An 81,628-nucleotide genomic window follows, 5' to 3' on the forward strand; every position below is an offset into this window, starting at 1 on the left:
TAACCTTGTTTGCGAAGCACGAACGCCTGCCGACGGATGTGCTCGAGGGCTTCGGGCGGTAGCTTTCTGGCGTCGATTTTCTCCATGCCAGAATTATATCAATATCTATTTGATTGCCGGGTTAATAGCTTGTTCTGCGCTGATCGATGATTCACGGAGGGAAAGTCGGAGTTGAACGTTTGAGCCTCGGGGTGTGTGGATAATTTTTTCTTGCGGTGAGTTAGATCCGATGAGCCAGAGTTGTAAATCGAGGCGAAGCATGTCAATAAATTCCGGCTGCCGCTGCTAAATAACGTCTGCATGAGCCGTGGCTTGGTGTTTGTAACTGGCCGTGGGTGGAACGGATAAGGAATTGATTGCGCGACACGGTAAAACCGCACTGTGCCGAATAATAAAAAATGCGTGGACTTGATTGCGGCCGTTGATTGCATGAGTGTGTGATGCTGAGCGAATTTCGCTTTTTTCTAAATATTATTGGTTTTCGCTTTGCCGATGCACTAGCGAGCCATCCCGAGAGTTGGCAGTTGCGAGGCGACTGGGAGCTCTGGGCCGCCTATCGTTTGGGGTTGTATCGGACGGTTGCAGAGAACGGTTGGCGAAGGCGTATTCGCCACGGGGGGGTCGCCGCCGCGGTTTCATTGGCCGCTTGCGGGCGTTCGGGGGAAGCGCGGGAAGCTGTGGGGCAACTTGTTGCTAAATTTGGAAAGAAGCGGTATTTGGTATCGTTAGCCGATGCGATCGCGCCGTTTGATGCGGAACTTGCCTTTGCTGTTCTCGACGGTATTGACGCACCGCCAGTCTTGCGGGCTGCATTGCAACTTCGAATCGAAGGCGATGAGAAGGCGGGGAGCTCCATTTCGGCACTTATCAGGCAGGGTGAGCAGCAACGTTTTCCTGAACTCCTTCTGTTGGCAACTAACGCCCTGGGTGGTGATCCGGCGGTTCAATTGCAGCGCTTGAATGATTACCTCAAGATAAAGGGTTTGCCACAGGTGGGATTGGTGGATCCTAGCCTCCCTCCAGGCGCTGGAAACTTGGTCGCGGGTGACGTGTCCCGGCAAGTAAATGGCCCACTCCTTAGCGTATTGATGACGACGTTCTGTACCGCTGATCGGGTCAGGAGTGCGATTCGTTCTATATTAGGGCAGACCTATAAAAACATCGAATTGATCGTGGTGGATGATGCAAGCACTGATGGTACTGGCGAAATTGTTCAGGAAATTGCGCGTGAGGACGCTCGGGTCAAGTACCTGCGGATGCCGTGCAATGTTGGAACCTACGTTGCTAAATCGATTGCATTCGAGCATTCGCGAGGGGAGTTCGTTACTTGCCACGATTCGGACGATTGGTCCCACCCGTTACGTTTTGAAAAGCAAATTCAACCACTTCTTGAAAACCAGAGGCTCGTTGCCACGACGTCTCAATGGGTCCGGATTCAGGACGACGGCGTGTTCTACGCGCGGCCGGTGCATCCTCTCGCCCGCTTGAATCCGGCATCTCCGCTATTTAGACGAGACTTGGTCGCGCGCGAGATGGGGTTGTGGGATTTGGTTCGTACCGGGGCCGATAGCGAATTTCACGCGCGCCTGCGACTGGTGTTCGGACGTACGGCGGTTAAGCGAATTGCGTTGCCCTTGGCTTTCGGGGCTCACCGTCCGAATTCGCTGATGACCGCCTCGGATACCGGATACTGTGCTTCGGGAATGTCGCCCGTGCGACTCGGATACTGGGAGGCGTGGACACGGTGGCAGATTGCTGAACTGCGTGCAGGACGTCGGCCGCGACTTTTTCCGCTCCGCGAGCAACGGCAGATAAGAGCGCCTGACGAGATCACCGTGCCGCGTGAACACATAGAGCGCTGCTATGCGGAGCTGTGCAGGTGGTGAGGTTTCGCGGCAAATACTTGGGTTGTTCGCCGGATACGATTTCGGGTTTCTGTGCCGTGACACCCGGTCTGCTCCGCACACACGGCCTCGATACATTCCTGGGGGCTCCGGTAGTCGGTCCTTGGTCGGTGCGCCGCGCCAGCGCAGTGGTCGTCTGGGGGCGGAAGCCGAGTGCCGCGAAAGGCGAGAGATTAGCCGCTAAACGGGGACTTCCGGTGGTGAGACTGGAGGATGGATTTTTGAGATCCTTCGGTACCGGTGACGTTTTCCCGCCCCTTTCGATCGTCGTCGATTCCGTGGGCATTTACTACGATAGCACTCGACCCAGTGCGCTTGAGACTCTCCTTGAGTCCGAGAAAGACGTGCTCGAAGGCCTCCAGGAGTCGGTTGGCAGGGCGCGTCGCATGCTACTGGAGCATCGACTCTCCAAATATAACCATGCGCCCGATTTGGACGCGGGATGTCTCCCGGTTGGAGCGAGGGGACGGGTGCTTGTGGTTGATCAGACCGTGGGCGACCTAAGTGTGCGTCTTGGGGGGGGAGGTACGGAAGAATTTTCAGACATGTTACGTGCTGCGCGGGAAGAAAATCCGCAAGCGACGGTTTACGTGAAAACCCATCCGGAAGTAGCCGCCGGTCGCAAGGGAGGCTACTTGACCACGGTGATGGATGACGACCGGACCGTCGTGCTGAGGGATCCGGTTACACCTTTGTCATTGATCGAGCATATGGATCGGGTCTACGTCGTGTCCTCCACGATGGGCTTCGAGGCTCTGCTCGCGGGCAAACCTGTGACTTGTTTTGGAGTGCCCTGGTATGCGGGTTGGGGGGTCACCGACGATCGCCAGAAGTGCCCCCGGCGATCTCGTCATAGGACGGTCGATGAACTTTTTGCTGCCGCCTATTTTCATTACGCACGCTATCTGGATCCTGAGACCCATCGTCTCGGTTCGATCTTCGACGTTATTGGCTGGCTCGTGAGGCAGCGTGAAATGGCTGTTCGACGGCCAGGTAGGACTATCGCGGTAGGGTTTCGCCGGTGGCGACAAAAAAGGCTTCGTCCCCTATTGTCGTTGTTCCCCGAGCGGGTCAATTTCGTTCCAGATGCGGATCGGGCTGCTTTGCTTTATCCGAAATCGGGCGATACCCTCGTATGCTGGGGCGAACGGGCATCTGACAAATTGAAAGATGTCGCGGAACGCGGGGGGGCGGCGCTCGAACGCATGGAGGACGGCTTTGTACGTTCGGTAGGTTTGGGGTCCGATTTCGTTCCTCCGCTTTCCCTCGTGATGGATCGTCGTGGAATCTACTTCGATCCCTCTCAGGCTTCGGATCTCGAAGAAATCTTGAACGGCCGATTGTTTTCGTCTGAGGATCTCGTGCGTGCGCGCCGTGTGCGGGAGCTGGTCGTGGCTGAGGGGATCACGAAATACAACGTCGAGCGCCGTCAGAAGGCCCCATGGCTGCCAACGGAACGCGTGGTTCTACTCGTACCGGGACAGGTGGAGGATGACGCATCAATTCGACTCGGCTGCGTGGACGTCAGGACTAACCTCGAATTGCTGAAGGCAGCCCGGGCGTCGCATCCCGATGCCTTCATCGTTTACAAGCCACATCCCGATGTGTTGTCCAGTAACCGACGAGGCCGTGTTGTGCTAGAGGCGGCTCGGAATTATGCTGATTGGGTTGAGACGGAGCTTTCCGTGGTTTCCTGCATCGAAGGATGCGACATGGTCCACACGATGACGTCGTTGGCTGGTTTCGATGCTTTGCTGCGAGACCGGCGTGTTGTAGTTTATGGGCGCCCGTTCTATTCGGGATGGGGGCTGACTGACGACAAGGTGCAAGTCTCGCGGCGTACCCGCCTCCTCTGTATAGACGAGCTTGTGGCAGGTGCGTTGTTGTACTACCCGATCTACTGGGACTGGAATTTGCGAGGCTACTCTACATGCGAGGCGACTTTGCGACAGATCGTCGAGTCTCGCGATGATCTTGAAGCTTCGGGTCGGTTGAATAGCCTCAGGTCCGGACGCATTAGACGACAGTTAAGGCGCGCGATGGTGATGCTGAGAGCGCTGATTTGACCACTGTGTTCATATGGCGGTGTCGCACATCTTGCCCTGCAACATCGTCCCCGGGACTCTCCTCCTGAGAAGTTCCGACACATTTTTTCGTTGATGGCAGGCTATAATCCGACCCGACATGGACGGTTCAGTGATACTTGAGCGGCTCGGTAACGCCCGCCACTTACTTCTTCTCCAAGGGCCTGTTGGCCCCTTTTTTGCCCATTTGGCACGTTTCCTCATTGCAAATGGGCGTGAGGTTACGAAAGTCCACCTAAATGGTGGGGATGCTTGGTTTTACGACCTCCCTGGTTCGGTGAATTTTGATCAACCTCCCGATCATTGGCCGCGCTTTGTGGATGAACTGCTGGAGTCCCATGGTATCGAAGGGGTCGTTCTTTTCGGGGACTGTAGGCCATATCATCGCGCGGCGATTTTGAGAGCCCGGATGCGCAGGGTGCCTGTGTTTGTCTTCGAGGAGGGGTATATTCGGCCAAACCACATCACTTTCGAGCCGGCGGGCGTCAACGGATTTTCATCGTTGCCACGATCAGTCGCTTTGCTCCGCATGCTGCCTTTGCCTAAGCCGGCTTCGAAGCAGATTCCGTCACCGTTTTCGCGAATGGCGCGCTATGCGATAACGTACTATCTCGCTGGGCGGCTGTTTCGAGACCGCTATCCGAACTATCGTCACCATAAGCCCTTCGATATTTACCCCGAAGTCTGGTATTGGATTCGCTCGGGTTTTAGGAAGGTTTGGTTCAAATTTGTTGAGCGGGATATACAGGGGCGATTGTCGGGGCCTCTTGCAAAAAAATTCTTCCTCGTCCCGTTACAGGTGTACAACGACAGCCAAGTCAGACATCACAGTGATTTTCGGAGCGTAAGGGCGTTCATTGCCCAAGTGTTGAACTCTTTTGCGTGTTCGGCACCAGAGGACTGTTATCTGGTTTTCAAGCACCATCCGATGGATCGCGGTCATCGGAACTACGGTCGGCAGATAATGGATCAAGCGGAGGAGGCTGGTCTTGGTGACAGGGTGCTCTACATTCATGATCAACACTTACCGACGCTTCTCAAGGCAGCGCGTGGGGTGGTCGTTATCAATAGCACGGTCGGATTGTCGGCGCTCCTGCATGGTGCGCCAGTCAAGGTGTTGGGACGATGTATTTATGATCTGAACGGCCTTACACACCAAGGGCGTCTTGATAGCTTCTGGCGAGAGCCCAAGAGTGCGTCTCCGGATGTCTTTAGTAGATACAGAGACTATCTTATACATCTGACACAGGTGAATGGATCGTTTTACTCCGGCGAACCGGTCGTATTTAGTGGAGAGGTGCCCCTGTCGGCAACCCGCTGTGTGCCGCAAGAGACCCTTCACGAGCCGACGCTCGAGACTCGTGAAGCGGCCTGAATCCTGGCTGGATGAGTGCAGTTGTCTACTTACGCCGTCGGTGACATCCAGGGCTGTTATGCCGAATTGTCGCAACTCCTGGAGAAAGTCCGTTTCGACCCAGCTTCCGACCGTCTCTGGCTGGTTGGTGATCTGGTAAATCGCGGGCCGGATTCGCTCGCGGTGCTACGGTTCGTGCGGAGCTTGGGTGCTGCCGCAACGGTCGTGCTCGGCAACCATGACCTTTATCTGCTAATGGTGGCCGCAGGCTTTCGCAAGCGCGGAAAGGACGATACGCTTGAGCCGGTCCTCAGGGCACCCGATCGCGAGGAGTTACTCGATTGGCTGGCGTCACGCAAGCTGTTCCACACGGAGGGCCGCTTCGCAATGGTGCATGCAGGGTTGCTTCCGCAATGGAGTATTGCGCAGGCTCGCTCGCTTGCATCCGAGGTCGAGTCTGCGCTGCGTGGCCCCGGACGGCAGGTATTCCTGTCTCGTCTCCAGGGAAACGATCCGCATGAATGGCGCGATGATCTGGAAGGGCAGGATCGCTTGCGCGTGATCGTCAACGCGATGACCCGCATGCGTTTCTGTTCGCCTTCGGGGCGCCTGGAATTCGCTCACAAAGGGCCAGTCGATAGTGCGCCCGAAGGCTTCTTGCCCTGGTTTGCGGTGCCCGGGCGACGAAGCTTGGCACATACGGTCCTGTGCGGACACTGGTCGGCCCTTGGGTATCGACAGGTGTCAGGCGTGGTTGCGCTTGATTCGGGGTGCCTTTGGGGAGGAGCGCTGACCGCGATGCGGCTTGAGGATGGGTGTATTTTTCAGCTGCCTTGCAGTGCCCGCGGGCGGAGCAAGTCCAGAGTCTGATCAGTTACGGACTGCCATCGAAACGATGTCATCCAACGACGATCGCCCGTGCCGCGCTAGCGGGTGTTGGCCTGGCCGCGAGCTTGGTCAACAACGACAGACCGCTACCCGCCCGCCGCGGAAAATCCGGAGTATGTCTTCGCCGCGACGGAGCTACCCGTGACGGCCCCGTCAACGTGATTTTCGGGACAGGCAAGAGATACGATTGCCTCCCTGGCACGCAGACCGACCACTCGGCGCTCCGGCTGTTCGGCGGTGTCGATGGCTGGCGCGAACTGCAGCCGGACTGCAAGCGAGTTTGCTCCGGCGATCGACATCATGCTTTGCCCGAGGCTGACATCACCGTCATAGGCTGCGGCAAGGCTGCGGCTGCCGTCGGCATTGTGGTAGCTGATGGCGAGCGGAACGATCGGCCGACGGGCGTTGATCGCTGGCTGCAGCAGGGCGGCGTGGAAGTGCTGAACGTGAGTGCCATCGGTGGTGGTGCCCTCGGGGAAGAGGGCGACAACCTTCCCGGAGTCCATCATTGCGGCGATTTCGGCATTGACGATGCGTGCGTGGCCCCTGCTGCCTCGGCGCAGAAAAACGGTATCGTTCCGACTGGCCAGCCAGCCGATTGCCGGCCAGTTTCTGACCTCCGCTTTCGAAATGAAGGCCGCTGGTAATAATGCGTTGATCGCAAAGATATCGACCCACGAGATATGGTTTGACACGATCAGGCAGCCTTCGGGCAGCCTGTCGGCGTCGCATTGCAGCGTGATGCCGAGAATGGCCAGCAGTTTGCGAGACCACTCACGTCGGCGTTTGGCGCGTGCCGCATCATCCAGCCAGCCAAATGCGAGCGCGACTGTGGCGAGGCCTGCGAGAAGATGCAGGGCCATCCTGAATAGCCGCCAGTACTGCAGCGGCGTTGATACATGCATTGTGGCAGCTGGGCGAGTCAGTCTTTGCGTTCCATGAAGTGCCTGGCGTATTTGCCGTCGAGCTGGTTCATCGCAATCATGATCGGCAAGTCCGCCGTATTGAAATCGGGATCCCATGCAGGCTCCCCGCAGATCCAGGCTCCCGCGCGCAGATAGCCCTTGATCAGCGGTGGCGTATCGGCGTCCAGGTCATTGCGCAGCGATTCGAGTGGCAGCGGGCAGCGCGGGAAAACCCGATATTCAAGCGGGCTCATATGCGAATCTTTGAGGCGATTATACAGACTCGCGGCAGCATGGCCGCCGTCGCCCATGCTGATCGAAGCGCAGCCGATCAGGTAGTCGTAGCCGTTCTCTTTCATGTATCGGGCAAGTCCGGACCACAGCAATGCAATCACCGCACCGGTACGATAGTCGGGATCGATGCACGAGCGGCCGATCTCGACGATGCTGTTGCGCAGATGTTGCAGGCGGGTGAGATCGAACTCGTTCTCCGAATAGTAGCCACCCACTTTGCGCGCGGCGCTGGGGGCAAGAATGCGGTAGGTGCCGACAATCCGGCCCTTGTCTTCGTCGCGAACAATGAGATGTTCGCAAAATGGGTCGTAGATATCGCGATCGACACCTGGTGTCCGGGATTGCAGCCGGGCTCCCATCTCGTCCGCGAAGATCCGGTAGCGTAGCTTCTGCGCTTCCAGAATCTCGGTTTCGCACGTGGCAAGTCCGACGTGCAGGTTGCGGCCCGGGCGCGTAGCTTGCTCTTGCTGTTTGCGTAGCATGTCTTTTCCTCTTGGCTTTCGGCGCACTTTAGGAAGATCGCATTGCGAACGCGTGACGCCTCCGTTGCAGACAGATGACGTTGCCTGATACGGGACTTTCATCTGGGCTTAACAAGCCTGTCTTGCGGGGAATGCAAAGTGTGGGCGCATGAATTCTCCGCCGATCAGCCTGCAGAACATCGATCCCGCGCTGCGTGAGTTGCGTATCGCCGTAGTGACCGAGACATACCCCCCCGAGGTTAACGGGGTTGCGATGACGACAGGTCGCCTGGTCGAAGGCCTGCAGAAGTTGGGCCATCGGATACAGTTGATCAGGCCGCGGCAGCACCCGGGCGAGGCGCCCGTGAGACTGGATGGTTTCGAAGAGATCCTGTCGCGGGGGATCCCGATTCCCCGATACAGCCATCTCAGATTAGGGCTGCCAGCGCGTAGTGCATTGATCAAGTTGTGGTCGTTGCGACGGCCCGATGTGGTCCAGGTGGTTACCGAGGGGCCGTTGGGCTGGTCGGCACTCGCTGCGGCACGCAAGCTACGCTTGCCCATCGTCACTGAGTTTCATACCAATTTCCACGCCTATAGCAGCTACTACGGTGTGGGATGGTTGAAACAGTCGGTGGCGGCCTATCTGCGGCGCTTTCACAACAAGGGAGACCGCTGCCTCGTGCCCACCGAGGAACTCGCCGGGGAATTGCGGGCGGCGGGCGTACATGCAGTCGGGGTGGTCGCTCGTGGCGTAGATACCGAACTCTTCACGCCGGCCCGGCGCAACGAGATGCTGCGCGCAGCGTGGGGCGTATCGCCGGAAACCCTGTTGCTGGCCGTGGTCGGGCGGCTCGCCCCGGAGAAGAATCTCGAACTCGCGGTGGCCACGCTCGAAGCGGTGCAGGCCGCCGGTATCGATTGCCGGCTCATGCTGGTCGGCGACGGTCCTTCACGGGAAAGCCTTTCGGTCGCTCATCCTCAGGTAATTTTTCCCGGCATGCGCTTGGGTGAGGATCTGGCCAGGCACTACGCATCTGCGGACCTTTTCCTTTTTCCCAGTCTCACTGAAACGTTTGGCAACGTGACCACAGAGGCACTCGCGAGCGGCCTTCCGGTGATCGGTTTCGATTATGCGGCTGCGGCTCTGCGTGTGCGTACAGGCTTGAATGGCTGGCTGGCGGAAAAGGGTGATGCGAAGAGCTTCGTCTCCGCGGCCGTAAAGGTCGCTTCCGACCCCGCGCTGCGGCTCGAGATGGCCGCCGCAGCCCGCGAGAGCGTTCTCGACGCGGATTGGGAACGTATCGCGAGATGCCTCGTGGAGGTCATGGAAGACGTCGTGCTCAGACATGAGGCGCGTGCCGGACTCGTTGGCGCTGGCGCCATTTGAAGTCGCGGCTGCTGGCCGGCCGTGGGAGCACCGGGCTACGCATTTCGCGGCGTTTCAGTTGCTTGCGAATAAGGGTTTCGGGGTACTGCCGCAGGACGAATATAATGGCCGTTTTCAAACGGCAGATCCCAGATGTCAATCGTTGTTTGTGGCTCACTCGCCTTTGACACGATCATGGTCTTCGGCGATCGGTTCAAGAACCATATTCTCCCGGAACAGATCCACATCCTGAATGTCGCCTTCCTGGTGCCGGACATGCGTCGCGAATTCGGCGGTTGTGCGGGGAATATTGGCTATAACCTCAAGTTGCTCGGTGAAAATCCAATTGTCATGGCGACGGTTGGCGACGATTTCGAACCGTACCGCAGACGATTCGATGCGCTAGGCCTGAGCCTCGCGCACGTGCGCCAGGTCGAGGGTAGCTACACGGCCCAGGCATTCATCACCACTGATCTTGACGATAACCAGATCACAGCGTTTCATCCCGGTGCAATGACCCAGTCGCACCTTAACCGGATCGACGAAGTGACCGGTGCGCGACTCGGGATCGTGGCGCCGGATGGACGGGACGGCATGCTTGCCCACGCTCGGCAGTTTGTGGAGGCCGGTATCCCGTTCGTGTTCGACCCTGGCCAGGGATTGCCGATGTTTTCGGGTGATGAGCTGATGGCCTTCCTGCGGATGGCAACATACTGCTCGGTGAATGATTACGAGGCGCGCTTGTTAGCCGAGCGCACGGGGCGAAGCATCGAATCGCTGGCGTCCGAAGTCGACGCGCTGATCGTCACGCTGGGCGCCGAGGGATCGCAGATATTCACGTCGGGCGAACGAATCGACGTACCTTGTGTCAAGGCCGATGAGGTGGTTGATCCCACCGGGTGCGGTGACGCCTATCGTGCTGGTCTGCTCTACGGCATTGAGCATGGATATGACTGGCAGACGACCGGCAGACTGGCGTCCTTGATGGGGTCGGTGAAAATTGGTTTCCGTGGCGGTCAGAATCATGCTCCGACCAGGGACGAATTGGCTGCGCGTTATGTAGCTGCTTTTGGAGATGCTCCATGGTGAAATTCCGAACGACTCATGCGGCACTGTTGGCCGTCGCGCTGCTTGCGGCCGGAGCGACAACCGGTTGTGCAACCGGACTGGGTGGCGATGTCTATCAACGTGGTGAAGCGCGACGCGCCATGCAGGTGCGTTTTGCCACCATTACTTCGGTACGGCCTGTCCAGATCGAAGGTACAAAGACGCCGGTTGGCACTGTTGCCGGTGCGGCTGTCGGAGGTATCGCGGGTAGTACCGTCGGTGGTGGAAAGGGATCGACGATCGGTGCCGTACTGGGGGCGGTGGCAGGTGGCCTTGCGGGGTCGGCAATCGAGGAGGGCGCGACCCGTCGCCCTGGCCTTGAGATCACGGTACGCGAAGATAACGGTCGTTACTTTGCCGTCGTGCAGGAGGATGGCGGCGAGGGCTTCCGCGCTGGCGAGCGGGTTCGTATCCTGAGTGATGGCGGAACCACCCGGGTGAGTCGCTAGTATCCGGTGACGGGTTTGGCGCCGACCGGCAAGGAAAGGCCCGTGGCCGGTTTGTGCAGACGGCGGGCCCCGCCGGCTCGTGGCGTACTGCCTTGCTCAGCCGAAAAGTACCAGAGCCCACACCAGCAGGAGGTTGAGCAGACTCAGCATGACCGCCGCGCTCCCGATGTCCTTGGCTCTCTTGGCCAGCAGATGGCGCTCGAGTGAAACCCGGTCGACGGTTGCCTCGATCGCGGAATTCAGGAGTTCGACGATCAGCACCAGTATGACGCTGCCGATCAGGACTGCCTTGGCCGTGCCGCTTGCCGGGAGGAATAGCGCGACCGGGAGCAGCAGCAGTGCCAGCAGACATTCCTGTCTGAATGCGTCTTCATGATGGAACGCGGCCTGCAGCCCGGCGAGCGAATAGCGAAAGGCATTCCAAATCCGGATGAGTCCGGTCTTGCCCTTGAACGGGCTCTGGTTTTCGTCCGGTCGCAGCGGATCGTTCATTCCGGGGGGGCTCGCTTGAACGGGGGTGGGTCTGATCGGCCCGCCGGTGATGGAAACCGGGCCACGATGGCGTGGTTTTCAGCGCATTCGCGGCCCGACGGTATCCAGGAGTATTCACCGGCGAGATTACCTGTCCATGACTCCCTATGGATAGAAGACGTAGAGTCGATAACCGACGGCGGCGATGTCCTTGGTCTCGAAGGGCAGATTTACCTCGAGATCACTGCCCGCAGGAAAACCGCCGACCGGCGCATCACCAGGGCGCCATTCGCTGGGCGCCAGCACTTTGCGAGCGAGCGGCCGATCCTCTGAGTCGGTTAGCGTCAATTCGAGGTGCGGATAGGCTTGTTCGAAAGCTGCGCGATTTCGAATGGTTGCGCGAAGACGGAAAAAGTCTGGTACGCCGGATTCGGGATGCAGATCAGAAGATTCTATCGCAATCTTCGATGCATCCTTTGGCAACGCCATGCTGCAGCCGATGTTGCTGCACAGTTGTGCATAAAGGGGACGGGTCTGGGGCATGCGCTGGATCACTTCCTGGCGAAACAGAAGCGCAGCTTGTGCGAGCATGGCGATGCCGAGCACGCCGATACCGAGGCCCCATGCCCAGCTACGCGGGCGGGTGGCCGGCTCCAACTCGAAATCCGCTTCGTCCACGCCCGGTTCGGCGGAGGTGACGTTGGTCTCTACGTCGTCGCCCGCTCCGGAGATTGCCGATTCGATCGTCTCGTCCGTATCCTGATGCGTATCGGAGGTATCCGCTTCCGGGTTCGGGATGACCGTTGTTGCCCTGTTGTCGAACGGCGCTTCGCCCGGAGCTGCTTCAATGTCTTCCTGCCTTTCGGCGAGCAGAGCCGGCATTGCCGGCGGCGCGTCGGGGGGCGCCGCGTCGGATTCCTCTATTCCCGTATGCAGTTCGGGCCAGTCTGCAGGGCTGCTCTCAAGCTGAGCGCCGTCCGCCGAGTCGGCAAGCGCTTCTGCTGCCGGGGTTTCCACCTGTCCTGTCAGACTGGTGTCCGATGGGGCGGACAGAGTGTCGTCTGTGGCCGTGTCGTCAGGCGCGTTCGCGGGGTCAGACTCGTGTCGTCCATCTGAGGGCTGTGCTGCTTCCGGCTGCGACGATTCCGCCTTGTCGCTTGGCCAAGGCGCTGCTGAAGGAGCAGGCCGATATCGCTGGAAACTCTCGATCAGCAGATCGGCCGAATCGTCCGGTGTGACCGGCGTGAAGCTGTCACGTAGCAGGAACTCGCCGGAGAACGGAGTCCCGGGCTTCTCTTCGAGGACGAAAAGCCGGCTAGGGCGGGGGGCCGGCACGGACGGCTCGGTCTCTGTTGGATTGTTTTCTTTTTCCGTTGGCAAGACGGGGAGATCGGCGCCCTCCGCGGGTGGCTCTTCCGGTATGGCCATTGCCATTTGCTGGTCCGGCCGCTCCTCGAGCAGTGTTTCAAGTGCATTGAAAGCCCTGCCACAGCTGCCGCAGCGTACCCTTCCCTGACGCAGCCGCAGTTGCTCCGGTGTTACGCGGAACGCAGTCTGGCAGGTTGGGCAGCGGGTCAGGATCACCGTCGGGTGCCTTCCAGCCGAACCCAGCCGTCGTCGGTTGCGCCGACTGCGAGCGCGATAAAGGGCGCGTAGGCGGCAATGACTTGTTCTGCCTGGGTGACCAGCACGCCGGAAAGGGCGAGACGGCCGCCCGGTGCAATGCGCGCGGTTATCGCAGGGGCTAGTACGCAGAGTGGATTGGTGAGTATATTGGCCACCACCAGATCGTATTGCGTGTCGAGCGTCGCCGTAGAGTGCTGGAGTTGCATGCCGACCTGATTGCGCGATGCGTTGTCGGCGGCGGCTTCCAGGGCTTTCTCGTCGATGTCGGTACCGACCACCCGGCCTGCACCGAGCCGTGCGGCGGCGATACCGAGGATTCCGGAGCCGCAACCGTAGTCGAGCACGCTGCAGTCTGGTGTGACGGCCTCGCAGAGCCATTCGAGGCAAAGACGGGTAGTGGGGTGGCTGCCAGTACCAAAAGCCATGCCCGGATCGAGCACGATATTGATCGCATGTGGATCGGGGGCGTCGTGCCAGGAAGGGACGATCCACAGTCTGCCGGTAACGCGGATCGGGTCGAACTGGCTTTGTGTGAGCTGGACCCAGTTCTGTTCAGCTATCTCGCTGACCGTATATGCGGGGGGCTGCTCGAATCCCGCTCCGGCCGCAGCAAGGGCAAGCGCTTCGGCGAGATCGACCTCGGGGTCGAAGAGCGCGACGACCGTGCTGTGGTCCCAGAGCCCGGCCGGGTCCATTCCAGGCTCTCCGAACTGCGGTCGCTCGTCTTCGGTACCTGCGTCGGCATCTTCGATCGAAACCGACAGTGCGCCGTGTTCCATCAGTGCTTCGGAAAGCGCTTCTGCCCGGCTTGCGTCGGCCTGCAGGCTTACTGATCGCCACATCCCGTTTAGCCCTTGTTGACCTCGCTGCGATCCGCCAGCTTGTGCTCGAGGTAATGAATGCTGGTGCAGCCACGAACGAAGTTGGCGTCGAGCATTAGCTCCTGATGCAGCGGCACATTGGTCTTGATGCCTTCTACCGCCATCTCAGAGAGGGCGATGCGCATCCGCCTGATGGCCTGTTCGCGCGTGTCGCCATACGAGATCAGCTTGCCGATCATCGAATCGTAGTGAGGCGGAACGGTGTAACCATTGTAGACGTGCGAATCGACCCGGATGCCCGGACCACCCGGCGTATGCCAGTTCGTGATCCTCCCTGGCGACGGAATGAACTTGAATGGATCTTCCGCGTTGACCCGGCACTCGATCGAGTGCCCACGGAATACGATGTCGCGCTGCCGGAGCCAGAGCTTTTCGCCCGCGGCGACCCGGATCTGAGCCTGTACGATATCGACGCCGGTAATCATCTCGGTAACCGGGTGCTCGACCTGCACGCGTGTGTTCATCTCGATGAAATAGAACTCGCCGTTCTCGTACAGAAACTCGAATGTGCCTGCCCCGCGGTAGCCGATCTTGCGGCAGGCTTCTGCGCAGCGTTCACCGATCTTGGCGATCAGTTTTCGGTCAATGCCCGGTGCAGGGGCCTCTTCGATCACTTTCTGGTGGCGGCGCTGCATCGAGCAGTCGCGTTCGCCAAGGTAAATGGCACTACCATGCTGGTCGGCCATGATCTGGATCTCCACGTGGCGTGGATTCTCCAGATACTTTTCCATGTACACGATCGGGTTGCCGAATGCGGCCTGGGCTTCCGCGCGGGTAGTCGTGACCGCGTTGAGTAGTGCGGCTTCGGTATGCACCACCCTCATGCCGCGACCGCCGCCGCCGCCGGCCGCCTTGATGATCACCGGGTAGCCTACCGCTCGACCGATCTTGACGATCTCCTTGGGATCATCGGGCAGCGCACCGTCGGAGCCCGGCACGCACGGAACGCCGGCGGCCTTCATCGCATCCTTGGCCGATACCTTGTCCCCCATCAGCCGGATGGTTTCAGCCTTCGGGCCGATGAAAACGAAACCCGATTGTTCCACCCGCTCCGCAAAGTCGGCGTTCTCCGACAGGAATCCATAGCCGGGATGGATTGCTTCGGAGTCCGTAACTTCCGCAGCCGAAATGATGGCCGGTACGTTGAGGTAGCTCAGCGTAGATGACGCGGGTCCGATGCAGACCGATTCATCCGCGAGCTTGACGTATTTGGCCTCGATATCCGCCTCGGAGTGCACCGCCACCGTCTTGATGCCGAGCTCGCGGCAGGCGCGCAGCACGCGCAGGGCAATCTCGCCGCGATTGGCGATAAGGATCTTTTCAAACATGGGCGACTCTCCGGCTGACGACATACGGCGTTCGTTCATTCATGAGTGTCGGCCTCAGCCGATGATGAAGAGCGGCTGACCATACTCGACCGGTTGGCCGTTCTCCACGAGAATCGCCTTGACGGTACCGCTTGCGTCGCACTCGATCTCGTTCATGAGTTTCATTGCTTCGATGATGCACAGGCGGTCGCCGCTCGAGATGCTGTCACCGATCTCCGCGAAGGGTTTTTCGCCCGGCGCAGAGGCCCGGTAGAACGTCCCGACCATCGGGGATTTGACGACATGCCCCTCCGGTGTGCTATCCACTGGGTCTGCCGCGGCACTTGCAGCGGCAGTTGCGGCAACAGGGGCCGCTTGAGCGGGAGCCGGTGCAGCTGTCACGTAGGTCGGCGCGGCTGCTGGCGCGAGTTGTTTGGCAATACGTACCTTCTCTTCGCCTTCGGTTACTTCGAGCTCGGAAATGCCCGATTCCTGAACGAGGTCGATCAGTTTCTTCAGCTTGCGCAGATCCATTTCAGTTCTCCCAATGATTCGCGGCGCCCGGGAGGCGCCGCGTAATTATTCCGATGCCAGGCGGCTGAGACAGAACTCGAGTGCCGCCATGTAACCGTAGGCTCCAAGTCCGCAGATCACTCCGACCGCCCGATCCGAAAAATAGGAGTGGTGACGGAAGGGTTCCCGGGCGTGGACGTTGGACAGATGCACTTCAACGAAAGGCAGGTCGACGCCGGTCAGTGCGTCGCGCAGGGCTACACTTGTGTGGGTGTAGGCGGCCGGATTTATGATGACGAATTCGACCCCTTCGGCCGCCGCAGCCTGTACCCGGTCGATCAATTGTCCTTCATGGTTGCTCTGGAAGGATTCGAGCATGAAGCCGTTGGCCCGTGCCCGACTTTCCATGGCCGCATGAATGTCTCCGAGCGTCGTGCGGCCGTATATTTCCGGTTCGCGCGTGCCGAGCAAGTTCAGGTTGGGGCCGTGCAGGACCAGGATCCGGGGCTGCTGGAGTGGTTCCGATTCAGTCTTTTTGCTGCGGGTTCTAGGCATGATCGTCGAAGTTTGCCGCAAAAGGACGATGTTTGTCCAGATCCTCCGTTAGCCGGGCAGCAGTTCAAGGACCTTCTTCTCGAGCTCCGACTCTTTGAGAACGCCAAGCTTGACGTGACGGATTCGCCCCTGTTGATCGAGTATCACCGTGAAGGGCAGCCCCATTGCCGCATTCCCTATTTCCCCGGCGAAATGAAGGCTGCCGGTATTGCCGATGAGCAGCGGATAGGGCACATCGTATTCCTGCTGGAACGGGCCGACATTCTCGGGTGTATCGATGCTGACGCCGACGAATTGTACGCCTCTGTCCTTGAAGCTGCGGCTGACTTTCGAAAAATCCGGGATCTCCTTGCGGCAGGGAGGGCACCATGTGGCCCAGAAATTCACCACCATCACCTTGCCACGCCACTGTTCGAGCGATTGCCGTGTCCCCGCGAGATCCGTCAGTGCGAGCGCAAAGATTTTTTCGCCCGCTGCGGATTCGATATAGCCGGCGGGGGCGTTCTCGGGGGTTGAGACCCCGCGATTCACCAGGTAGCCGGCAAAACCGGCACCGGCTGCAACGGTGATCATCAGCAGGGTTTGTCGAAACGATTTCATGGCGACGCTTGTGTTTGCGGAAAAAGGAGTGCTTCGACGCCCGCAAGCCGGGCGCGTTCGCCGCCGCGTCGTGAATAACGTTCCGCGTGATGTTCGTAAACCGAAAGACGGATCGGCACATCGTTCCAGTCGAACACCAGCACGGCTTCCGCCGTATCCGGCGTGGCGCGGCGGGGTTCACGATGCTCGTAACGAATGTCGCGATTGAGGAAGAAGATTTCCACGTCCTTGGCGCTTTCGGCGTAAATTTCGATATCGACCTCCGAGTAGCGCCCTGCCGTGCCATCAAGCACGCCGCCCGTCAGGTAGGGGCGGAATTCCTCAAGCAGCTGCATTACTTCGATCGCCGCTCGACGCATCTCGACGAGCCTTTCAGCGTGCTCCTCATCCTGATAGATGCTCTGCCACGCGCGTAGTTCGGCCTCGATTTCCGCGTTGGTGGGCAGGGAATCTGCGTCGGTTGCACCCATTTGCCGGGCTGCCTTGCGCTTGGCGAACCCGTAGTCCTGAACGCCGTCTTCGGCCATCATGCGGGCGGCAAGCGCCGCAATCTCGCGGCGCACTGTGCTGGTGCGATGAGTGGGAGCACGATGGGGCATGGAGGGGCCTGGGTCGCCATCGATTACAATGCGGGCCATTCTACACGTGCACCGGGTTTCATCATTGTGAACGCGCGGTGGCGTATCGATTTCCGGAGCCTTGATGCATATTCACATCCTCGGCATCTGCGGTACCTTCATGGGAGGTATCGCGCTGCTCGCACGTGCGGCAGGTCATACGGTGACCGGCTGCGATGCCAATGTCTACCCGCCCATGAGCACCCAACTTGAAGAACAGGGCATCCGCCTGATCGAGGGTTACGGGGCAGAGCAGTTGTCGCTGTCGCCCGATGTGTTCGTCGTTGGCAATGCGGTGTCGAGAGGGAATCCGCTGCTTGAGGAGATTCTCGATCTGGGGTTGCCCTACGTTTCGGGGCCGCAGTGGCTTGCGGAGAACGTCTTGCAGGGCCGTTGGGTGCTGGCGGTGGCCGGCACGCACGGAAAGACTACGACGACGTCGTTGCTTGCGTGGCTGCTGGAGGACGCCGGGCTTAATCCCGGCTTTCTCGTCGGCGGTGTGCCGCAGAACTTCGGCGTTTCGGCACGGCTCACCGATTCGCCTTTCTTCGTGATCGAAGCTGACGAATACGACACTGCCTTCTGCGACAAGCGCTCGAAATTCGTCCATTACCGTCCGCGCACGGCAATTCTCAATAATCTTGAGTTCGATCATGCCGACATATTCGCCGATCTGGCGGCGATCGAAACCCAGTTTCATCATTTGGTGAGAATCATGCCGCGAAACGGCAGGATCGTTGCGAATGGCGCCGAGGACAGTCTTGGCAGGGTGATCGACCGGGGGTGCTGGTCCGAGCTGGAATGGTTTGATCGGGCAGAAGGATGGTCGGCACAGGACGGCGCTTCTCCGGTCGAGGCCACCTTTTCTATTGCCGGGGCGGTTCTGGGCTCTGCCGTCATGCCGCTGGCCGGGCGGCACAACCGTTCGAATGCATTGGCCGCGATCGCCGCGGCGCGTCACGTAGGGGTGGCGCCTGCGATGGCCATCGATGCGTTGTCGCGATTCAAAGGCATAAAGCGGCGCTTGGAGGTGCGTGGCTGCGTCGCGGGTGTCACCGTCTATGATGATTTCGCCCATCATCCGACTGCCATCGCTCTGACCATCGAGGGCTTGCGACGCCAGGTTGGCGAGGCACGTATCCTGGCTGTGCTGGAGCCGCGATCCAACACGATGAAGCTTGGTGTCATGGCTTCGCAGTTGCCGGCCAGCCTCGGCGAGGCCGACAAGGTGTATTGCTATGCGGGGGGGCTGGGTTGGGACGTGGCGGCGGCGCTTTCGCCGATCGCCCCGAAGACCATGGTCAGTCGCGACCTCGATGCCCTGGTCAAGGCCATCGCCGAGGAAGCGCGAGATGGCGACCGGATTCTGGTGATGAGCAATGGGGGCTTCGGAGGTATTCATCAGCGCCTGCTCGACGCCTTGTCCGCGCGTTGATATCCGTGATCTGGAATGAGACGGGCCCCTTCAAGGGGCCCGTCTCATTCCAGATCAAACGCCGGGAGGCTTACTTCTTCTGGGGTTCGCGCTGGTCCAGACTCCGGGCTTCTTCCGGGGTGATGTATTCGAAAACCCTGATGACCTTGCGGACACCGCTGGTGGTACGCGCGAGTTCGGTAGCCTTGTCGGCCTCGTCACGGGTGACCAGACCCATGAGGTAAACTGTGCCCGCCTCGGTCAATACCTTGACGTGGTGTGCGCCAAAGGTGCCGGCATCGACGAAGCGCGCCTTGACTTTGGAGGTGATCACGACGTCATTGCTGCGCGAGGTCAGAGAGGCGATGCCCGCAATCTGCAGGTCGTTGGTGATTGCGCGCACGTTCGGTACGCTCGCCGCGATCCGGTCGGCTTCAGCCCGGATCGCGTCGTCGGGGACCTCGCCGGTGAGGAGAACGTTGCGGTTGAAAGACGTTGCATTCACATGCACGCGATCGCCAAAGCGCTCGGCGATCCGATTCTGCACCTTCCATTCGAGGCCTTCATCTTCCACGTAGGCACCGGAGCTGCGACGGTCGGCGGCCATCATCGCCCCCATTCCTACGCCGGTTGCGACAACGGGAAAGCAGCCCTGCAGGGCCGGGACGATGCCGGCGGCCAGGGCCAGGACAAGCACTCCGCGGCGGGTGGATTTTTTCATTCTTCAACTCCAAGAAACAGACAGTCGATTCCATCGCACAGGCAATGCAGGGTGAGCAGGTGAACCTCCTGGATGCGCGCGGTGCGATCGTTGGGGACGCACAGGTGTACATCGTCCGGTGCCAGCATTTCACCGATAAGACCGCCTCCCTTGCCGGTTAGGGCAACGACACGAGCGTCGCGTTCGTGTGCGGCCCGTATTGCCTCGATCACATTGGGGGAGTTGCCGCTGGTGGATATCGCAAGAAGCACATCGCCCGGCTGGGCGAGGGCTCTGACCTGCTTCGAGAAAATTTCTTCGAAGCTATAGTCGTTGCCGATCGAGGTGAGGATGGAACTGTCGGTCGTGAGGGCGATGGCCGCCAGTGGCGGGCGTTCCATTTCAAAACGATTGACCAGCTCGGCCGCAAAATGCTGGGCGTCGGCAGCCGAGCCGCCGTTGCCGCAGGCGAGGATCTTGCCGTTGTTGAGCAGGCTGGCGGTCATCAGCTCGATTGCCTGTGCAATCGGATAAGCCATCAACTCCGAGGCGCTGCTCTTGGCATCGATGCTGTCGGCAAACTGGCGAATTATTCTGGCGGCGAGATCCATGTTCCGGAATGTGAATTGCAAATTGCACGACGAGTCTAACATGGCGGTCATTGGCGACTCCCATGAGAACGATACGTCGCGCACCGGTCCCCCGGAGCGGGCTTTGTATCATCGCCCGGCGACGCCCGCAGGGTTGTTTCCGTGTGTTACTTATCCGGCGTCGAAAGCGCCTTGCAGCCACTGCGGCGAATCGGGCTCCAGATCGGCCAGCAGCACGGCGTCGAAGCGACACGGTCGATCGGCATAGGCCCGGCCGGGGCCGGCGAGCCAGTGTTTCGCCGCCAGGATCACCCGTTGCTGCTTGCGGTGGGTAATGCTCTCGGCGGCGCCCCCATGGGTCTTGCTGCTGCGCAAGCGTACTTCGACGAATGCGATACATTGACCGTGTTCGACGATGAGATCGACCTCGCCGCCTCGGCAACGCACGTTCCGGGCGATCAATTGAGCGCCCCGCGTGGCAAGATGTCGGGCGGCAAGCTCCTCGGCCGCCGCACCCCGTGCTTGCCGGGTCTCGTCGGGCAGGCCGACAATGCGTGCTTTGATTGAGCGCAGCAATCGATCCATGAGCGAATCTCGCGATAGCCTTTCCAGGACGCCGTCATTGTACGTGGTCGCCACGCCGCTCGGAAATCTGGCAGATATCAGTCGTCGCGCGGCGGGCGTCCTGGCTGCGGTGGACCTCATTGCCGCGGAGGACACCCGGCATACCCGTCGGCTGCTCGATGCGCTTGGCGTTCGCACCCGCACGATGGCCGTGCACGAGCATAATGAACAGGGCGCAGCGGGTGAGATCGTGCGTCTGATCGAGGCGGGTCAGCACGTGGCGCTGGTCAGCGATGCAGGTACGCCGGCTGTTTCCGATCCTGGTGCGCGGACCGTGGCGCGCGTGCACGAAGCGGGGCTGCCGGTGGTGCCAGTACCGGGGCCGAGTGCGGTCGTCAGCGCGCTCAGTGCTTCGGGCTTCAATGACCCCCACTTCCACTTTCACGGCTTCTTGCCAGCAAAGAGTGCAGCGCGGCGTGCCGCACTTGCCGGACTCCGGGAGATCGATGCAACCCTGGTGTTCTACGAGGCGCCACACCGCATTGCGGAAATGATTGATGACCTCGTCAGCGAACTCGAGGCAGGGCGAGAGATCGTGATTGCTCGTGAACTCACCAAGCTTTTCGAACAGATCGTGCGCCTGCCGATCAGTGAAGCGCCAGCCTGGCTGTCGGCTGACCCGAACCGTTGCCGTGGGGAATTCGTCGTGTTGGTTTCCGCGCCGCCTGCGCGCGAGGGCTTGCCCCTCGAATCCGAGCGGGTGCTCCGCTTGTTGCTGGACGAGCTGCCCCTGAAGACGGCGGCCAAACTCGCTGCAGAGATTACCGGCAGCCCCAAGAACGCGCTTTATCAACTTGCGTTGAGTCTCAAGAGCACTTGAGTCGGCCGCTATAATCGACCCCCACACGGTCGTACCCGATCATTGACACCAGGCAATCACCATGCAGACGCTGACCATCACCCGCCCTGACGACTGGCATCTTCACCTGCGCGACGACAGCGCACTTGCAGCGGTGCTGCCCGACACCGCAAGACGTTTCGGCCGGGCCATCGTCATGCCCAACCTGCGCCCGCCAGTCACTACCGTTGCCCAGGCCGCCGCGTATCGTGGGCGCATCCTTGCGGCGCTTCCGCCGGATCTAAAGTTCGAACCATTGATGACGCTATACCTCACAGACAACACGCAACCCGCCGAGATCGAGCGGGCGCGGTCGAGCGGTTTCGTCCATGCGGTGAAACTCTACCCGGCCGGAGCGACCACCAATTCGGACGCGGGGGTAACCGACATCCAGAAGGTTTACCCGGTTCTTGAGGCGATGGCGGCGTGCAACATGGTGCTGTGCGTACATGGCGAGGTGACTCATGCAGGTGTGGATATCTTTGATCGCGAGCGCGTCTTTATCGATCGCACTCTGGCGCCACTTGCGGCGCGCTTCCCCGGTTTGCGCATCGTCTTCGAGCACATCACCACGAGAGAGGCGGCGCAGTTCGTGACCGCGGCCGGCGCGAATGTCGGCGCCACCATCACGGCTCACCACCTGCTGCTCAACCGAAACGCGATCTTTGTCGGCGGGATTCGTCCCCATCACTACTGTCTGCCGGTCCTGAAGCGCGAAACACACCGTGAGGCGCTGGTGGCTGCAGCCACCTCGGGGAGTCCGAAGTTCTTTCTTGGTACCGATTCCGCGCCACATTCGCGTAGCGCCAAGGAGGCGGCATGCGGCTGCGCGGGGTGCTACACGGCCCATGCCGGGATCGAACTCTACGCCGAGGTATTCGAAGCCGCAGGGGCACTCGACCGGCTCGAAGGTTTTGCGAGTTTCAACGGTCCGGATTTCTACGGCCTGCCGCGCAACGACGATTCGATCACGCTGGTACGCGACGCGTGGGTGGTGCCCGAAGCGCTCGATTACCTCGCCGATGATCCGCTCGTGCCGTTGCGCGCGGGAGAGCAGATCGGCTGGCGCTTGGCCTGAGGAGGGTTGCAATGGCGAGAGTGGCTGTCCTCAAGGCGTTGCTTCCGGCGCTGCTCGCCCTCACGTTGACTGCCTGCGAGAACGCAGCAGCGCCGTACATGATCGATGGAGCAGCCCACGCGATCACGCTCGTTCGCGAGCAGCGCTGGTTCTGGAGCAGCGAGGTGGAGCAGGCCCTGGTGGTATCGAAGATGCCCAAATGCCAACGACGCTTTGCGATCAGGCCGGGGACGACGGATACCCTCAAGATCGAGGTCTACAGCGCCGGTGACGAACTCTGGGCGCTTCATGATCGACGCTACTGGTATCTCGCAAGCCCCGAAAAATGTCGTGTCCAGGAATGGACTGACCCGCCCGCGGCGCCGCCCGGGCGTGAGGTCGGGGTGTTCATGATGCGTGATGGCGGGGTGGTCTTCGAGCCGGTGCAGCCGGCCGCCCGGGTTGGTGAAGCCAAACAGTGAGTGGACGCGATGCCCGGAGTCTTGCCGGGCGACCGCTTTACCGGCCTTTCGAAGCGCTCCTGAGTCTGGCCGACGGTGAGTTTCTGCCAGCCTGCGAAGAATTGAGCGAAGTCGTTGCGAAGCGAGTTCCCGGGCTGGTGTCGGGTGCCGGCCGACCGATTCGGTTTGTTTCGCCGGAGCGAGCCGGTCAGGATGGCTACGAGCAGCGCATTTTCGATACCGGTGAGGTAGTGACACGCCCCAACGATTGGCACGATTTCTTCAATGCCTTGGTGTGGGCGGTCTATCCGCGCACCAAGCTCGCCACGAATGCCCGCCATCTTCTCGAGATTGGTCGTCGCGGCGGCGATCGGAGACGGGGGGCGGTGCGCGATGCACTGACGCAGTTCGACGAGTGTGGCGTCGTCGTCTGTACCTCGGTCGAGGAGCTTGCCGCCGGGTTGCTTGCTCACGAGTGGGAATCGGTACTCTGGTCGCGAAGGGCCACTCTGGCCGCTCACATGGATTTTCGCGTGATTGGCCACGCCAGCCTCGATCTGCTGCGCGAACCCTTTGTCGGACTTTGCGGGAAAGCGCTCTATCGGCTGGTCGATCCGGCATGGTTCGCGCTTTCGTGCGATGCCCGCAGTGCCGATGTCGATGCTTGGCTGGCCGGCACGATCGCCGACGAGAGCCGCTTTTGCTCACCGCGCGAGTTTTCGCCGCTGCCTTTGCTGGGAATTCCAGGGGTCGTCGCCGAGAATCAGGATCAGGCCTACTATTGGGACATCCGGCAGTTCCGGCCACGGCCTCGGCGAACGGTCCCGCCGGATTAGTCCAGCAGCCACCGCTGGCCATGCGTATAATCCGCCGCGGGAAGTTCGCCAGGCAGTCGCGGTGCGCAAGCATCGAGGAAAGTCCGGGCCCCTCAGAGCAGGATGCCGGCTAACGGCCGGGCGCCATAAGCCGCGAGGCAAAAGCGACGGAAAGTATCGCCCGAAGGGGTGATTCGCGTGGATGGATCGATCTGTGCCGGCTCTTGCCGGCGGGGGTAACCCCGAGGTCCTTCGCACGGGCAACAGAAAATGAACCGCCGACGGCAACAGAGGCCGGGCAAGGGTGAAAAGGTGGGGTAAGAGCCCACCGCGGACGTGGTGACACGGACGGCACGGTAAACCCCATCCGGGGCAAGGCCAAATAGGGGAGCATCGGCGTGGCTCGCGCCGCTCCCGGGTAGGCTGCTAGAGCCGCGCGGTAACGCGCAGCCAAGAGGAATGACTGCCCGGTGGTCGAAAGGCCGCTCGACAGAACCCGGCTTATCGGCGGGCTTCCCACCTTTCCTCCCTTCGGACACGATTTGTCCCACTTTCTCCCACCGGATCGCATTTCCACCCGTTTGCTGTGGTGGATGCTCAGCTTTCTCTGCTATCCCGTTTGATTTTCAAGGACTTTTTGCGGTTCCGCTGTCTTGCTGTCGGGAATCGCTAAGTCATTGTGTCGACAGAAGAAATCCTCTTGCCTCAACTTGACCGGCTGTAACCTTTACTCTACAGTGGTGATTGGTGGAAAAATGTGGGGAATCGTGTCGATACGGTGCGTTTCCCGAGGCCTACAAAGGGGATGCAATGTTTCAGGGGGCGGCGGCGCTCAACGTCGATGCGAAGGGGCGGGTAGCAATACCGACGCGCCATCGCGACGCCCTGTCTGCCATTGCTGATGGCCACCTCGTTCTGACGGCGCACCCCCATCGCTGTCTCCTCGTGTATCCCGCGCCGGCCTGGGAGCCGATCAAGGAAAAGGTGCTTGCGGGTTCGAGCCTTGAGCAGAAGGCCGCGATCCTCAAGCGCTTGCTTGTTGGTTTCGCGCGCGAAGAGACGCTCGACTCGGCCGGGCGGGTCCTGATCAGCCAGGAGCTGCGCAGTTTTGCTCAACTCGAAAAGAAAGTATGGCTGGTCGGGCAGGGCAGTCACTTCGAGCTCTGGTCGGATGCAGGTTGGGCTGCGCAGCAGGAAGCCATGCTCGCGCTCGGTGCGGATCTGCTGCCGCCAGGCATGGAGGATTTCTCGCTGTGAGCGCCGCTCTTGGACACACCAGCGTGCTGCTGAAAGAAGCGGTTGACGCGCTTGGCATCGTTGCCGATGGCGTCTATGTCGATGGCACCTTCGGTCGCGGTGGTCATAGCCGGGCCATTCTGGCGCGCCTCGGGCCGGCTGGGCGGCTGATCGCGTTCGATCGCGACCCCTTGGCGATTGCGGCAGGCGAAGCAATCAACGATGCCAGGTTCACGTTGGTGCACCAACCCTTCAGCCTCATTGCCGAGACTCTCGACCGGCTCGGGGTCCCCTGCGTCGATGGGGTGTTGCTGGATATCGGCGTGTCGTCACCGCAACTCGACGATGCGGCAAGGGGCATGAGCTTCAGGTTCGATGCACCGCTCGACATGCGAATGGACACGAGCCGCGGGCTTACCGCGGCTGATTGGCTGGCAACGGCAGAGCTCGGCCGGATTACGGAGGTTATAAGGGATTATGGAGAAGAGCGGTTTGCTCATGCGATTGCAAAGGCGCTTGTTGCTGCTCGGGAAGGGCAGCCTGTTGCAACCACTCGACAACTTGCCGAGATCGTGGAGAAAACGGTCCGCACACGCGAGCCGGGCCAGCATCCCGCGACGCGCACCTTCCAGGCTCTACGGATTTTCATCAACCAGGAGCTCGAGGAGCTTTCGCTAGTTCTGCCTCATTGCGTCGACCGGCTCAAACCCGGCGGTCGCCTCGTGGTGATCAGCTTTCATTCCCTCGAAGACCGCATCGTCAAACGGTTCATGCGCGATGCATCGCGCCCCCCGCGTCTGCCCTCGCGCCTGCCGTTGCGCGCCTCGGAGATCCCCGCACCGGAGATGCGCCTGCTCGGCAAGGCGGTACGCCCTTCGCCCGATGAAGTCGCCGTCAATCCGCGTGCCCGTAGCGCGGTGATGCGGGTCGCCGAACGGATGGGGGGGTGAGATGGGGCGGACGAACGTGATGATGGTCGTATTGGTGGTGTTGAGCGCTTTGGGCCTTGTTGCCGCCCAGCATCAGGCGCGCAAGCTCTATTCCGAATACGAACGCGAGCAGACCGGCATGCACGAACTCGATGTCGAATGGGGGCAGTTACAACTCGAGCAAAGCACCTGGGCTTCGCATGCGCGGGTCGAAAAGATCGCTCGTGAGCGTCTCGGGATGCGGCCGCCCGCCGATGGAACGCTGGTGGTCGTGGAGGTGAGCAAATGAAACGCGCGCGTGGGGTGACGTTCAATCACAATCCCTTGCTCGACAAGGGGCTGCCGGTATGGCGGCCGCGTTTCGTCCTGCTCGCATTGCTTGGCTGCTCGATCGCGCTTGTCGGCAGAGCGGCGTATCTGCAGGGTGTCAATGATGATTTCCTGCAGGCCAAGGGAGCATCCCGTTACGCGCGGGTGATCGACGTGCCCGCAACCCGCGGACGCATCATGGATCGCAACGGCGATGTCCTCGCCGTGAGCACCCCCGTGAAATCGGTGTGGGCAATTCCAGAAGACGCGAGGCTTCAGCCGGCGCAGGCTCGACGCCTGGCGGAGCTGCTCGATCTCGATGTTCGCGAACTCAACCGCAAGCTTGCATCGGAAAAGGAGTTCACCTATCTCAAGCGGCAGTTGCCACCCGAATTGGCCGAGAGGGTGGCAGCGCTCAAGCTGCCCGGCATCCATCTGCAGCAGGAATACCGTCGCTACTACCCAGGCGGAGAAGTGACGGCGCACGTACTGGGTTTTACCGGGGTTGACGATCACGGTCAGGAGGGCATCGAGCTCGCGTTCGACGGCGAGCTCGTCGGTAAGCCCGGTTCGCGCCGGGTCATCAAGGACCGGCGCGGTCACATCGTCGAGGACGTCGAATCGATCCGCCTGCCGCAGGAAGGTGGCGACGTGACGCTCTCGATCGACAGCAAGATCCAGTATCTTGCGTACTCGGCGCTGCGCGATGTGGTCAAGAAGTACAAGGCGCAGGCCGCCAGCGCGGTGGTGCTGGATGCGCGCACCGGTGAAGTGCTTGCGCTCGTCAATAATCCGGTCTTCAACCCCAACAATCGCGAGCGCCTGACCGGCGCGCAGCTTCGCAACCGGGCGCTGACCGACACTTACGAGCCCGGCTCGACAATGAAGCCCTTTACCGCGGCAATGGGGCTCGAGAAGGGCAAGTACCGCTTCAATACCGTTATCGATACTTCGGCCGGCAGGATGACGATCGGCAATGCGACGATCTCGGATTCGCACAAGCATGGCATGCTCACCGTCGCCGAGGTGATCCAGAAATCGTCTAACATCGGTGTTGCCAAGATCGCTCTGTCCTTCCCGCCGGAAGAGATGTGGAGCTTCTTTGACAAGCTCGGTTTCGGTGCCCCACTTGGACTTGGCTTTCCCGGCGAGGCCGGCGGGCGCTTGCGACCGGCAAAGACGTGGCGGCCGATCGAGCAGGCAACCATGTCCTACGGGCACGGACTGTCGGTAACCGTCATGCAGATGGCCCACGCCTATCTTGCCTTCGCGCGCGACGGCGAACTCATCCCGGTGTCCCTGACCAAGCAGAGCGGCACACCGGTTGCGGGGCGGCGGGTATTTTCCGCCCAGACCGCGCGGGAGATCAGGGCGATGCTCGAGATGGTGGTGCAACCCGGCGGGACTGCCCCCGCCGCACAGATCTCGGGTTACCGCGTCGGTGGAAAGACCGGGACCGCACAGAAACTCGACGGCGGGCGTTACACCCGCCGCTATGTGGCTTCGTTCGTGGGGCTGGCGCCGATGTCCGACCCACGCCTGGTTATCGCGGTGATGGTGGATGAGCCGTCGGGCAAGGAATACTACGGTGGCCAGGTCGCCGGGCCGGTATTCGGACAGATTGCATCCGGTGCCCTGCGAGCGCTCGGTGTGGCGCCCGATGCACCGCTGGTGCCCTTGCAGGTCGCCCAGCAGGAAGCCCCACGGGAGCATATGTGAGCGAGGCTGCCGCAATCCGTCTTCTGGAGCAGTTGCGCGCGCAAGGCGTGGTGCCGACCGGGCTGAGCGCGGATTCGCGCACCGTGGCACCAGGCGAGGTCTTCCTGGCGTTTCCCGGGCAGCGAAGCGATGGTCGCAGGTTTATCGCCCAGGCGATTGCGCGCGGTCCCGCCGCACTGCTCTGGGAATCGGCTGGAGGCGAACGGCCGACAGGCTGTCCGGTTCCCGAGATCGGCGTGCAGGGCCTGCGCGAACTGTCGGGCTATCTTGCGGATGTCGTGTTCGGTCATCCGGGCAGGCATCTGTGGCTGGCGGGCGTGACGGGCACCAACGGCAAGACTACGGTCAGCCAGTGGTTGTCCCGCGCCCTGACCGATCTCGGCCTGCGTTGCGGCGTCATCGGTACGCTTGGCACGGGTTTCCCCGGGGCCCTGCAGCCGGGTATCAACACCACCCCCGATGCAATCGCATTGCATCGTCTGCTTGCCGACTTTCTCAAGCAGGGCGCGGGTGCCGCCGCGATGGAAGTGTCATCGATCGGTCTCGACCAGGGCCGCGTCAACGGCGCGCGTTTCAACGTTGCCATTCATACGAACCTTACGCGTGACCACCTCGACTACCACGGCAACATGAAAGCCTATGCCGAGGCCAAGGCGAAGTTGTTCGATTTTCCTGAACTCGAGGCGTCCATCATCAATGTCGACGACGACTTCGGTATCGCTCTGGCGCGTCGTCTGGTCGCGCGCGGCGATCGGGTGATCGCATACACACAGCTTGAGCGCAATATTGATGCGGTTCCCGGTGCCGAGGTCTTTGCCGCTCACGGCGTGCGTACCACCGCGGCGGGACTGCAGTTCAAGGCCAGTTGGCATGGACTGCAGGCAAGCATGCAGCCGCGCATGGTGGCGCGGTTCAATGTGTCGAACCTGCTGGCGGTGCTGGCGACCCTGGTGCAGCGAGGCGTGAGCCTAGGCGAGGCTGCAACGGTGGTTGCGCGGATGACGCCGCCCGAAGGCCGGATGCAGCTGGTTGGCGGTATTGGGGAGCCGCTGGCGATCATCGATTACGCACACACGCCGGATGCGCTTGCGCAGGTTCTCGAGGCCGCGCGAGGAAGCGCACAGGCGCGGCACGGCAGGTTGATCTGCGTTTTCGGTTGTGGCGGCGACCGCGATCCTGGCAAGCGTCCGATGATGGGCGAAGTGGCCCGCATTGGTGCCGACCGGGTGCTGATCACCAGCGACAATCCGCGCAGCGAAGATCCGTTGGCGATCCTCCGCGATATCGCAGCGGGTGCGGGGGGCGCGGCGGATCTGGTAGTGGATCGCAGCGAGGCCATCAGGATTGCCGTCCTCGAGGCCGGCCCCAACGACGTGGTGGTGGTGGCCGGCAAGGGGCACGAACCCTATCAGGAGGTGAACGGCGAGCGTCGTCCATATTCCGACATCGCCGAGGTGCGCAAGGCCCTGCTGGGCTGGCAACAACAAGAGGAGGGCCGGGCATGATGATTGATCTGCTTGAAGCGGCCCTCGCCGTGGGCGGAGAGGCCCGCGGTCAGGCCAGTTTCGAAGAGGTGGGCAGCGACAGCCGGGCGATCAGGCCCGGCCAGTTGTTTGTTGCCCTGCGCGGTGAGCGGTTCGACGGACACGCGTTCCTTGCCGAGGTTGCACAGAGCGGCGCGGCTGCAGCGCTGGTCGACCGGGCCTTTGCCGATGCCGAGGGCGCGGTGGCGCCATTGCCGCTGGTGGTGGCCGACGATACCCGGCTGGCGCTGGGGCGCCTCGCAGCACACTGGCGCAGCAAGTTCACGCTGCCGCTTGTCGGCATCACCGGCAGCAACGGGAAGACGACGGTCAAGGAGATGTGCGCGTCGATCCTGCGGGCGCAGGCGGCGATGGACGGTTTCGACCCCGACCACGCGGTGCTGGCCACGGCCGGCAATCTCAACAACGACATCGGGCTGCCGCTGACCCTGCTTGGCCTGCGTGCCCATCATCGTGCCGCAGTCATCGAGATGGGGATGAACCACCCGGGCGAGATCGCTTACCTGACGGCGATTGCGGCACCCACGGTGGCACTGGTCAACAACGCTCAGCGGGCACACCTCGAGGGCATGGGCGGCGTCAATGAAGTGGCGCGCGAGAAGGGCGCCATCTACAACGGGCTGGGCGCCGACGGCGTGGCAGTGATCAATGCGGACGATCCGTTTGCGGCCTACTGGACGGGCCTGAACGAACACCGCCGGGTCCTGCGTTTCGCGCTCGATGCGACCGCCGAAGTCACCGGCAGTTACATCCTGAAAGGGCTTGGTGCGGCTGTTGCAGTGCAAAATTCGGGTCGCCGGATCGATATCGAACTGCATGCCCCGGGTCTGCACAACGTCCGCAATGCGCTCGCTGCCACTGCGGCCTGTCTTGCCGCGGGCGTGAGCGATCAGGCCGTCAGCGCAGGACTCGGCGCCTTCACGGGCGCCAAGGGACGGCTGCAGCAGAAGCTCGGGCTGAACGGCGCGGTGGTGCTGGACGACAGCTACAACGCCAATCCGGATTCGGTCCGTGCCGGCATCGACGTTCTTGCCGCGACGCCGGGCCGGAAGCTGCTGGTGCTCGGCGACATGGGCGAGATCGGTGAGACCAGCGGGCAATTGCATGACGAAGTGGGCGGTTACGCCAAGAGCCAAGGGGTCGATCATCTCTTTGCGCTGGGCGAAGTAAGCGAAGTGGCGGCCCGGAATTTCGGTGAAGGCGGGCATCACTACACGCGGCTGGACGATCTGGTGTCCGCCGTGAGGAAACAGATGGACGCCGATACCGTGGTACTGGTCAAGGGGTCGCGATTCATGCGCATGGAGCGCGTGATCGAGGCGATTGTCGAGAAAACGAATTGAGGAATGCCGCGCCGGCGACACAGGGCCGCCGGCAGGAACAAGAGCATGCTGCTTGAACTTGCACTCTGGCTGGGCCAGGACATCCGCACCTTCAACGTGTTCGGCTACATCACGCTGCGCACGGTGCTGGCTGCCCTGACCGCGCTGGGAATTTCCTTCATTTTCGGCCCGGCGGTGATTCGCTGGCTGGCCGCAAAGAAGATCGGGCAGGCGGTACGTGACGACGGCCCCAAATCCCATCTCACCAAGGCCGGTACCCCGACCATGGGTGGCGCCCTGATCCTCATCGCGATCGGAATCACCATGCTGCTGTGGGGCGATCTCACCAACCGTTACATGTGGACCGTGCTGCTGGTCACCCTGGGGTTCGGCGCGGTGGGCTGGGTTGACGACTGGAAGAAGGTCGTTCATCGCGACCCGAAGGGCCTTGCCAGCCGCTGGAAGTATCTCTGGACTTCGCTGATCGCAGCCGGTGCCGCGGTTTATCTGGGCCTGACCGCAGACGTGGCGGTGCAGCTCGAACTGATCGTGCCGTTCTTCAAATCGGTCGCCTATCCGCTGGGGGCGGTCGGCTTCATGGTGCTGTCCTACTTCGTGATCAACGGCACCAGCCACTCGGTCAACCTGACTGACGGGCTCGACGGCCTGGCCATCATGCCGACCGTAATGGTCTCCTCGGCGCTGGCGATCTTTGCCTACGTGGCCGGCCATGCCGGATTTTCCAAGTATCTCGGTCTGCCCTACATCCCCGGGGCGGGCGAACTCGCGGTGTTCTGCGGGGCGATGGCCGGGGCCGGCCTCGGTTTCCTGTGGTTCAACGCCTATCCGGCGGAGGTCTTCATGGGCGACGTCGGCGCGCTGGCCCTGGGGGCAGCGATGGGCACGGTGGCGGTGATCGTGCGCCAGGAGATCGTGCTTTTCATCATGGGCGGTCTGTTCGTCGCCGAGGCGCTGTCGGTGATGGTTCAGGTGCTCTACTTCAAGGCCACCGGCGGAAAGCGGATCTTCCGCATGGCGCCGCTGCATCACCACTATGAACTCGGCGGGTGGAAGGAAACGCAGGTGGTGGTGCGCTTCTGGATCATCACCATCATGCTGGTGCTGTTCGGCCTTTCAACCCTGAAGTTGCGATAACCATGGATACCCGCTGGCGCGACAAGATGGTTCTGGTGCTTGGGCTCGGCGAGTCGGGGCTGGCCATGGCCGCCTGGTTGAGCCGCTGCGGTGCGCGCCTGCGCATCGCCGACAGTCGGCCGAACCCGCCCGGCGCCAGCGATCTCGCGCAGCTCGCGCCGGGTGCCGATTGCGTATTCGCGCCGTTTGGACCTGCGCTACTCGATGGTGTTGAACTCGTGGCGATCAGCCCGGGGCTGGATCCGCGCATGCCCTTGGTTGCCGAGGCCCGTGCACGCGGACTCGCAATCACCGGCGAAATGGAACTGCTGGCCACCGCGCTGCGCGACCTCGGTCAGCGCGATAACACACGCATCATTGCCATTACCGGGACCAACGGCAAGACCACGACAACTGCACTGGCCGGCGCCATGGCACGGGCCGCGGGCCTGCGCACCGCGGTGGCGGGTAACATCAGTCCGGCCGCGCTGACCGTGCTGATGGCACATCTGGATCGCTCGGAGCCACTGCCCGAGGCCTGGGTGCTGGAGCTCTCGAGCTTCCAGATTGAAACCATGCAGACCCTCGATCCCGATGCGGCTACGGTGCTCAACGTCTCGGACGATCATCTCGACCGTTATGCCGATCTCGCGGACTACGCAGCCACGAAGGCGCGGATTTTCCAGGGAGACGGCGTGATGGTGCTTAACCGGGGCGATTCGAGAGTGGCGGCGATGGCAATCGGCGGTCGTAACCTTGTCTGGTTTGGCGCCGATGCTCCGCTCGGTGCCGACGAATACGGCCTGATCGTGGACGAGGATGGCGAAGCGCTGGTGCTGCCGGGTGGTGAACGCATTGCCCGCGCCGAACTCGCTCTGGCCGGCACGCACAATGCCGCGAACGCGCTCGCGGCGCTCGCTCTTTGCCGCGCGATCGGCCTGCCGTGGGCGCCGCTGCTCGAGGCGATGCGTGAATTCCGCGGGCTGGCGCACAGGGTCGAACTGGTGGCGCGGCGCGCCGATGGGGTTTGCTTCTACGACGATTCGAAAGGCACCAATGTCGGTGCCACGGTGGCCGCCCTCGAGGGCCTGCGCCAGAAGGTGGTGCTGATCGCCGGTGGCGATGGCAAGGGGCAGGACTTTGGCCCGCTGGCGCCCGCTTTCCGGGAATATGCTCGGGCTGTGGTGCTGCTCGGTCGAGATGCGGGTTTGATCGAGCATGCCGTGGGTGACTGCGGCGTTCGCCTGGTGCATGTTGCCGACCTGGATCAGGCGGTTGCCGTGGCCAACGACCTTGCCGAAGCCGGCGACGCGGTCTTGCTCTCGCCGGCCTGTTCGAGCCTCGACATGTTCCGCAACTACGCCCACCGTGCCGAAGTCTTCGTTGCGGCAGTCCGGCGCTTGCCGCAGGTGGAGGCCGCGCCATGAAGCTCGCATCCGCATTGACCGGTCTGTTCGCTTCCCGTGGTGGGGGCGGCACTGCGGCCGCGCGCCTCCGGCAGCCCGCCACACCGGCGGCCGAGCTCGACATGGTCCTGATCTGGGCCGCGCTCGCATTGCTGCTGTTCGGTCTGGTGATGGTCTATTCGTCATCGATCGCCATGGCCGAGGGCAGTCGCTTTACCGGCCACCAGTCGACCTATTTCCTGGTTCGCCACAGCATCTTCCTGGGAATCGGCATGGTCGCGGGCACGCTGGCCTTCCAGGTTCCGATGCGCTCCTGGCAGGAGGCCGCGCCATGGCTGTTCATCGTCGGAGTGGTACTGCTCGTGGTGGTCCTGATACCGCATCTGGGGCGTGAGGTGAATGGTGCCCGGCGCTGGTTGCCGCTGGGTATCATCAACCTCCAGCCCTCAGAGTTGATGAAGCTCTTCGCCGCGCTCTATGCCGCCGACTACACGGTGCGCAAGCTGCCCTACATGTCGAGCTTCAAGCGCGGCTTCCTGCCCATGGCGGCCGTGATCATCGGCGTCGGCTTCCTGCTCATCAAGGAGCCGGACTTCGGCGCTTTCGTCGTCATCACCGCGATCGCCTTCGGCATCCTCTTCCTCGGCGGCATCAACGTACGTCTGTTCGTCATGCTGGCGGTGGTCGCCGCAGTCGGCTTCGTGCTGCTCATCACCTTCTCCGAATATCGCCGCCAGCGCATCCTCGGCTTCATGGATCCCTGGCAGGACGCCTTCGGCAAGGGCTATCAGCTCTCGCACGCGCTGATTGCCTTCGGCCGGGGTGAATGGTTTGGCGTGGGTCTCGGTGCGAGTGTCGAGAAGCTCTTCTACCTGCCGGAAGCCCATACCGATTTCCTCCTCGCGGTGATCGCCGAAGAACTGGGGTTCGTTGGGGTCGTGACTGTCGTGGTGCTGTTCGCGCTGCTCGTCCAGCGCGCCTTCGCAATCGGTCGTCAGGCAATCAGCCTTGAGCGTTTCTATTCCGGCCTGGTTGCGCAGGGGCTGGGCTTGTGGATGGGCGTGCAGTCCTTCATCAACATGGGCGTCAACATGGGCCTGCTGCCTACCAAGGGCCTGACCCTACCGCTGATGAGCTTTGGGGGCTCTGGCATCGTCGCCAACTGCATCGCGCTGGCCATCCTGCTGCGCATCGACTGGGAAAACCGGCAGATCATGCGCGGAGGCCGGACATGACCGGGCGTCGGTACTTCCCGATTCTTTCGATTCGCGACACCGCCGCCCGGGTGGCCACCCGTGAGGGGTGGGCATGAAGACCCTGATGGTCATGGCAGGCGGTACCGGCGGGCACATCTACCCCGGGTTGGCGGTCGCCGACGCAATGAAGGAGCGCGGCTGGCAGGTTGTCTGGATGGGTAATCCGGACGGCATGGAGGCGCGCATCGTCCCCGCACACGGCTATCCGATGGCCGTCGTGCGTTTCGGTGCCTTGCGCGGCAAGGGCCTGCTGCGCAAGCTGCTGCTGCCGGTCAACCTGCTGCGCGGCTTCTGGCAGGCGTTCGGCGAATTGCGCAGGGTGAGGCCTGACGTGGTGCTCGGCATGGGCGGCTACGTCACTTTCCCGGGCGGCATGATGGCCGCGCTGTCGGGCCGTCCGCTGGTGGTGCACGAGCAGAACTCGGTGGCCGGGCTGGCCAACCGGGTGCTTGCCGGGGTCGCGGACAAGGTCGTCACCGGTTTCCCGAACGTGCTCGCCAAGGGTGAATGGGCCGGCAATCCGGTGCGCAGCGAGATCGCCGCGCTGGCTGATCCGGCGCAGCGCTTCGAGGGTCGCAGCGGCCCGTTGCGTCTGCTGGTGGTGGGCGGCAGCCTGGGCGCCAGGCCGCTCAACGATGCTGTCCCGGCGGCGCTGGCGTTGATTCCTGAGGATCGACGCCCGGTGGTGACCCATCAGGCCGGCGCCAAGCAGATCGATGCGCTGCAGGAGAACTATGCCAAGGCCGGGGTCAGCGGCGAGTTGCTGCCCTTCATCGATGACATGGCAGAACGCTACGGCGCCGCCGATGTGGTGCTGTGCCGTGCCGGCGCGCTCACCGTTGCCGAGCTCGCGGTAGCCGGCGCCGCCAGCATTCTGGTGCCACTGCCGCATGCGGTCGACGACCACCAGACCGGCAATGCGCGTTTTCTCTCCGACCGTGACGGGGCAATTCTGCTGCCCCAGCCGGAGCTGACGCCGGAGCGCCTGGCCGAACTGCTCGGCAGCCTGAGCCGCGAGCGTCTGCTCGGAATGGCACTGCATGCGCGGGCACTGGCACGGCCAGAAGCAACAAGCAAGGTGGCGGCGCTCTGCGAGGCCGCCGCATCGACAGGAAAGTCATGAAACACAAGGTCAAACACATTCACTTCGTGGGCATCGGCGGCGCCGGCATGAGCGGCATCGCCGAAGTGCTGGTCAACCTCGGTTTCCAGGTCAGCGGCTCCGATCTTGGGGACAACGTCGCCACCCGCCGCCTCAGGGCCCTCGGCGCGGTGATCGTCAAGGGCCACGACGCCGCCAATATTGCAGGGGCTGACGCACTGGTGACCTCGACCGCGGTCAAGAACGACAACCCGGAGGTGATCGCTGCCCGCGCCGCGCACATTCCGGTGGTGCCGCGCGCTCAGATGCTGGCGGAGCTGATGCGGCTCAAGCAGGGAATCGCGATCGCCGGTACGCATGGCAAGACCACCACGACTTCGCTGGTCGCAAGCATCCTCGCCGAAGGCGGCATGGATCCGACCTTCGTGATCGGCGGCAAACTCAATGCGGCTGGTGCCAACGCGCGCCTCGGCAAGGGGGATTTCCTGGTCGCCGAGGCGGATGAATCGGATGCCTCGTTCCTGCTGCTCAATCCGGTGATCTCGGTGGTGACCAACATCGACGCCGACCACATGGAAACCTACGGGCACGACTTCGCGAAGCTCAAGCAGTCCTTTGTCGATTTTCTCCAGCACTTGCCTTTCTATGGCGTTGCGGTGCTGTGCGAGGACGACCCGCATGTGCGTTCGATCATGCCTCTGGTATCGAAGCAGATCGTGCGCTACGGCCTGTCGGAGTCCGCAAACGTGCGCGCCGAGAACGTGCGCGCCGAGAATGGCCAAATGCTCTTCGACGTGGTCCGCGTCAACGGCAAGGTGACGCGCTTCCCGGTGACGCTGAACCTGCCGGGGCTGCACAACGTGCTCAACGCCCTTGCGGCGATCGCGGTGGCGACCGAGGTGGGCGTGCCCGACGCCTCGATCGCCAAGGCCCTCAACGATTTCAAGGGTGTCGGCCGGCGCTTCCAGCGCTACGGCGATGTTGCCCTGCCGGCCGGTGGCAGTTTCACGCTGATCGACGACTATGGCCACCACCCGGTCGAGATGGCGGCGACGATCGCTGCAGCCCGCGGTGCATTCCCGGGGCGCAGGCTGGTGCTTGCCTTTCAGCCGCACCGTTTCACCCGCACCCGCGACTGCTTCGAGGATTTCGTGAAGGTCCTCTCGGGGGTGGATGCGCTCATGTTGTCGGAAGTCTATGCCGCGGGAGAGCAGCCCATCGTTGCTGCCGACGGACGCTCGCTCGCGCGCGCCCTGCGGGTTGCCGGCAAGGTCGAACCGGTTTTCGTGGAGGACATCGAGGAAATGCCCGGAACCATCCTGAGCGTGGCCCAGGACGGCGATGTGGTGATCACCATGGGCGCCGGCTCTGTTGGCGCAGTGCCTGGCAGACTGGCGGCGATCGAGGAGTAGGCGGTGAGCGACAGGTTCGGCAAGGTGGCAGTGCTATTTGGTGGCAGCTCGGCGGAGCGGGAGGTTTCGCTCATGTCGGGTCGCGCGGTGCTCGCGGCTCTGCAGGCGAAGGGGGTGGACGCACATGCGTTCGATCCCGCCAAGCGAGATCTGCATACCCTCAAGGAAGAGGGTTTCGACCGCGCCTTCATCATCCTGCACGGTCGCGGCGGTGAAGACGGGACGGTCCAGGGGGCGCTCGAGCTGATGGAAATTCCGTATACCGGCAGCGGCGTCATGGCCTCGGCGATCTCGATGGACAAGTGGCGGACCAAGATGGTCTGGCAGGCGGTCGGCCTGCCCACTCCGAAGTACGAGATCCTCTACGCAGATTCCGATTGGGATGCGGTCGTGGCAAGGCTTGGCCTGCCGATCTTCGTCAAGCCGGTACACGAGGGCTCGAGCATGGGTGCCACCAAGGTCACCGATGCCGGGCAGCTCGAGGCGGCCTGGGCGCTTGCTGCGCGTTACGACAACCTTGTCCTGGCAGAGGAGTTCGTCTCCGGCCAGGAACTCACCGCGCCCTTCCTCGGCGAGCGGGCCCTGCCGCTGGTGCGCATCGTCGCGCCCGACGGCAACTACGATTACCAGCACAAGTACTTCACCGACGATACCCAGTATTTCTGCCCGAGCGGCCTGCCGCCGGAACTCGAGGCGGAGATGCAGGGCGTGGTCATCCGCTCGGCCCGGGTTCTGGGCTGCCGCGGCTGGGGCCGTGCCGATCTGATCCTGCGCGAGGATGGCAGCTACACCCTGCTCGAGATGAATACCGCGCCGGGCATGACCGGGCACTCGCTCGTGCCGATGTCGGCCCGCGTTGCTGGCCTCTCCTTCGAAGACCTCTGTGTCGCAATCCTGGAGGAGGCCCGTCTTGGCTGAGATCCAGGCTCGCGCCGGTTTCACTGCGGCGTCCCGCAAGGGAGGCGGCACGGGCGCGCGCGAACGGGGCGGCAACGGGCTATGGGATCGTCCCGCATTGCTGAACCTGATTTCCGATGTGTTGATCCTGTTCGGCACGACCGCGCTTGGCTACGCGTGTTTCAGCTGGTTTCTTCGTCAACCCCTCTTTCCGATCGATGAGGTGGTGGTGAGCACACCCGTCGCCCAGGTGACCGCTGCGCAGCTTGAATACGCGGCGCGCACCGCGGTCAAGGGCGGTTTCTTCACGGTCGACCTTGACCAGGTGCGTCAGACCTTCGAGAAGCTGCCGTGGGTCCGTAAGGCCGAGGTTCGCCGGCACTGGCCGTCGAGTATCGAGGTGCGCCTCGAAGAGCACGTGGCGGCGGCATTCTGGACGGTCAATGGCAGTGGCGAAACACGCCTCGTCAATCGCCAGGGTGAAGTGTTCGTCGCCGCCAGCAATGCGCACATGCCGAGCCTCGCCGGGCCCGAGGGGTCGGCACCGCTGTTGCTGGCACGTTATCGAAACTTCGGCGAAGCCGTCGCGCCGCTTGGCCACGAACTGGTTGCGTTGACGCTGTCGGCGCGCGAGGCATGGCAACTCAAGCTGGATGACGGTCTCATCATCCAGCTTGGTCGGGAACAGGCCAGTGTGCCCATCGGGGAACGCCTTGCACGCTTCGTCAAGGCGTATCCGGTGGCACTGGAGAAAACGGGAATCCAGGTGGCGGTGGCGGATCTGCGCTACCCGGGCGGCTTCGCCCTGAAGGCCGAAGCCGTGCAGAAGTCTGTCAAGGGCAAATGATGAGCAAGGAATACAAGGATCTGATCGTCGGGCTGGATATTGGCACTGCCAAGATCACCTGCATGGTCGCGGAAGTGAAGCCTGATGGACGGCTTGAGGTGGTGGGTCTGGGTACCCAGTCCTCGAGTGGTCTCAAGAAAGGCGTGGTGGTAAACATCGAAGCGACGGTGGATGCGATCTCGCGCGTCATCCAGGAAGTTGAACTGATGGCCGAGTGCAAGATCCGCGACGTTTACACCGGCATCGCCGGTAGCCACATCCGCAGCTTCAACTCGAACGGCATGGTGGCGATCAAGGACAAGGAAGTCTCGCCGCTCGATGTCGAGCGCGTCATCGAGGTGGCGCGGGCGATGCCAATTCCCGCGGACCAGCAGATCCTCCACATCCTCACCCAGGAGTTCATCATCGACGGGCAGGATGGGGTGCGCGAGCCGATCGGGATGAGCGGGGTGAAGCTCGAGGTGAAGGTGCATATCGTCACCGGGGCGGTGTCCGCCGCGCAGAACGTGATCAAGTGCGTGCGCCGTTGCGGTCTCGAGGTGATGGACCTGATCCTCCAGCCGCTGGCATCGAGCTATGCCACCCTCTCCGAAGATGAGAAGGAACTCGGCGTATGTCTCGTCGATATCGGCGGCGGCACCACCGACATCGCGGTGTTCACCCACGGCGCGATCCGCCACACCGCGGTCCTGCCGGTGGCGGGTGACCAGATTACAAATGACATCGCAATGGCGCTGCGTACCCCAACCGCCGAGGCCGAGGACATCAAGATCCGTCACGGTGTGGCCATGCACACTCTGGCGGACCCGTCCGAGATGATCGAGGTACCGGGCGTCGGCGATCGTCCCTCGCGCAAGCTCTCGCGGCAGGCACTGGCCGACGTGATCGAGCCGCGCGTGTCTGAACTCTACGAGCTGGTGCAAGGTGAGCTGCGGCGCAGTGGCTACGAGGAGCTGCTCTCCTCGGGCATCGTGCTCACAGGCGGTTCCGCGGTGATGCTCGGTATGGAAGACCTGGGCGAAGAGATTTTTCACATGCCGGTGAGGGTCGGCGTGCCGCAATACAGCGGCGGCCTGGCCGACGTGGTCTGCCAGGCCCGCTACGCGGCGGCAATGGGATTGGTGATGGAGGGCGCGGCGCAGCGGCGGCGAGGGCTGCAGGCGCGCGAAACCCGAAACGTGAAGCAGTTTTTCGGTCGCATAAAGGGCTGGTTCGAGAAGAATTTCTGAACGCCGCAAATTTGCGGATGGAATGAAGCAATTTGAGTGTTGGAACTGTCCTCGTCGGCTATTTAGTTGTAAGCTTCCGCGCTAACACTAAATAGCCGCAGGGCTGGGCGCAAACCCTGTATTTCAGGCTGTTTTTCAAGGAGGCGAGGCAAATGTTTGAAATCGTTGAGAAGGTCGCAACCGGAACGATCATCAAGGTGGTCGGTGTCGGCGGCGCGGGCGGCAATGCAGTGGATCACATGATCCGCGAGGGCGTGCAGGGCGTGGACTTCGTCTGCGCCAACACCGATGCCCAGGCGCTGTCCCGCAGTCTTGCACAGAAAAAGGTGCAGCTCGGTGCAACCGGTCTGGGGGCTGGTTCCAAACCTGAAGCCGGCCGTGTTGCGGCCCAGGAGTCGCGCGAAGAGATCGCCGCGGCCCTTGAAGGCGCGCACATGTGCTTCATCACGGCGGGCATGGGCGGTGGTACCGGTACCGGCGCGGCGCCGGTCGTGGCCGAAATCGCCAAGGAAATGGGCATTCTTACCGTTGCCGTGGTCACCAAACCATTCGATTTCGAGAATCGCTTCCGTGTAGCCGAGAGCGGTGTCGAAGAGCTTGCCAAGCAGGTCGACTCGCTGATCGTGGTGCTCAACGACAAGTTGCTCGAGGTGTTCGGCGACGATGCAGGTTTCGAGGACTGCTTCCGCTCCGCCGATAACGTGCTGAAGAATGCGGTTGGCGGTATCGCCGAGATCATCAACGTGCCGGGCCTGGTCAACGTCGATTTCCAGGACGTGCGTACCGCGATGGCCGAGATGGGCCGCGCCATGATGGGCTCCGCCGAGGCCGAGGGCATGGATCGCGCCCGCATCGCCGCGGAACAGGCTGCGGTCAGTCCCTTGCTCGAGGGCACCGAGCTTTCCGGCGCCCGCTGCGTGCTGATCAACATCACCGCGAGCCGTTCGCTGAAGATGTCCGAAGTTCGCGACGCAGTGAAGACCGTTCAGGCCTTTGCTGCGGAAGAAGCCTTCGTCAAGTACGGCACGGTCTTCGAGGAATCAATGGGTGATCGCATCCGCGTCACCGTGGTCGCGACTGGTCTCGGCCTGCCGCGCGTCGCCAAGCAGCCGGTGATGCAGGTGGTGGCCGGTACCGGTACGTACGGTCCCAATGGCGGTGCGGTCGATTACGGCAATCTTGACGTACCGGCGGTGATTCGTACCGGACGTCGTTCGGCGGTCGAAGCGATGAGCGCCAACGGCGTAGGCACCTACGATATTCCGGCCTTCCTGCGCAAGCAGGCCGACTGAGCCCACAGTCGTCTCGCCCGACGGGCGCCCGGCACAGACGTCGCCTCCGTCTGTGCCGGGCGCCCGTGTCGCTTTGCGGCGCGTCCGATGGTCGTGAACTATGGTAAGCATAGGTCTGGCCGGAAAAGGGTGCGTGTTAGACTCAGGACGTCTTTTCGAGAGCTTTCAGAATGATCCGCCAGCGCACGCTGAAGTCCATCGTTACCACCACCGGGGTGGGCCTGCATGGGGGCCGCAAGGTCAATCTGGTGCTGCGGCCCGCTGCGCCGGATACCGGTATCGTCTTTCGTCGTGTCGATCTCGATCCGCCCGTCGATCTCCCCGCCGACCCGTATTCGGTCGTCGATACGCGGATGTGCTCGGGTCTGCAGCAGGGGGCCGCGAAGGTGGGGACCGTGGAGCATCTCATGTCCGCGCTGGCTGGTCTGGGAATCGACAACCTTTACGTCGATGTCGATGCGGAGGAAATCCCGATCCTCGACGGCAGCGCCGGCCCGTTCGTCTTTCTGCTGCAGTCGGCCGGGATCGAAGAGCAGAAGGCGCCCAAGAAGTTCATGCGTGTGAAGAAGACCGTCGAATACCGCGAAGACGACAAATGGGTGCGGCTTGATCCACATGACGGCTTCAAGCTCGAATTTTCGATCGTGTTCAATCACCCTGCGATCGACAAGACCGGGACCTCCGTGGTCGTCGATTTCGCCGAGCAGGCTTACGTGCGTGACGTGGCACGCGCGCGCACTTTCGGATTCATGCAGGACGTCGAGTTCATGCGCTCGAACGGACTCGCGCTCGGTGGCAGCCTCGACAATGCGATCGTGATGGACGAATACCGGGTGCTCAACAGCGATGGGCTCCGTTACGCCGACGAGTTCGTCAAGCACAAGGTGCTCGACGCGATCGGTGACCTTTACCTGTGCGGGCATCCGCTCCTCGCCGCCTACTCGGCTCACAAGGCGGGGCATGCACTCAACAACCAGATCCTGAGGGTCCTGCTCGAGGATCGCAGTGCCTGGGAGATCGTCTCTTTCGAGAGCGACAAGGCAACGCCGCCAGCCGTGGCGAGGCTGTTCCAGCTGCAACTGGCCTGATGCTGATCCTGCGCCTGCTGGCCGTTCTGGCGGCGATTGGCATCGTGCTCAGCGTCGGGGCCTTTTTCCTGAAGGGTGAGCGGCGTTATCTCGACCTGGCATGGCGGATCTTTCGCTACGCCTTGATCGTGGCGCTTGTCTTCTTCGCGCTGATTGCCCTGGAGCGGGTCCTCGTGCCTCTCGTCTGACTGGCGTCAATCGCCGCGGCTTTGTCGGACGAAACGGCCAAGCGCTGCTCGCAGCGGCGAATTTTCCGGCAGCGTTTCTGCCAACCTGTTCATGGCCTCGAACGACGGCGCAGAGACGTGACGCTGGACCGCGGGTGGTTCGGGCCGATAATCCGGCATTGCAACCCTGACCCGCAACTCTGACAGAAGCATGCCTTCTCCATGCAGGGCACGCAGGATGCCCGGAGCGAGCTGCCGCAACTTTGCCGCGACAGCACCGCTGGCAGTGTGGATCACCAGTACGTCCTGCCTGATGTTCGCCACGTGACAGCTGTTGCGCAGGTGCTCCGGCAGCGCGCGTTGCACTGCGGAGTCAAGGCGCAACAGCCGCTCGGCGTGGTCCCGCAGCCGGGCGAGCGGATCAGCCTGTCCGATATAGCGTTGCAGTGGGGTGCTCATCTTGCGGGGGTCCCGGGTTTGAAGTGTCTGGCGCGAATGAGGCAGGGCCTTGCGCGGAAGGCTGCTGGCGGACGAGGCATTGGGTGCCGACCGTGCTTGATCTCGCGGTCGGCCGGAACGCTTCCGAAGCCCCTTCTGCCCCGCATGATAATATGCGCGCTTTGCGAAAAGACCCTTTGCCCACGCCATGATTCCTGGTCTTCTGAAAAAGATCTTCGGTAGCCGCAATGACCGGCTTGTCCGTCAGTACTCCCAGACCGTGCGTGCCATCAACGCACTCGAACCGGAGATCGAGAAGCTCAGCGACGAAGCGCTGAAAGCCAAGACCGACGAGTTCCGCAAAAGGGTCGCCGACGGGGCCTCGCTCGACGACCTGCTGGTGGAAGCCTTTGCCGTTGTCCGCGAGGCGGGAAAGCGTGTCCACGGCATGCGCCACTTCGACGTGCAGATGATCGGGGGCATGGTGCTGCACAACGGCAAGATCGCCGAGATGCGCACCGGTGAGGGCAAGACCCTGACCGCGACGCTCGCGGTCTACCTCAACGCGCTGTCGGGCAAGGGCGTGCATGTCATCACGGTCAACGACTACCTGGCGAGTCGTGACGCGGACTGGATGGGCAGGATCTACCGCTTCCTGGGTCTGAGCGTCGGCGTGAACCTCTCGCAGATGCCCCATGCTGCGAAGCAGGAAGCCTATGCCGCGGATATCACCTACGGCACCAACAACGAGTTCGGTTTTGACTATCTGCGCGACAACATGGTCTACACGACCGGCGAACGGGTCCAGCGCACGCTCAATTATGCGATCGTCGACGAAGTCGACTCGATCCTCATCGACGAAGCGCGGACCCCGCTGATCATCTCGGGGCAGGCGGAAGACCACACCGAGCTCTACGTGAAGATGAATCAGGTCCCCCCGATGCTCAAGAAGCAGGAAGGTGAGGGGGATGACGTCACCGATCCGGGCGACTACACCGTGGACCTCAAGGCCCACCAGGTGTTGCTCACCGAGGACGGACACATTCACGCCGAGGAAATTCTGGCGCGCCTCGGCATGCTGGCCGAGGGCTCGAGCCTCTATGAGCCTGCCAACATTTCGCTCATGCACCATCTCTATGCCGTGCTGCGCGCGCACGCGCTGTATCACCGCGACCAGCAATACGTGGTGCAGAACGGTGAAGTGGTGATCGTCGACGAATTCACCGGTCGCCTGATGGCAGGCCGGCGCTGGTCGGACGGCCTGCACCAGGCCGTCGAGGCCAAGGAGGGGGTGAAGATCCAGGCCGAGAACCAGACGCTCGCCTCGATCACTTTCCAGAACTATTTCCGCATGTACGGCAAGCTCGCCGGCATGACCGGCACCGCTGATACCGAAGCCTACGAATTCCACCAGATCTATAACCTCGAAACGGTGGTGATCCCCACCAACCGGCCGATGGTCCGCAAGGATGAGAACGATCTGGTCTATCGCACGGCCAAGGAAAAATTCAACGCGATCATCGACGACATCCGCGACTGCCACACCCGTGGACAGCCGGTGCTGGTCGGTACCACCTCGATCGAGAACTCCGAGCTGCTGTCGGGTCTCCTGACCAAGGCCAAGCTGCCGCACCAGGTGCTCAATGCCAAGCAGCATGCCCGTGAGGCCGAGATCGTGGTGCAGGCGGGGCGGCCGGGCGTGGTGACGATTGCCACCAACATGGCCGGTCGTGGTACCGACATCGTGCTTGGCGGTAATCCCGAGCGCGAAATTGCGGTGCTGAACGAGGACGAATCGATTCCCGAGGCCGACAAGGGTGCTCGCATCGCCGCGCTGCGCGACGAATGGAAAAAGCTGCACCAGCAGGTGCTGGAGGCTGGCGGCCTCAAGATCATTGGCACCGAGCGCCACGAATCCCGCCGCATCGACAACCAGCTGCGTGGCCGTGCCGGTCGTCAGGGCGACCCGGGCGCCAGCCGTTTCTACCTGTCTCTCGAAGATCCGCTCATGAAGATCTTCGCCGGCGAGCGTCTCAACGCGATCATGGTGCGTCTCAAGATGCCCGAGGGCGAGGCCATCGAGGCGGGCATGGTGACCCGTTCGCTCGAATCGGCGCAGCGCAAGGTCGAGCAGCGCAACTTCGATATCCGCAAGCAGCTGCTTGAATACGATGATGTCTCGAACGACCAGCGCAAGGTGATCTACCAGCAGCGCAACGAGTTGCTCGCCACCGAAGACATCTCCGAGACCATCACCGCGATGCGCCAGGGCGTCATCTACGACACCTTCCGCACCTATGTACCGGAGGAAAGCGTCGAGGAGCAGTGGGAGATCGCTGCGCTCGAGCAGGCGTTCGAGTCCGAGTTCCAGCTCCGGGTGCCGGTTGGCGAGTGGATCAAGGCCGAGCCCGCGCTGGACGACGAAGAGATGCTCAAGCGCATCCTCGCGGCAGCCGACGAGACCTACGCAGCCAAGGTCGCGATGGTGAACCTCGAGGCGTGGCATCAGTTCGAGCGCAACGTGATGCTGCAAAGCCTGGACACACACTGGCGCGAGCACCTGGCGGCGCTCGACCACCTGCGTCAGGGTATCCACCTTCGCGGCTATGCCCAGAAGAACCCCAAGCAGGAATACAAGCGCGAAGCCTTCGAACTCTTCGAAAGCCTGCTGCAGCTGGTGCGCTCCGAGGTCACCAAGCTGCTCATGACGGTGCAGATCCGCACCGAAGAGCAGCTTGAGGAAACCGAGCCGCCACCCGCGATGGAGAACGTCCAGTACCATCATGCCGACTACGACGAGGCGCTTGGCAGCGGGCAGGCCGATGACGGCAGTGGCGCGCAGCCGGTGGTCAACGCGGGCCCGAAGGTCGGCCGGAACGATCCCTGTCCTTGCGGTTCGGGCAAAAAATACAAACACTGTCACGGCAAGCTGAGCTGACGGCGGAGCAAGCGGTGAAGACGAAGGGGCGCTCGTGGGGGCGCCCTTTTCCGTTCACTGTCGCAGCGTTCTCGACCGGGCGGGCCGTCCTTCAGGTGCGGCTCAAGCCGGCGCCCCGGATGTCGTAAGTTCCCTCATGTATCCCGATCTCGATTTCGACCTGCCCGATGCGCCGAGGACCGCCCTGCCACGCGATGCCGCGGGCTGGGTGACCCATATCCGCGACAACGACATGCCGGCCTTCGGTGCCACGGTAGCGAGCGTGCGCCAGGTTACGGACGACGATCGGGCGTCGGCCCAGCGCCTGGCCCAGGTCATCCTGCAGGATGCGGCGATGACCACCAAGGTGCTCAAGCTTGCCAACAGCGCGCTCTACAATCCGGCACGCCAGAGCATCAGCACGATCAGCCGGGCCATCGTCGTGCTTGGTTTCGATACGGTTGCTGAGATGGCGCTCGGTATCCGTCTTGTCGATACGCTGCTGGCCGGCGGGGTGCGCGAACGTGTCGTGGAGGGTATGGCGCACAGTTTCCACGCAGCGGTTCAGGCCCGCGGCCTGGCCGTGCAACTCGGAGACGCACGCGCCGAGGAGATCTTCATCGCCGCCTTGCTGGGGCGGGTTGGCGAGATGGCGTTCTGGTGTTTCGGTGGCACGGCCGCAGTGGAGCTGGATGCGGCGCTGCGCGAACCGGGCGTCGTTGCCGAGGAAGTGCAGCAGCGCGTGCTCGGCTTCCGTCTGCGCCAGCTTACCAGCGGATTGGTTCGCGAATGGCGTCTGGGTGCGCTGGCGCAGTCGGTCGCCGATGGCGGCACGCACGGATCCCGCAGTGAACAGCTGGTGGTGATGTCGCACAGGATTGCCGAGGCCGCCGAACAGGGATGGGAAACCGCGTCGTCGCGCGCAACGCTGGCCGCACTCTCGAAGATGACCGGCATGGAGCGCGAGGACCTTGCGCTGCGCCTGTCCTCACGGGCAGAAGAGGCGGCTTCGATTGCGGCCGGCTATGGTGCCGCAGAGGCTGCGCGACGAATTCCCGGCAAGGTCTCTCTCCCCGAAGACGATATGGCGGCCGGAGATCTTCTCGTCAGGGCCGACCCGGTGCTTCAGCTTGGCATTCTCCGCGAACTGTCCCAGCTGATCTTCTCGCACGGCGCGATCAATGACGTGATGCACCTTGCCTTGGAGGGCATCTACCGATCGGCGGGTTTCGAACGGGTGCTCTTCGCGCTGGTCAATCCGGCCCGTACGCAGATCGTTGCAAAGGCGGGGCTTGGGCGTGGCGCGGACGCGCTCTGTCAGCAGTTCATTTTTTCGCTCGATTTCGCAGTCGCAGATTCCTTCCGTGAGGTGCTGCAGCATCGTCGGGCGATCTGCCTGGCCGGCGACGGGCAGACATCCGACGCTCGTCTGCGTCGCATTGTCGGCGACGCCGTCTGCTGTCTCGCGCCGATCGTCGCGACGGGGCGCGCGGTGGGCCTCTTCCTCGGCGACCGTGGCGGTCTGGATCATGCCGACGACGAGAGCGCCCATGCGTCGCTGGTCCATTTTGCGCAGCAGGTCAGCCTGGCCCTGGGACAGGGTGCGCCGGCCCGCTGACAGGGGCGCGCCCGACGGATCGACCTGCGTCGCCCCGCGGCACGAGAGGCGAATCCGGTATCATTCCCGCTCGCATCCGCACGTTCGACCACCGGACGTCAAGGGCACTCCGTGCCGGATGCCAACCGTCATTAGAATGAGGTCGCTTCATGCCAGTCAATCTGAGCCCCCCCCTGCCTGACAGTCTGCACCCGGTCGCTGGGGTGCGCCTCGGTGTTGCCGAAGCCGGAATCCGCAAGGCCAACCGCAAGGATGTGACCCTGGTCGAACTCGCGGCAGGCAGCAGGGTTGCGGGGGTTTTCACCACCAACCGTTTTTGCGCTGCTCCGGTGCAGGTGTGCAAGGCGCATCTCGCCGAAGGGGGCGGGATTCGCGCACTTGTGGTCAATACCGGAATCGCCAATGCCGGCACCGGCGAGCTGGGCCTGGCGAACGCGCGGCAGACCTGTGAGTCGGTCGCGGCATTGCTGGGCACCGATGCGACGGCCGTGCTGCCGTTTTCCACCGGTGTGATTCTCGAGCATCTGCCGATGGATCGGCTCACCGCCGGCCTGCCTGCGGCACAGCGCAACCTGCGTGCCGATGGCTGGTTTGATGCAGCGCACGCGATCATGACGACCGACACCATCGCCAAGGCGGTGTCGCGCAAGGTGGAGATTGGCGGCGTGGCGGTCACCCTGACCGGCATGTCAAAAGGCGCCGGCATGATCAAGCCCAACATGGCAACCATGCTCGGTTTCCTTGCGACCGACGCAGCCATTTCGCAATCCCTGCTCGATGGGCTGGTCAAGGAGGCGGCCGGACTTTCGTTCAACGCGATCACCATCGACGGCGATACTTCCACCAACGACAGCTTTATCCTGATTGCCACCGGCTGCGCTGCAAATGCCGAGATTACCGATGCGGCTTCGGCCGACTACAAGGTGCTTCGCAGCGCGGTCATCGAACTGTCGATCGAACTCGCCCAGGCAATCGTCCGCGACGGCGAAGGTGCTACCAAGTTCATGACCCTTGCCATCCAGGGTGGTGCGAGCCGCGAGGAGTGCCGCAAGGTGGGCTACGCGATTGGTCACTCGCCGCTGGTGAAAACCGCCTTCTTCGCTTCGGACCCCAATCTGGGACGCATCCTGGCGGCAATCGGCTATGCCGGGATCGACGACCTCGATGTATCGAAGATCCGCGTCTGGCTCGCAGCCGGGAGCGAGGAGGTGCTGGTCGCCGAAGCCGGCGGTCGGGCGGCCTCCTACGTGGAGGAGGCCGGGGCGAGGGTGATGAAGTCGTCCGAAATCACGGTGCGGGTCGATCTCGCGCGGGGTGACGCCGCGGTCACGATGTGGACCTGCGACTTCAGCTACGACTACGTCAAGATCAACGCCGATTACCGCAGCTGAGATTGTCGGGGGTGAACACCGCGGTCATCTTGATGTCGAACCGGTGACTTGTTCGATCGGCTAGACTGAGCGGCTGGCACTGCCGGCCGTACCCGGGATCACATGATGCGTAAAACCCTCCGTCGTTACCTGCCAACGCCCGACAGCATGCGACGCAGCCGCATGCTGCGGCCCATGGCTGGCTGGCTGGAGCGGCACGGCAACTGGCAGCTCAGTGCCCAGTCGGTGGGGCGGGGCGTTGCGCTCGGACTCTTTTTCGGCTTCCTGATCCCGGTTGCTCAGGTTGTCTTTGCGGTCGTGGCCGCACTGTTCCTGCGGGCCAATCCGCCGGTCGCCGCGCTTGCGACGCTGGTCACCAACCCCTTCACCTTTCCGTTCGTCTACCTGCTGGCCTATCGTATCGGCAGGGTCTTCATCGAGGCCCCGCCGGGGTCGGCTCAGCACGCGGCCGCGGTCGGTCAGGCCCAGCTTGCGGGTGCTCTGGAGTCATTTTCCGCGTTCTGGCAGTGGATCTCCGGCGTCGGCCAGCCGCTCGCCGTCGGTTTGCTGATTCTGGCAGTCAGCTCGGCAGTGCTCGGCTATCTTGCGGTGCTCGGCATCTGGCGAATGCAGGCGATCCTGCGCCTGCAGCGTCGCCGAAAGAACCGACGCGCGGTGTGAGTCGAGGTGGGCAGCGCCGGGTGGGCTCAAGTGCGTCGGTTCAATCCCAGGCGCCTGAACCACCCGCCGGCCAGTACCGGCTCATCCCACGCCAGTTCCAGTTCTGGTGCGTGCGCCAGCAAGTCCTCGAAAACCACGTCCATGCGCGTTGCGACGCGGCGCGACAGGGGATTGAGCAGGCGCCGCAGGCGGGCGGGTTCGCCGCGTTTGAGGAATTTGTCGAACACTAGCAAATGCCCGCCGGGGCGCAGGATACGCGCGGTTTCGAGCAGACATTGACCGGGGTTCGGCACGACCGCGAGGATCAGGTGCAATATCGCGCAGTCGAAGCTGTGATCCGCAAACGGCAGCCGCATCGCATCGCCCTGGATCGGCCAGTAGGTGTGCTTGCCGGCCCTTGGTCGGCTTCGCTGCAGCATCGCTTCGGTCAGGTCGAGGCCCACGTATTCATGCCCGGACGGCAGGTGCGGCAGATCCAGCCCGGTGCCGACGCCGCTCACCAGTACCTTCATGGGCGGCTTGTCGGCCAGCCATGCTGCGCTGGCCGAACGGGCACTGCGCGTGGCGGCAGCGACGACCGCGTCGTAGAACGGAGCGATGAGGGTGTAACTTCGGCGCAGCGACATCAGGGCCGGGCAGCTACCGGACGCCTCAATGCAGGACTCTCGGTACCGCCAGGGTGAATTCCGGGATTACCGCATCGAATCGGGTGCCGTCGTCGGCGGTCATCTGGTAGGTGCCCCGCATGACCCCTACCGGCGTTGCGAGGGCGCAGCCACTGGTGTACTCGAACTGCCCTCCGGGATTCAGTTCCGGTTGCTCGCCAACGACGCCCATGCCGCGCACTTCCTGTTCGTCGCCGTCGCCATCGGTGATGATCCAGTGGCGGCTGACCAGTTTCGCACCGACCGTTCCAGCGTTCTCGATGGTGATGTGGTAGGCGAAGACGTATCGTCCTTCTTCGGGTGCCGATTGTTCCTCGATGTACTGCGCTTCGGCGGAAACCCGGATGTCGTACTTGGTATTGTTGTTCATTTTTCTACCCTGTTGGGACGCTGGCGTTCTGCCCGCAATTCGATTGAAGCGGAAACCCGGCGCTTGGGCAAGCCATGATGTTTGCCAAAGCGTGATTTCCGCCTTCGTCCGAGTCGCGCGTAGAATCCCTGTCCTGTCAGTCACCGGAGTCCATCCATGTTCCGCATCGCCCCCAGTCTGCTTTCTGCCGATTTCGCGCGGCTTGGCGAAGAGGTCAGAAACGTCGTTGCATCCGGTGCCGACTGGATCCATTTCGATGTGATGGACAACCATTACGTGCCGAACCTGACGATTGGCCCGCTGGTGTGCGAGGCAATCCGGCCGCACACGGAGGCGCCGATCGACGTGCACCTGATGGTCAAGCCGGTCGATCGCATCATTCCCGACTTTGCAAAGGCAGGGGCCAACGTCATCACTTTCCATCCGGAAGCCTCGGAGCATGTGGATCGCAGCCTTGGCCTGATCCGTGACAGTGGCTGTCTGGCCGGGCTGGTGTTCAACCCGGCGACGCCCCTGTTCTGGATGGACCATGTGATGGACAAGCTCGATGTCGTGCTGCTGATGAGCGTCAATCCGGGCTTCGGCGGGCAGAAGTTCATTCCCGGCACTCTCGACAAACTGCGCGAAGCCCGCGCCCGGATCGACGCCTATGCCGAGCGCAGTGGTCGTCAGATCCTGCTGGAGATCGACGGCGGGGTTAAGGTCGACAACATCGGCGAAATCGCAGCTGCTGGAGCGGATACCTTTGTTGCCGGCTCGGCGGTTTTCGGTGCCGCGCGCATTGAAGACCCCAACCGTTACGACTCGGTGATCGGCGCGCTGCGGACACAACTGGCGGAGATCAGGACGTGAGCAAGCAGTACGAAATCCGCGCGGTGTTGCTCGATCTCGACGGCACCCTGCTCGATACCATCCACGATCTCGCCGAGGCGGCCAACCGCACCCTGGCCGAACTCGGCCGGCCGACCCGCAGCGTCGCAGAGATCCACAGTTTCGTCGGCAAGGGCATTCCGAATCTGGTTCGGCGCTGCCTCGGCGGGGACGGCCCGGTAAGCGACGTGGACATGGAAATGGCGCTGCCGGTCTTCCGACGCCATTACGCCTTCGTCAATGGCAGCCAGACCCGCATCTATCCGGGCGTGGTCGAGGGCCTTGCCGAGATGCGGGCGATGGGTTTCGCCCTTGGTTGCGTGACCAACAAATCCGGCGAATTCACCATGCCGCTGCTCGAACGCATGGGTATCGCCGATTTCTTCGGTGCGGTGATCAGCGGCGATACCCTTCCGGTGAAGAAACCCGATCCCGCGATGTTGCGTCATGCCTGCGACCGGCTCGGTGTCGGCGTGGCCGATGCCCTGATGGTCGGCGACTCGGAGAACGATGCGCTGGCTGCGCGTGCCTGCGAGATGCCGGTGCTGCTGATGACCTATGGCTACAGTGAAGGCAAGCCGGTGGACAGCATTGAATGCGATGGGCTAGTATCGTCGCTTTCCGAGGTCGTGCCAATGATCCGTCTGCGGCGCACCGGCCGGTAAATCCAACCAGAATTCGTATCGTGACTCTTCAGCAGAAGCTTTTCGACAAGGAGATCGCAGCGGCCCGCGCCCGGGCGTTCACGGGGCGCGGCTGGTGGTCATGGCGTGCCGCCTGACCTGCTGCGATTGACGGGCGAATGCCCGTGATAACCTAGAAAAACAGATGCTTACGGAGTCTTCATGCTTGAGACCGAATTCAACGCGCTGGCTGCGCAGGGCTACAACCGCATCCCGGTGACCCTCGAGACCTTCGCGGATCTCGATACCCCGCTTTCGATTTACCTGAAACTGGCCAACGAGCCCTACACCTACCTGCTCGAATCGGTGCAGGGTGGCGAGCGCTTCGGCCGGTATTCGATGATCGGACTGGCCGCCTCGACCCGGATCGAGGTCTATGGCCGTTCGGCACTGCTGCTCACCGGCAACCGTCTCGTCGAACGTCGTGACTATGGCGATCCGCTCAATTTCGTCGCCGAGGTGATGGAGCGGATCAAGGTGCCGGCGCGCGAGAATCTGCCGCGCTTCTCGGGCGGACTGGTCGGCTGTTTCGGCTACGACACGGTGCGCTACATCGAGCCGCGGCTGGCCGGGACCGACAAGGCCGATCCGCTCGGCACGCCCGACATCCTGCTGCTGCTGTCTGAAGAGATCGCCATCGTCGACAATCTTTCGGGCAAGCTCACGCTGGTAGTCTATGCCGAGCCCGAGGTGCCCGGCGCCTACAAGCGCGCACGCAAACGTCTTCGCGAACTGCTCGCCAGACTCCGTGCGCCGGTACCGATTCCGGCCGAGGTCGTGGCCGAATCGCAGGATGCGGTGTCGAGCTTCGGCGAGACCGAGTTCAAGGCGGCCGTGCAGCGCGCCAAGGAATACATCGTCGAAGGCGATGTCATGCAGGTGGTGCTGTCACAGCGCATGAGCAAACCCTTTGCCGCCAGCCCGCTGTCGCTGTACCGCGCGATCCGCACCCTGAATCCCTCGCCCTACATGTTCTTCTTCAATTTTGAGGATTTTCATGTGGTGGGTTCGTCCCCGGAGATCCTGGTGCGACTCGAGGACGGCGACGTCACCGTGCGGCCGATCGCCGGCACCCGCAAGCGGGGTAGCTCGGCCGCGGAAGACCTGGAGCTGGAGCAGGATCTGCTTTCCGATGAAAAGGAACGTGCCGAGCATCTGCAACTCCTCGATCTCGGGCGCAACGACTGCGGGCGGGTGGCCGAGATCGGTACGGTGAAGGTCACCGAGCGGTTCACGGTGGAGCGCTACTCGCACGTGATGCATATCGTCTCCAACGTCGAGGGTCGCCTGCGCGAGGATCTCAACGCGCTGGCCGTGCTGCGTGCAACCTTCCCGGCCGGGACGGTATCGGGCGCACCGAAGGTGCGGGCGATGGAGATCATCGATGAACTCGAGCCGGTCAAGCGCGGCATTTACGCGGGCGCTTCGGGCTATGTCGGTTTCCACGGCGATATGGATCTGGCGATCAACATCCGTACCGCGGTGATCAAGGACGGCGTCATCCATGTGCAGGCGGGCGCCGGCATCGTGGCCGATTCCGACCCCGATTCCGAATGGCAGGAAACGCAGAACAAGGCCCGCGCGATGCTGCGCGCGGCCGAGATGGCGGAAGCCGGGCTCGATACCCGCATCGACTGACGACTGTTCGAACGCCCCCCCTTTAACTGGAGGCAGGCATGATCGACTACGCCCTCGAGTACTGCTGCAGACCGCGTTCCCCCGAAGGCTGTCCGTCCTCGTGTCGGATCGGCGCGGGCGGGCTGGTGCGACCATGAATCGCGCGCGGGTGATTCTCACCGTGGCGCCCAATGGCGCTCGCCGCACCAAGCGTGAGCACGGTGCGGTGCCGCTCAGCACCGAAGAGATCGTCGCCACGGCACGTGCCAGCCGCGCGGCCGGGGCGTCGATCCTGCATCTGCACGTGCGCGACGGCGAGGGCATGCACAGCCTCGATATCGCCCGTTACCGCGAAGCCTACGACGCCGTACGCGCGGCGTGCGACATCTGCATCCAGCCGACGACCGAGCGCGGGAGCAGTTTCACGCCGGACGACATGATGGCGGTGCAGCGCGCCCTCGCCCCGGAGATGATCACCCTCAACCTGAATGAACTGCTCGATCCCGACGACGATGCCCAGATCGCGCGGGGCCGCGATTTTCTGAGTGAGATCGCGTCGGCCGGGACGGTGCCGCAATATATCGTCTACGACTGGACCCAGCTGCAGACCCTACAACGCTGGTGGGAGGCGGGCTGGGTTCCCCAGCGACGGCCTTTCGTGCTGCTGGTGGCGGGCCGCAACGGTACCAAGGCGGGCAGCCCGCGCGACGTGCTGGATTATCTACCGGTACTGCCGGGCGAGTGGCGCTGGGGCGTGTGCGCCTTCGGACCTCACGAACTGGCCTGCGTGACCCAGGCGGCACTGGCCGGCGGGCACTGCCGGGTCGGCTTCGAAAACAACCTCACAACCGCCGATGGGCGTCCCTTGCGCGACAACGCCGACCAGGTCGGCAGGCTCGCGCGGCTGCTGAATGAACTGGGCTTCGGCCTTGCTTCCGCGGCGGAAGTGCGCGAGGTTTTTGGAATGAAACCCTACAAGGCCGGCTGAGCGCCGGCGGGATGAAAGACATGCTACTGATGATCGACAACTACGATTCCTTCACCTATAACTTGGTGCAGTACTTCGGAGAGCTTGGCGCCAAGGTCAAGGTGTTCCGCAACGACGAAATCACCCTCGAGCAGATCGAGATGATGAAGCCCGATCTGCTGGTGATCTCGCCCGGGCCGTGCTCGCCCGCCGAGGCGGGCATTTCGGTACCCGCGATCAAGGCCTTCGCCGGCCGCATTCCGCTGCTCGGCGTTTGCCTTGGTCACCAAAGCATCGGCGCCGCCTTTGGCGGCAAGGTGGTGCACGCCAAGCGCCTGATGCATGGCAAGACCTCGCCGGTGATCCATACCGACGTCGGCGTGTTCCGCGGGCTGCCCAGCCCGCTGACCTGCACCCGCTATCATTCGCTCGCGGTTGAACGCGAGAGCCTTCCCGACTGTCTGGAAGTGACGGCATGGACCGAGGACGGCGAAATCATGGGCATGCGCCACAAGACCCTGGCGGTCGAGGGCGTGCAGTTCCACCCCGAATCCATTCTGACCGACGGTGGTCACCGGATGCTGCAGAACTTTCTTGAACAGTCCGTCGCGACCGCCTGAACGGAGAATACGATGAGCATTACCCCCCAGGACGCCCTGCAACGCACGATTGAACACCGCGAGATCTTCTTCGATGAAATGGTTTCGCTGATGCGCCGCATCATGGCCGGCGAGATCTCGCCGGTGATGACCGCCGCGATCCTCGCGGGCCTGCGCACGAAGAAGGAAACCATCGGCGAGATCGCCGCCGCGGCCACGGTCATGCGCGAGCTCTCGACCAAGGTGGTCGTGCCGCCGCCCAACGACAACTTCCTCGACGTGGTCGGCACCGGTGGCGACGGCGCCAATACCTTCAACATCTCCACCACCACCGCCTTCGTGGCCGCCGCCGCCGGGGCGCGGGTGGCCAAGCACGGCGGGCGCAGCGTGTCGTCCAGCTCGGGCAGCGCGGATGTGCTCGAGTCGCTGGGCGTGAACCTCGCCCTGAGTGCCGAGCAGGTCGCCGAATGCATCGACGAGACCGGCATCGGCTTCATGTTCGCCCCCAACCACCACAGCGCGATGAAGAACGTCGCGCCGGTGCGCAAGGAACTGGGCGTTCGCACCATCTTCAACATCCTCGGCCCGCTTACCAACCCCGCCGGCGCGCCCAACACGCTCATGGGTGTCTTCCACCCGGACCTGGTCGGCATTCAGGTGCGCGTGATGCAGCAGCTCGGTGCAAAGCACGTGATGGTGGTCTATGGCCGCGACGGCATGGACGAAGTGTCGCTCGGCGCGGCGACCATGGTCGGCGAGCTCAAGGATGGCGAGATCCGCGAATACGAGATCCATCCCGAGGACTTCGGTCTGGCGATGATGTCGAGTCGCAACCTTGCGGTAGGGAGCGCGGACGAGTCCAGGGACGTGGTCATGGAGGTGCTCTCCAATCGCCCGGGTCCGGCGCTCGAGATCGTCGCCTTCAACGCCGGCGTGGCGCTCTATACCGCCAACATGGTGGCCGACATCGGCACCGGTATCGAACGCGCGCGCGAAGTCATCGCCTCCGGCGCGGCGCGTGCCAAGGCCGAGGCCTTCGCCGCCTGTACCCGCAAGTTCAAGTGAGCCGCCGATGAGTGACATCCTCGACAAGATCCTTGCCACCAAGCGCGATGAAGTGGCCGCTGCGCGCAAGGCGCAGCCCGACGCCGTGGTGCGTGACCGCGCCGCGGCCGCGCCGCCAGCGCGCGATTTCGTCGGCAGCCTGCGCGCGAAGCTCGCCGCCGGGCAGTCCGCAGTCATCGCCGAGATCAAGAAGGCGAGCCCTTCGAAGGGCATCATCCGGGCCGATTTCAGGCCTGCCGAGATCGCCGCGTCCTACGAGGCCGGTGGCGCCGCCTGCCTGTCGGTGCTGACCGATCGCGAATACTTCAAGGGTGCCCCGGAATACCTGCAGGCCGCCCGCGCCGCCTGCACGCTGCCGGTCCTGCGCAAGGATTTCCTGGTCGATCCCTACCAAGTGTACGAAGCTCGAGCGATGGGCGCCGACGCGATCCTGTTGATCGTCGCCGCGCTCTCGCTGGCGCAGATGCAGGAGATGGAAGGCATCGCCCGCAGCCTCGGCATGGCGGTCCTAGTCGAAAGCCACGACGCGGGCGAACTCGATGTCGCGCTGCAACTCGAGACGCCGCTGATCGGCATCAACAACCGCAACCTGCGCACCTTCGAGGTGTCGCTGGATACCACCATCGACCAGCTCGAGCGCATTCCTGCGGGGCGCATCGTGGTCACCGAGTCCGGCATCCTCGCCGCCGCCGACGTGGCGCGGATGCGCGGCCATGGGGTGAACGCCTTCCTCGTCGGCGAGGCCTTCATGCGCGCCGATGATCCGGGGCGTGCGCTTGGGGTGCTGTTCGCTTGATCGGTCATGGCTGAGGCGCCGCAGGCTCCGCAGGAACGGCTGCCCACCGCGCCGCGCGGCCGTTTGCGCTGGCGACGCTGGCTCGCCGGTTTCGTGCTGGCGCTGGTGCTCGTGCCGGTGCTGCTGGCGGCCGTCCTGTTCTACGCCGACAGCGGTTTCAGGACGCTTGCCGGTCTGGCCGGGCGACTGAGCGGCGGCATCGTGCAGATCGACGCGCCGGCGGGGCGCCTGGCGGACCAGCTGTCGATCGGCCGGCTGCGGCTCGCCCTGCCGAACCTGCGTGTTGAGGTCGAGCAGCTCTCGCTCGACTGGCGGCCGCTCGAACTGATCGATCGCAAGCTTGGCATCGCGCGACTCTCCGTGGGTTCCGTGGTGCTCAGCTCGGCCCCGAGCGACGCGCCGGCGAGCCTGCCGGCGACGCTCGAGCTGCCGCTCTCGATCAAGGCCGACGAGATCGTTGTGGGCCGGCTGCAGATGCTGGAGTGGTCCGAAGACGCTGCGGTGGCCGGCGGCGAGACCTTGCTGGTGGAAAACATTCGCGGCAGCCTCGAGAGCGACGGCAAGCATCATCGGTTCACCGGGCTCGAAGCAAAGACGCCCTTCGGCGCCGCACGCCTCGCCGGCAGCATCGACGGCGCCACGCCCTTCGCGCTCGAGGCCAGCGGCAGCCTCGCCGGCGAGCGCGACGGGCGGTCGTATTCGCTGGCGCTCGCCGCCAATGGCTCACTCGAGGCGCCGCTTCTGGCGCTCAAGGCCGACGGGGCGGGGCTGTCCGGCAGCGCACAGATCGAGGCCAGCCCGTTCGCCGCGGTGCCGCTCAAGCGTGCGCAGATCCGCCTCGGCGAGATCGACCCTTCGGCCTTCAATGCCTCGGCACCTGTGGGCGCCTTCATCGTCGAGGCTGACCTGCGGACCCGTGCCGGCGAGGGCGCGACGCCGCGGCCACCGGAGCAGTGGGAGGTCGAAGGCCCGATCCGCATCGAAAACCGGCGCCCGGGACCTTACGACAAGGGGCATGTCCCGCTGTTGTCGCTGTCCGGCCGGCTTGGCTGGTCGGCCGGCAAGCTGAGCGCCGAAGAGCTCGATATCCGCCTGCCCGACAAGGGGCGTATCGAAGGTCGCATCGCCTGGCAGCCCGGTGGCGAAGATCCGCTCGGCTCGCTTGCCGCTGCGCTGCAGCTGGCCGGGGTGAATGCCGCCGCGCTCGACGGCCGGCTGCCCGAGACCCGCGCCGCCGGCAAGATCGATGCGGACGGTGACAGCGCCGGCCAGACGCTGGTTGCGAGCCTGCGCGATGCAGGCTTCGCGCTCGATTTGAAGGCCGCCCACGCCGCGGCGAAGCTGACTATCGAGCAAGCCCTGCTGAGCCGTGGGCGTGCCCGGTTGAGTGCCACCGGGAAGCTCGATCTGGAGGGCAAGCGGCCATTTTCGGCGCAAGCCACGCTGACGCACTTCGATCCGCAGGGCTTCCAGAAGGACGCACCGACCGCTGACCTTAACCTGGATCTCGAGGCCAGCGGCGAGTTCGCCGATGCGCCGCTGGCCTCGGTGCGGTATGTCTTCGCACCAAGTACTTTGGCCGGTCGCGCGCTGTCGGGCGAGGGGCGCTTCGCGCTGAGTGGCAAGCGGCTTTCCGACAGCCGCTTCTGGCTCGCCCTGGCGGGCAACCGTCTCGATGGCAGCGGTGCCTGGGGCGGTGGTGGTGACACGCTTGCGCTCAATCTGGATGCGGCCAACCTGGGTGGGCTCGCCAAGGGCTATGACGGCCAGGTCAAGCTCGACGCGAAGCTGCGGGGCACGCTCGAGGCGCCCGCCGGCGAAATGGAGCTCAGTGCCAGCGAGCTGCGTTTGCCGGAGGGTGTCGAGATGACCGGCGTGAACGCCCAGGGCAGCCTGCGAGACGGCCTCGATGGTGCGATCGCCTTCGCCGCCGGTGTCGGCGAGATCCGCCGCCGCAACCCGGATCGCACGGTGACGCCCCTGCTCGAGCGCGCCTCGCTGACGGTGGACGGTCGTCGCGGTGCCCACGTCGTGGAACTCGATGCCGCGCTGGCCGAAGGCAATGCCGTCGCCGCGCGACTCGAGGGTGGCCTCGACGCGGGCATGCGCTGGGTCGGACAGCTCACGCGCCTCAAGACCGCCGGACAGGTGGCGCTCGAACTGCAGGCGCCGGCAAGTCTCGAGGCGTCGGCAGATGCGGTGGCGCTCGGTGCGGCCGAGCTGCACTCGGGCGAGGGTCGGGTGGTGCTCGAGCAGACGCGCTGGAGCCCCGCCGAGATCATCGCCCGCGGCCGCATGTCCGGCCTGCAGATCGGATTGGTGCGCGATGCCTCGGGCAAGGCCCGGCGCGGGCCGGGCGAGTTGCGCCTCGGTGGCGAGTGGGATCTGCGACTGGGCGAGCGGATCAACGGCCTGGCGCGTCTCTATCGGGAGTCGGGCGATCTGGTGCTGGTTGGCGATTCGGTCGCGCGCCTCGGCCTCCAGCGCTTCGAAGCGGTATTGTCGGCCAACGATGGACGGCTCGCCCTGAGCGTCGATGCCGAGGGCGACCAGCTCGGCAAGCTGGCCGGTTCGGCCACCGCCATGTCGGAGCGCTACCAGGGTGGCTGGCGCCTGGTGCCCGGTGCCGCGCTGCTCGGCTCAGGGGATCTGGCGATGCCCTCGATCGGCTGGCTGGGGCCGTTGGCGAGCGCCAACATGCGTACCGGTGGCAGCGTCAATGCCCGCTTCTCGCTGTCGGGAACGCCAGAAAGACCGGTGGCGACAGGTTCGATCAGCGGCCGCGATCTTGCGGTCAATCTCGCCGATCAGGGTGTGCGCCTTTCGGGAGGCTCGCTCGAGGCGAACTTCGACAAGGATCGCCTGCGCCTGGAGCGCCTCGAATTCATATCGCCGAATCGCGTCACCCCCAGGGACGGACGGCTGCCGCTGCAGCGCATCGTTGCCACGCCGGGGAAACTCAATGCCAGCGGGGAGGTCTCGCTTGCCGATGGGAAGGGGCGCTTTGGCTTCACCGCCGACCGCTTGCCCCTGCTGCAGCGGCCGGACCGTTGGCTAGCGGTGAGCGGTAGCGGCGAGATCGACAGCGGCTGGAACTCGGTGGATCTGCAGGCGCGCTTCAAGGCCGATGCCGGGTCGATCGTGATCGGCGATGCGCCGCCGCCTTCGCTCTCCGACGATGTGGTGATTCTCGGTGCGACGGCGCCTGCCGGCGGACCATTCAAGGTGTCCGCGCGGGTCACCATCAATCTCGGTGATGCCTTCTATGTCAGCGCGCTGGGGCTCGACACGCGCCTCGCCGGCGAGCTGCTGATCGTCGCTCGTGACGGTCTGCCGCCGAGCGCGACCGGCCAGATTTCGACCGTCGGCGGCGTCTTCGAGGGCTACGGCCAGAAGCTCGAGATCGAGCGTGGCCTGGTGAGCTTCCAGGGGCCGCTGGAGCGTCCGGCGCTCAACATCGTGGCCTTGCGCAAGGGCCTCGAGGTGGAGGCCGGGGTGGCGATTACCGGCACTGCGCGCCGGCCGCGCGTTCGCCTGGTGTCCGAGCCGAACGTGCCGGATCCGGCCAAGCTGTCGTGGATCGTGCTCGGACGGGCGCCGGACGAGAGCAATGGCGCGGACCTTGCCCTGCTCATCCCGGCCGCGCAGGCGCTGCTTGGCGGAACGGGCGGCGGCATCAGCAGCCAGTTGGCGGGCAGTCTCGGGCTTGACCAGATTTCGATCGGTCAGGGTGATCTCAACAGCGTGAGTCGCGGCGCCACCAGTTCGGTGGTCGATTCGGGCTCGCGGGTAAGCAGCGAAGGCTCGGTGAGCGGGCAGGTGGTCACGCTCGGCAAGCGGCTGTCGGCGGAAGCCTTCATCTCCTTCGAGCAGTCGCTGGTCGGCGCCGCCAGCATCGTCAAGCTGTCCTACCAGTTGAGCCGGCGGGTTTCGGTGGTGGCGCGCGGCGGTACCGACAACGCGGTCGACATGTACTACACCTTCGTTTTCCGATGAGATCGTCCGTCGGGACTTGATCTGTGTCGTGGAAATTGTCGGGTGAGGTGGTGCAGGGTCGGGTTTTTCACCCCCGGACCCCACGCCCATGGACCCAGCCCGCCCGCAACCCCGCCACGTCTCGCCCACCGCAATTGCCGCTTCGCTGCGCGAAGGCTGGGCGATGCTGCGCGCTGTCGGTTTTCCGGCCTACGCCTTCGGCGGTCTCTTCGCCCTCGTTGGTACCGTGCTCGTGTGGGGCCTGCAGGTGATCGGACTTGCACCACTCACGCTGCCGGTGGTGGGCGGGTTCCTGTTGATCGGGCCGGTCTCGGCGGCCGGCTTCCTGGCGCTTTCACGGGTCGCCCGCGGCGGCGCACGTGCGCGCCTGATCGATCTGCGCGACGGCTTTCTCGGTGCGTCGCGCGAAGTCTGGGTGATGGCCCTGCTGTGCGTGTTCCTGTTCCTGATCTGGATCACCGACGCGGGCACGCTGTACAGCTTCATGATCGGCGAGCGCAGCCATGGCCTGGTCGCCATTCTCCCGCTGACCGAGCGCACCCTGCACTACATCCTCGGATCGGGCCTCATGGGGGCCGGCCTGGCCTCGATCGTATTCGTCGTCACCGTGCATGGCGTCCCCTTGCTGATCGCCCGGCGGACCGCCCTGGTCGGGGCTGTCGGCTGCAGCGTCAGGGCGGTGTTCTCGGCTTTTCCGGCGCACTTGCTGTGGGGTCTGCTGATGGCCCTGGTGGTCATGACGTCGGTCCTCGTGCCGCCCCTGCTGGCGCTGGTGCTGCCACTCTTCGTTTATGCTGGCGAGGCTTTCCATCGCCGGGTGTTTCCGATGGAGGAACATGGCCTGCCCGCACATGCGCCGGCCGATGGATGAGTCGGACGAGAGGATATGAACGATACGACCTTGCAGGAAAGCGGGATCGCGATTCTCGCCGGCGGCTGCTTCTGGTGCCTCGAGGCGGTATTCAAGGAAGTGGCCGGTGTGCATGCTGTGCAGCCCGGTTACATCGGCGGCCAACTGCCGGAGCCGACTTACCGGCAAGTATGCGGCGGCGAGAGCGGCCACGCCGAGGCGGTCAAAATCGTCTTCGATCCGCAGCGGATCGAATATCGCAGCCTGCTCGAGATCTTCTTCGCGATTCACGATCCCACCACGCGGGATCGGCAGGGCGACGATGTCGGCCCGCAATACCGTTCGGCGATCTTCGCGCTCGACGACGGGCAGGCGCTGATCGCGCACGAGACGATTGCCGCCCTCGGGGCCGCACGGGCCTTCGGTGCCCCGGTGGTGACCGAGGTGGTGCCGGCAACGCACTTCTGGCCCGCAGAGGATTACCACCGCGACTACTTCGCGCACAACCCGAAGCAGCCCTATTGCCAGCGGGTGGTGGCGCCGAAACTCAACACCTTCCGCCAGAAATTCACGCGCTATCGTCGTCTATGAGGGGCGCGCACGGCCGTACGTGCGACGAATAGGCGGGGTTTTTACCCGCTTATCGGCTCCATCCTCTTGTCGGCTGCTGCCGATAATCGGTACCAGTGAAAACCGGGTCGCGACCCCGCGCCACCGTGCCGGAGAGGATCATGAACGTCAGACGCTATTTCGCCCAGACCGCCCGCGAGGCACTTCGCCAGCTCAAGGAGGAGCTGGGTGTCGATGCCATCGTGCTTTCCAATCGCGCCATGGATGGCGGGGTCGAGATCCTCGCCCTTCCGGCCGACGCGGTGGGGGCGCTGCAGCGTCCGTCGGAGCCTCGTCGCGCAGCGCCCGCACGTGCGGTCGAGCCGCAACCCGTGACCGAGCGACCTGCCGAGCCCGCCCGTAGCCAGGCCGCCGGTTACGATGCGGAAGAGGACTTCCGGGTGAGCCTCTCGCGCGCCGCCGCACGGCAGGGCTACACGGCGCCACGCGAGGCAGTGGTCCGCCCGAAGCCCTTCAGTCCGCCGCGCATCGAGATGTCGAACCCGCCGCCGCGGCGCGTCGATCATGCGCTGTTCACCGCTACCGCCGGGGCTGCCGAACGGGTGCCGGAGCGCGTCGAGCGTGCGCAGCGTCCGCCCGAGCCGCCGGCCGCACCGCGCCGCAACGTCGAGGATGAGGCCCGCATCCGCGCCCTGCAGGAGACCAATGAAAAGCTGATGTCCGAGATGTCGGGCATTCGCAGCATGCTTGAGCGTCAGCTCGCCGGCTTCGCCTGGGGCGAGAGCAGCCGCACGGCGCCGGCCCGTACGCGCCTGATCGCGGAGCTGCTCGAAGCCGGTTTTTCGTCTCAGCTGTCGCGCCGCATCGCCGACGAGGTGGCCGCCGATACGCCGGTGGAAGAGACCCGCACGCTGGCCAAGAGTCTGATCAACCGGCAGCTGCGCGCGCTCGCCTCGGATGCAGACATCATCGACCGGGGCGGCGTGTATGCGCTGGTCGGGCCGACCGGCGTCGGCAAGACCACCACCACCGCAAAGCTTGCTGCGCGCTGCGTGGTGCGGCACGGCGCCGACAAGCTTGCCCTGATCACCACCGACGGTTACCGGATCGGCGCGCACGAGCAGCTGCGCATCTATGGCCGCATCCTCGGCGTGCCGGTGTTCGTGGTGCGCGATGCGGCCGATCTGCGCCAGACCCTGGCCGAGCTGTCGGGGCGGCACATGGTGCTGATCGACACCGTTGGCATGGGCCAGCGCGATCGCATGGTGGCCGAGCAGGCGGCCATGCTGCTGGGCGCGGGGGCGGTGCGCCGCCTGCTGCTGCTCAACGCCACCAGCCGTGGCGACACGCTCGACGATGTGGTGCGGGCCTACGATGGCCCCGAACTGGCGGGCTGCATCTTCACCAAGGTGGATGAGGCGGTGTCGCTCGCGCCGGCAATGGACGTGGCCATCCGCCACCAGCTCGAACTCTTCTACGTGGGTAACGGCCAGCGGGTCCCGGAAGATCTGCACCTGCCCAATCGCGCCTATCTGCTGCACCGTGCGCTCAAGGAGCTGCCGGCCGATTCGCCGTGGCGGCTCGGGGCGGAAGAGGCGGGTCTGCTGATGGCGGCCGGGGCGGGGATCTGAGGTGCTGGACGGTCGCGAAGACCAGGCCGCCGGCCTGAGGCGTCTGTTCCGGCGGGCGCCACCGATTGTCGTCGCCTCGTTCGTGACCGGGCACGCGCGGGCGGAGATCGCCGGCGAGGCGCTGCGCAGGATGAGCCGGCAGGGGCGCGTCGCGGTACTCGACGAGGGACGCGGCGAAGCCAGCGTGGCGAGCGGGCTGGGTCTTGCCACGGAAGGCGATCTGCTCAACCTGATCGATGGGCGCACGGCGCTCGACAGCCTGCTGCGGGTCTCCCCGGAAGGCGTGCTGCATCTGCCGATGGCGGGCGCCGCGGTGGCGTTCGCGTTGCTCGAGGACGATTACCGGGAGCGCCTCATCACCGGCCTGCTCGCCCTGCAGCGCCGCTGCAGCCTGATGTTGATCAACGCTTCGCTGTCGGAGGCGCTGCCGCATTCACCTTTCGTGCAGGCCGCGCCGCGCCGCTTGCTGATGGTGGAGGCGAGCGGCCGCGGCGTGACCGATGCCTATGCCTGCATAAAGAGGCTCGCCGCGGCGGGGGCGGGTGATCTGCATGTGGCGGTGGCGCGGGCGCGCAGCCGCGCCGATGCGCACGCCCTGTTTTCCCAGCTCGATGGCCTGGTGCGCAATCACGTGGGACTGCCGCTGGCCTTCCTCGGCGAGGTGGAGCGGGATGACCTCGGGGCGGCGCTCGCAGGCGGGACCGCGGCGCGCAGCGATCAGGCCGCGGCCGCGGCTTTTCTGCGGCGGCTCGCCGGCTGGAGCCGTCCGACGCCGAGCGGTGCCTAGATGTCGCGTCGGGTAAGCGGGGAATTGGCGGGATAGTTCGGCCCTTATTGTCCGAATGCGATTGCCCCAAGGGGGCAGAATGGGTGACAAGGACCTTATGGGCTTAGCCAAACGCTGACGAACAGGCCACAGTATGTACACCGCATCAGGACACATGGACAGGGACGAGCTAGTCGTTCATTACGCCCCGCTGGTAAAACGGATCGCCTATCACCTGATGGCCAAGCTGCCGGCCAGCGTGCAGGTGGACGACATCATCCAGAACGGCATGATCGGCCTGCTCGATGCGATCGGCCGCTACGAGGAGGGCCTCGGTGCGCAGTTCGAGACCTACGCCGTGCAGCGCATACGCGGTTCGATGCTCGACGGCCTGCGCGAGAACGACTGGCTGCCGCGCTCGCTGCGTCGCGACATGCGCCGTATCGAGGGGGCGATTCACCAGCTCGAACAGGAGTACGGCCGCCAGCCCACCGAGAAGGAACTGGCTGACGCGCTCGACATGAGCCTCGCCGACTACCAGAAGATGCTGCAGGATGCCCGCGGACATCAGCTGATGTATCTCGAGGACTTCACCGACAGCGAGGATGACGACTATCTCGAACGTCATACGGTCGGAATATCGACCGACAATCCGCTCGAGCTGCTCATGGACCAGAACATGCGGGTCGTCCTGGTCAACGCCATCGAAGACCTGCCCGAGCGGGAGAAGATGGTGATGGGCATGTACTACGAGGAAGACCTCAACCTGCGCGAGATCGGCGAGGTGCTGGGGGTGTCGGAGTCGCGCGTGTGCCAGTTGCACAGCCAGGCGATCGCCCGTCTGCGCTCGCGCATCGCCGGGTCCCGCGAGCCCGACGAGAAGCGTCCCCGCCGGGGTCGTCCGCCACGTGCCGCGGCCAAGGCCTGAGCCCGTCGGTTGATCGGTCATGGACAGTATCAGCCTCATCGGTCTGGTCGTCGGCTTCTCGGCCATCGTGGTCGGGCAGGTGCTCGAGGGCGGGCATCTCGGCTCGCTGGTCCAGCCGACCGCCTTCATGATCGTGGTCGGCGGCACGCTCGGTGCCGTGATGCTGCAAAGCTGCACCGCGACCTTCCTGCGTGGCATGAAAATGGCCCGATGGGTCTTCGTCCCGCCGGCGATGTCGCATGAGCAACTCATCCAGCAAGTGGTGCTATGGAGCCACACTGCCCGCAAGGAGGGCCTGCTGGCGCTGGAAAACCTTATCCCCAACCTGCCTGACCCGTTCCTGCAGAAGGGGCTCCAGCTGCTGGTCGACGGTGTCGAACCGAATCGCCTGCGTGAAGTGCTGGAGGTCGAGATCGGGACCTGGGAAGGGCAGATGAAGCAGTCCGCCCGTGTCTGGGAGGGGGCGGGCGGTTATGCGCCGACGATCGGCATTCTCGGCGCGGTCCTCGGGCTCATCCATGTGATGGAGAATCTGTCCGATCCCGCCAAGCTGGGCAGCGGGATCGCCGTTGCCTTCGTCGCCACGATCTATGGTGTCGGCCTTGCCAACCTGGTTTTCCTGCCCATCGCCAAGAAGCTCATGGCGATCATCGGCAGCATGACGTCGCAGCGCGAGATGGTGGTCGACGGGCTTGAAGGCATCGCCAACGGCGACAACCCGCGGATCATCGAAAGCCGCCTGAGGGGCTACGTCGGCGATTGAAGGCGGCGAACTCCGGGCGGATCTGCCCGCACGGGGCTGACGTCACGACCCTGCCTCAAGTCGTTCCGCTTCGTGCCGTTACCCGTTGAAGACCGGGGGTCTGCGGATACGGCAGCCATACCGGATTGGGACGACGAAGGAGTGCGGCAGGATGGGGCGACGCAGGCGGGCCGAGGAGGAGCACGAGAACCACGAGCGCTGGCTGGTCTCCTACGCCGATTTCATCACCCTGCTGTTCGCATTCTTCGTGGTCATGTATTCGCTCTCGTCGGTCAACGAGGGCAAGTACCGGATCCTGTCCGATTCCATGGTGCAGGCCTTCCGCAGCATCAGCATCAATGCCGAAGGCGACCAGATCATCGTGCCTCCGGTGATTCCGATCATGCCGCCGAAGATGGCCACGCCGCCGAAACCGGCAAGCGATCCGGCCGCCGACCCCGCAGCCGAGGCCGAGCGCCAGGCGCTCTCCGCACGGATGAGGAGCATGGCCGAGGACATCAAGCGGGTCCTCGAACCCCTCTCCCGCGGCGGCCAGGTGAGTGTCACCGAGGGGGCGCACGGCATCACCGTCGAAATCAACGCCAGCGTCCTGTTCCCGATCGGCGAGGCGACGCTCGACGCCGAGGGCAGCAGGGCGCTCGCAGCCGTGGCCAGGGTGCTCGCTGGAGCGGATTTTCCGATCACGATCGAGGGGCACACCGATAACACGCCGATCAATACCTACCGCTTCCCGTCCAACTGGGAGCTTTCCGCGGTACGGGCGTCGAGCGTCGTGCGCCTTTTCGTCGATTCCGGCGTGGCGCCGGGCCGCCTGACCGCGGCGGGCTATGGCGACCAGCGCCCGCTGGCGGACAACAATACCGAGGAGGGCCGTGCACGCAACCGCCGGGTGACACTGCTCATCGAGTCGATGCTGGGTACCGAGGGGCCTCAGGGGGCGCCTGCCGCGGTGACTCGCACGACTGCCGCCTCGATCCTGCCTTCGGGAGGGGTCGTGCCGGTCGAACCGACGCTTCGGACGCCCAGATGAGCGGGCCGGCGTGAGGTGCGGACTCCAGCCGGCCGTATCCATTACCGAAGGCATCGCTGTGCATTTCCTTGAGCGGGGTGTTTCATGACTACGACGGATCTTTTTCACTGGTCTGACGACTTCAGCGTCGGCATCCAGGAAATCGACGAGCAGCACAAGGAGCTGGTCGATCTCCTGAACCAGCTGCATGTGGCGATTCACGAACATCACGGCAGCGAAACGTCGCGGAAGATCCTCGACGAGCTTGCCGACTACACGCGTACCCACTTTGCGGTGGAAGAGAGCCTCATGCGGGTGTCGAACTATCCCGAGTTTGCGGCTCACAAGCAGAACCACGAGGAACTCATCGGCCAGGTGATCGCCCTGCAGGAAAAGCTCGATACCGGCAAGGCCACGATCACCTTCGAACTGCTGCACTTTCTCAAGGTCTGGCTGACCCGCCACATCAACGAGGCCGACAAGCGCTTCGGTGCATACTTCATTACCACGGGCGCCTCGCCCAACTGGTCGCAGCACGTCGAAGAATCGATGACCAAGAAGAAGTGGTGGTGGAAGTTCTGGTAGCCACGGATATGGCGGCGCCGGGCAGGGAGGCTTCCGGGGGGCTATAAAGCAGCATGGAGTGTCAATCTGGCCGGGGGGACGCGATGGATCAGACGCGGGTCGCGCAGTTGCAGGCAATGGCCATATTCGGCGGCGTGCGTGGCGACGTCCTCGAGTTGCTCGATACCCAGTCGCGCGAGATGAGCCGTGAGGCAGGCGAATTCTTCGTGCGCGAAGGGGAGGCCGGTGACCTGCTCTACGTGCTGCTCGAGGGTCAGGTCGAGGTGATCAAGGCGTTCCCTTCGGGCCCGCGCAGGCTGCGCTGCCTGGGGCCGGGGGATTGTTTCGGCGAGATGGCGCTCATGGACATGTCGCGCCGCAGCGCCTCGGTGCGGGCGCTGAGCGCCTGCCGCGCGCTGGAAATTCCCGCTGCCGGGTTGTTGCGGGTCTATGAACGCGATGTCGAGCAGTTCGCCCTGCTCGAAATGAACATGGGCCGTGAAGTGAGCCGCCGGCTTCGGGAAACGGACGCACATCTCTTCGATCCGCCACACGGCGCCGAATGAAAAAAGGAGGCCCCGCAGGGCCTCCCTCCGATTGGCGGGCTTCCGCCTCAGTCAGGAATGCTGACCGCACCACGCTTGACGGTGATCCGGTCGCCGGCGGCCGGCGTGGCCGAGATCGGCGGCAGGTTCGCCAGGGTCAGCGCCGGGGCGGCACCGGGCAGACCGCCGCGCGGCGTGGTGCGCACCAGTTGCGAGGGCGGCAGTGCCTTTCCGCCGTGCAGGTGGTCCCACATCAGATCGAGCGCCCGCCCGCCATACACGTGCAGCGGAATGAAGCGGCTGTCGAAGCCCGCGAACGGCAGGAAGGCCTCGAAGTGCTGGCCATTGGTGACCTCGATGTAGCTCAGCTCGCTGGCGCGGCCCTCGGCCAGGCTGTTGGCACCGAGGTAAGGCCGCGAGGTGTGGTTCACCGGCACCAGCGCATCCGAGCGGCCATGCACGATCAGGGTCGGCTTGCCGTGCAGGTTGCCGCGCACGCTGGCCTCCGCGATGTTGGCCTGCACCTTGCGATCGTTGAGCAACTCGCGCAGGCAATGGGCTCCGTCGAAGTAGTAGTCGGCCTGACCGGTCGACGCCGAGACCGCCAGTGGTTCGCGGATCGGCCCGTTGGCCGCGTCCTCGGCCACCAGGTTGATGCCGGTCGATGGCGGTACGCCGTTGTTGAGTGCCCACAGGGTCGGCATCGGGCTCGCCGCCGGGGCTGCCGGCGCGCCGGTGACCGCGTCGGTGGTGGCCATCGAGTAGCCGCACAGGTTGTCACGCACATCGGCCTGCTTGAAGGCGTTGGCGTAGGTGACGCTGACTGCCGGCGATACCGCGAAGCCGTAGTGCGATGCATGCAGCAGCGCGCTTTCGGGCTCCCAGCCGAAGGTCTGGAGGCGGGACTTGGCGTCTTCGGACTGCTCGGCGACCGTGGCGCCGCTGATCATGCCCGCGCTCGCCAGTGCGGCACAGCGGTTCTGCGCAAAGGCCGGCACCACGAAGGAGACAAAGGGGCTGTCGGCGTTCGACGGCGCGATTGCCGCGCAGGGCTGCACCAGGTTGGCGTAGGTGATGTAGTCGTAGAGCGGCCGGCCCGGGTGCGACACCGCATTGCCGCCGCGCTCGACCGAGACCCTGCGGTTCGGCTTGAGGTTGATCTGCGGCTCGACCGCCACCACGCCGTCGATCACGCCCCAGACGTCTTCCTCCGCCGCGGCCAGCACCGCCCCGCCGCCGTTCGACACACTGGCCGCGATGACGGTGGTGTTCTCCGGGGTAATGGTGCGCTCGGTCTTGCCGTTGCGCGCCTTGTGGCCGAACTTCTCGTTGAGGACATAGAAGGCGTAGTCGATCGCGTAGAGCGTGGACCGGCCCCAGATGCGCTCCGGGTTGTCGCCCGAGTGGGCGTGCTTCATCGCGTAGCGGTGCGGATGATCGGCCAGATAGGCGGCGCGTTCGGCGGCCGACAGACCGGCGGAAAAGTAGGCATCCTTGCCGGCCGTCTCGCTGGTGGCCAGCGTGCCGTCGATCAGCGTGACCGTATCGGTGTCGAGTTCGTGACCGCCCGCGCCGGTGCCCTTGTCGGTGTAGGCGACCGCGCAGCCGCGCTTGAGCGCCCATTCACCGGTGGTGGCAATCGCACCGTAAACGCCGCGCGATCCGCTCGACGGGGCGGCAACGATGCACGGTTTGGCCGGATCGAAACTGTCAGGCAACTGCACCAGCAGGGTTACGTTGCGCACGCCGGAGACGTTCTTCGCGAAGGCGAGGTATTCGGTGCCCGGGATCATCCCTTCACCCAGCACGTCGTTGCCGGCGAGGTCGATGTTGGGGCCGTAGATCCGCCCGAAACCCCCGTTCGGGGTCATGTCGACCAGTGCCCGGTAGTTGGTGTGGATCACCAGCCGGCGCAGCTCGGCCGGGGTCGGCGCGGCAGGGTCGGCGATGGCGGGTGCGCTTGCCGAGGCGAGTCCGGTCTTGCCAAGGCCGGCCGTCAGAAGATCGTCGCTGCCGCGATGCTCGGTGGTGGTGATCGGGCCGAGCCACTCGGGGGCCGCATTGTAGCGGCCCTTGCCGCCGATGCAGCCGGCGAGCATGCCGCAGCCGAGCAATACCAGGGTGACGCGGCTGAGCCGCGTGGGGTGAAACGCCATATCTGTCTCCTCCTCGGGGTAAACCCGTATGGCCATGAGGTGCCTGTTTGCGTGGAAGCGGATTCCGGGCGCAATTGCAGGCGCAGGCCGCGCGGGTGTCCTCGCTTATGGGGTGGATGGAATGGGACAACCCGGATTGAGCCGTCTCGCCGGTAACTATAGTGTTTCTGCCAGAGGAAGCCATCATGCATATGCATGACCGCAGCCGACCGGAGAGGAACATGCACGCCACACAAGAAGCGCTGTTGGAGATCCTGGAGGCGTCGCGCTGCGCGCCGGAGCACTATCGCGAGGTGGCGCGGGGCTGGCTCGAGCGCGAGATCGGGTTCGACGGTTCGGTCTGGGGGCGCGGCCGTCGCGGCGCGGGCGGTGCCATCGAGATAGACGGCGCCGAACTCGTCGGTCGCTCGCAGGCGCTGCTCGACGGCTTTGCCTCGATTGCGGATCTCGACCCGGTAAGCCGGCGCTTCGGAACCGCTCCGCGACAGCTTCAGAACATCAGCGTCGAGCGCGACTACCGGGATCCCGGGATCCGCCCGGTGGCCGCCTATCTGCGCGGCCACCACATCGGCCAACTGATGCTGTGCGGTGCCCCCTGTGGTCCCGAGGGACAGCTCGCCTGGCTCACCCTGTACCGCGAGGACGAAGCACGCCCGTTCAGCGAGCGGGAGGCCGGGCTTGCCGCGTTCGCGCTGCCCTTCGTGCTGCTTGCCGAGGGCGTGCCCCCCGCCACCGCAAAGACTCGGGCACCCGAAGGCGGGGCCGATCAGCGGCTGACCCCGCGCGAGCATGAAGTGGCGCGCGCTTATGCGGGCGGTGGCGACTACAAATCGGTTGCGCGCGCGCTGGCGCTCTCGCCGGCGACGGTACGGAGTCACCTGCTGTCGATCTTCCGCAAGCTGTCGGTGCACAACAAGATCGAACTGCGTCGCCGGCTGCTGGGCGAGGGGTGAGCCGCCGCGCGGGCGCCGGGCCCGCGCGGGCGATGATTCGGGTCGCCTGAAGCACGTTGAAACCGACGTCGGCGGAGACTTGTTTTATGCTGTGAGCTTCAATGCCTCGGCATCGCCAGCCTGCGAAAAGACCTTTCGACTGGACCCTGCATGAATCTCAAGCCGCGTATTCTGATCTTGACCGCCTCGCTGGTGGTCGTTTCGGCAATTGCCGCGTGGGGGATGGTGAGGGAACTCGGTGAAGGGATCATTGAGGAATGGGCCCTGCGCCACGCCGAGAAGCAGGTGCTTTACGACAAGGCCCGCACCCTGCAGCCGGTCCTGCGCGAGATTGCGCTGGCCCGCCAGCTCGCCAATTCCCAGCAGATCCGCGAATGGACCCGCGATCCGGACAATCCTCAGCTCACCCGGCGGGCGATCGCCGAGATGGAGACCTTCCGGCTCAATTTTGCCGATCGCAACTATTTCATCGCTCTCCTTGGCAACGGTCGGTACTACTACAACAACGCCGAAGACGAGTTCGGCGGCAGGCAGTACCGCTATGCCCTCGATCCTGACAAGGCCGAAGACCGCTGGTTCTACGACATCATCCAGCAGCAGCGCGACATGCACATCAACGTCAATCCCGATGTCAATCTCGGGGTCACCAAGCTGTGGATCGATGTCCTGATACGCGACGGTCAGAAGATCGTCGGGGTCGCCGGAACCGGTCTCGACCTGACGCGGTTCATCCGCGAGGTGGTCGATAGCGGCCAGCCCGGCATCACCAGCCTGTTTGTCGATCACGGTGGCGCGATACAGGCCTATCGCGATCAGCGGATGATCGATTTCGCGAGCATTACCAAGAAGCCCGGGGAGCGGAACAGCCTTGATCTGCTGCTCGATCGCGACACGGACCGGCAGGCGGTCAAGGCCGCGATGAAAGAGCTCGAAACCTCGGGTGTCACGGTGGTGAGCCGGTTCGTGGAAGTGCAGGGCAAGCGCTATCTTGCCGGGGTTGCCTACCTGCCCGAGATCGACTGGTACGAGATCACGCTTCTCGACCTGGATACATTGCTGCCGATCAGCAGTTTCACCGGCATCCTCACGGTGTACGCACTGACGCTGCTTGGCGCGCTGGCGCTTTTCAATTTCGCGATGGGGCGTTTCGTGCTGGGGCCGCTGGCCGAGCTCGAAACGGCGGTGAGCAGGGTGCAGCTCGGCGAGTTTCCGCCCGAGTCGCTTTCGAGCGGGCGGACCGATGAGATCGGCCGCCTGATGCTGCATTTCAGGAGCATGGCGCAAAGCCTGCTTCAATCGAAGCAGGAACTCGAAAGCAAGGTCCGCGAACGTACCGAGGCACTCGATCGGCTGACCAAGATCGATCCGCTGACCGAGTTGCTGAACCGGCGCGGCATGTCCGGGCGCATCGACGAGGAGATAAGCCGCGCCGGCCGCGAGGACGGGCGGTTCGGCATCCTGTGGCTCGACATCGATGATTTCAAGGACATCAACGATCGGCACGGCCATGTGCTTGGCGACCTCGCGCTGAAAACCGTCGCGGAGATCATCCGTTCGGTCGTCCGGCCCTACGACAGCGCCGCGCGCTGGGGGGGCGACGAGTTCCTGGTGCTGGTGAGGGATTGCGACGAAGCGAGGTTGCGCGCGCTCGGGGAGCGCATCCGCCAGGCGATCGAAGCCTGCGACCGGCTGCGTGCGGCCGATGGCAGCGCGTTGCGGCTTGGGGCCAGCATCGGCGGTGCGCTCGGCGATGGCGGGCGGGACAGCGAGGCGGTCCTGCACGACGCCGACCGGGCGCTCTATGTCGCCAAGAACGCGGGGCGAAACCGGGTGGAGCTGGCGCCGCCCGCGGCTTGAACTGCTGCCGGTCGGTGGGCCGCGAAGCTGCCGGGTCCGGGGCCGACCGGGACCGCGCGCTGGAAACGTTCAGGCGGGAGAAAACGAGGCCGATGCCGCGTCAGGCCTGTCTGACGATATCGACCGAGATCTCGACCGCCGGAATCCGGCCCCGGTTCTCCAGCCAGTGCGTGGTGTTCCGGTCCTCGGGCCAGCCCACGCCCGGCCCGTAGTCCGTGGCGACGCCGTTGCGGTGGTCGGTGATCGTGCCTTCGAGGATGTAGACGGTGCCCGGTCTGTCCTTGTGGCTATGAACCGGGCCGAAGACGCCGCCGGGCTCGATCGTCACCATCCGCATCCGCAGCTGGCGCCCTTCCATGCCCTCGATCTCGGGGCCGAGGTCGAGGGCCGCCAGCAGCTTGACGGTCACGCCTTTCGTCTCGGGTATTGCCTGTTCGTCGTTCATCGTGCGCTCCTTCCCGTGTGTGCGGGGTTCGGCAAAAAGGGTTTATCCCTCGCGGCACGCTTGCGCATCGCGCCTTGAAGCGCATGTCGCGAGGGATGAGCCTTGTTGGGCCAACCCATCGGGAAGACGGTGACAAGGGAAATACTACGCTTGGCCACGGACCTGCGGCATCGCCACCTGAATCGTGCGCCTCCCGCAGCGCTCGCAACCTCAAGTTTCCGAATCCACCCGCCGTGAGCGGCGTGACGCGCCAGCCGGCCGGCGTCGAGGTTGCGTCGAAGGTTCGCCCCTGAAATTGACGGTGGGGCCATCGTGCGGGAGGGGCCAGCCGGAACGCCCGACCGCTCCGATCCAGTCCATGTGCGCGACGTACCGCCCTGCGGTGGCAGTTCCGGCAACTTGCGCCGCGCGACTGATGTTATATACAGTGCCTGCTGTCCCTTCCGAGCGCGTAAGGTTTCAATGAGTCTTTCCAAGCTGCTGGCCAACGGCCTTGCCTTCGTCGATATCGAGACTACCGGTGGCTCGTCGCAACGCGAATCGATCACCGAGATCGGCATTGTCGAGTTCGACGCTTCCGGCGTGCGCGAGTGGTCCAGTTTGGTCAGGCCGGCAGGGCGGATTCCCGAACATATCGAGCGGCTCACCGGCATCTCGAACGAGATGGTCGCGGCTGCGCCGACGTTTGCGGAGCTGGCCGACGAGGTTTTCGATCGGCTCGACGGACGGGTGTTCGTGGCCCATAACGCGCGTTTCGATCACGGGCACATCCGCGCGGCGCTGCGTCGCGCCGGCATGGATATCCGGCTCCGCGTGCTGTGCACCGTCAAGCTCTCGCGGCGGCTGTTTCCCGAGCACCGGCGGCACAACCTCGACGCGGTCGCGGCGCGATGCGCCCTGGCGGTGGCGGATCGCCATCGTGCGCTCGGCGATGCGCGCCTGCTCGTCGGCTTCTGGCAGTGGCTCGAGAAACACTGCCCGGCCGGGCAGGTCGAGCAGGCGGTGCGCGAGATCATCGGCCATCCGAGCCTGCCCTCGCATCTCGACGCGGCGCAGCTCGAAGGGCTGCCCGAGACCCCCGGCGTTTACCTCTTCTACGGCGAGGGCGGTTTGCCGCTCTATGTCGGCAAGAGCAAGCGCCTGCGCAGCCGGGTGCTTTCACACTTCTGCGCGGACCATCGCAGCGAGCGCGAACTGAGCCTGAGCCAGCAGGTGCGCCGTATCGACTGGATCGAGACCGCAGGCGAGTTCGCGGCCCTGGTCAGGGAAGCGCAGCTGATCAAGGCGCTGCAGCCAAGCCACAACCGCCAGCTGCGCCGCCATCGCGAGCTGTGCACCTGGCGCCTCGGCAGCGATCTGTTCGGCGCGCCGCAACTCGACCTGCTGCATGCCGCCGATCTCGAGTTCGGCCGGCGGGACGACCTCTTCGGTCTGTTCCGCAGTCGCCGTGCGGCCACGCTCGGGCTGCGCGGCCTGGCGCGCGAACACGGCCTGTGCCCGCCGCTGCTGGGGCTGGAAAGGCCGTGCTCCGGCCGGCGCTGCTTCAACCTGCAGCTCAAGCGCTGTGGCGGCGCGTGCGCGGGTATCGAGAAGCCTGCCGAACACGCCGGGCGCCTGCGGCAGGCGCTGGACGCGCTCAAGCTGGAAACCTGGCCGTGGCCCGGCGCGGTCGGTTTTCGCGAAGGGCGGACCCTGCACGTGGTCGACGGCTGGCGCTACCTCGGAAGCTGCGAGGACGAGGCTGCGCTGGCGCAGGTGCTCGAAGCAGGGCGGCCGGCCTTCGATCTCGACATCTATCGCCTGCTGCTGAAGACGGTGCCGAGGCTGGAGCCCATCGTGCTCTCGCGGTAGGTAGAGAGCTGTGTTGGCGTCGAGCGGCCTCGGAACAATCCGCGATGGCGTCTTGTTGCGAGGCACAATCGCACGGCACAATTCAGCCATCCCAACCCCTCGCGTATCCCATGAGCACCTCGCCAGACTCCGAATCGAAGCTGCTGCGCTGGCTGGGCGGCCCGCTCAGGCGGCTTGCCGCGCTGTTCGGCGACGCGTCGCAGACACCGCCCGCGGCCGTGCAGCCATCGGAAGATGCACCGGTGATGGCCGCCGACGTCGACGAGGCTGTCGCTGTGGCCTCGGGCGATACGGACGCACCGCCCATGGTGGAGCAGCCTGTAGCGGGTAGCGCGGAGGTTCCGGTTGCGGCAGCCGAGGTGGCCGTGCCCGATGAGCCGGGTGCCGAAACCGGAGCCGACTCGCGAGAAACCGTGAAAGCGGCCACGATGCCTGCCGAACCCGAACCCGAACCCGAACCCGAACCCGAACCCGAACCCGAACCCGAACCCGAACCCGAACCCGAACCCGAACCCGAACCCGAACCCGAACCCGAACCCCAGCCGGAGGCGCTGGCGGCGGCGCCCAAGCCCAGGCGAAAGCGCAAGGCAAAGCCGAAGCCGGCCGCAGAAGCCGCTGCGGTCGCGCCCGCGGCGGAGCAGGTGGTGGCGGTACCGGATGCCGAGGCCGAAGCCTTGCTGCAGAAGATCGCGGGGGTCGAGACCATGCTCGCGGAGTTGACCGCACGTCAGGCCGAGATGCAGCAGGTGCTGCTGGATTTCCAGGTGCAGCAATACCGCGTGCTCGGCGACGCGCTCGGCGAACTCCTGCGGCTGCGTCACGAATACGCGCTCAAGCTCGCCGAAAGTTCCGGCCTCGACGAGGACGCGCAGGCGGCGCGGCGTGCGGCCGAGGCACGCGAGGGCTTTGCCGGGACGCTGAATGATGCCGCGCAATCGGCGCCGGAACTCGACGAGGCAAGCCGCGACGAGCTCAAGCGGCTCTATCGTTCGGTAGCCATGCGCTGCCACCCGGACCGCGTCGGCGAAGCGCACAAGACCCGCGCCCACGAACACTTCCAGCGCGCCCAGAAGGCCTACCGCGAGCGCGACATCGCCGCGCTGAGTGCCTTGCTGCGCGAGATCGACGAGCAGGGTGCGCACACTCCGGCAGCATCCGCATCGGCCGGCGCCGCGGCGCTCAAGCGGACGCTCTCCGCCATGCGCGCCTCAGCAGCCGACCTGATCCTCGCCATCCAGACCCTGCAACTCGACGAGGACTACCGCCGTGCACAGCGTCGCGACGAATGGGAGGCCTATTTCGAGAGTGCCCGAGCCGGCTTCGCAATCGAATGCCAGGCGCTGCGCGAGGCGATCGATGGGCTGTGAATCTGGCGCCATCAAATCTTCTGGGGCCTTGACATGTATTGACCCAGCACGAGACCAACGTCGGCAGCGAAGGCGCTGACCATATGCAGTGGATTCGCGTCGGCTTTGGTGGTGCTACGTCGACTGGTCTTGCCGTCGATGGCCACCACCGCATCGGTGCCGAGCGTCGGAACCAGTTGTCCAACCCAACGCCGAAACGCGCCTTCGAATTCCCGTGGATCGAGTGCCGCGAACACTCTTCCGAACGTGTCGTGCGACGGGATGCCATGCTCAAGCACCAGAAACCCCCGCAGCCACTCGATACGCTCCTTGGCCGACGCCTCGATGTCGGAGAACTCGTCTGCGCTGCACAGCACCGCACACACCGCCACCGTGAGCAGTTCGGACAGGTCGTGCCTCACCTGGCGGGCGCTGCGCGGGTCGGAAATCGAGACGAACACCTGCGTGAGCGGCATCACTTCCCTCGTCGTCATGGGAGCCCCAAAAGACGAGGAAACTACACAATTTCAGGGGCCGTGAACAGCTGTCTCGTAAGCTCATGACTGTGAACGAAAATTCAGCGGTGGCTATGTCATGTAGGTGCGATAGCCCTGGGCCGGAAGGGAGGGTTTTTCTACAGCCTCAACGCTCAACGTGAGGGGCGCGGAAACTGGCGGCGAAGCACGCTGGAGAAGCGTTTCCCTAGAGGCATTTGCTAGCCTATCGGGTCCCCATTCAAGACTGATGCTGCGTCAGCTTTTCGGTCGTGACGCATGAGATATCTCGCAAATGCTTTTCGAATTGAAGCGTCAGATGGACGTTCATTATAGGCTTCTTTCCACAGCTCATACACACGTCCATTGGCGGCTTCTCGCCCACGTGAATATAGGAGTGTGGCCAAGTTATGCTTAACGTTTACGGATTCTTCATCGGGCGCCTGAAGCAGCTTCTCGTAAATCGTGATTGCTTCGGATCGCAACTTTTCGTTGCCGCTTCCTGCGAACGCATCAGCAAGCACTCGATCCAATGCCCTAGTCTCATCTCCGTCAATTTTGCTTCGCAGATTATCAATTAGCGCTTTCATCTCGTCGTACTTACCCGCCTTCTGGAGAACAAGCAATGCGGGAGCCGCTTGCACGAGAGAATCAAATTCTCCATCTCCAACTACATCTGCAATTATTTCATCTAAATTAAGCTGCCCGTCAGCCTTATTTTGAGCCGTTGTTAGGTACTGTGCTTTCAGTCCGCGTGTGCGCTCCTGACGTTCTGTTGTGCCCTCAAGTTCAGACAACATCGAACCAGCAATTTCAACCTTCTTCTGATCAGCTGTACGGTGATCCAATATGAAAGAAACATAACTTTGTCGATTGTTCACGTGAAGTGGGTCGCGCTCAATTGCAATGCGATAGAGTTCCTCAGCTAGATCATAGAATTTGCAACTCTCTGCTTCGATCGCACAGTTGCCGATTTCATTTGCATCGCCTCCCCCGGCTTTTGCCGCTGCAAGAGCCCTTTGCAGCCACTCAGCTGCCTTATGCATGTCGTTGCCAACACGTGACATCTCCGCCTGCAGGTGGGCAAGACCTAAATCGAATTCCTCAACGGGATATTGATCAGGAACTACGGCATTCCGTTTTCTTCTTTCATCGTCAGGCGGTATGCGCAGGTCCGCTGAGCTCAGAATAGTTGAAAGAACCTTTGATAGGTCTATCGAGAGCTTCTCCGCGCCATCAAAACTGTTTGAGTACCTAATATGCATGAAATCTTGAAGGTCGAATGGTACATCATCTGGAAATTGTGTAAGCAATATGACATTGTCCGAAATTGCGTGGGCGAGCCCAAGCTCATAAAACACGTTTGGGTTTCGCCCGGTCATGTCGACAATTATTATTCCAGACGCCGCAACCATGTCGTAAATTTTTCCCGTAATCTTCCCGGGGGTAACATCTTCATCCGCACGCGCGCACTTCAAGCCTTGGTCCGTGCAAACACGTTGTATCAAGCGATATATGGCGTTAAAATTCTCGGCGAACGGCATCATCACAAAACAACTAGTTGGATCCGGCTGCTTCGTTCGATTAGAAAAAATTCCAGTCATTTGTTTTCTTCCATGTTGTCAAGAATCGCCAATTAGTTTTGGGGTGACGTTTTTGCTGCGTAAAGCCGTTTCTGCTCCATAACATCGTCCGAAAAGGGGCGCCGAAACGTTCTTGTTAAAACGGAACGTGGCAATAATGCTATATGAAAAAATATTCAATAATCGGTGAAAAGCGTCACTGGCCAGCTGCCGCCGCTTGAATCGGCCAAGGCCACGACCGGTTACGCCAACGTATCCGCTACCTGAACTACAGCTTACGAATTGAATAGGCGTATGTCCATTGGGTTCACGCCTTCGTTCGTTACCACGATGTCCAGCATCCAATGAAAATGGGGATAGTGAGGCAGGGCTATCGCACCTTCATGTCATAGCCCCGAGCAACTCAGCGCGAAACTGATCAGAGGTGGCAGCCAACATGCGCTTTGTCTTGATGCTGCCTTTGCGTGATTTGTTCAGGCGCAGGAGGTTGATCACGATGTGTCGGACGATGGCGAGGTTATTGGCGGCGAAGCCCGTACGCACGGAGGACTGGTCGTCGTTGAACTGGACGTCGAGGCACCAATGAAGCCGGTTCTCCACTTCCCAGTGGCTACGCACCGCATGAGCAATGCGCTGGGCGTCCGCAGGCAGGGAACTGATGTAGTAGCGCCTCTCGCAACTGGTCTTGCTTCCGACTGTTCGTTCTCGCTCGACGATGGCAAAGCTCTTCAGGTCCGACCACTGCTCAGCCTTGTAGAGCCGATCCACGGCGTCGAATGCCCAGCAGCGGCGTACTTCGCGCCGCCCGTGGCCGTCGTCGGTGCTCTCACTCGTGGAAGTTGGCGTGAGCTTGCCGCCGACACCTGCCAGGGCGAGCAGGAAGGATTCGACCAACTTGGGGTGGTTGTCTTTCACGCACAGCACGTAGTCGGCGCCGCCTTTGCGGATCTGCCGAGCAATGCTGGTCTGGGCACCCATCGCGTCGATGGTGACGACACAGCCCTCCAGCGCCAGCGTTGCAAGCAACTCGGGAATCGCCGTGATTTCATTCGACTTCTCGGCCGTCGCTGTCTGACCCAGCACGAGACCAACGTCGGCAGCGAAGGCGCTGACCATATGCAGTGGATTCGCGTCGGCTTTGGTGGTGCTACGTCGACTGGTCTTGCCGTCGATGGCCACCACCGCATCGGTGCCGAGCGTCGGAACCAGTTGTCCAACCCAACGCCGAAACGCGCCTTCGAATTCCCGCGGATCGAGTGCCGCGAGCACTCTTCCGAACGTGTCGTGCGACGGGATGCCATGCTCAAGCACCAGAAACCCCCGCAGCCACTCGATACGCTCCTTGGCCGACGCCTCGATGTCGGAGAACTCGTCTGCGCTGCACAGCACCGCACACACCGCCACCGTGAGCAGTTCGGACAGGTCGTGCCTCACCTGGCGGGCGCTGCGCGGGTCGGAAATCGAGACGAACACCTGCGTGAGCGGCATCACTTCCCTCGTCGTCATGGGAGCCCCAAAAGACGAGGAAACTACACAATTTCAGGGGCCGTGAACAGCTGTCTCGTAAGCTCATGACTGTGAACGAAAATTCAGCGGTGGCTATGTCATGTAGGTGCGATAGCCCTGGATAGTGAGGTTGAATGTTAGGCCAAGGGGTACGAGCGTTGTGCGGTTGGAATCTAAATCCACCTTTTTCACACTTGTCGCCATTTCTGCATACCTACACGCCTAAATAATAGAAGTGATTGGGGGCACGGCAACCTAACAGGTTGATGCAAAACCCAGTGAACGAACTGGGCGGTGGTTTGTCATAAAAACGCTCCCAGAACTCTCTGCCTGAAAGCGATGCGCGGCCAACTCGACCCCCAGTCCTCGATGTTCCATTACTTCTC

Annotated in this window: 74 protein-coding genes, 1 other RNA gene and 2 pseudogenes; 55 read left to right on the plus strand and 22 right to left on the minus strand. The window is 63.5% G+C overall.

What is annotated here, in order from left to right; all coding sequences use genetic code 11:
* Positions 1 to 440: 440 nt before the first annotated feature.
* The 4 genes from GQB03_RS17935 (at position 441) to GQB03_RS17950 (ending at position 6,212) form a co-directional block, all read left to right on the plus strand.
* A complete protein-coding gene (locus GQB03_RS17935; RefSeq protein WP_159692310.1) occupies positions 441 to 1,886 on the plus strand; it encodes a glycosyltransferase family 2 protein in 1,446 nt (481 codons plus the stop codon).
* A gap of 146 nt (positions 1,887 to 2,032) precedes the next feature.
* A complete protein-coding gene (locus GQB03_RS17940) occupies positions 2,033 to 3,970 on the plus strand; it encodes a capsular polysaccharide biosynthesis protein (protein ID WP_235027127.1) in 1,938 nt (645 codons plus the stop codon).
* Positions 3,971 to 4,088: 118 nt separating this feature from the next.
* Positions 4,089 to 5,363, plus strand: coding sequence for a capsule biosynthesis protein (locus GQB03_RS17945; protein WP_159692312.1), 1,275 nt, complete (start codon positions 4,089 to 4,091; stop codon positions 5,361 to 5,363).
* A gap of 21 nt (positions 5,364 to 5,384) precedes the next feature.
* The gene (locus GQB03_RS17950; RefSeq protein WP_159692314.1) at positions 5,385 to 6,212 is read left to right on the plus strand and encodes a symmetrical bis(5'-nucleosyl)-tetraphosphatase; all 828 of its coding nucleotides are present in this window, start codon (positions 5,385 to 5,387) and stop codon (positions 6,210 to 6,212) included.
* Between the two features lie 104 nt (positions 6,213 to 6,316).
* On the opposite strand, the gene GQB03_RS17955 is transcribed toward GQB03_RS17950, so the two are convergent.
* Positions 6,317 to 7,093, minus strand: coding sequence for a lysophospholipid acyltransferase family protein (locus tag GQB03_RS17955; RefSeq protein WP_159692316.1), 777 nt, complete (start codon positions 7,091 to 7,093; stop codon positions 6,317 to 6,319).
* 59 nt (positions 7,094 to 7,152) lie between these two features.
* Positions 7,153 to 7,911, minus strand: coding sequence for a GNAT family N-acetyltransferase (locus GQB03_RS17960; RefSeq protein WP_159692318.1), 759 nt, complete (start codon positions 7,909 to 7,911; stop codon positions 7,153 to 7,155).
* Between the two features lie 148 nt (positions 7,912 to 8,059).
* Here GQB03_RS17960 and GQB03_RS17965 point away from each other — a divergent pair, with 148 nt between their 5' ends.
* From GQB03_RS17965 to GQB03_RS17975, 3 genes are all read left to right on the plus strand, one after another.
* Complete coding sequence (locus GQB03_RS17965; protein ID WP_159692320.1) at positions 8,060 to 9,280, plus strand: glycosyltransferase family 4 protein; 1,221 nt, start codon at positions 8,060 to 8,062, stop codon at positions 9,278 to 9,280.
* 132 nt (positions 9,281 to 9,412) lie between these two features.
* Positions 9,413 to 10,348, plus strand: coding sequence for a carbohydrate kinase family protein (locus GQB03_RS17970; protein WP_159692322.1), 936 nt, complete (start codon positions 9,413 to 9,415; stop codon positions 10,346 to 10,348).
* Positions 10,342 to 10,815, plus strand: a complete 474-nt coding sequence (locus tag GQB03_RS17975; protein ID WP_159692324.1) for an outer membrane lipoprotein — start codon at positions 10,342 to 10,344, stop codon at positions 10,813 to 10,815. The genes GQB03_RS17970 and GQB03_RS17975 overlap by 7 nt, the downstream gene beginning before the upstream one ends.
* A 96-nt stretch (positions 10,816 to 10,911) precedes the next feature.
* On the opposite strand, the gene GQB03_RS17980 is transcribed toward GQB03_RS17975, so the two are convergent.
* From GQB03_RS17980 to GQB03_RS18015, 9 genes and pseudogenes are all read right to left on the minus strand, one after another.
* Positions 10,912 to 11,307: a diacylglycerol kinase gene (locus tag GQB03_RS17980; protein WP_159692326.1), complete on the minus strand. Its 396-nt coding sequence runs from the start codon at positions 11,305 to 11,307 to the stop codon at positions 10,912 to 10,914.
* A 144-nt stretch (positions 11,308 to 11,451) separates the two neighbouring features.
* Entirely contained in the window at positions 11,452 to 12,621 is a 1,170-nt protein-coding gene (locus tag GQB03_RS17985) for a DUF3426 domain-containing protein (RefSeq protein WP_235027125.1), read from the minus strand.
* A 147-nt stretch (positions 12,622 to 12,768) separates the two neighbouring features.
* Positions 12,769 to 12,870, minus strand: a pseudogene (locus tag GQB03_RS23575) (MJ0042-type zinc finger domain-containing protein); the annotation flags it as partial.
* On the minus strand, positions 12,867 to 13,754 hold the full coding sequence (prmA, locus tag GQB03_RS17990; RefSeq protein WP_159692330.1) for a 50S ribosomal protein L11 methyltransferase: 888 nt from the start codon (positions 13,752 to 13,754) through the stop codon (positions 12,867 to 12,869). The gene prmA and the pseudogene GQB03_RS23575, both read right to left, overlap by 4 nt.
* A 5-nt stretch (positions 13,755 to 13,759) precedes the next feature.
* Entirely contained in the window at positions 13,760 to 15,121 is a 1,362-nt protein-coding gene (gene accC, locus GQB03_RS17995; RefSeq protein ID WP_159692332.1) for an acetyl-CoA carboxylase biotin carboxylase subunit, read from the minus strand.
* A 54-nt stretch (positions 15,122 to 15,175) separates the two neighbouring features.
* Complete coding sequence (gene accB / locus GQB03_RS18000; RefSeq protein WP_159692334.1) at positions 15,176 to 15,634, minus strand: acetyl-CoA carboxylase biotin carboxyl carrier protein; 459 nt, start codon at positions 15,632 to 15,634, stop codon at positions 15,176 to 15,178.
* A gap of 45 nt (positions 15,635 to 15,679) precedes the next feature.
* Complete coding sequence (aroQ, locus tag GQB03_RS18005; protein ID WP_200832292.1) at positions 15,680 to 16,168, minus strand: type II 3-dehydroquinate dehydratase; 489 nt, start codon at positions 16,166 to 16,168, stop codon at positions 15,680 to 15,682.
* Between the two features lie 48 nt (positions 16,169 to 16,216).
* Positions 16,217 to 16,768 (minus strand): TlpA family protein disulfide reductase, encoded by a 552-nt coding sequence (locus GQB03_RS18010; protein ID WP_159692336.1) that lies wholly within the window; start codon positions 16,766 to 16,768, stop codon positions 16,217 to 16,219.
* Positions 16,765 to 17,298, minus strand: a complete 534-nt coding sequence (locus tag GQB03_RS18015; RefSeq protein WP_235027126.1) for a hypothetical protein — start codon at positions 17,296 to 17,298, stop codon at positions 16,765 to 16,767. Before GQB03_RS18015 ends, GQB03_RS18010 begins: the two co-directional genes overlap by 4 nt.
* Positions 17,299 to 17,470: 172 nt before the next feature.
* On the opposite strand from GQB03_RS18015, the gene mpl reads away from it, so the two are divergent.
* Complete coding sequence (mpl, locus tag GQB03_RS18020; protein ID WP_159692340.1) at positions 17,471 to 18,820, plus strand: UDP-N-acetylmuramate:L-alanyl-gamma-D-glutamyl-meso-diaminopimelate ligase; 1,350 nt, start codon at positions 17,471 to 17,473, stop codon at positions 18,818 to 18,820.
* Positions 18,821 to 18,890: 70 nt separating this feature from the next.
* Here the strand turns inward: mpl and GQB03_RS18025 are convergent, their stop codons facing one another.
* The 3 genes from GQB03_RS18025 to GQB03_RS18035 all read right to left on the minus strand — a co-directional run bounded on the left by GQB03_RS18025 (position 18,891) and on the right by GQB03_RS18035 (position 20,674).
* Entirely contained in the window at positions 18,891 to 19,520 is a 630-nt protein-coding gene (locus GQB03_RS18025) for a BON domain-containing protein (protein WP_159692342.1), read from the minus strand.
* Entirely contained in the window at positions 19,517 to 20,110 is a 594-nt protein-coding gene (locus tag GQB03_RS18030; RefSeq protein WP_159692450.1) for a phosphoheptose isomerase, read from the minus strand. Before GQB03_RS18030 ends, GQB03_RS18025 begins: the two co-directional genes overlap by 4 nt.
* A gap of 150 nt (positions 20,111 to 20,260) precedes the next feature.
* Positions 20,261 to 20,674 (minus strand): YraN family protein, encoded by a 414-nt coding sequence (locus GQB03_RS18035; RefSeq protein WP_159692344.1) that lies wholly within the window; start codon positions 20,672 to 20,674, stop codon positions 20,261 to 20,263.
* Here GQB03_RS18035 and rsmI point away from each other — a divergent pair.
* From rsmI to GQB03_RS18145, 22 genes are all read left to right on the plus strand, one after another.
* On the plus strand, positions 20,673 to 21,533 hold the full coding sequence (gene rsmI / locus GQB03_RS18040) for a 16S rRNA (cytidine(1402)-2'-O)-methyltransferase (protein ID WP_159692346.1): 861 nt from the start codon (positions 20,673 to 20,675) through the stop codon (positions 21,531 to 21,533). The genes GQB03_RS18035 and rsmI overlap by 2 nt on opposite strands.
* 61 nt (positions 21,534 to 21,594) lie before the next feature.
* Complete coding sequence (pyrC, locus tag GQB03_RS18045) at positions 21,595 to 22,629, plus strand: dihydroorotase (protein ID WP_159692348.1); 1,035 nt, start codon at positions 21,595 to 21,597, stop codon at positions 22,627 to 22,629.
* 11 nt (positions 22,630 to 22,640) lie between these two features.
* A complete protein-coding gene (locus GQB03_RS18050; protein WP_159692350.1) occupies positions 22,641 to 23,090 on the plus strand; it encodes a hypothetical protein in 450 nt (149 codons plus the stop codon).
* Complete coding sequence (locus GQB03_RS18055; RefSeq protein ID WP_159692352.1) at positions 23,087 to 23,905, plus strand: DUF3025 domain-containing protein; 819 nt, start codon at positions 23,087 to 23,089, stop codon at positions 23,903 to 23,905. The genes GQB03_RS18050 and GQB03_RS18055 overlap by 4 nt, the downstream gene beginning before the upstream one ends.
* A 40-nt stretch (positions 23,906 to 23,945) precedes the next feature.
* Positions 23,946 to 24,404, plus strand: an RNA gene (gene rnpB, locus GQB03_RS18060) — RNase P RNA component class A.
* A 290-nt stretch (positions 24,405 to 24,694) separates the two neighbouring features.
* The gene (gene mraZ / locus GQB03_RS18065; protein ID WP_159692354.1) at positions 24,695 to 25,141 is read left to right on the plus strand and encodes a division/cell wall cluster transcriptional repressor MraZ; all 447 of its coding nucleotides are present in this window, start codon (positions 24,695 to 24,697) and stop codon (positions 25,139 to 25,141) included.
* On the plus strand, positions 25,138 to 26,070 hold the full coding sequence (gene rsmH, locus GQB03_RS18070; RefSeq protein ID WP_159692356.1) for a 16S rRNA (cytosine(1402)-N(4))-methyltransferase RsmH: 933 nt from the start codon (positions 25,138 to 25,140) through the stop codon (positions 26,068 to 26,070). The genes mraZ and rsmH overlap by 4 nt, the downstream gene beginning before the upstream one ends.
* Before the next feature lies 1 nt (position 26,071).
* The gene (gene ftsL, locus GQB03_RS18075; RefSeq protein WP_159692358.1) at positions 26,072 to 26,338 is read left to right on the plus strand and encodes a cell division protein FtsL; all 267 of its coding nucleotides are present in this window, start codon (positions 26,072 to 26,074) and stop codon (positions 26,336 to 26,338) included.
* Complete coding sequence (locus GQB03_RS18080) at positions 26,335 to 28,077, plus strand: peptidoglycan D,D-transpeptidase FtsI family protein (RefSeq protein ID WP_159692360.1); 1,743 nt, start codon at positions 26,335 to 26,337, stop codon at positions 28,075 to 28,077. Before ftsL ends, GQB03_RS18080 begins: the two co-directional genes overlap by 4 nt.
* Positions 28,074 to 29,582, plus strand: coding sequence for a UDP-N-acetylmuramoyl-L-alanyl-D-glutamate--2,6-diaminopimelate ligase (locus GQB03_RS18085; protein WP_159692362.1), 1,509 nt, complete (start codon positions 28,074 to 28,076; stop codon positions 29,580 to 29,582). The genes GQB03_RS18080 and GQB03_RS18085 overlap by 4 nt, the downstream gene beginning before the upstream one ends.
* Entirely contained in the window at positions 29,582 to 30,964 is a 1,383-nt protein-coding gene (locus tag GQB03_RS18090) for a UDP-N-acetylmuramoyl-tripeptide--D-alanyl-D-alanine ligase (RefSeq protein WP_159692452.1), read from the plus strand. Before GQB03_RS18085 ends, GQB03_RS18090 begins: the two co-directional genes overlap by 1 nt.
* A 45-nt stretch (positions 30,965 to 31,009) precedes the next feature.
* Positions 31,010 to 32,098, plus strand: coding sequence for a phospho-N-acetylmuramoyl-pentapeptide-transferase (gene mraY, locus GQB03_RS18095; RefSeq protein ID WP_159692364.1), 1,089 nt, complete (start codon positions 31,010 to 31,012; stop codon positions 32,096 to 32,098).
* 2 nt (positions 32,099 to 32,100) lie between these two features.
* Positions 32,101 to 33,504, plus strand: a complete 1,404-nt coding sequence (gene murD / locus GQB03_RS18100; protein ID WP_159692366.1) for a UDP-N-acetylmuramoyl-L-alanine--D-glutamate ligase — start codon at positions 32,101 to 32,103, stop codon at positions 33,502 to 33,504.
* Entirely contained in the window at positions 33,501 to 34,718 is a 1,218-nt protein-coding gene (ftsW, locus tag GQB03_RS18105) for a putative lipid II flippase FtsW (protein ID WP_159692368.1), read from the plus strand. The genes murD and ftsW overlap by 4 nt, the downstream gene beginning before the upstream one ends.
* Positions 34,719 to 34,791: 73 nt before the next feature.
* Complete coding sequence (gene murG / locus GQB03_RS18110; protein WP_159692370.1) at positions 34,792 to 35,862, plus strand: undecaprenyldiphospho-muramoylpentapeptide beta-N-acetylglucosaminyltransferase; 1,071 nt, start codon at positions 34,792 to 34,794, stop codon at positions 35,860 to 35,862.
* Positions 35,859 to 37,253 (plus strand): UDP-N-acetylmuramate--L-alanine ligase, encoded by a 1,395-nt coding sequence (murC, locus tag GQB03_RS18115; RefSeq protein ID WP_159692372.1) that lies wholly within the window; start codon positions 35,859 to 35,861, stop codon positions 37,251 to 37,253. The genes murG and murC overlap by 4 nt, the downstream gene beginning before the upstream one ends.
* 3 nt (positions 37,254 to 37,256) lie before the next feature.
* Positions 37,257 to 38,171, plus strand: a complete 915-nt coding sequence (locus tag GQB03_RS18120; protein WP_159692374.1) for a D-alanine--D-alanine ligase — start codon at positions 37,257 to 37,259, stop codon at positions 38,169 to 38,171.
* Entirely contained in the window at positions 38,164 to 38,997 is an 834-nt protein-coding gene (locus GQB03_RS18125; protein WP_159692376.1) for a cell division protein FtsQ/DivIB, read from the plus strand. The genes GQB03_RS18120 and GQB03_RS18125 overlap by 8 nt, the downstream gene beginning before the upstream one ends.
* A complete protein-coding gene (ftsA, locus tag GQB03_RS18130) occupies positions 38,997 to 40,226 on the plus strand; it encodes a cell division protein FtsA (RefSeq protein ID WP_159692378.1) in 1,230 nt (409 codons plus the stop codon). Before GQB03_RS18125 ends, ftsA begins: the two co-directional genes overlap by 1 nt.
* 152 nt (positions 40,227 to 40,378) lie before the next feature.
* Positions 40,379 to 41,518, plus strand: coding sequence for a cell division protein FtsZ (gene ftsZ, locus GQB03_RS18135; protein WP_159692380.1), 1,140 nt, complete (start codon positions 40,379 to 40,381; stop codon positions 41,516 to 41,518).
* Positions 41,519 to 41,688: 170 nt separating this feature from the next.
* On the plus strand, positions 41,689 to 42,606 hold the full coding sequence (gene lpxC, locus GQB03_RS18140) for a UDP-3-O-acyl-N-acetylglucosamine deacetylase (protein WP_159692382.1): 918 nt from the start codon (positions 41,689 to 41,691) through the stop codon (positions 42,604 to 42,606).
* Positions 42,606 to 42,794, plus strand: a complete 189-nt coding sequence (locus GQB03_RS18145) for a hypothetical protein (RefSeq protein WP_159692384.1) — start codon at positions 42,606 to 42,608, stop codon at positions 42,792 to 42,794. The genes lpxC and GQB03_RS18145 overlap by 1 nt, the downstream gene beginning before the upstream one ends.
* 6 nt (positions 42,795 to 42,800) lie before the next feature.
* Here the strand turns inward: GQB03_RS18145 and GQB03_RS18150 are convergent, their stop codons facing one another.
* Entirely contained in the window at positions 42,801 to 43,232 is a 432-nt protein-coding gene (locus tag GQB03_RS18150; protein WP_159692386.1) for a DUF721 domain-containing protein, read from the minus strand.
* A gap of 187 nt (positions 43,233 to 43,419) precedes the next feature.
* On the opposite strand from GQB03_RS18150, the gene secA reads away from it, so the two are divergent.
* From secA to GQB03_RS18170, 4 genes are all read left to right on the plus strand, one after another.
* Positions 43,420 to 46,149 (plus strand): preprotein translocase subunit SecA, encoded by a 2,730-nt coding sequence (gene secA / locus GQB03_RS18155; RefSeq protein WP_159692388.1) that lies wholly within the window; start codon positions 43,420 to 43,422, stop codon positions 46,147 to 46,149.
* Positions 46,150 to 46,285: 136 nt separating this feature from the next.
* Positions 46,286 to 47,746: an HDOD domain-containing protein gene (locus GQB03_RS18160; protein WP_159692390.1), complete on the plus strand. Its 1,461-nt coding sequence runs from the start codon at positions 46,286 to 46,288 to the stop codon at positions 47,744 to 47,746.
* Positions 47,747 to 47,895: 149 nt separating this feature from the next.
* Entirely contained in the window at positions 47,896 to 49,137 is a 1,242-nt protein-coding gene (gene argJ, locus GQB03_RS18165; RefSeq protein ID WP_159692392.1) for a bifunctional glutamate N-acetyltransferase/amino-acid acetyltransferase ArgJ, read from the plus strand.
* Positions 49,138 to 49,242: 105 nt separating this feature from the next.
* A complete protein-coding gene (locus tag GQB03_RS18170) occupies positions 49,243 to 49,797 on the plus strand; it encodes a DUF2062 domain-containing protein (RefSeq protein WP_159692394.1) in 555 nt (184 codons plus the stop codon).
* Between the two features lie 26 nt (positions 49,798 to 49,823).
* Here GQB03_RS18170 and GQB03_RS18175 read toward each other — a convergent pair whose 3' ends face one another.
* Positions 49,824 to 50,423, minus strand: coding sequence for a class I SAM-dependent methyltransferase (locus tag GQB03_RS18175; protein ID WP_159692396.1), 600 nt, complete (start codon positions 50,421 to 50,423; stop codon positions 49,824 to 49,826).
* 25 nt (positions 50,424 to 50,448) lie between these two features.
* The gene (apaG, locus tag GQB03_RS18180; protein ID WP_159692398.1) at positions 50,449 to 50,832 is read right to left on the minus strand and encodes a Co2+/Mg2+ efflux protein ApaG; all 384 of its coding nucleotides are present in this window, start codon (positions 50,830 to 50,832) and stop codon (positions 50,449 to 50,451) included.
* A gap of 156 nt (positions 50,833 to 50,988) precedes the next feature.
* Between apaG and rpe the strand changes: the two genes are divergently transcribed.
* The 17 genes from rpe to GQB03_RS18265 all read left to right on the plus strand — a co-directional run bounded on the left by rpe (position 50,989) and on the right by GQB03_RS18265 (position 69,072).
* The gene (rpe, locus tag GQB03_RS18185) at positions 50,989 to 51,684 is read left to right on the plus strand and encodes a ribulose-phosphate 3-epimerase (RefSeq protein WP_159692400.1); all 696 of its coding nucleotides are present in this window, start codon (positions 50,989 to 50,991) and stop codon (positions 51,682 to 51,684) included.
* Entirely contained in the window at positions 51,681 to 52,367 is a 687-nt protein-coding gene (locus tag GQB03_RS18190) for a phosphoglycolate phosphatase (RefSeq protein WP_159692402.1), read from the plus strand. Before rpe ends, GQB03_RS18190 begins: the two co-directional genes overlap by 4 nt.
* Before the next feature lie 180 nt (positions 52,368 to 52,547).
* A complete protein-coding gene (gene trpE, locus GQB03_RS18195; RefSeq protein WP_159692404.1) occupies positions 52,548 to 54,023 on the plus strand; it encodes an anthranilate synthase component I in 1,476 nt (491 codons plus the stop codon).
* Between the two features lie 133 nt (positions 54,024 to 54,156).
* A complete protein-coding gene (locus tag GQB03_RS18200) occupies positions 54,157 to 54,990 on the plus strand; it encodes a BKACE family enzyme (RefSeq protein WP_159692406.1) in 834 nt (277 codons plus the stop codon).
* A 20-nt stretch (positions 54,991 to 55,010) separates the two neighbouring features.
* Positions 55,011 to 55,589, plus strand: a complete 579-nt coding sequence (locus GQB03_RS18205; RefSeq protein WP_159692454.1) for an anthranilate synthase component II — start codon at positions 55,011 to 55,013, stop codon at positions 55,587 to 55,589.
* Positions 55,590 to 55,601: 12 nt separating this feature from the next.
* The gene (trpD, locus tag GQB03_RS18210; protein WP_159692408.1) at positions 55,602 to 56,633 is read left to right on the plus strand and encodes an anthranilate phosphoribosyltransferase; all 1,032 of its coding nucleotides are present in this window, start codon (positions 55,602 to 55,604) and stop codon (positions 56,631 to 56,633) included.
* Between the two features lie 7 nt (positions 56,634 to 56,640).
* Entirely contained in the window at positions 56,641 to 57,429 is a 789-nt protein-coding gene (trpC, locus tag GQB03_RS18215) for an indole-3-glycerol phosphate synthase TrpC (protein WP_159692410.1), read from the plus strand.
* A 6-nt stretch (positions 57,430 to 57,435) separates the two neighbouring features.
* The gene (locus tag GQB03_RS18220; protein WP_159692412.1) at positions 57,436 to 61,425 is read left to right on the plus strand and encodes a translocation/assembly module TamB domain-containing protein; all 3,990 of its coding nucleotides are present in this window, start codon (positions 57,436 to 57,438) and stop codon (positions 61,423 to 61,425) included.
* Between the two features lie 88 nt (positions 61,426 to 61,513).
* Positions 61,514 to 62,296, plus strand: a complete 783-nt coding sequence (locus tag GQB03_RS18225) for a DUF2189 domain-containing protein (protein WP_159692414.1) — start codon at positions 61,514 to 61,516, stop codon at positions 62,294 to 62,296.
* A 15-nt stretch (positions 62,297 to 62,311) separates the two neighbouring features.
* Positions 62,312 to 62,866, plus strand: coding sequence for a peptide-methionine (S)-S-oxide reductase MsrA (msrA, locus tag GQB03_RS18230; RefSeq protein WP_159692416.1), 555 nt, complete (start codon positions 62,312 to 62,314; stop codon positions 62,864 to 62,866).
* 140 nt (positions 62,867 to 63,006) lie between these two features.
* Entirely contained in the window at positions 63,007 to 64,476 is a 1,470-nt protein-coding gene (gene flhF, locus GQB03_RS18235) for a flagellar biosynthesis protein FlhF (RefSeq protein ID WP_159692418.1), read from the plus strand.
* A gap of 1 nt (position 64,477) precedes the next feature.
* A complete protein-coding gene (locus GQB03_RS18240) occupies positions 64,478 to 65,263 on the plus strand; it encodes a MinD/ParA family ATP-binding protein (RefSeq protein WP_159692420.1) in 786 nt (261 codons plus the stop codon).
* Between the two features lie 133 nt (positions 65,264 to 65,396).
* Complete coding sequence (locus tag GQB03_RS18245) at positions 65,397 to 66,170, plus strand: RNA polymerase sigma factor FliA (RefSeq protein WP_159692422.1); 774 nt, start codon at positions 65,397 to 65,399, stop codon at positions 66,168 to 66,170.
* A 19-nt stretch (positions 66,171 to 66,189) separates the two neighbouring features.
* Positions 66,190 to 66,933 (plus strand): flagellar motor protein, encoded by a 744-nt coding sequence (locus tag GQB03_RS18250; protein ID WP_159692424.1) that lies wholly within the window; start codon positions 66,190 to 66,192, stop codon positions 66,931 to 66,933.
* A gap of 151 nt (positions 66,934 to 67,084) precedes the next feature.
* On the plus strand, positions 67,085 to 67,963 hold the full coding sequence (gene motD / locus GQB03_RS18255; protein WP_159692426.1) for a flagellar motor protein MotD: 879 nt from the start codon (positions 67,085 to 67,087) through the stop codon (positions 67,961 to 67,963).
* An 84-nt stretch (positions 67,964 to 68,047) separates the two neighbouring features.
* Positions 68,048 to 68,527, plus strand: coding sequence for a bacteriohemerythrin (locus GQB03_RS18260; protein WP_159692428.1), 480 nt, complete (start codon positions 68,048 to 68,050; stop codon positions 68,525 to 68,527).
* Positions 68,528 to 68,610: 83 nt separating this feature from the next.
* The gene (locus GQB03_RS18265) at positions 68,611 to 69,072 is read left to right on the plus strand and encodes a cyclic nucleotide-binding domain-containing protein (RefSeq protein WP_159692430.1); all 462 of its coding nucleotides are present in this window, start codon (positions 68,611 to 68,613) and stop codon (positions 69,070 to 69,072) included.
* Positions 69,073 to 69,119: 47 nt separating this feature from the next.
* On the opposite strand, the gene GQB03_RS18270 is transcribed toward GQB03_RS18265, so the two are convergent.
* Entirely contained in the window at positions 69,120 to 71,207 is a 2,088-nt protein-coding gene (locus GQB03_RS18270; protein ID WP_159692432.1) for a 3-hydroxybutyrate oligomer hydrolase family protein, read from the minus strand.
* Between the two features lie 221 nt (positions 71,208 to 71,428).
* Here GQB03_RS18270 and GQB03_RS23075 point away from each other — a divergent pair, with 221 nt between their 5' ends.
* Both GQB03_RS23075 and GQB03_RS18280 read left to right on the plus strand, forming a co-directional pair.
* The gene (locus tag GQB03_RS23075) at positions 71,429 to 72,160 is read left to right on the plus strand and encodes a helix-turn-helix transcriptional regulator (RefSeq protein WP_200832293.1); all 732 of its coding nucleotides are present in this window, start codon (positions 71,429 to 71,431) and stop codon (positions 72,158 to 72,160) included.
* 150 nt (positions 72,161 to 72,310) lie between these two features.
* Positions 72,311 to 74,017, plus strand: coding sequence for a GGDEF domain-containing protein (locus GQB03_RS18280; RefSeq protein ID WP_159692434.1), 1,707 nt, complete (start codon positions 72,311 to 72,313; stop codon positions 74,015 to 74,017).
* Between the two features lie 100 nt (positions 74,018 to 74,117).
* On the opposite strand, the gene GQB03_RS18285 is transcribed toward GQB03_RS18280, so the two are convergent.
* Positions 74,118 to 74,462 (minus strand): cupin domain-containing protein, encoded by a 345-nt coding sequence (locus GQB03_RS18285; protein ID WP_159692436.1) that lies wholly within the window; start codon positions 74,460 to 74,462, stop codon positions 74,118 to 74,120.
* 462 nt (positions 74,463 to 74,924) lie between these two features.
* Here GQB03_RS18285 and GQB03_RS18290 point away from each other — a divergent pair, with 462 nt between their 5' ends.
* Both GQB03_RS18290 and GQB03_RS23080 read left to right on the plus strand, forming a co-directional pair.
* The gene (locus tag GQB03_RS18290; RefSeq protein WP_159692438.1) at positions 74,925 to 76,313 is read left to right on the plus strand and encodes a 3'-5' exonuclease family protein; all 1,389 of its coding nucleotides are present in this window, start codon (positions 74,925 to 74,927) and stop codon (positions 76,311 to 76,313) included.
* A 110-nt stretch (positions 76,314 to 76,423) separates the two neighbouring features.
* Positions 76,424 to 77,680 (plus strand): J domain-containing protein, encoded by a 1,257-nt coding sequence (locus GQB03_RS23080; protein WP_200832294.1) that lies wholly within the window; start codon positions 76,424 to 76,426, stop codon positions 77,678 to 77,680.
* A gap of 38 nt (positions 77,681 to 77,718) precedes the next feature.
* Here GQB03_RS23080 and GQB03_RS18305 read toward each other — a convergent pair.
* From GQB03_RS18305 to GQB03_RS18315, 3 genes and pseudogenes are all read right to left on the minus strand, one after another.
* A pseudogene (locus tag GQB03_RS18305) lies at positions 77,719 to 78,153 on the minus strand (ISAs1 family transposase); the annotation flags it as partial.
* Positions 78,154 to 78,374: 221 nt separating this feature from the next.
* Positions 78,375 to 79,757 carry a tetratricopeptide repeat protein gene (locus GQB03_RS18310; protein WP_159692442.1) on the minus strand — a complete coding sequence of 461 codons (1,383 nt, stop codon included), beginning with the start codon at positions 79,755 to 79,757 and terminating at the stop codon, positions 78,375 to 78,377.
* Positions 79,758 to 80,117: 360 nt separating this feature from the next.
* Positions 80,118 to 81,242, minus strand: a complete 1,125-nt coding sequence (locus GQB03_RS18315) for an ISAs1 family transposase (protein WP_159692444.1) — start codon at positions 81,240 to 81,242, stop codon at positions 80,118 to 80,120.
* Between the last annotated feature and the right edge of the window lie 386 nt (positions 81,243 to 81,628).

The organism is Cognatazoarcus halotolerans (assembly GCF_009800965.1).
In the GTDB taxonomy this organism is placed as follows: domain Bacteria; phylum Pseudomonadota; class Gammaproteobacteria; order Burkholderiales; family Rhodocyclaceae; genus Cognatazoarcus; species Cognatazoarcus halotolerans.

Excerpts from the sequence above, each read along its gene's own strand:
- GQB03_RS17935 (WP_159692310.1), top strand. The coding sequence starts at position 441 with ATGCTGAGCGAATTTCGCTTTTTTCTAAATATTATTGGTTTTCGCTTT.
- GQB03_RS17945 (WP_159692312.1), top strand. The coding sequence starts at position 4,089 with ATGGACGGTTCAGTGATACTTGAGCGGCTCGGTAACGCCCGCCACTTA.
- GQB03_RS17955 (WP_159692316.1), bottom strand. The coding sequence starts at position 7,093 with ATGGCCCTGCATCTTCTCGCAGGCCTCGCCACAGTCGCGCTCGCATTT.
- GQB03_RS17960 (WP_159692318.1), bottom strand. The coding sequence starts at position 7,911 with ATGCTACGCAAACAGCAAGAGCAAGCTACGCGCCCGGGCCGCAACCTG.
- GQB03_RS17965 (WP_159692320.1), top strand. The coding sequence starts at position 8,060 with ATGAATTCTCCGCCGATCAGCCTGCAGAACATCGATCCCGCGCTGCGT.
- GQB03_RS17970 (WP_159692322.1), top strand. The coding sequence starts at position 9,413 with ATGTCAATCGTTGTTTGTGGCTCACTCGCCTTTGACACGATCATGGTC.
- GQB03_RS17975 (WP_159692324.1), top strand. The coding sequence starts at position 10,342 with ATGGTGAAATTCCGAACGACTCATGCGGCACTGTTGGCCGTCGCGCTG.
- GQB03_RS17980 (WP_159692326.1), bottom strand. The coding sequence starts at position 11,307 with ATGAACGATCCGCTGCGACCGGACGAAAACCAGAGCCCGTTCAAGGGC.
- prmA (WP_159692330.1), bottom strand. The coding sequence starts at position 13,754 with ATGTGGCGATCAGTAAGCCTGCAGGCCGACGCAAGCCGGGCAGAAGCG.
- accC (WP_159692332.1), bottom strand. The coding sequence starts at position 15,121 with ATGTTTGAAAAGATCCTTATCGCCAATCGCGGCGAGATTGCCCTGCGC.
- accB (WP_159692334.1), bottom strand. The coding sequence starts at position 15,634 with ATGGATCTGCGCAAGCTGAAGAAACTGATCGACCTCGTTCAGGAATCG.
- aroQ (WP_200832292.1), bottom strand. The coding sequence starts at position 16,168 with ATGCCTAGAACCCGCAGCAAAAAGACTGAATCGGAACCACTCCAGCAG.
- GQB03_RS18010 (WP_159692336.1), bottom strand. The coding sequence starts at position 16,768 with ATGAAATCGTTTCGACAAACCCTGCTGATGATCACCGTTGCAGCCGGT.
- GQB03_RS18015 (WP_235027126.1), bottom strand. The coding sequence starts at position 17,298 with ATGATGGCCGAAGACGGCGTTCAGGACTACGGGTTCGCCAAGCGCAAG.
- mpl (WP_159692340.1), top strand. The coding sequence starts at position 17,471 with ATGCATATTCACATCCTCGGCATCTGCGGTACCTTCATGGGAGGTATC.
- GQB03_RS18025 (WP_159692342.1), bottom strand. The coding sequence starts at position 19,520 with ATGAAAAAATCCACCCGCCGCGGAGTGCTTGTCCTGGCCCTGGCCGCC.
- GQB03_RS18030 (WP_159692450.1), bottom strand. The coding sequence starts at position 20,110 with ATGGATCTCGCCGCCAGAATAATTCGCCAGTTTGCCGACAGCATCGAT.
- rsmI (WP_159692346.1), top strand. The coding sequence starts at position 20,673 with ATGAGCGAATCTCGCGATAGCCTTTCCAGGACGCCGTCATTGTACGTG.
- GQB03_RS18035 (WP_159692344.1), bottom strand. The coding sequence starts at position 20,674 with ATGGATCGATTGCTGCGCTCAATCAAAGCACGCATTGTCGGCCTGCCC.
- pyrC (WP_159692348.1), top strand. The coding sequence starts at position 21,595 with ATGCAGACGCTGACCATCACCCGCCCTGACGACTGGCATCTTCACCTG.
- GQB03_RS18050 (WP_159692350.1), top strand. The coding sequence starts at position 22,641 with ATGGCGAGAGTGGCTGTCCTCAAGGCGTTGCTTCCGGCGCTGCTCGCC.
- mraZ (WP_159692354.1), top strand. The coding sequence starts at position 24,695 with ATGTTTCAGGGGGCGGCGGCGCTCAACGTCGATGCGAAGGGGCGGGTA.
- ftsL (WP_159692358.1), top strand. The coding sequence starts at position 26,072 with ATGGGGCGGACGAACGTGATGATGGTCGTATTGGTGGTGTTGAGCGCT.
- GQB03_RS18080 (WP_159692360.1), top strand. The coding sequence starts at position 26,335 with ATGAAACGCGCGCGTGGGGTGACGTTCAATCACAATCCCTTGCTCGAC.
- GQB03_RS18090 (WP_159692452.1), top strand. The coding sequence starts at position 29,582 with ATGATTGATCTGCTTGAAGCGGCCCTCGCCGTGGGCGGAGAGGCCCGC.
- mraY (WP_159692364.1), top strand. The coding sequence starts at position 31,010 with ATGCTGCTTGAACTTGCACTCTGGCTGGGCCAGGACATCCGCACCTTC.
- murD (WP_159692366.1), top strand. The coding sequence starts at position 32,101 with ATGGATACCCGCTGGCGCGACAAGATGGTTCTGGTGCTTGGGCTCGGC.
- ftsW (WP_159692368.1), top strand. The coding sequence starts at position 33,501 with ATGAAGCTCGCATCCGCATTGACCGGTCTGTTCGCTTCCCGTGGTGGG.
- murG (WP_159692370.1), top strand. The coding sequence starts at position 34,792 with ATGAAGACCCTGATGGTCATGGCAGGCGGTACCGGCGGGCACATCTAC.
- murC (WP_159692372.1), top strand. The coding sequence starts at position 35,859 with ATGAAACACAAGGTCAAACACATTCACTTCGTGGGCATCGGCGGCGCC.
- ftsA (WP_159692378.1), top strand. The coding sequence starts at position 38,997 with ATGAGCAAGGAATACAAGGATCTGATCGTCGGGCTGGATATTGGCACT.
- ftsZ (WP_159692380.1), top strand. The coding sequence starts at position 40,379 with ATGTTTGAAATCGTTGAGAAGGTCGCAACCGGAACGATCATCAAGGTG.
- lpxC (WP_159692382.1), top strand. The coding sequence starts at position 41,689 with ATGATCCGCCAGCGCACGCTGAAGTCCATCGTTACCACCACCGGGGTG.
- GQB03_RS18145 (WP_159692384.1), top strand. The coding sequence starts at position 42,606 with ATGCTGATCCTGCGCCTGCTGGCCGTTCTGGCGGCGATTGGCATCGTG.
- GQB03_RS18150 (WP_159692386.1), bottom strand. The coding sequence starts at position 43,232 with ATGAGCACCCCACTGCAACGCTATATCGGACAGGCTGATCCGCTCGCC.
- secA (WP_159692388.1), top strand. The coding sequence starts at position 43,420 with ATGATTCCTGGTCTTCTGAAAAAGATCTTCGGTAGCCGCAATGACCGG.
- GQB03_RS18160 (WP_159692390.1), top strand. The coding sequence starts at position 46,286 with ATGTATCCCGATCTCGATTTCGACCTGCCCGATGCGCCGAGGACCGCC.
- argJ (WP_159692392.1), top strand. The coding sequence starts at position 47,896 with ATGCCAGTCAATCTGAGCCCCCCCCTGCCTGACAGTCTGCACCCGGTC.
- GQB03_RS18170 (WP_159692394.1), top strand. The coding sequence starts at position 49,243 with ATGCGTAAAACCCTCCGTCGTTACCTGCCAACGCCCGACAGCATGCGA.
- GQB03_RS18175 (WP_159692396.1), bottom strand. The coding sequence starts at position 50,423 with ATGTCGCTGCGCCGAAGTTACACCCTCATCGCTCCGTTCTACGACGCG.
- apaG (WP_159692398.1), bottom strand. The coding sequence starts at position 50,832 with ATGAACAACAATACCAAGTACGACATCCGGGTTTCCGCCGAAGCGCAG.
- rpe (WP_159692400.1), top strand. The coding sequence starts at position 50,989 with ATGTTCCGCATCGCCCCCAGTCTGCTTTCTGCCGATTTCGCGCGGCTT.
- trpE (WP_159692404.1), top strand. The coding sequence starts at position 52,548 with ATGCTTGAGACCGAATTCAACGCGCTGGCTGCGCAGGGCTACAACCGC.
- GQB03_RS18200 (WP_159692406.1), top strand. The coding sequence starts at position 54,157 with ATGAATCGCGCGCGGGTGATTCTCACCGTGGCGCCCAATGGCGCTCGC.
- GQB03_RS18205 (WP_159692454.1), top strand. The coding sequence starts at position 55,011 with ATGCTACTGATGATCGACAACTACGATTCCTTCACCTATAACTTGGTG.
- trpD (WP_159692408.1), top strand. The coding sequence starts at position 55,602 with ATGAGCATTACCCCCCAGGACGCCCTGCAACGCACGATTGAACACCGC.
- trpC (WP_159692410.1), top strand. The coding sequence starts at position 56,641 with ATGAGTGACATCCTCGACAAGATCCTTGCCACCAAGCGCGATGAAGTG.
- GQB03_RS18220 (WP_159692412.1), top strand. The coding sequence starts at position 57,436 with ATGGCTGAGGCGCCGCAGGCTCCGCAGGAACGGCTGCCCACCGCGCCG.
- GQB03_RS18225 (WP_159692414.1), top strand. The coding sequence starts at position 61,514 with ATGGACCCAGCCCGCCCGCAACCCCGCCACGTCTCGCCCACCGCAATT.
- msrA (WP_159692416.1), top strand. The coding sequence starts at position 62,312 with ATGAACGATACGACCTTGCAGGAAAGCGGGATCGCGATTCTCGCCGGC.
- flhF (WP_159692418.1), top strand. The coding sequence starts at position 63,007 with ATGAACGTCAGACGCTATTTCGCCCAGACCGCCCGCGAGGCACTTCGC.
- GQB03_RS18245 (WP_159692422.1), top strand. The coding sequence starts at position 65,397 with ATGTACACCGCATCAGGACACATGGACAGGGACGAGCTAGTCGTTCAT.
- GQB03_RS18250 (WP_159692424.1), top strand. The coding sequence starts at position 66,190 with ATGGACAGTATCAGCCTCATCGGTCTGGTCGTCGGCTTCTCGGCCATC.
- motD (WP_159692426.1), top strand. The coding sequence starts at position 67,085 with ATGGGGCGACGCAGGCGGGCCGAGGAGGAGCACGAGAACCACGAGCGC.
- GQB03_RS18260 (WP_159692428.1), top strand. The coding sequence starts at position 68,048 with ATGACTACGACGGATCTTTTTCACTGGTCTGACGACTTCAGCGTCGGC.
- GQB03_RS18265 (WP_159692430.1), top strand. The coding sequence starts at position 68,611 with ATGGATCAGACGCGGGTCGCGCAGTTGCAGGCAATGGCCATATTCGGC.
- GQB03_RS18270 (WP_159692432.1), bottom strand. The coding sequence starts at position 71,207 with ATGGCGTTTCACCCCACGCGGCTCAGCCGCGTCACCCTGGTATTGCTC.
- GQB03_RS23075 (WP_200832293.1), top strand. The coding sequence starts at position 71,429 with ATGCACGCCACACAAGAAGCGCTGTTGGAGATCCTGGAGGCGTCGCGC.
- GQB03_RS18280 (WP_159692434.1), top strand. The coding sequence starts at position 72,311 with ATGAATCTCAAGCCGCGTATTCTGATCTTGACCGCCTCGCTGGTGGTC.
- GQB03_RS18285 (WP_159692436.1), bottom strand. The coding sequence starts at position 74,462 with ATGAACGACGAACAGGCAATACCCGAGACGAAAGGCGTGACCGTCAAG.
- GQB03_RS18290 (WP_159692438.1), top strand. The coding sequence starts at position 74,925 with ATGAGTCTTTCCAAGCTGCTGGCCAACGGCCTTGCCTTCGTCGATATC.
- GQB03_RS23080 (WP_200832294.1), top strand. The coding sequence starts at position 76,424 with ATGAGCACCTCGCCAGACTCCGAATCGAAGCTGCTGCGCTGGCTGGGC.
- GQB03_RS18310 (WP_159692442.1), bottom strand. The coding sequence starts at position 79,757 with ATGACTGGAATTTTTTCTAATCGAACGAAGCAGCCGGATCCAACTAGT.
- GQB03_RS18315 (WP_159692444.1), bottom strand. The coding sequence starts at position 81,242 with ATGACGACGAGGGAAGTGATGCCGCTCACGCAGGTGTTCGTCTCGATT.